General features: G+C 34.1%; 113 protein-coding genes, 10 tRNA genes, 1 pseudogene, 2 CRISPR repeat arrays and 1 riboswitch (1 of these 127 cut by a window edge). Of the genes and pseudogenes, 34 read left to right on the top strand and 90 right to left on the bottom strand.

The window, feature by feature from the left end; all coding sequences use genetic code 11:
- From thiD to NQ499_RS01960, 9 genes are all read right to left on the bottom strand, one after another.
- Nucleotides 1-549: the start of a bifunctional hydroxymethylpyrimidine kinase/phosphomethylpyrimidine kinase gene (thiD, locus tag NQ499_RS13725; RefSeq protein ID WP_006506797.1), read on the bottom strand. Its footprint begins 870 nt before the window's first position; the window shows 549 of its 1,419 coding nt (coding positions 1-549); the start codon lies at nt 547-549; its stop codon lies beyond the left edge, outside the window.
- Complete coding sequence (gene thiM, locus NQ499_RS01995) at nt 536-1,336, bottom strand: hydroxyethylthiazole kinase (RefSeq protein WP_155812878.1); 801 nt, start codon at nt 1,334-1,336, stop codon at nt 536-538. The genes thiD and thiM overlap by 14 nt, the downstream gene beginning before the upstream one ends.
- 32 nt (nt 1,337-1,368) lie before the next feature.
- Nucleotides 1,369-1,469, bottom strand: a riboswitch (TPP riboswitch).
- 291 nt (nt 1,470-1,760) lie between these two features.
- Nucleotides 1,761-1,843, bottom strand: a tRNA-Leu gene (locus tag NQ499_RS01990).
- A gap of 7 nt (nt 1,844-1,850) precedes the next feature.
- Nucleotides 1,851-1,926, bottom strand: a tRNA-Lys gene (locus tag NQ499_RS01985).
- Between the two features lie 5 nt (nt 1,927-1,931).
- Nucleotides 1,932-2,007 (bottom strand) — tRNA-Thr (locus tag NQ499_RS01980).
- A gap of 7 nt (nt 2,008-2,014) precedes the next feature.
- Nucleotides 2,015-2,090, bottom strand: a tRNA-Val gene (locus NQ499_RS01975).
- Between the two features lie 5 nt (nt 2,091-2,095).
- A tRNA-Glu gene (locus NQ499_RS01970) sits at nt 2,096-2,171 on the bottom strand.
- A gap of 2 nt (nt 2,172-2,173) precedes the next feature.
- Nucleotides 2,174-2,248: transfer RNA gene (locus NQ499_RS01965), tRNA-Asn, on the bottom strand.
- A gap of 137 nt (nt 2,249-2,385) precedes the next feature.
- Nucleotides 2,386-2,727 (bottom strand): tautomerase family protein, encoded by a 342-nt coding sequence (locus NQ499_RS01960; protein WP_006506795.1) that lies wholly within the window; start codon nt 2,725-2,727, stop codon nt 2,386-2,388.
- Between the two features lie 332 nt (nt 2,728-3,059).
- Between NQ499_RS01960 and NQ499_RS01955 the strand changes: the two genes are divergently transcribed.
- The gene (locus tag NQ499_RS01955) at nt 3,060-3,497 is read left to right on the top strand and encodes a hypothetical protein (protein ID WP_006506794.1); all 438 of its coding nucleotides are present in this window, start codon (nt 3,060-3,062) and stop codon (nt 3,495-3,497) included.
- Between the two features lie 276 nt (nt 3,498-3,773).
- Nucleotides 3,774-4,250, top strand: a complete 477-nt coding sequence (locus NQ499_RS01950; protein WP_006506793.1) for a hypothetical protein — start codon at nt 3,774-3,776, stop codon at nt 4,248-4,250.
- A gap of 154 nt (nt 4,251-4,404) precedes the next feature.
- Here NQ499_RS01950 and ltrA read toward each other — a convergent pair whose 3' ends face one another.
- The 3 genes from ltrA to NQ499_RS01935 all read right to left on the bottom strand — a co-directional run bounded on the left by ltrA (nt 4,405) and on the right by NQ499_RS01935 (nt 8,040).
- Nucleotides 4,405-5,700: a group II intron reverse transcriptase/maturase gene (ltrA, locus tag NQ499_RS01945; RefSeq protein WP_259848505.1), complete on the bottom strand. Its 1,296-nt coding sequence runs from the start codon at nt 5,698-5,700 to the stop codon at nt 4,405-4,407.
- 563 nt (nt 5,701-6,263) lie between these two features.
- Nucleotides 6,264-7,037, bottom strand: a complete 774-nt coding sequence (locus tag NQ499_RS01940) for an HAD family hydrolase (RefSeq protein ID WP_040390291.1) — start codon at nt 7,035-7,037, stop codon at nt 6,264-6,266.
- Between the two features lie 52 nt (nt 7,038-7,089).
- A complete protein-coding gene (locus NQ499_RS01935; protein WP_006507221.1) occupies nt 7,090-8,040 on the bottom strand; it encodes an L-lactate dehydrogenase in 951 nt (316 codons plus the stop codon).
- Between the two features lie 83 nt (nt 8,041-8,123).
- On the opposite strand from NQ499_RS01935, the gene NQ499_RS01930 reads away from it, so the two are divergent.
- The 9 genes from NQ499_RS01930 (at nt 8,124) to NQ499_RS01890 (ending at nt 16,602) form a co-directional block, all read left to right on the top strand.
- Nucleotides 8,124-9,326 carry a class I SAM-dependent rRNA methyltransferase gene (locus tag NQ499_RS01930; protein ID WP_040390290.1) on the top strand — a complete coding sequence of 401 codons (1,203 nt, stop codon included), beginning with the start codon at nt 8,124-8,126 and terminating at the stop codon, nt 9,324-9,326.
- 137 nt (nt 9,327-9,463) lie between these two features.
- Nucleotides 9,464-10,117, top strand: coding sequence for a helix-turn-helix domain-containing protein (locus NQ499_RS01925; RefSeq protein WP_006507219.1), 654 nt, complete (start codon nt 9,464-9,466; stop codon nt 10,115-10,117).
- Between the two features lie 199 nt (nt 10,118-10,316).
- The gene (locus NQ499_RS01920) at nt 10,317-11,531 is read left to right on the top strand and encodes an ATP-binding protein (RefSeq protein ID WP_006507218.1); all 1,215 of its coding nucleotides are present in this window, start codon (nt 10,317-10,319) and stop codon (nt 11,529-11,531) included.
- A gap of 524 nt (nt 11,532-12,055) precedes the next feature.
- A complete protein-coding gene (locus NQ499_RS01915) occupies nt 12,056-12,205 on the top strand; it encodes a hypothetical protein (RefSeq protein ID WP_006507217.1) in 150 nt (49 codons plus the stop codon).
- Nucleotides 12,202-12,447, top strand: a complete 246-nt coding sequence (locus tag NQ499_RS01910) for a transposase (RefSeq protein ID WP_081455868.1) — start codon at nt 12,202-12,204, stop codon at nt 12,445-12,447. The genes NQ499_RS01915 and NQ499_RS01910 overlap by 4 nt, the downstream gene beginning before the upstream one ends.
- Before the next feature lie 77 nt (nt 12,448-12,524).
- Entirely contained in the window at nt 12,525-14,138 is a 1,614-nt protein-coding gene (locus NQ499_RS01905) for a hypothetical protein (protein WP_259848579.1), read from the top strand.
- Nucleotides 14,139-14,356: 218 nt separating this feature from the next.
- Nucleotides 14,357-14,995 carry a hypothetical protein gene (locus NQ499_RS01900; protein WP_006505365.1) on the top strand — a complete coding sequence of 213 codons (639 nt, stop codon included), beginning with the start codon at nt 14,357-14,359 and terminating at the stop codon, nt 14,993-14,995.
- Nucleotides 14,992-15,396, top strand: a complete 405-nt coding sequence (locus NQ499_RS01895) for a DUF5301 domain-containing protein (RefSeq protein ID WP_040389786.1) — start codon at nt 14,992-14,994, stop codon at nt 15,394-15,396. The genes NQ499_RS01900 and NQ499_RS01895 overlap by 4 nt, the downstream gene beginning before the upstream one ends.
- Nucleotides 15,397-15,492: 96 nt before the next feature.
- Nucleotides 15,493-16,602 (top strand): 5-methyltetrahydropteroyltriglutamate--homocysteine S-methyltransferase, encoded by a 1,110-nt coding sequence (locus NQ499_RS01890; RefSeq protein ID WP_006505363.1) that lies wholly within the window; start codon nt 15,493-15,495, stop codon nt 16,600-16,602.
- A 58-nt stretch (nt 16,603-16,660) separates the two neighbouring features.
- On the opposite strand, the gene NQ499_RS01885 is transcribed toward NQ499_RS01890, so the two are convergent.
- The 17 genes from NQ499_RS01885 to NQ499_RS01805 all read right to left on the bottom strand — a co-directional run bounded on the left by NQ499_RS01885 (nt 16,661) and on the right by NQ499_RS01805 (nt 36,483).
- Nucleotides 16,661-16,900 carry a hypothetical protein gene (locus NQ499_RS01885; protein WP_006505362.1) on the bottom strand — a complete coding sequence of 80 codons (240 nt, stop codon included), beginning with the start codon at nt 16,898-16,900 and terminating at the stop codon, nt 16,661-16,663.
- Nucleotides 16,897-17,604 carry an EFR1 family ferrodoxin gene (locus NQ499_RS01880; RefSeq protein WP_006505361.1) on the bottom strand — a complete coding sequence of 236 codons (708 nt, stop codon included), beginning with the start codon at nt 17,602-17,604 and terminating at the stop codon, nt 16,897-16,899. The genes NQ499_RS01885 and NQ499_RS01880 overlap by 4 nt, the downstream gene beginning before the upstream one ends.
- A gap of 40 nt (nt 17,605-17,644) precedes the next feature.
- Nucleotides 17,645-18,445: an SDR family NAD(P)-dependent oxidoreductase gene (locus NQ499_RS01875; protein WP_022425935.1), complete on the bottom strand. Its 801-nt coding sequence runs from the start codon at nt 18,443-18,445 to the stop codon at nt 17,645-17,647.
- Between the two features lie 86 nt (nt 18,446-18,531).
- The gene (locus tag NQ499_RS01870) at nt 18,532-19,581 is read right to left on the bottom strand and encodes a GTP pyrophosphokinase (RefSeq protein WP_006505359.1); all 1,050 of its coding nucleotides are present in this window, start codon (nt 19,579-19,581) and stop codon (nt 18,532-18,534) included.
- Nucleotides 19,582-19,645: 64 nt separating this feature from the next.
- On the bottom strand, nt 19,646-20,440 hold the full coding sequence (lgt, locus tag NQ499_RS01865) for a prolipoprotein diacylglyceryl transferase (protein WP_006505358.1): 795 nt from the start codon (nt 20,438-20,440) through the stop codon (nt 19,646-19,648).
- A 3-nt stretch (nt 20,441-20,443) separates the two neighbouring features.
- Complete coding sequence (gene hprK / locus NQ499_RS01860; protein WP_006505357.1) at nt 20,444-21,379, bottom strand: HPr(Ser) kinase/phosphatase; 936 nt, start codon at nt 21,377-21,379, stop codon at nt 20,444-20,446.
- An 11-nt stretch (nt 21,380-21,390) separates the two neighbouring features.
- Entirely contained in the window at nt 21,391-24,213 is a 2,823-nt protein-coding gene (gene uvrA / locus NQ499_RS01855; RefSeq protein ID WP_006505356.1) for an excinuclease ABC subunit UvrA, read from the bottom strand.
- Entirely contained in the window at nt 24,170-25,552 is a 1,383-nt protein-coding gene (locus NQ499_RS01850) for a CCA tRNA nucleotidyltransferase (protein ID WP_006505355.1), read from the bottom strand. The genes uvrA and NQ499_RS01850 overlap by 44 nt, the downstream gene beginning before the upstream one ends.
- On the bottom strand, nt 25,542-27,512 hold the full coding sequence (uvrB, locus tag NQ499_RS01845) for an excinuclease ABC subunit UvrB (protein WP_006505354.1): 1,971 nt from the start codon (nt 27,510-27,512) through the stop codon (nt 25,542-25,544). Before uvrB ends, NQ499_RS01850 begins: the two co-directional genes overlap by 11 nt.
- Nucleotides 27,513-27,526: 14 nt before the next feature.
- Nucleotides 27,527-28,939, bottom strand: a complete 1,413-nt coding sequence (locus NQ499_RS01840; RefSeq protein ID WP_050772161.1) for a S41 family peptidase — start codon at nt 28,937-28,939, stop codon at nt 27,527-27,529.
- Between the two features lie 114 nt (nt 28,940-29,053).
- Nucleotides 29,054-30,067, bottom strand: coding sequence for a type I glyceraldehyde-3-phosphate dehydrogenase (gap, locus tag NQ499_RS01835; RefSeq protein WP_006505352.1), 1,014 nt, complete (start codon nt 30,065-30,067; stop codon nt 29,054-29,056).
- Nucleotides 30,068-30,264: 197 nt separating this feature from the next.
- A complete protein-coding gene (locus NQ499_RS01830; RefSeq protein ID WP_040389784.1) occupies nt 30,265-30,801 on the bottom strand; it encodes a hypothetical protein in 537 nt (178 codons plus the stop codon).
- A gap of 69 nt (nt 30,802-30,870) precedes the next feature.
- Nucleotides 30,871-31,206: a DNA-directed RNA polymerase subunit delta gene (rpoE, locus tag NQ499_RS01825; protein WP_006505350.1), complete on the bottom strand. Its 336-nt coding sequence runs from the start codon at nt 31,204-31,206 to the stop codon at nt 30,871-30,873.
- 9 nt (nt 31,207-31,215) lie between these two features.
- Nucleotides 31,216-32,877: an arginine--tRNA ligase gene (argS, locus tag NQ499_RS01820; protein WP_040389783.1), complete on the bottom strand. Its 1,662-nt coding sequence runs from the start codon at nt 32,875-32,877 to the stop codon at nt 31,216-31,218.
- Between the two features lie 68 nt (nt 32,878-32,945).
- Nucleotides 32,946-34,508 carry a cardiolipin synthase gene (cls, locus tag NQ499_RS01815; RefSeq protein WP_006505348.1) on the bottom strand — a complete coding sequence of 521 codons (1,563 nt, stop codon included), beginning with the start codon at nt 34,506-34,508 and terminating at the stop codon, nt 32,946-32,948.
- On the bottom strand, nt 34,505-34,900 hold the full coding sequence (locus NQ499_RS01810) for a DUF1934 family protein (RefSeq protein WP_040389782.1): 396 nt from the start codon (nt 34,898-34,900) through the stop codon (nt 34,505-34,507). The genes cls and NQ499_RS01810 overlap by 4 nt, the downstream gene beginning before the upstream one ends.
- Nucleotides 34,900-36,483: an HD domain-containing protein gene (locus NQ499_RS01805; protein WP_006505345.1), complete on the bottom strand. Its 1,584-nt coding sequence runs from the start codon at nt 36,481-36,483 to the stop codon at nt 34,900-34,902. The genes NQ499_RS01810 and NQ499_RS01805 overlap by 1 nt, the downstream gene beginning before the upstream one ends.
- 88 nt (nt 36,484-36,571) lie before the next feature.
- Here NQ499_RS01805 and NQ499_RS01800 point away from each other — a divergent pair, with 88 nt between their 5' ends.
- Nucleotides 36,572-37,387 carry a purine-nucleoside phosphorylase gene (locus NQ499_RS01800; RefSeq protein WP_040389781.1) on the top strand — a complete coding sequence of 272 codons (816 nt, stop codon included), beginning with the start codon at nt 36,572-36,574 and terminating at the stop codon, nt 37,385-37,387.
- A 29-nt stretch (nt 37,388-37,416) separates the two neighbouring features.
- Here the strand turns inward: NQ499_RS01800 and NQ499_RS01795 are convergent, their stop codons facing one another.
- A complete protein-coding gene (locus tag NQ499_RS01795; protein WP_006505344.1) occupies nt 37,417-38,880 on the bottom strand; it encodes a family 1 glycosylhydrolase in 1,464 nt (487 codons plus the stop codon).
- A gap of 173 nt (nt 38,881-39,053) precedes the next feature.
- Nucleotides 39,054-40,193, bottom strand: a complete 1,140-nt coding sequence (locus NQ499_RS01790) for a transposase (protein WP_259848578.1) — start codon at nt 40,191-40,193, stop codon at nt 39,054-39,056.
- A gap of 89 nt (nt 40,194-40,282) precedes the next feature.
- On the opposite strand from NQ499_RS01790, the gene tnpA reads away from it, so the two are divergent.
- Nucleotides 40,283-40,687: an IS200/IS605 family transposase gene (gene tnpA / locus NQ499_RS01785; RefSeq protein ID WP_259848577.1), complete on the top strand. Its 405-nt coding sequence runs from the start codon at nt 40,283-40,285 to the stop codon at nt 40,685-40,687.
- Between the two features lie 83 nt (nt 40,688-40,770).
- On the opposite strand, the gene NQ499_RS01780 is transcribed toward tnpA, so the two are convergent.
- Genes NQ499_RS01780 through NQ499_RS01760 form a run of 5 tightly spaced genes read right to left on the bottom strand, consistent with a single transcriptional unit; the run spans nt 40,771 to nt 46,825 of the window.
- Nucleotides 40,771-42,093 carry a hypothetical protein gene (locus NQ499_RS01780; RefSeq protein ID WP_006507064.1) on the bottom strand — a complete coding sequence of 441 codons (1,323 nt, stop codon included), beginning with the start codon at nt 42,091-42,093 and terminating at the stop codon, nt 40,771-40,773.
- Nucleotides 42,071-43,177 (bottom strand): metallophosphoesterase, encoded by a 1,107-nt coding sequence (locus NQ499_RS01775; protein WP_006507065.1) that lies wholly within the window; start codon nt 43,175-43,177, stop codon nt 42,071-42,073. The genes NQ499_RS01780 and NQ499_RS01775 overlap by 23 nt, the downstream gene beginning before the upstream one ends.
- A gap of 46 nt (nt 43,178-43,223) precedes the next feature.
- On the bottom strand, nt 43,224-43,898 hold the full coding sequence (locus NQ499_RS01770; protein WP_006507066.1) for a GntR family transcriptional regulator: 675 nt from the start codon (nt 43,896-43,898) through the stop codon (nt 43,224-43,226).
- A 15-nt stretch (nt 43,899-43,913) separates the two neighbouring features.
- Nucleotides 43,914-44,906: an isocitrate/isopropylmalate dehydrogenase family protein gene (locus tag NQ499_RS01765; protein ID WP_006507067.1), complete on the bottom strand. Its 993-nt coding sequence runs from the start codon at nt 44,904-44,906 to the stop codon at nt 43,914-43,916.
- Nucleotides 44,906-46,825, bottom strand: coding sequence for an aconitate hydratase (locus NQ499_RS01760; protein ID WP_040390250.1), 1,920 nt, complete (start codon nt 46,823-46,825; stop codon nt 44,906-44,908). The genes NQ499_RS01765 and NQ499_RS01760 overlap by 1 nt, the downstream gene beginning before the upstream one ends.
- 129 nt (nt 46,826-46,954) lie before the next feature.
- Here NQ499_RS01760 and abc-f point away from each other — a divergent pair, with 129 nt between their 5' ends.
- Nucleotides 46,955-48,811, top strand: a complete 1,857-nt coding sequence (abc-f, locus tag NQ499_RS01755) for a ribosomal protection-like ABC-F family protein (RefSeq protein WP_040390251.1) — start codon at nt 46,955-46,957, stop codon at nt 48,809-48,811.
- 23 nt (nt 48,812-48,834) lie between these two features.
- Here abc-f and NQ499_RS01750 read toward each other — a convergent pair whose 3' ends face one another.
- The 4 genes from NQ499_RS01750 to NQ499_RS01735 all read right to left on the bottom strand — a co-directional run bounded on the left by NQ499_RS01750 (nt 48,835) and on the right by NQ499_RS01735 (nt 53,940).
- Complete coding sequence (locus NQ499_RS01750; protein ID WP_006507070.1) at nt 48,835-49,683, bottom strand: hypothetical protein; 849 nt, start codon at nt 49,681-49,683, stop codon at nt 48,835-48,837.
- Nucleotides 49,684-49,749: 66 nt separating this feature from the next.
- Nucleotides 49,750-51,180, bottom strand: a complete 1,431-nt coding sequence (locus NQ499_RS01745; protein WP_006507071.1) for a glycoside hydrolase family 1 protein — start codon at nt 51,178-51,180, stop codon at nt 49,750-49,752.
- Nucleotides 51,181-51,318: 138 nt separating this feature from the next.
- On the bottom strand, nt 51,319-51,780 hold the full coding sequence (locus tag NQ499_RS01740; RefSeq protein ID WP_006507072.1) for a GNAT family N-acetyltransferase: 462 nt from the start codon (nt 51,778-51,780) through the stop codon (nt 51,319-51,321).
- Nucleotides 51,781-51,858: 78 nt separating this feature from the next.
- A complete protein-coding gene (locus tag NQ499_RS01735; protein ID WP_006507073.1) occupies nt 51,859-53,940 on the bottom strand; it encodes a glutamine synthetase III family protein in 2,082 nt (693 codons plus the stop codon).
- Nucleotides 53,941-54,171: 231 nt separating this feature from the next.
- Here NQ499_RS01735 and NQ499_RS01730 point away from each other — a divergent pair, with 231 nt between their 5' ends.
- Complete coding sequence (locus tag NQ499_RS01730; protein WP_006507074.1) at nt 54,172-54,852, top strand: response regulator transcription factor; 681 nt, start codon at nt 54,172-54,174, stop codon at nt 54,850-54,852.
- A 31-nt stretch (nt 54,853-54,883) separates the two neighbouring features.
- On the opposite strand, the gene NQ499_RS01725 is transcribed toward NQ499_RS01730, so the two are convergent.
- The 10 genes and pseudogenes from NQ499_RS01725 to NQ499_RS01680 form a co-directional block, all read right to left on the bottom strand.
- Nucleotides 54,884-55,393 carry a hypothetical protein gene (locus NQ499_RS01725; protein WP_006507075.1) on the bottom strand — a complete coding sequence of 170 codons (510 nt, stop codon included), beginning with the start codon at nt 55,391-55,393 and terminating at the stop codon, nt 54,884-54,886.
- Between the two features lie 119 nt (nt 55,394-55,512).
- Complete coding sequence (locus NQ499_RS01720; protein WP_006507076.1) at nt 55,513-56,910, bottom strand: PTS sugar transporter subunit IIC; 1,398 nt, start codon at nt 56,908-56,910, stop codon at nt 55,513-55,515.
- A 294-nt stretch (nt 56,911-57,204) separates the two neighbouring features.
- Nucleotides 57,205-57,660: pseudogene (locus tag NQ499_RS01715) on the bottom strand (PTS transporter subunit EIIC); the annotation flags it as partial.
- 119 nt (nt 57,661-57,779) lie between these two features.
- Nucleotides 57,780-57,929 carry a hypothetical protein gene (locus NQ499_RS01710; protein WP_238319905.1) on the bottom strand — a complete coding sequence of 50 codons (150 nt, stop codon included), beginning with the start codon at nt 57,927-57,929 and terminating at the stop codon, nt 57,780-57,782.
- 154 nt (nt 57,930-58,083) lie between these two features.
- Nucleotides 58,084-58,788 (bottom strand): GntR family transcriptional regulator, encoded by a 705-nt coding sequence (locus NQ499_RS01705; protein WP_006507079.1) that lies wholly within the window; start codon nt 58,786-58,788, stop codon nt 58,084-58,086.
- Between the two features lie 58 nt (nt 58,789-58,846).
- The gene (yfcE, locus tag NQ499_RS01700; RefSeq protein ID WP_006507080.1) at nt 58,847-59,389 is read right to left on the bottom strand and encodes a phosphodiesterase; all 543 of its coding nucleotides are present in this window, start codon (nt 59,387-59,389) and stop codon (nt 58,847-58,849) included.
- 1 nt (nt 59,390) lies between these two features.
- Entirely contained in the window at nt 59,391-60,137 is a 747-nt protein-coding gene (locus tag NQ499_RS01695; protein ID WP_006507081.1) for an exodeoxyribonuclease III, read from the bottom strand.
- A 25-nt stretch (nt 60,138-60,162) separates the two neighbouring features.
- The gene (locus tag NQ499_RS01690; protein ID WP_040390252.1) at nt 60,163-60,786 is read right to left on the bottom strand and encodes a GyrI-like domain-containing protein; all 624 of its coding nucleotides are present in this window, start codon (nt 60,784-60,786) and stop codon (nt 60,163-60,165) included.
- 227 nt (nt 60,787-61,013) lie between these two features.
- Nucleotides 61,014-61,499, bottom strand: a complete 486-nt coding sequence (locus NQ499_RS01685) for a peptidylprolyl isomerase (RefSeq protein WP_006507083.1) — start codon at nt 61,497-61,499, stop codon at nt 61,014-61,016.
- Nucleotides 61,500-61,595: 96 nt separating this feature from the next.
- Complete coding sequence (locus NQ499_RS01680) at nt 61,596-62,174, bottom strand: cytidylate kinase-like family protein (protein WP_006507084.1); 579 nt, start codon at nt 62,172-62,174, stop codon at nt 61,596-61,598.
- Nucleotides 62,175-62,285: 111 nt separating this feature from the next.
- Between NQ499_RS01680 and NQ499_RS01675 the strand changes: the two genes are divergently transcribed.
- Both NQ499_RS01675 and rlmH read left to right on the top strand, forming a co-directional pair.
- Nucleotides 62,286-63,038 carry an MBL fold metallo-hydrolase gene (locus NQ499_RS01675; protein WP_040390253.1) on the top strand — a complete coding sequence of 251 codons (753 nt, stop codon included), beginning with the start codon at nt 62,286-62,288 and terminating at the stop codon, nt 63,036-63,038.
- On the top strand, nt 63,028-63,507 hold the full coding sequence (gene rlmH, locus NQ499_RS01670) for a 23S rRNA (pseudouridine(1915)-N(3))-methyltransferase RlmH (protein ID WP_006507086.1): 480 nt from the start codon (nt 63,028-63,030) through the stop codon (nt 63,505-63,507). Before NQ499_RS01675 ends, rlmH begins: the two co-directional genes overlap by 11 nt.
- A 66-nt stretch (nt 63,508-63,573) precedes the next feature.
- Here rlmH and rpmE read toward each other — a convergent pair whose 3' ends face one another.
- The 3 genes from rpmE to NQ499_RS01655 form a co-directional block, all read right to left on the bottom strand.
- Nucleotides 63,574-63,777, bottom strand: coding sequence for a 50S ribosomal protein L31 (gene rpmE, locus NQ499_RS01665; protein WP_006507087.1), 204 nt, complete (start codon nt 63,775-63,777; stop codon nt 63,574-63,576).
- A 99-nt stretch (nt 63,778-63,876) separates the two neighbouring features.
- Complete coding sequence (gene asd / locus NQ499_RS01660) at nt 63,877-64,962, bottom strand: aspartate-semialdehyde dehydrogenase (RefSeq protein WP_040390254.1); 1,086 nt, start codon at nt 64,960-64,962, stop codon at nt 63,877-63,879.
- Between the two features lie 20 nt (nt 64,963-64,982).
- Nucleotides 64,983-66,263, bottom strand: a complete 1,281-nt coding sequence (locus NQ499_RS01655; protein ID WP_006507089.1) for a UDP-N-acetylglucosamine 1-carboxyvinyltransferase — start codon at nt 66,261-66,263, stop codon at nt 64,983-64,985.
- Nucleotides 66,264-66,485: 222 nt separating this feature from the next.
- Between NQ499_RS01655 and NQ499_RS01650 the strand changes: the two genes are divergently transcribed.
- A tRNA-Glu gene (locus tag NQ499_RS01650) sits at nt 66,486-66,561 on the top strand.
- Between the two features lie 69 nt (nt 66,562-66,630).
- On the opposite strand, the gene NQ499_RS01645 is transcribed toward NQ499_RS01650, so the two are convergent.
- Together NQ499_RS01645 and NQ499_RS01640 are read right to left on the bottom strand one after the other, a co-directional pair.
- Nucleotides 66,631-66,706 (bottom strand) — tRNA-Gln (locus tag NQ499_RS01645).
- A gap of 7 nt (nt 66,707-66,713) precedes the next feature.
- Nucleotides 66,714-66,789, bottom strand: a tRNA-Gln gene (locus NQ499_RS01640).
- A gap of 47 nt (nt 66,790-66,836) precedes the next feature.
- On the opposite strand from NQ499_RS01640, the gene gltX reads away from it, so the two are divergent.
- The gene (gltX, locus tag NQ499_RS01635) at nt 66,837-68,261 is read left to right on the top strand and encodes a glutamate--tRNA ligase (protein WP_040390255.1); all 1,425 of its coding nucleotides are present in this window, start codon (nt 66,837-66,839) and stop codon (nt 68,259-68,261) included.
- A 26-nt stretch (nt 68,262-68,287) separates the two neighbouring features.
- Here gltX and NQ499_RS01630 read toward each other — a convergent pair whose 3' ends face one another.
- From NQ499_RS01630 to NQ499_RS01615, 4 genes are all read right to left on the bottom strand, one after another.
- The gene (locus NQ499_RS01630) at nt 68,288-68,593 is read right to left on the bottom strand and encodes an ROK family protein (RefSeq protein WP_006507091.1); all 306 of its coding nucleotides are present in this window, start codon (nt 68,591-68,593) and stop codon (nt 68,288-68,290) included.
- An 18-nt stretch (nt 68,594-68,611) separates the two neighbouring features.
- Entirely contained in the window at nt 68,612-69,544 is a 933-nt protein-coding gene (gene cysK / locus NQ499_RS01625; RefSeq protein ID WP_006507092.1) for a cysteine synthase A, read from the bottom strand.
- Between the two features lie 21 nt (nt 69,545-69,565).
- Nucleotides 69,566-70,861 carry an O-acetylhomoserine aminocarboxypropyltransferase/cysteine synthase family protein gene (locus NQ499_RS01620; protein WP_006507093.1) on the bottom strand — a complete coding sequence of 432 codons (1,296 nt, stop codon included), beginning with the start codon at nt 70,859-70,861 and terminating at the stop codon, nt 69,566-69,568.
- A 136-nt stretch (nt 70,862-70,997) separates the two neighbouring features.
- The gene (locus tag NQ499_RS01615; RefSeq protein WP_006507094.1) at nt 70,998-71,429 is read right to left on the bottom strand and encodes an RrF2 family transcriptional regulator; all 432 of its coding nucleotides are present in this window, start codon (nt 71,427-71,429) and stop codon (nt 70,998-71,000) included.
- Nucleotides 71,430-71,552: 123 nt separating this feature from the next.
- Here NQ499_RS01615 and NQ499_RS01610 point away from each other — a divergent pair, with 123 nt between their 5' ends.
- From NQ499_RS01610 to NQ499_RS01595, 4 genes are all read left to right on the top strand, one after another.
- Nucleotides 71,553-71,882 carry a PadR family transcriptional regulator gene (locus NQ499_RS01610; RefSeq protein WP_006507095.1) on the top strand — a complete coding sequence of 110 codons (330 nt, stop codon included), beginning with the start codon at nt 71,553-71,555 and terminating at the stop codon, nt 71,880-71,882.
- Nucleotides 71,875-72,240, top strand: a complete 366-nt coding sequence (locus tag NQ499_RS01605) for a hypothetical protein (protein WP_155812887.1) — start codon at nt 71,875-71,877, stop codon at nt 72,238-72,240. Before NQ499_RS01610 ends, NQ499_RS01605 begins: the two co-directional genes overlap by 8 nt.
- Nucleotides 72,241-72,851: 611 nt before the next feature.
- The gene (locus NQ499_RS01600) at nt 72,852-73,058 is read left to right on the top strand and encodes a hypothetical protein (protein ID WP_040390257.1); all 207 of its coding nucleotides are present in this window, start codon (nt 72,852-72,854) and stop codon (nt 73,056-73,058) included.
- 419 nt (nt 73,059-73,477) lie between these two features.
- Nucleotides 73,478-73,912, top strand: a complete 435-nt coding sequence (locus NQ499_RS01595) for a hypothetical protein (protein ID WP_006507098.1) — start codon at nt 73,478-73,480, stop codon at nt 73,910-73,912.
- Between the two features lie 84 nt (nt 73,913-73,996).
- On the opposite strand, the gene fba is transcribed toward NQ499_RS01595, so the two are convergent.
- The 7 genes from fba to NQ499_RS01560 form a co-directional block, all read right to left on the bottom strand.
- Entirely contained in the window at nt 73,997-74,869 is an 873-nt protein-coding gene (fba, locus tag NQ499_RS01590; RefSeq protein WP_006507099.1) for a class II fructose-1,6-bisphosphate aldolase, read from the bottom strand.
- An 85-nt stretch (nt 74,870-74,954) separates the two neighbouring features.
- Nucleotides 74,955-75,236: a hypothetical protein gene (locus NQ499_RS01585; protein WP_006507100.1), complete on the bottom strand. Its 282-nt coding sequence runs from the start codon at nt 75,234-75,236 to the stop codon at nt 74,955-74,957.
- A complete protein-coding gene (locus NQ499_RS01580) occupies nt 75,220-76,395 on the bottom strand; it encodes a MalY/PatB family protein (RefSeq protein ID WP_006507101.1) in 1,176 nt (391 codons plus the stop codon). The genes NQ499_RS01585 and NQ499_RS01580 overlap by 17 nt, the downstream gene beginning before the upstream one ends.
- Complete coding sequence (locus NQ499_RS01575) at nt 76,392-77,123, bottom strand: TrmH family RNA methyltransferase (protein WP_006507102.1); 732 nt, start codon at nt 77,121-77,123, stop codon at nt 76,392-76,394. The genes NQ499_RS01580 and NQ499_RS01575 overlap by 4 nt, the downstream gene beginning before the upstream one ends.
- 11 nt (nt 77,124-77,134) lie before the next feature.
- Nucleotides 77,135-77,404 (bottom strand): hypothetical protein, encoded by a 270-nt coding sequence (locus NQ499_RS01570; protein WP_022425984.1) that lies wholly within the window; start codon nt 77,402-77,404, stop codon nt 77,135-77,137.
- Nucleotides 77,405-77,469: 65 nt separating this feature from the next.
- A complete protein-coding gene (locus NQ499_RS01565) occupies nt 77,470-78,441 on the bottom strand; it encodes an aldo/keto reductase (protein WP_006507104.1) in 972 nt (323 codons plus the stop codon).
- 91 nt (nt 78,442-78,532) lie between these two features.
- Nucleotides 78,533-79,078 carry a TetR/AcrR family transcriptional regulator C-terminal domain-containing protein gene (locus NQ499_RS01560; RefSeq protein ID WP_050772224.1) on the bottom strand — a complete coding sequence of 182 codons (546 nt, stop codon included), beginning with the start codon at nt 79,076-79,078 and terminating at the stop codon, nt 78,533-78,535.
- Between the two features lie 93 nt (nt 79,079-79,171).
- Between NQ499_RS01560 and NQ499_RS01555 the strand changes: the two genes are divergently transcribed.
- Both NQ499_RS01555 and NQ499_RS01550 read left to right on the top strand, forming a co-directional pair.
- Nucleotides 79,172-79,975 (top strand): methyltransferase domain-containing protein, encoded by an 804-nt coding sequence (locus NQ499_RS01555; RefSeq protein ID WP_006507106.1) that lies wholly within the window; start codon nt 79,172-79,174, stop codon nt 79,973-79,975.
- Nucleotides 79,972-80,841 (top strand): RluA family pseudouridine synthase, encoded by an 870-nt coding sequence (locus tag NQ499_RS01550; protein WP_006507107.1) that lies wholly within the window; start codon nt 79,972-79,974, stop codon nt 80,839-80,841. Before NQ499_RS01555 ends, NQ499_RS01550 begins: the two co-directional genes overlap by 4 nt.
- A gap of 26 nt (nt 80,842-80,867) precedes the next feature.
- On the opposite strand, the gene NQ499_RS01545 is transcribed toward NQ499_RS01550, so the two are convergent.
- Genes NQ499_RS01545 through NQ499_RS01530 form a run of 4 tightly spaced genes read right to left on the bottom strand, consistent with a single transcriptional unit; the run spans nt 80,868 to nt 82,605 of the window.
- Nucleotides 80,868-81,092: a hypothetical protein gene (locus NQ499_RS01545; RefSeq protein ID WP_006507108.1), complete on the bottom strand. Its 225-nt coding sequence runs from the start codon at nt 81,090-81,092 to the stop codon at nt 80,868-80,870.
- The gene (locus NQ499_RS01540) at nt 81,086-81,307 is read right to left on the bottom strand and encodes a DUF3791 domain-containing protein (protein ID WP_006507109.1); all 222 of its coding nucleotides are present in this window, start codon (nt 81,305-81,307) and stop codon (nt 81,086-81,088) included. The genes NQ499_RS01545 and NQ499_RS01540 overlap by 7 nt, the downstream gene beginning before the upstream one ends.
- 12 nt (nt 81,308-81,319) lie before the next feature.
- A complete protein-coding gene (locus NQ499_RS01535) occupies nt 81,320-81,892 on the bottom strand; it encodes a hypothetical protein (RefSeq protein ID WP_006507110.1) in 573 nt (190 codons plus the stop codon).
- The gene (locus NQ499_RS01530) at nt 81,889-82,605 is read right to left on the bottom strand and encodes an acyl-ACP thioesterase domain-containing protein (RefSeq protein ID WP_040390258.1); all 717 of its coding nucleotides are present in this window, start codon (nt 82,603-82,605) and stop codon (nt 81,889-81,891) included. The genes NQ499_RS01535 and NQ499_RS01530 overlap by 4 nt, the downstream gene beginning before the upstream one ends.
- Before the next feature lie 122 nt (nt 82,606-82,727).
- On the opposite strand from NQ499_RS01530, the gene NQ499_RS01525 reads away from it, so the two are divergent.
- Entirely contained in the window at nt 82,728-83,219 is a 492-nt protein-coding gene (locus NQ499_RS01525; RefSeq protein WP_040390259.1) for a hypothetical protein, read from the top strand.
- Between the two features lie 33 nt (nt 83,220-83,252).
- Here NQ499_RS01525 and NQ499_RS01520 read toward each other — a convergent pair whose 3' ends face one another.
- Both NQ499_RS01520 and NQ499_RS01515 read right to left on the bottom strand, forming a co-directional pair.
- A complete protein-coding gene (locus NQ499_RS01520) occupies nt 83,253-84,992 on the bottom strand; it encodes an ABC transporter ATP-binding protein (RefSeq protein WP_006507113.1) in 1,740 nt (579 codons plus the stop codon).
- Nucleotides 84,982-86,697 carry an ABC transporter ATP-binding protein gene (locus tag NQ499_RS01515; protein WP_006507114.1) on the bottom strand — a complete coding sequence of 572 codons (1,716 nt, stop codon included), beginning with the start codon at nt 86,695-86,697 and terminating at the stop codon, nt 84,982-84,984. Before NQ499_RS01515 ends, NQ499_RS01520 begins: the two co-directional genes overlap by 11 nt.
- Nucleotides 86,698-86,786: 89 nt before the next feature.
- On the opposite strand from NQ499_RS01515, the gene NQ499_RS01510 reads away from it, so the two are divergent.
- Nucleotides 86,787-87,647: a LysR family transcriptional regulator gene (locus tag NQ499_RS01510; protein ID WP_006507115.1), complete on the top strand. Its 861-nt coding sequence runs from the start codon at nt 86,787-86,789 to the stop codon at nt 87,645-87,647.
- Here NQ499_RS01510 and NQ499_RS01505 read toward each other — a convergent pair.
- The 4 genes from NQ499_RS01505 to NQ499_RS01485 all read right to left on the bottom strand — a co-directional run bounded on the left by NQ499_RS01505 (nt 87,621) and on the right by NQ499_RS01485 (nt 90,983).
- Nucleotides 87,621-88,490, bottom strand: a complete 870-nt coding sequence (locus NQ499_RS01505; RefSeq protein ID WP_006507116.1) for a diacylglycerol/lipid kinase family protein — start codon at nt 88,488-88,490, stop codon at nt 87,621-87,623. The genes NQ499_RS01510 and NQ499_RS01505 overlap by 27 nt on opposite strands.
- 37 nt (nt 88,491-88,527) lie before the next feature.
- Nucleotides 88,528-89,175: a flavodoxin gene (locus tag NQ499_RS01500; RefSeq protein WP_040390260.1), complete on the bottom strand. Its 648-nt coding sequence runs from the start codon at nt 89,173-89,175 to the stop codon at nt 88,528-88,530.
- Nucleotides 89,176-89,874: 699 nt separating this feature from the next.
- Nucleotides 89,875-90,291, bottom strand: a complete 417-nt coding sequence (locus tag NQ499_RS01490; protein ID WP_006507119.1) for a cupin domain-containing protein — start codon at nt 90,289-90,291, stop codon at nt 89,875-89,877.
- A 2-nt stretch (nt 90,292-90,293) separates the two neighbouring features.
- Nucleotides 90,294-90,983 (bottom strand): carboxymuconolactone decarboxylase family protein, encoded by a 690-nt coding sequence (locus NQ499_RS01485; protein ID WP_155812888.1) that lies wholly within the window; start codon nt 90,981-90,983, stop codon nt 90,294-90,296.
- A 102-nt stretch (nt 90,984-91,085) separates the two neighbouring features.
- Here NQ499_RS01485 and NQ499_RS01480 point away from each other — a divergent pair, with 102 nt between their 5' ends.
- The gene (locus tag NQ499_RS01480; RefSeq protein WP_006507121.1) at nt 91,086-91,952 is read left to right on the top strand and encodes a LysR family transcriptional regulator; all 867 of its coding nucleotides are present in this window, start codon (nt 91,086-91,088) and stop codon (nt 91,950-91,952) included.
- Nucleotides 91,953-91,972: 20 nt separating this feature from the next.
- On the opposite strand, the gene NQ499_RS01475 is transcribed toward NQ499_RS01480, so the two are convergent.
- On the bottom strand, nt 91,973-92,389 hold the full coding sequence (locus NQ499_RS01475; protein ID WP_040390262.1) for a hypothetical protein: 417 nt from the start codon (nt 92,387-92,389) through the stop codon (nt 91,973-91,975).
- Nucleotides 92,390-92,490: 101 nt separating this feature from the next.
- On the opposite strand from NQ499_RS01475, the gene NQ499_RS01470 reads away from it, so the two are divergent.
- Nucleotides 92,491-93,687 carry an O-antigen ligase family protein gene (locus NQ499_RS01470; RefSeq protein ID WP_006507123.1) on the top strand — a complete coding sequence of 399 codons (1,197 nt, stop codon included), beginning with the start codon at nt 92,491-92,493 and terminating at the stop codon, nt 93,685-93,687.
- Between the two features lie 38 nt (nt 93,688-93,725).
- Nucleotides 93,726-94,982, top strand: coding sequence for an L-cysteine desulfidase family protein (locus tag NQ499_RS01465; protein WP_006507124.1), 1,257 nt, complete (start codon nt 93,726-93,728; stop codon nt 94,980-94,982).
- Between the two features lie 23 nt (nt 94,983-95,005).
- On the opposite strand, the gene NQ499_RS01460 is transcribed toward NQ499_RS01465, so the two are convergent.
- From NQ499_RS01460 to NQ499_RS01450, 3 genes are all read right to left on the bottom strand, one after another.
- A complete protein-coding gene (locus NQ499_RS01460) occupies nt 95,006-95,758 on the bottom strand; it encodes a ChbG/HpnK family deacetylase (protein WP_006507125.1) in 753 nt (250 codons plus the stop codon).
- 266 nt (nt 95,759-96,024) lie between these two features.
- Nucleotides 96,025-96,100 (bottom strand) — tRNA-Thr (locus NQ499_RS01455).
- A 313-nt stretch (nt 96,101-96,413) separates the two neighbouring features.
- Nucleotides 96,414-97,028, bottom strand: coding sequence for a hypothetical protein (locus tag NQ499_RS01450; protein WP_006507126.1), 615 nt, complete (start codon nt 97,026-97,028; stop codon nt 96,414-96,416).
- Between the two features lie 93 nt (nt 97,029-97,121).
- Here NQ499_RS01450 and NQ499_RS01445 point away from each other — a divergent pair, with 93 nt between their 5' ends.
- The gene (locus NQ499_RS01445) at nt 97,122-97,319 is read left to right on the top strand and encodes a hypothetical protein (protein WP_129980677.1); all 198 of its coding nucleotides are present in this window, start codon (nt 97,122-97,124) and stop codon (nt 97,317-97,319) included.
- A 12-nt stretch (nt 97,320-97,331) separates the two neighbouring features.
- Here NQ499_RS01445 and mscL read toward each other — a convergent pair whose 3' ends face one another.
- The 6 genes from mscL to NQ499_RS01415 form a co-directional block, all read right to left on the bottom strand.
- The gene (gene mscL / locus NQ499_RS01440) at nt 97,332-97,724 is read right to left on the bottom strand and encodes a large conductance mechanosensitive channel protein MscL (RefSeq protein ID WP_006507128.1); all 393 of its coding nucleotides are present in this window, start codon (nt 97,722-97,724) and stop codon (nt 97,332-97,334) included.
- Nucleotides 97,725-97,748: 24 nt separating this feature from the next.
- Nucleotides 97,749-98,729, bottom strand: coding sequence for an SseB family protein (locus tag NQ499_RS01435; protein WP_006507129.1), 981 nt, complete (start codon nt 98,727-98,729; stop codon nt 97,749-97,751).
- A gap of 4 nt (nt 98,730-98,733) precedes the next feature.
- Nucleotides 98,734-99,699, bottom strand: coding sequence for an SseB family protein (locus tag NQ499_RS01430; protein ID WP_006507130.1), 966 nt, complete (start codon nt 99,697-99,699; stop codon nt 98,734-98,736).
- Between the two features lie 14 nt (nt 99,700-99,713).
- A complete protein-coding gene (locus tag NQ499_RS01425; protein WP_006507131.1) occupies nt 99,714-100,676 on the bottom strand; it encodes an SseB family protein in 963 nt (320 codons plus the stop codon).
- A gap of 64 nt (nt 100,677-100,740) precedes the next feature.
- Nucleotides 100,741-101,394: an HAD family hydrolase gene (locus NQ499_RS01420; protein ID WP_006507132.1), complete on the bottom strand. Its 654-nt coding sequence runs from the start codon at nt 101,392-101,394 to the stop codon at nt 100,741-100,743.
- A gap of 159 nt (nt 101,395-101,553) precedes the next feature.
- Nucleotides 101,554-102,126, bottom strand: a complete 573-nt coding sequence (locus NQ499_RS01415) for a hypothetical protein (protein ID WP_006507133.1) — start codon at nt 102,124-102,126, stop codon at nt 101,554-101,556.
- A 365-nt stretch (nt 102,127-102,491) separates the two neighbouring features.
- Nucleotides 102,492-104,840: direct repeats of the CRISPR family, unit length 36 nt; unit sequence GTTTTAATTCAGTTCAAAATAACATAACCCTAAAAC.
- A 91-nt stretch (nt 104,841-104,931) separates the two neighbouring features.
- Between NQ499_RS01415 and NQ499_RS01410 the strand changes: the two genes are divergently transcribed.
- The 3 genes from NQ499_RS01410 to NQ499_RS01400 are packed head-to-tail and all read left to right on the top strand — an operon-like array spanning nt 104,932 to nt 108,618.
- Nucleotides 104,932-106,872 carry an IS3 family transposase gene (locus NQ499_RS01410; RefSeq protein WP_006507210.1) on the top strand — a complete coding sequence of 647 codons (1,941 nt, stop codon included), beginning with the start codon at nt 104,932-104,934 and terminating at the stop codon, nt 106,870-106,872.
- Nucleotides 106,811-107,287: a hypothetical protein gene (locus NQ499_RS01405; RefSeq protein WP_006507209.1), complete on the top strand. Its 477-nt coding sequence runs from the start codon at nt 106,811-106,813 to the stop codon at nt 107,285-107,287. Before NQ499_RS01410 ends, NQ499_RS01405 begins: the two co-directional genes overlap by 62 nt.
- Before the next feature lie 17 nt (nt 107,288-107,304).
- Nucleotides 107,305-108,618 (top strand): IS3 family transposase, encoded by a 1,314-nt coding sequence (locus NQ499_RS01400; protein WP_006507208.1) that lies wholly within the window; start codon nt 107,305-107,307, stop codon nt 108,616-108,618.
- A gap of 201 nt (nt 108,619-108,819) precedes the next feature.
- A CRISPR array of direct repeats spans nt 108,820-109,119; the repeat unit is 36 nt; unit sequence GTTTTAATTCAGTTCAAAATAACATAACCCTAAAAC.
- Between the two features lie 66 nt (nt 109,120-109,185).
- On the opposite strand, the gene csn2 is transcribed toward NQ499_RS01400, so the two are convergent.
- Genes csn2 through cas9 form a run of 4 tightly spaced genes read right to left on the bottom strand, consistent with a single transcriptional unit; the run spans nt 109,186 to nt 115,040 of the window.
- Nucleotides 109,186-109,890 (bottom strand): type II-A CRISPR-associated protein Csn2, encoded by a 705-nt coding sequence (gene csn2 / locus NQ499_RS01395; protein WP_006506699.1) that lies wholly within the window; start codon nt 109,888-109,890, stop codon nt 109,186-109,188.
- Entirely contained in the window at nt 109,887-110,207 is a 321-nt protein-coding gene (gene cas2, locus NQ499_RS01390; protein WP_006506698.1) for a CRISPR-associated endonuclease Cas2, read from the bottom strand. The genes csn2 and cas2 overlap by 4 nt, the downstream gene beginning before the upstream one ends.
- Nucleotides 110,197-111,048, bottom strand: a complete 852-nt coding sequence (cas1, locus tag NQ499_RS01385; protein ID WP_202898494.1) for a type II CRISPR-associated endonuclease Cas1 — start codon at nt 111,046-111,048, stop codon at nt 110,197-110,199. Before cas1 ends, cas2 begins: the two co-directional genes overlap by 11 nt.
- Before the next feature lie 17 nt (nt 111,049-111,065).
- On the bottom strand, nt 111,066-115,040 hold the full coding sequence (gene cas9, locus NQ499_RS01380; RefSeq protein WP_259848801.1) for a type II CRISPR RNA-guided endonuclease Cas9: 3,975 nt from the start codon (nt 115,038-115,040) through the stop codon (nt 111,066-111,068).
- Between the last annotated feature and the right edge of the window lie 303 nt (nt 115,041-115,343).

Genomic DNA, 115,343 nt, shown 5'->3' with positions numbered 1-115,343 from the left:
ACCATCAATACCTGTATCTTTAAGTAATAAGCAATTATCATAACTAATTCCACCAATCGCAACCATTGGTAGATCCACTGTTTCAGTCATTTCTTTTAAACGCTTGATACCTAATACTTCTGCATCATCTTTAGAAGATGTAGGGAAAATAGCCCCTACACCTAAATAGTCTGCACCTTGTTCTTTCGCAATTCTTGCTTCTTCTATAGTATGTGCACTGACACCAATGATCTTATCTGGACCAAGTATTTCTCTTGCCTTAGCGCAAGCCATATCATCCTGACCTACATGAACACCATCCGCATCAATTTCCTTAGCAAGCATGACATTATCATTAATAATAAATGGCACATCAAATAAGCGACATAGTTCTTTAATATTCTTTGCTTCTTCATAGAAAGAGGCTTCATCCAGGTCTTTTTCTCTTAGCTGAAGACAGGTAGCACCACCCATTAAAACATCTCTTACCTGCTCATAGAGAGTCTGTTCTCCTGTCCAATGACGATCAGTCACAGCGTAGAGTCTTAACATGTCATTATTGAACTTCATATTTACCACTCTTTTCTAATTCTTCATCACTCATATTAAATAATGCATCAATTAAATAAGTACGAAGTGTTGCATTACCTTCACCTTCTTTTAATTTAGAAGCACCAATTTCACCCGCAATACCCATGGACATAACAGCAGCCGCTGCACTATCTACACTATTTTCTACTGTTAAGAAACATCCTAAGATACCTGATAACATACATCCTGTACCAGTAATAGCACTCATTTCCTTACATCCATTTTTGATCATATAGCACTTATTACCATCAGTGACATAATCTACAGGACCAGTCACAATAATAATAGTATTCAATTCTTTTGCGAACGCTTTGATATCGTCAATAAGATCATGTGAGTTCTTCTGATCTTCTGCAGATGCATCAACACCTTTAGTATGACCTGTACCAGCCATTAAAGTCTTGATTTCTGAAACATTCCCTTTGATAGCATCAAAATGAATCTGAGCGAGTAGATCCTTACATGTATTAGTACGTAAATCAGTAGCTCCTGCACCTACTGGATCTAATACAGTAATATGCTGACATGCATTAGATGCTTTACCTGCTTCAAACATAGAAGCAATCTTCACCTGATTGAGAGTACCAATATTAATATTAAATGCATTACTGATAGAAGTCATCTGAGCCACTTCTGTAATCTCATCTGACATAATAGGACTGCCCCCAATTGCTAAAATCGCATTGGCTACATCATTGACTGTTACATAGTTAGTAATGTTGTGTACTAATGGTTTTACTTCTCTTAATTTCTTAATGTAATTCATATTCTTTTCCTCCATAAAAAAGAGCACGCTGAAAGAAGGTGCTCATAAATTCCTACGTTGGCATTATCCAAATCAGGTTTCATGGTCAAGACTTATGTCTACTCTCAGCAAATTAGCTCCCATTTCAATTATAATAATATGGTAAAACAATCAGTTACAAAATACAAGTGATTTCATAATTCAGAATAATATAGTGTATCATCTTTGTGACATTATATATTTACGTATTGTGTATATCTTATGATAGTATTATAATAGATTACGCATTCTGTTATAGCTTCCCAAATATCTGAGATATCTCTATTAATGAGCTTCCCCTCATTAACATCTCTTCTATAACAGGATGTAATCTACCAGTAATGGTAGATTTTTTTATTTTAAGGCATAAAAAAAACACCGAATAGTTCGGTGTCTGCATTCAGAATGGTGCGGGTGACAGGACTTGAACCTGCACGCCGAAGCACTAGATCCTAAGTCTAGCGTGTCTGCCAATTTCACCACACCCGCATCAAGATGGTGACTCGCAGGGGATTTGAACCCCTGACCCTCTGATTAAAAGTCAGATGCTCTGCCATCTGAGCTAGCGAGTCACTAATGGTGCCGACTAGAGGAATTGAACCCCCAACCTACTGATTACAAGTCAGTTGCTCTACCAATTGAGCTAAGTCGGCAAAAAAATGGTGGAGGTTAACGGGCTCGAACCGCTGACCCTCTGCTTGTAAGGCAGATGCTCTCCCAACTGAGCTAAACCTCCATATATGGTGACCGGTACGGGATTCGAACCCGTGAATGCATGCGTGAAAGGCATGTGAGTTAACCGTTTCTCCAACCGGCCACTGGCGCTTGAAGAGGGATTTGAACCCCCGACCGATCGGTTAACAGCCGATTGCTCTACCGCTGAGCTATTCAAGCACTTCAGAATGCTTGTTTATATTACCATGCAGATACACCTTTTGCAACCCTTTTTTTGAAAAAAATGCATTTTTTTGTATTTTTTATTCTAACCACCTGTTTTCAAACAAAAAAATAAGATTTTGCAATGCAAAATCTTATTCGTATACACCACCATGACCCCATTTTTCAAATTCAGATATAGTAACATACTGATTAGAAGCTGGAATCTTAGTGATTTTTACTAATGCTTTAGTAAGTTCAGCTACAAACTGTTCCTTCTGTTCATCTGTATAATGACCTTTTAAGTATAATGTGATCATCATACAATTTGCTTCCTGGCCTTTAAAATAAATGAGCTGATTATCTTCAATATGAATCATGAATGTATCTACTGATTCACCAGGAAACATTGTAATTAACTTTCCTACAGTAGTTTTTAATTCAACTTCCTGAGAAAGAGTCAATGTCTTGTTTGTACGTAATGCTAAATATGGCATGTTTCATTTCTCCTTTACAATTCATGTTATACATTATTATACAACCTTTTTAAGAAATTTACTATATTTATGATTAAAGTGGTTACTGATAATTCCAGTATGGAAGATAGATCATGCATAGCACATAAAGAAATATTTCTGTCTTATTTTAGTATATTCGTATTGTAAGCGTTGTGTATTTGCTTAAATGACACATTTTAACATTAAAATTTGACTAGAAATCTATATTTTTTAAAGAGTAGATGTTATAATCTAGAAAAATGATAAAAAGGAAAAGCTAATAGATATAATTTTATATCTATTAGCAATTATGTCCGAAGGAGGAATTTATTATGAGAAAATGGGTAAAACCTTCAGTTTATGAAGAAAATTTAGCTGCAAATCAAAATGTAGCAGTGAGTGCCTGCATTGTAGGTAAGATTCAATGCCAATATCCTGGTAATGGTAGTACAAATGGTCAAAAAGAATTTGATGATTATAACGGCCAACAATCAGGATGGTATACAGACAGTGAAGGTAAGTTACATGGTATTTGTGGTAATGATGCAGATATTTCATTTGCTGGTGCTACAGGTTCAGGTTACGAAAAAAACAATGGTGTAACTGATACAAGCCGTCCTATTTATAGTATTTCAGGATATACTCCTACAGTCGGTACTTATACAGATGTTACTTGGAAGAGTAAGGATCTAAGTACAGGATTAGAATATACTCATAAAGGTAGATTAAAAATTAGTCAGATTGATACAAATAGACCTAACCATTCATAAGACTTTGAACACAGAACAAATTCGTTCTGTGTTTTTATATGAGCTTGCAATTCATTACATATATATACTTTTAATTAGGTATACAAAAATATAAATTTAAAATAAATACATAATATATTGGTATTTTCTTAGAGCTCATTCATGCTTCTTCACAAAAAGACATATTAAAGCATAAATGGTCTTAAAATCTACAGAATTTTTATTTTGATAGTGGTATTATTAGAAGGTAATCAAAAATATTAAGTTATTATAAATTTACAAAGGGGGATTTTAATTATGAGAACATGGATTAGACCTGCAGCAGCTGCAGAAAATTATTTAGTAAATCAGAGTGTTAGCAATGGTCCTTGTATTGCTATCGCATGTAATATAGATGAAGCCAATAACCATGAAAAAAGTATAGGTCTATATGGTACAGAAGGTGGTTATAATCCTTCTACTTTCCAAGGATACGTATGCCACAGTAAAGATGGATGTGGGACTGCTTCTAATAACGCACTTGTTGTACAGGGTCATAAAGTAATTGGAATGAAAGAAATCAACAACCAAGTTGGAAGTAATGATTTAAATTGTACTATGTATACAGATGGCACATATGAACACAAAGCTACTAATATTGGTTTTGTACCTGGTAATGTGATTTACTGGACAACTGAATCTACAACACCACTTGGATGGGGCAAAAATATGACAAGAGTTTGGCATCATCAGGGGCTTATTCAGTCAACTGGTAACTCAAGCAACCATTCATAAGACTTTCAACACAGAACATCCGTTCTGTGTTTTCTTATAATAGGGTAGACAAGGAATAATATTAAAAGGTTAATTAACTATTATTTCTGTGCCTCCCGTTGCACCGTACGTACGGGTCTCGTATACGGCGCTACATTTATATGATAATTTCAGACTAACTTAGATAGTAATTAAGGGGATTGATCAGACCAGGTCTATCTCCTATTCTTTTACCCAAGAATTTGGGACTAATAATATTATTAATTACATGACCACAGGCCTGGCTATAAAGTCCGCGTCTAGAGTTTGCCACCGAAAAGATTTGTTCATCAGAAAATTGGCAAGAAAATAGCCTATTCATTTTGTATAAGTTTTTATAAATCGTTTTAGGTCTTTTCCACTGTTTCAAAATGATTACTCTGATTTTATGGCGAAGCCATTGACCAAAGACGTCAATGAAGTATTTCATCACGCCTATTCGATAATAGTTAATCCACCCCACTACAATCTGATTGATTCTCTTGAATGTAACTGCAAGAGGGCGTGCAATTCCTATCCTTCTTATAAGTTCTCTTCTACATTTATCGTAGATTTTCATCTTGCTCTGATTGGAAGGCTTGCATTTCCATTCACCATTCCTTTGGAGGTAGGTGAATCCTAGAAACTTGCTTTCGGGTGGTCTGACCACTTTGGTTTTAGTAGCGCTGACTTTAAGAAATAGTTTTCTCTCTAGCCATGAAGTGACTGACTTCATTACTCTATTTGCACTCATCTCGCTCTTAACGAAGATATTGCAGTCATCTGCATATCTAACAAAGCGTAGTCCTCTATATTCCAGTTCCTTGTCAAACTTATCTAAATAAACGTTAGAAAGGATTGGTGAGAGTGGACCTCCCTGAGGCACACCGATTCTCGAAGGTTTTACTAAACCATCTTCCATAATCCCTGCCTGCATGAATTTGCGAATAAGATGTAATGTTGTTGAGTCATTCACGTGCTTTTCTCTAAGTATTGAGATTAATTTATCATGATTTACAGTGTCAAAGTATGCTTCAATATCTAAGTCTATAACCCAGTCATAACCTTCATTGATGTATTCTAGAGTCTTTAATACAGCCATCTGTGCACTTTTTCTTGGTCTGAATCCATAACTGAATTCACTGAATGAAGAATCTAATTTCTTCATCAATATCTGTGCAACAGCCTGTTGAATAACTCTATCCACTACTGTAGGTATACCTAATGGTCTTTTCTTGCCATTAGGCTTTGGGATATAGACTCTCTTGACTGATTGGGGCTTATACTTCTTATTAAGTATAGAGTATCTAATCTCTCTTCTATACTTATAGAAATATTCATCAAGTTCATCTACTGTCATCTTGTCGATTCCAGATACACCTTTGTTTCTCTTGACCTGTAGAATAGCCCTGTCGATGTTAGAATCACTAAGTATTTCATCAATTAATCTCATGTCTGTGTTCTCCTTTTCATATCGTAGATTTATCTAGAACTGTTCCCTCTTCCTTCATCTCCACAGAAATTACGTTTTCCATTTATGAAATGATTCCAATTTCGAACTATCTAGACATTGCTTTATGATGAGTAACATCATATAAACATTAGGTCCTTTAGTGTTGGTGAGACACCTACTATGACCTCAGCTGACTCCTCACAGTGAGCTTTTTGTCGCACAACTTACCATCACTGATTTTAAAGATATTGGACTTCGTTGCCTGTGAGGCCTCCCGGGGTAATTCACTAATCCTGTTTCCTTCACAACGCCTTGATTTACTCTCTTGGTTTTACGTTTACCTTTAGGACTTCGGTTTGTAAGGCAACCTTATCCACCATTTAGCCTTATATCAAGTTTCTGTTCGTACGCTCAAAGGAATTGCTACACCACTTCCTTCACTCCTACCTTTATGGTATCGGCTTGTGGTTCACTACACTTGGCGGTAACTACCTGTGGTCGGTTTATCTCCGACTGAATCAGTGCCATGCCCGGCACACCTTAAAAAAGATGGTTTCCCATCTTTAAATAAGCTTATGATCTAAACAGTAGTGATATACACCATCTTCTGCTACAGACAAACAGATATCATCCGCAATAGCCTTCACATTATCAGTCGCATTACCCATTGCGACTCCTGTACCCACTGCTTCCAACATTTCAATATCATTCGTACCATCTCCAAAAGCGATAGCTTCCTCCGGTGTAAAATGATAATACTCTAATACCTTATGTATACCATTACCCTTTCCACCACCTACTGGAATAATATCTACTGCCCTATTCCACCATGCTGTAATTTGTGCACCTTCTACATCCTTCATTAATGCATCATATTCATTCTCATATCCACCACACATGATCTGATAAATATCTTCATTCACAAAAGTATCAAAATCTTCTTCTACATTCACTTTCTGTTTAGAAAATGCATAATAATCATCTAAGTCTTTATCTGTTCCATTGGCTTTACTGTCTTTTTTACTTGCAAGTGAAACAAATCTATTAATAGAAGAAGCATTCTCTATAATTCTTAATACATCCTCATGTGGGATAGGATGACTATACAAAACATGTCCTTCCTTATCAAAACAATAAGACCCATTAAAAGAAAGTATGGCATCAAAAGTTACTCCTTCAAAAGTAGGTACACTTAAAGGATGTCTTCCTGTCGCAATACATACCTTTATATTATTAGCCTGTAATCTCTGTAATGTTTCTATAGTAATATCAGAAACACTGCGTGTTTCCATATTGCTTAAAGTTCCATCAATATCAAAAAATGCAATCTTAATCATACCAAATCCTCCATGGATCCATTCTAACATAAAAAGAGAGGTTTACCCTCTCTTAGTCTAACTGTTGACAGAAATCTTTCAGAACTTTATATGATTCCTCGAGTGCTTTCTGCTCATCTTCTTTCATATTTATTTCTACTATTTCTTTAGCTCCTGTCTTATCAATAATAGTAGGAACACTTAAGAAGATATCATTCATACCATACTGACCATCTAAATGAACAGATACTGGATAAATTCTATTTTCATTAAAGAGAATAGATTTCAAAATTGCGGTAGTTGCTGCCGCAATACCATAACATGTATTACCTTTACGGTTAAAGATCTGCCATCCATCTTCAATAACAGCATGTCTTAATGTTTCCTTAGTGGCATCCTTAGTACGTTCCGCATTATCTTTTAATACATCTTCTACACTCTTACCACCAATAGTGGCACTAGACCATGTCACCATTTCTGAATCACCATGTTCACCACATACATATGCTGATACACTCTTTGCATCTAAATGATACATATCAGCTAAACGACAAGATAATCTTGCACTATCAAGAGTTGTACCACTACCAATAACCTGGTTCTTTGGTAAACCTGATTCCTTCCAAGTAATATAACTCATAATATCTACTGGGTTAGATACGACAATAAAGATACCATTAAAGCCAGACGCCATTGTAGAACCCACAATAGACTTAATAATCTTAATACTTGGTGCTAACATCTGTAAACGGTCATGAGAATCTTTAGGCATTGGTGCTGATGCTGTAATAATCACTACATCTGCATCCTTACAATCAGAATAATCCCCTGATTTTACTTTAATATTTCTATTCATGAAGTAAACTGACTGCTGCATATCTAATGCTTCACCATATGCTTTTTCTTTATTAATATCTATTAATACAATCTCTTCACAAAGTCCCTGGTTAATAATTGAGTAGGCAGTTGTAGCACCTACATTACCTAACCCAACAATAACTACTTTAGAATCCTTAAAACTCATCTTATTTTTTCCTCCTTGAATTGTTAATATTGTAGCACAACTGTCCTATCAAATGTATAATAATGACCAAGAGAGGTTCAAATATGAAAACAAAAGTACTATTAAAAAAGGGTGAAGGCCGTACTATTAATGCAGGCGGTTTATGGATTTATGACAATGAAATAAAAGAGATACATGGACATTTCAAAAATGGTGATATTGTAGATGTATATGCCCATAATGAGTATCCATTAGGTAGAGGTTATATTAACCAGAATTCTAAGATTAGAATTCGTTTGATGACTAGAAATATTGATCAAGAGATTGATTCTGATTTCTTACGTATGAGATTACAGAATGCCTGGGATTATCGTAAGAAGACAGTAGATACATCTAGCTGTCGTATTGTGTTTGGAGATGCTGATTTCTTACCAGGTTTAGTAATTGATAAGTTTGAGGATATATTAGTTGTACAGTCTCTCGCATTAGGTATTGATGCCTTTAAGGAAGAGATTGTAGAACTTATGAAGGATATTCTACTACAGGATGGCATTACTATTAGAGGTGTATATGAACGTAGTGATGCCAAGGAACGTACTAAGGAAGGTATGGAAAGAGTCAAAGGGTTTATTGGTGAAACTTTTGATCCTCATATTGATATTGTAGAAAATGGTGTTAAGTATCATATAGATGTTGCAGAAGGACAGAAGACTGGTTTCTTCCTTGATCAGAAATATAATAGACTTGCAATACAGAAGTTATGTAAAGATGCAAAAGTATTAGACTGTTTTACTTATATTGGTACTTTTGCATTGAATGCTGGTATTGCAGGGGCTCAAAGTGTTTTAGGTGTGGATGCATCTCAGTTTGCGGTAGATCTTGCGAATGAGAATTCTAAGTTTAATGGTTTAGAAGATACTGTTAAGTTTGAATGTCATGATGTATTTGATTTCTTACCAGAATTAGAGGCTCAGGGAGAGTTATTTGATATGGTTATATTAGATCCCCCTGCTTTCACAAAGTCTCGTGCATCTATTAAGAATGCGATTAAAGGCTATCGTGAAATTAATATGAGAGGTATGAAATTAGTAAAAGATGGTGGATATCTAGCTACATGTTCATGTTCTCATTTTATGGACTATGATACATTTACTAAAACTATTGGACAGGCTGCAAAGCTTGTACATAAGAGATTAAGACAGGTAGAATTTAGAACACAGGCAGCAGATCATCCTATTTTGTGGAATGGTGATGAGAATAGCTATTACTTGAAATTCTATATCTTCCAGGTGGTTGATGAAAAGTAATGACTGGAAAAAGGCAGTAATGCTTGATTTAGCAGATGTAAAAGGATTTTGACATGCATAATAAATGATGTCAAAGCTATTTGATAGACAATAATGGGTGTTTTTCCTACAATAAAAGCGCAAGAAGGGACAGTGGTATGGAATATGATATCGGAAGTAAAATCAAGGCAGCACGAATTGAAAAAAAGCTGACGCAAGAACAGGTTGCTGAATTGTTGGGTGTGAGTCGCCAGACAATCTCAAATTGGGAAAACGAAAAGTCCTATCCAGATATCATCAGCGTCATTAAAATGAGCGAATGCTACGATGTCTCTCTTGACTATCTATTGAAGGGAGAAGAAAAAATGAAAAACTATTATGATTATCTTGAAGAAAGTACGAATGTTGTGAAAAGCAATACCAACAGAAACAAGATTGTTACGATTCTCTCCTATCTCTTGATTTGGGCGTATGCAATGATAGTATTCTGGTTTTTTACAAGTGGAAGTGATGCTATGGGTTACAGCTTGATGTTCCTTTGGTTTATTCTTCCTGTAACTACATTTATTGTATCTGTTGTGATTGGTAAAAATAACTTTTGGGGAAAAGGAAAATGGGCATTCACTCTTTTCTTTGGCGTAATGTATATGCTTGCTGAATATGGTACATTCAAAATAGCAAACAACATTGCTGTTAATAAACTGAATTCCCCTGAGTTAGGAATGATTGTAGCTGGATCAATAATCTCTGCAATCGGTATGTTGGTAGGTTCACTTTGGAATAAGAAACGTCACAATCAAAAAAATAAGTAACTAAAAGAATTCCAGTTAGTTGATGAAAAGTAAGAAAGGATGATGACTCGTTTGGTCATCATCTTTTCAGTTATAACTTATACTTTTGTTTATTTCTCTATTTTATCAGTTATATCTGATAAATTCCATATTTATAAATGAAATTTCAGTTATATATGTGATATAATAGGAATAGTTATAAGGAAAGGGGCTGAGATGAATGATTAAACGTGAACTCTATATGAAACGTATTCGTCCATTCATTGGATCGGATCTCATTAAGGTAATGACTGGAATTCGTCGTTGTGGGAAATCCGTTATGTTAGAACTAATAAAACAGGAACTTGTAGAATCAGGTGTTAATCCAACACAGTTTATCTCCATCAACTTTGAAGACTTAAGCTATTCTCATTTACAGACAGCACAGTCTCTTCATGACGAAATTACTTGCCGTGCCAAGGAAATCGGTGGTAAAGTTTATCTTTTTTTCGATGAAATTCAAGAAGTGAAAGATTGGGAGAAGTGTATTAATTCTTTTCGTGTTTCATTGGACTGTGACATCTATATCACTGGATCAAACGCAAAACTATTATCTGGTGAACTTGCAACTTATTTAGGCGGGAGATATGTAGAGTTTGTCATCTATCCATTTTCTTTTGGAGAATTCATCGAATTATATCGTCCAATTTACCCTAATAATTCAATCCAACAATGTTTTCAAAAGTATCTCATTACTGGAGGTATGCCCTATCTTGCGAATATTCAATATGCAGATGAACCATCTAAACAATATCTTCACGACTTATTTAACTCTGTACAGCTTAAAGATATTGTGAAACGCAATAAAATACGTGATGTAGATTTACTAGAACGTATTATTGCATATGTGATTGCGAATGTAGGTACAACCTTCTCTGCAAATTCTCTTGCGAAGTTTCTCAAAAGTGAACAACGTACTGTTGCGCCAGAAACAATCCTAAACTATATCAAATATTGTTGCGATGCTTATCTGTTCTATCAAGTGAAACGAGTTGATCTACAAGGCAAACAGATACTTTCTACAAATGAAAAGTATTATATTGCAGATCATGGTATCCGTGAAGCTGTTTTTGGAGGCAATATGCGAGATATAAATTTCATTCTAGAAAATATTGTCTATCTTGAATTATTACGTCGAGGCTATAAAGTGACTGTTGGTAAAACAGGAGAAAAAGAAATTGATTTTGTATGTGATAAACATGGTGAAAAGTTGTATGTTCAGGTAACATATCTCTTAGCATCAGAAGATACAATTAAACGTGAATTTGGTGCATATGATAATATCCGAGACAATTTCCCTAAGTATGTAGTTTCTCTTGATGAATTTGATATGAGCCGAAATGGTATTAAACATCAAAATATTCGTGATTTCCTTTTAGCTGAGAAATGGACATAGTAAGAGCAAATCAATCATAGAGTAATAAACCCGTTTTGAATTATTGACAAAACAATCAAAATAACATATATTAATTCTAGTGATCGTTCTGTAGAAACTTGCGAAGCCTACAGGCAGGGGAGAGTTTATATTACTCTCCCTCTTTTTTCTTTTAAAGATATGATTCAAGTAATGCTGTCATATTCGAGCATCAAATAAAAGAAGTTTATAAAAATCCGTCAGATAGTAGTACTTCTTGATATAAATTTGTGGCGAAAAAACCACATGCTTGCGTGTGGGATGAAAGCCACATTTCACTTGATAAATACTTAGAAAAATGATATATAATCTATGTATATTAAAGTATAGAAAGTCAACAGATCATTAGTAAGAGTAACCATGATATAAACACACATACAACAAAACAACCATCACTGTAATCAGAAAAACCCTAATAATGCTGCACATATAGCGAACAATAATAACCATGCAGAACAGTGCACTCCTAATAATTCAGCATATCATTCAAGTTGTGGAAAAAAGTAATGGCACGAACAAAAAGTGACAATGTACAAATAAATATTTCCATTCCTACTGGATGGAAAACAGAACTTGAAAACCCTGCACGTATCTATTCTGTTGAGGAAGGAGAGAGTATTATATTTCTTGACTTGCTTCGTATTGAAAATATCTGATACAGTATCACATTATCAGGTATTCTAAATTCATATTTCTGGTATTAAAAGGTAATGTAGAGGAAATATTGAAACAGATATTACAGAAAATCTATTACCACATTAAGGCTCTTGTTGTGATGCCTGACCATGTACATGTCTTTGTAGATGTACCACAAACTGCTGCTCCCTGTGATGTTGTAAGGACTTTTAAAGATATAAGTGCTATTGAACTATTCAAGGCATTTCCACAATTAATATAATTCTGCAGGATACGGTATTTTATGGTCTAGAGGATATTTTGTATCTACAGTAATCAAGTATATTAAGGAGCAGAAAAATGATAACTGATAAAGAACATAAAAGACAACTTAAACAATTTCATAAGCTTTCTGACAGGCATATCCTGGCTGTAGAAACTGATATGTCTTCTTCTGATATACAAAAAGTTGTAAAGCTTTCGAATAAGATCAGAAAAGCAGGCAACGAACTTGTAGGTTTTATGAGAAAGAATTATGACCAGCTTATGCGTACAAAGAGATACCGTAAATTACTGTTTCTTTATGGTAACACTAAAGATAGGGATAAGCGCAAAACTTATGCCAAACAACTTAATGAAATGCAGAAAGCTTATAATATTACATGGGAATACTGCAGAACGTCCATGATTCCAATAGGCAAGAAATATGGCGTAGACGCTGTATTTGCTCTGACTAAAGCCGAAGATATTTGGCATGGCATGGAAAAATGTTTATATGGCAATGGTAATATCTTACATTTCTCAAAATATGGAGAACTGCCTTGTATTCGTGCGAAACAGATGAATCGTGGTATCCGCATATTCGTTAAGGATAATAAGTTACAATTCAAACTTGGCAGGATGGTATTTGGAATACAAATAAATGATAGATTCCAACAGGATGAAGTAGATGCGGTTTTATCATATCTTGCCGAATCTGAGATTTTGGATGACAGGGCTGTTAACACTCTTATTAAGGATAGCTATTGCATAGATACATACAGACCCTGCTATGCTACGCTTGTTCCCAGGATGATAAGAGGTAAATACAGAGTATATCTGCATCTTACTATCGAGGGTAAAGCAAAGCAAAAATATGATAAGCATGGCAATCCAAGACATAAGTTCGGCAAAGGTATGATAGGTGCTGATATTGGTACACAGACTGTTGCTTATACATCTGATACTGAGGTGGGATTGAAGAATCTTTCAGAGCGTGGCAACAGTATTCAGACTTCTGAGAGAAAAGAACGTCTGCTTTACCGTGCTATGGACAGGTCAAGACGTGCAACTAATCCTCAGAATTATAATGAAGATGGTACTGTTAAAAAAGGTCGCAAAACCTGGATTTATTCTAATCGTTATAAGAAATTAAAAGAAAAACATTCTGAATTATGTCGTATTAATGCTATAAATAGACAGCTTGCAATAAATGAAGACGCCAACCATTTAAGAAGTCTTGGAGATATATTTATCACAGAACCTAAAAATGCAGGCAAGCTTATGAGACGAGCTAAAGAAACTACGGTCAATAGCAAAGGCAAGTTTAATAGGAAAAAGCGTTTTGGCAGATCCATAAAGAATAGATGTCCTTCTGGGTTTCAAACTGCTGTAGAACAGAAATTCAAGGTATCAGGTGGTATATATATTGAAGTATCTAATGATTATAGAGCCTCACAGTACGACCATACTGTTGATGACTATATTAAAAAGAGATTATCTGACCGAATGTATAAGCTACAAGATGGTACAGAGGTACAACGAGACTGGTATTCATCATTCCTATTATACTGTTACGATTACAGAACCCAAGATATAGATAAAAACAAATGTATTTCTGAATTTGATAAGTGTTACAACAAAGAAAAAGCCCTAGTCGAATGGATTAAGGCTAACGAGATCAAGGTATTAAATAGCGGAATTAAGATAGCGTAAAACATATTCAGGGAGATTGATTATACTTCCTTACGAAAGTAGAAATTTACCGTTAATGTGGTCGTTGGACTGCTTGGTAATGAAAGTTCTGATTCAAATAGATTTACACTTGTAACTCCAAAGTCTGAAAATGATGTACGATTACAAGCTACACTTGGCAATCAGAACCCCACGGGCTTGCCCGTGGGAGTAGTCAGAATTGAGGTAGGAGGTGCACTATGAATATTATTCAATTTAATCAAGTTAATGGTACAACTATCGATAATATAGAAGGACAAACGCGTTTTGGATATGCAATAAGTGATTATGTTGAATTCTATGAGTTCCACAAGAATCACAAGGGTTCTATCATATCTTTCTATGATTATGAAAACAGGAAGGTTATTCAACCTTTTAAACGTCAGAAGAATGTATTATATGGAAAGCCTGTATTCATAAACAACTACTTCTATTTCTTACAAGGAGACTACAACAAAGGAATCATGACTCTCTATAAGTATTTACCAGATGAATTATTAGAAACTGTCACAGAGCTTAATATCAAGAAAATAAACACATATAACTTATGTATCATAGGTGAAGATGTGCATATTATAAGTCAGAATGAAGAGTTGGTTTGTTATTATCCGAGAAGGTTTCATTTTAAGATGGATCCACAGGAGAATGTACTCACTATTGATGACAATAAGGTGTACTTATCTAAGTGGATAGAAAATGGATGGGATGATTTCAATGATTGTGCATCAGAACACTATGAATATTATGAAAAGGTTGTTGTAAGAGATTTAAAAGGACATAAAATATCAGAAGAAAGAGGATGTCTACAGAGGCATAACGATACATGGTGGATATCATGAAAAAGATGGGTGTATTAGTTATTATATTGATGTTATTTGGTGTGTATTGTTTTAATTCTAATAAAAAGACCTTAGATCTGCCAGATACATCTAAGGTAGAATTTGGACATGTACATGGTGGTGCAATAACTACTGTCTATGAATTAAATCAAGATAAGATTTCTTCTTTGATTAAAGATATAGAAGAAAAGTCATCTTATTCAAAAGAGTCAGTAAACGATAGCCCTGATAATGTTGATTATATCAAGGTAAAGATGGATACAAAAACATATTATGTCTATGAAAGAAATGGAAAGACTTATATAGAAGAACCTTATAATGGAGTATGGAAGATTCCTTCTGACTTATATAAGACTATTAAGAATAATAAAGATAAGCTGATAGTGGAGTACGAAGATTAATATAGTTTTAGACTATATATAACTGCATATTATATGTATTTCTCAATAGTAAAAATGGTTGTTATAATACAATCACTAACCAAGGAGGAATAAGAAATGGGAAATGTACCTTTTAGATATGATTTTGTAGGAAGTTTTTTAAGACCACAGGCTCTTAAGGATGCTAAGGAAGCATTGGATAACGGAAAGTTATCTCAGGAAGATTATGATCATGTTGTAGATGAAGAAGTTGTAAAAGTAGTTAAGAAACAGAAGGAATTAGGATACCATGTGATCACTGATGGAGAATTCAGAAGAACATTCTGGCATTTAGATTTCATGTGGGGATTTGAAGGTGTTGAACATAAGAATACTGGTAATGGTGTAAGATTTAATACAGAACTTGCAGTATTGGATGATACTTATCTTGTAGGTAAGATTAAGGCAAAAGCACATCCTTTTGTGGAATACTTTAAGTTCTTAAAACAGTTCGAAGATGAAAATACAGTGGCTAAGTATACTATTCCAGCCCCTGCACAGACTTTCCAGCAGATGATTGTACCTGCTAACTTTGAAACTACAAGAAAGTTCTATGCTACAAATGAAGAATTGATTCATGATATTGGTGTGGCTTATCAGGACGTCATTAAACAGTTCTATGATGCAGGATGCCGTAATCTACAGTTAGATGACTGTACTTGGGGTGCGATTGTAGGAGATGCTGCAAAACAGAGATATGAATCTTTAGGACTTGATTTAGAAGAAGTAAAAGCTGAATTACTTGCAGTCAATAACCTTGCATTAGAAAATAAACCAGAAGACATGGTGATTACATCACATATCTGTCGTGGTAATTACCATTCTACATTCTTTGCGAAAGGTCCTTATAATTCTGTCGCTGATTATGTATTTGCGAAAGAAAATGTCGATGCTTTATATCTAGAATATGATGATGAAAGATCTGGAGGATTTGCACCTCTCGCAAAGGTATCAGAAGATAAGAAAGTTGTATTAGGTTTGATTACAACTAAAACACCTGAATTAGAAGATAAAGAAACAGTGATTAAGAGAATTCATGAAGCAGCTAAGTTTATTCCATTAGATAGACTCTATTTAAGTCCACAATGTGGATTCGCATCATGTGCGATTGGTAATAAACTCACTGAAGAACAGCAGTGGGCTAAATTAAAATTAGTCAAAGAAATTGCCGAAGAGGTATGGGGATAAGAACTTCGAAAGAAGTTCTTTTTTCATGTAAAAAAAGAAGTAAGATCACTCTTACTTCTTACATCATTGAACAGCCGCCTCTATTGCCACCACGTTTATCATCTACTTCATAGTGGGCATTGAATTCTCTGTTGATTTCATCTAGTTCTTTTAAGCCATCAATATACGCATCATACATAGAAATGATTCCCTGTGAACAACCATCACATAAACCATCTACTATACCTAAGGCATCATTCACAATTTGTTCTCTCTGTTCTCTTGTTGTATTCTTGATTAGAATATCTTCTTTGATCATAGTAACCTCCTGTATTGTCCTTTGTCCTTATTTTTAAATCTGATTGCATTCACAGGACAATGATGTAAACATCTTAAACACATCATACACTGTTCTTTTCTAAATGTCACATGGTCTTTGATTTCTATCGCCTGTTCGGGACATTCTTTTGCACATAAGCCACAATGAATACAGGATTCATCAATGGTTAAGTTGTTTGTTTTTCTTATCTGCTTATATTGAAACGAACAGGCCTTATTAATAAGAACTGGTACTGTTCCTTTCAAGTAGTCCCCTATTCTTCTTTCCTTGATTGTAGTGATGATTTCTTCTATTTGAGGATCTATTTGAGATTCTACCTTTTCATTTTTAGATGCATCATACATAGGAATATACGTATCCACCATTTTCACACCATACATCGCATAAAAGCCTGTGCCTTTCTTCTGCATGATACTATTCGCTTCTTTACCTATATTCCCTGGTTTACCACCATAAGTCACGACAAGATAAAAATAAGACTTAGGAGAAACAGAGAGTCTTTCTAAAAAATCCTTCACAATATCAGGTAAACCAAAGAAATAAACAGGTGTGACAATACCTATTATTTCATCCTGTTTAATGCTTTGAGCTGATTCAATAGATTGCATAGTATCCTGTAGGGACTTTGAAAGTACTTCTGCTACATAATGGCTATTTCCTGTTCCACTAAAATAATAAATCATTGCATTACTCCTTTGAAAAAAGGAAACGCATTGCGTTTCCTTATGGTCTCATTCCTAATCCACCTTCAAGAGTGATTGTTTCACCAGTCATATATTTGAAGTCTGGAGAAGTTAATTGTACAACAACACGTCCGATTTCTTTTTCATTGTCACCAAAATGTCCCATAGGTGGTGTATGAACATTGGCCTTGAATGCTTCTGGATAAGCTTTTTCAAACTTTTCAAGCTGAGCAGTCCAAGCAAGTGGGCATACAACGTTTACGTTGATACCATCTGCAGCCCATTCAGTCGCAGCAACACGTGTTAAACCACGGATACCTTCTTTTGCAGCAGCATAAGAGCACTGACCTTTGTTTCCAAATAATCCAGCACCCGATGCAAAGTTGATGACTGAACCTTTTGTTTCTTTTAAGTATGGATAACATGCTTTCATATAATAGAATGCTGCATATAATCCTGAATACATAGCTAAATCAAACTGTTCTGTAGTATGTTCTGCAAGAGATACACCAGATGCACTTGCCTGTGCATTATTGACTAATGCATCAATATGACCGAACTTTTCAATTGCCTTTTCAACAACTGCTTTTACTACTGCTTCATTATCAGCACCTGCATTCACATCAGCCTGTACTGGAAGAACTTCTACATTATAAAGTCTTTCAATTTCTTCTTTTGCATCTTCTAGTTTCTTTAGGTTACGTCCAGTAATGACAATATTTGCCCCTTCTTTCGCAAATGCTGTTACGATACCATAACCAATTGAACCACATGTACCATCTTCAAGTACAGCACGTCCACCACCAGTCACAATGACAGTCTTACCTTCTAAAAATCCCATATTATTTACCTTCTTTCTTTTTAATTTAAAAGCGTTAATGTAATTATACATGAATCAATCATAAATGTGTCAAAATATGATACATATTAATTAATTCCTTTATCTATTTCATTCTTATTAGGAATACTGAACATTTCATTACTGATGATATTTTCAGGATCATCCACACCTTGATTCAACAACATGATCAGTGATACCCAGACAAAGATATCATAAGGGTTGAAATACTTATTCTTTTCTAAGAAACGGAGCTTTGACTGCGCAAAGTTTACGATGTTATCTCTATTTTCTATAATGAATTCATCGAGTTCATGAACATACATATAGCCTAGATTATGGAATCTTTTTACAACTCTTAATTCAGATATAATATAAGGCTCTTCTTTAATTGATACATTGAATTGTTCACAGATGATCTGTGTTAATTCACTCATAATAGGAGAATCATGGTAATAAGTCATGAGAGAGTTATAGTTCAAGTCTGTCTTTAATACCTTCTCTATATGATCAATACCCCTATTGTATTCTTCTATATCATCTCTTATATTCACAAATTCTTCATCTAGTATTTCTAGAGTCGCACTGAGTCTTGTGAGTCTTCTACGAATATCCTTAGGAATTTCATATTGTGACTTATAACCTAGACCATGTTCTACTTCAGCCCAAGAATGCTGGAGAATAGTTCTAATTTGTATTTCAAAGACAATATGACGATAATCTGAATACTCTATCATATTCAGTCTCGCTTCATTATATTTAACTAATAAATGAAGAGAGTTATAACCGAAATCAATACGGTCATCATAGTTCTTCTTTCTCTTATCATTGTATTCCACAATATCAAAGTTCTGTTTAATCAACTTATAAATGACATCAATATCTGATTCAAACAATGTAATAATACGGCATGCAACGATATCTGTAATATCATTCACATCCTTATACTTATGTTTTAAACAGATTTTACGTCTTAATGCATCTTCTGTTTTAATACGTATCGCAAAATTAGAAATCTTTATATTATTCTTTGTAATGATATTATCAATAATATCTGTAATATCATGTTTTAACGAACGATAGAGACTTTGATTGTCATAATATTGTTGGATGATATGATTTTCAATTCTTTTATCCATCTTTTACACCTCTTGTTTATCATACATATGATACATTAACTTAATGTGAAGAAAAAGCGAAAGATTAATTCTTTCGCTTTTGATAGTTTCTTAAGTAATATATACCAGCCACACCCGCAATAATAAATACTATAGATGTGAGTTGGGCCATACGGATAGGACCTAACATAAGTGAGTCTGTACGTAATCCTTCCACAAAGAATCTCACAATACCATAACCGATAAAATAAGAGAAGAACTGTTCACCTGTACATTGTGCTTTCTTCTTAACTACAAGAATAATCACAAGAAAAACAATCAAGTTCCCTACTGATTCATAAAGGAATGTAGGATGATGATACGCCCCCTCAATATACATATTGTTGATGATAAATTGAGGAAGATGTAATAACTTGAGGAAGTTTAATGAAACCGCTGAACCAAATGCTTCATGATTAAAGAAGTTTCCCCAGCGACCACAAGCCTGCGCAATCAATACACCTGGCATAATTGCATCTCCTGCCACAAAGAAAGGGATATCCTTCTTTTTAAAAAAGTAATAGCTATAAATGAGCGCAGCTATGATTCCACCCTGTATCGCAAGTCCACCATGCCATATCGCAATAATTTCTTCAGGATGAGATGCATAGAGTTCTTTCCACATGAAGATGACATACCAGATACGGGCACCAATGATCCCTGTCATGAGTACTCCAAAGAAGTAATCGGATAAAATTTCAGAACTATAGCCTAATTTCTTAAAATTATACTGACCTAGCAGATAGGCAATAAATGCACCAATAATGATACATACTGCATACATATGAATCTGCAGACCACCGATTTTAAGAAATATATTATATTCTGGAAAGAATTGCATAACTTACACCTGCTTACTTTTAATGTTTTCAAGGATTCTATTCACGAATTCTTTACTTGAATCAAATCCAGAATCCTTAAGCTGCATATTCATAACAGCTGCTTCAATAATAACTGACATAGAACGTCCGCCAGTCACTGGTACAACGATCTTAGGAATAGGAACTGAAAGAATATCTTCAGTTACATCATCTTCTTCTACTCCAATACGTCTATATTCACGAGATGGTAACCATCTTTCTAACTGAATAATAAGGTCTACCTTTTCTTTTGGAAGAACACTGGCAGCCCCAAACATCTTAGAGGCATCAATAACACCAATACCACGGATTTCTAGTAAGTTCTTTAAGACAGTCGGTGCTTTCCCAATAATAGACTGACCAATATGGTAAAGTTCTACGGCATCATCCGCAATCAGCTGATGTCCTCTCTTAATAAGTTCAAGGGCGATTTCGGATTTACCAATACCACTATCCCCTTTGATAATGACACCTTTACCATAAATATTTAAGAATACACCATGAATCTGTGTTTCTGGTGCTAAGAGTTCGTCTAACTTACCCATTAAGTTAATAGATACTCTTCCTGTTGCCATTTCTGTTTCAAAGATTGGGAAGTTTCTCTTACATGCAATATTTTTTAGAATCTCTGGTGCTTCATATCCCTTCGCAATAATAATACAAGGTGTTTCGTCATTCACAAGTTTAGAGAAGCATGCTAGCTGACTCTCTTTTGTCATTTCTCTAATAAATATATTTTCTTTATCACCTAATAGAATAATTCTTCTAAAATCACTATGTTTAAAGAAACCTGCAAGCTCAAATCCAGGACGATTGATTTCTGCGACAAATACTTCTCTTTCTAAAGATTCTTCATCTCCAGATACACGTTTATAGGCTGGATTATTCATCAAGTCTTTTAGTTTTACGGACTTTCCCATAAAATACCTCCTTACAATAGGTTCTTAAGAAAGCGTCCTGTATGGCTCTTTTCACACTTTGCCACCTTTTCAGGGGTGCCTTCCACGACTATTGTACCACCATTGTCGCCGCCTTCCAATCCTAAATCGATGATGTGATCTGCAACCTTAATCACATCTAAATTATGTTCAATAACTAAGACTGTATCACCATTATCCACAATCTTCTGTAATACACCAATCAATCTATTCACATCATCACTATGTAACCCTGTTGTTGGTTCATCAAGAATATAGAGTGTTTTACCTGTTGAACGTTTTTGTAACTCAGATGCAAGCTTCACTCTTTGTGCTTCACCACCAGAAAGTGTTGTCGCACTTTGGCCAAGTTTAATATAACCAAGACCCACATCATAAAGTGCTTTAAGTTTAGTATAAATACGAGGAAGATTTTCAAAGAAAGTAAGTGATTCTTCTACAGTCATTTCTAATACATCATAGATGTTCTTATCCTTATAAGTCACCTGTAATGTTTCTTCATTATAACGATGTCCATGACATTCTTCACAAGGTACATAAACATCTGGAAGGAAGTTCATAGAGATACGTTTTACACCATCTCCTTGACATGCTTCACAACGTCCACCCTTCACATTAAATGAGAAACGTCCTTTATCATATCCACGTATTTTAGCTTCTGGTGTTTTCGCAAATAAATCACGAATATCATCAAAGACACCTGTATAAGTCACAGGATTAGAACGTGGTGTACGACCAATTGGTTCCTGTGATACTTCAATAACTTTATCAATATTCTCTATACCACGTATTTCTTTATGTTTACCTGGTAATTCACGTGAACGATAAACCTTAGCACGTAGTGCTTTACATAAAATATCATTCACTAATGTAGATTTACCTGAACCAGATACACCTGTTACCGCAATAAACTTACCAAGCGGAAATTTCACATTAATATTCTTCAGGTTATGTTCCTTAGCACCACGTACTTCTAGATAAAGACCATTTCCTTTATGTCTTGTTTTTGGTACATCAATCTTCTTTCTGCCCGATAAATAATCACCAGTAATAGAATTTTCATTGGCCGCTACTTCTTCAGGTGTACCATAGGCAATCACCTGTCCACCATGAATACCTGCACCAGGACCAATATCCACAATATAATCAGAAGCACGCATTGTATCTTCATCATGTTCTACGACAAGCACACTATTTCCTAGATCACGCATTTCCTGTAGTGTATGAATGAGTTTCTCATTGTCTCTTTGATGAAGTCCAATAGAAGGTTCATCTAATACATAAAGAACACCTGTTAAGCGTGAACCAATTTGAGTTGCTAGACGAATACGCTGAGCTTCACCACCAGACAGGCCTCCTGCACGTCTAGAAAGTGTTAAATAGCCTAATCCTACTTCATTCAAGAATGTAAGTCTGTCATGAATTTCTTTTAAGATTAAATGGGCAATCTTTTCTTCCATTTCTGATAGTTTAAGATTTTCCACAAATTCTAAAGCTTTCTCAATAGAAAGATTAGTGAATTCAATAATATTCAACCCACCAACTTGTACACTTAAAACCATTTCATTCAATCTTGCACCATGACATGTAGGACAGGTATGTTCAGCCATAAATGACGCATACCATTCTTTAGACCATTTAGAAGATGTTTCTTCATAACGTCTTTGAATAAGTGTAACGACACCTTCAATATAGTTTGTTGTACGAGAAACATTACCCGAAGAAGAGACAATTGTATAAGTAATAGGTTCATGAGAACCAGTAAAGATAATATCTCTTTCTTCTTCATCAAAATCCTTTAAAGGCTTATCTAAATCAATATGATAATACTCACATAGTTTTAAGAAACGCTGCCATTCAATACGATCAGTCCCTACTGCTGTTTTGAAATAACGTATACCACCCTCATTAATACTCAAGTTCCAGTCAGGTACTAATAAGTCTAGATCCACTTCTTCTTTAATACCTAAACCTTTACAATCAGGACAAGCACCTAATGGGTTATTAAAAGAGAACAAACGTGGTTCTAGCTTAGGAACAGAGAAGCCACAAATAGGACAAGCATAGTTAGAAGAGAAAAGCTTTTCTGTACCCTGAGTCAAATTCTCTACAATAGCTTCACCATCGGTTAGTTTTAAAGCTGTTTCTAAGGATTCAATGAGACGTGTACGATAGCCTTCTTTTTTCTTAATACGATCGACAATGACATCGATGGTATGCTTTTTATTTTTTTCTAGAGTAATGTCTTCATCAAGAGTATACATATTTCCATCTACCTTGACTCTGACATAGCCTTCTTTTCTTAATTTATCAAAGAGATCTTTATGTGTTCCCTTTTGATTCATAGCCATACGTGCAAGAATCTGAAGCTTATCTCCATCATCATATGTATCCACAATATCACCCATCTGTTTTAAAGTCTGGGCTTCTATCTTAATCCCATGATGAGGACAATAAGCATGTCCTACACGAGCATATAATAAACGTAAATAATCATAAATTTCTGTTACTGTACCAACAGTAGAACGGGGATTATTCGATGTTGTTTTCTGATCAATCGCAATAGCGGGTGATAACCCTTCTATTGAATCTACATCAGGTTTTTCCATTCCACCTAAGAACTGTCTTGCATAAGAATTCAATGACTCTACATAACGTCTCTGACCTTCTGCATAGATTGTATCAAACGCAAGAGATGTCTTCCCACTTCCTGATAAACCTGTCATAATCACAAGTTTATTTTTAGGAATATCTATATTCACATTTTTGAGGTTATTGACACGTGCACCCCTCACTGCAATGACATCCTGTTTCATTCTTCAACCTCCTTATAATCACTTCTTTATTTAAACCCTGTAATTGGTAATCATAGGCTAGAGAAAGGATTTTAGAATAATCCTGATGATTCTCAAATCCTTCATTTATTAAATCTTTACCTGTCACAATAGGAACAGGTGCATGATCACCACACATAGAGATCATTTCTTCTACATAAGCATTCAATTCATTGATAGAAGCACTTGTAACCATACCTCTACCTAACTTATCACATCTTGCAAGATAGAGAAGATCCTTTAAAGGTGCTTTCTGATCAATGGCTTTTAAGAAGCGTAAGAATTTAATCTTTCTTGCATGATTACGAGAAAATGTAGGTAATACCATATGATATTGAATCATGGTATAAATATATCTTTTCTGTTTATGAGAGAGAATCAGATCCACCTTTTCATCAAAGAGGGCGGCACCTTCTTCTGCATGACCATAAGCATGTCCTTCTGGTGTTGTTACAAGTGGTTTACCTATATCATGTAATAAAGCACTCCACATAAACCATAACGGTTCACTTGTATGATGTTTACATAATGCTGCTAAATCAGTTACCAGCATAGTATGATTCCAGACACTGCCTTCTGGATGATAGTCTGTTCTTTGATGAGTTGTATCTAAGTCCTGTAAGTAGAACGGAAGGCCATGAATATCTCTTAAGAAATTGAGTCCCTGTGAAGGATATAATCCCATCAATATCTTACAGTATTCTGTATAAATACGTTCTGTGCTGAGCGTATCTAATCCCCCTTCTTCTACGATAGATTGACATAGATTTTTTGTATCTGGATCCATCTTAAAGCCATAACGTGACATGAAGGACGCGCCTCTTAGTACACGTAATGGATCTTCTGAGAAATGATTCCCATTTGTTGCACGAAGAATACCATTCTTTAAATCCTTCTGGCCTGAATAGAAATCAATGACTGTTCCTGTTTCTATATCATATAACATACTATTAATCGTAAAATCTCTTCTTGCACAAGCTTTTTCTAAAGGAAGATCAGGATCCACAATCACATTAAAGTCCTGATGCTTGAGTCCTGTTTTTTCTTCTATTCTTGGTAAGGCGAATTCATAGCCTTCAAGAGTAGACAAATGAACCACCGCAAATGCAGCACCCATGACCTGTACTGTTCCAAAAGGTGACAATACTTCCTTTAAAGCCGCAAAAGAGAGATGATGTACTTCTACATCAATATCTTTAGATTTTCTTTTTAAAAGAAAATCTCGTACACATCCTCCTACTAGATATACATGTCCTCCTGCCTGTTTAATTGCCTCAAAGACATCTAATGCGAGAGGTGTGAGACTAAATTTACTTTCCATCTTTAATCTCCTCTATCATATCTCGAAGTTCCATAGCACGTTCAAAGTCAAGCACCTTCGCTGCTTCTTTCATCTGTCTTTCTAATTCCTCAAGAAGAACCTTCTTATCCTTCTTAGGTGCTTTACGACCTTTCTTGACAAGCTTCTGTGCTTCATCAATGACTTCCTGACCATGGATAGCTTCTCTAATTTCTTTCTTAATTGTGGTTGGAGTAATACCATGAGCCTTATTATAAGCTTCCTGTATTTCTCTACGACGACTTGTTTCATCAATGGCATGCTGCATAGAATCAGTGATACGATCTGCATACATAATAACATGCCCATCCGCATTTCTTGCCGCACGACCAATTGTCTGGATCAACGAACGTTCACTTCTTAAGAAACCTTCCTTATCTGCATCTAAGATACATACAAGAGAGACTTCTGGAAGGTCTAAACCTTCTCTTAATAAGTTGATACCAATCAAAACATCATATTTACCCAAACGTAAATCTCTTAATATTTCTGTACGTTCTAATGTTTTTGTTTCTGAATGAAGATAAGCGACCTTTAAACCAAATTCCTTGAGATAATCAGTTAAATCCTCAGCCATTCTCTTTGTAAGAGTCGTAATAAGTACACGTTCATTTCTTTCTATACGTAACTGTATTTCACTAATAATATCATCAATCTGATCTTCAATTGGACGTACTTCAATAATAGGATCTAATAATCCTGTCGGACGAATAATCTGTTCAACATATTCACCATGTACACCTTCTAACTCATAATCACCTGGTGTAGCAGATACAAATATTGCCTGGGGAATGAGTTTTTCAAACTCTTCAAAACGAAGTGGTCTATTGTCCAATGCACTTGGTAAACGGAAACCATATTCCACTAATGTTTCTTTACGACTTCTATCTCCATTAAACATACCTCTGATCTGCGGAAGCATAACATGAGATTCATCGACAATAAGCAAGAAATCATCCGGGAAATAATCTATTAAACAATAAGGTCTTTCTCCTGGCTTTCTTCCATCAATATGACGTGAATAGTTTTCAATACCTGGACAGATACCTACTTCTCTCAACATTTCAATATCATGTCTTGTACGGTTATCGATTCTTTCATATTCAAGTGGTTTTGCGACATCCTGGTAATACTGTAGTCGGTCTTTTAATTCTTCTTCGATCGTATCACAGGCATGAAGCATCTTTTCTCTGCTGGTAATATATTCTTCAGCTGGATAAATCGTATATGTATTATAAGAGGCCTGAACATGACCCGTCAAAGGATCAACTTCTGTAATACGATCGACTTCATCACCAAATAATTCAATACGTATAATATAAGATTCAGTATGACCTGGTACTATTTCAATAACATCACCACGTACTCTAAAAGTACCTTTGACCTGGTCCATATCATTTCTAGTATATTGTCTATCTACTAAGAATGTGAGTAACTCACGTCGATCAATTTCCTGACCCACACGTAAAGAGAAAATCATTTCTTGATAACTCTGTGGATTACCTAAACCATAAATAGCGGCCACAGATGCAACAACAATCGTATCTTTTCTTTCTAATAAAGAATTCATAGCAGCCGCTCTCAGCATCTCTATTTCTTCATTTGTTTGTGATTCTTTATCAATATATGTATCACTCTTAGGAATATAGGCTTCTGGCTGATAGAAATCGAAGTTTGAAATAAAGTATTCGACACGGTTTTCTGGAAAGAATTCCTTTAATTCGCTATATAGCTGTCCAGCTAATGTTTTATTGTGTGATAGTACAAGAGTCGGTTTATTCACCTGTGCAATCACATTCGCAAAGGTAAATGTCTTACCAGTCCCTGTACCACCTAATAAGACCTGTGTCTTTTTACCTTCATGAATTCCTTTCACAAGTTCTTTAATGGCTTCTGGCTGATCTCCCATTGGTTTAAATTTTGATACAAGTTTGTAAGACATATAATCCCTTCTTTCTATATTAAAGTAAGTACTTTCTGTAATGTATTGTCATATTCCTTATGACTTAATCTTTCTGCAAGTACACTCACCATACATTCCTGATCACTATATTCTAATACACCATCTACAGTTAAACCATGATCCTGTTCAAAACGTTTAAGTGCATCACTTACACCCTGTGAAAAATAACCATCTGTACGACCTGGATTATAACCAAGTACTTCTAATAATCTTTCCATAACAATAATAGAATTATTCACATTATCCACATAATACTTATCACTATAATAAGTGAAATAAGCAGATAAGAGAGACTGATCCTCTACTGTCACATCAGGAGTCCATCCCTTCTTATTAATATTCACACCCTTAGGTGTATACCACTTTGCATAAGTATATTTCAATACAGAACCATCCGATAAGTTCGTCTGTGCCTGGATAGTCCCTTTACCATAAGATTGCTGTCCAATAAGTTTATATCCCTGTATTTCTTTAAATGTACCGGCACATAATTCTGATGCACTGGCTGTTCCACCATTCATTAAAATATAACCATTAGAAAATGCATAATGTGTCTTTGTATTATCCTTATATGTTTCAGTCTGACCCTTTTTATTCTTAACAGTAAAGAGTGTTTCACCCTTCTCATTAAATAAAGAAAGTAGATCTCTAGCGGCAGTAATATAACCCCCACCATTTCCTCTTAAGTCTAGAATAATATCTGTGACATTCTGTTTCTTAAACTCTTTTAACGCTGTTTCTACGTGCTGTGCAGTTGTATCTCCAAAAGTAGAAATATTCACATAACCATATGTTTTATTATTTTTAGTTCCTACATAATAAGTGACATCAGAACTGAAGTTCTTACGTACTGCTTTCACATTCAAAGTCTGTTTAAGTCTTTTTACCTTTAAAGAAACTTCTGTCCCTTCATTTCCTTTAATATGTTCCTGCATTTCTGTACTTGTCAAACCAGTGAGTGATTTATTATCAGCATCAGTAATAATATCTCCTGCCTTAAGACCTGCTTTTTCTGCACTGCTTCCTTCTATAATACCAGTCAATAAAGCACCACTATGAACTGGAGAGAAATAAACACCAATACCACTATAGCTGCCATTGATATCACTATTAAATTCTTTATTTTCCTGAGAAGACATAAAAGAGGAATGTGAGTCTCCCAGACCATCTACTAACCCTTGAATCATACGATCCTGAATAGATGTTTTAGAATCTGTTGTATCTAACCAGTTATTATTTAATAAATCTACCACTTCATCGACTAATGTAAGATTTGTTTTCTCATTCGCATTTGCATTACTATTATGGAATACTATATAACCACTACCAAAACCAAGGGCTAAACATAGCACCCCTATTACTATGTATTTGATTAATAAACTTTTCTTTCTTTTATTTAGTTCCACGTTCAAGTCACCTCGTTCCATTATTTTATCATAACATTGATGTTTTGAGTAGAAACTTGACCAAAAAGAAAAGATCCCTATACAGGGATCTTCCATTATTTAATTCAGATCTGATTAAGCTAATTCTGAGAAATACTTGATTGTCTTAACCATGTTAGAAGTGAATGAGTTTTCATTGTCGTACCAAGATACAACCTGAACTTCACTATTTCCATCAGGTAAAGCGTTAACCATAGTCTGAGTTGCGTCAAATAATGAACCGTAAGTCATTCCAACGATGTCAGAAGATACGATTTCGTCTTCATTGTAACCGAATGAATCAGTTGCAGCAGCCTTCATAGCAGCGTTAACTTCATCAACAGTAACAGTACCCTTAACAACAGCTGTTAAAACTGTAGTTGATCCAGTTGGAACTGGTACACGAACTGCAGAACCGATTAATTTACCATTTAATTCTGGGATAACTAAACCGATAGCTTTTGCAGCACCAGTAGATGTTGGTACGATGTTTACTGCAGCAGCTCTAGATCTTCTTAAGTTACCTTTTCTCTGTGGTCCATCAAGAAGCATCTGGTCACCAGTGTAACCATGAACTGTTAACATGATACCACCCTGGATTTCTGCTAACTTGTTTAATGCATTAGCCATTGGAGCTAAGCAGTTTGTAGTACAAGAAGCTGCAGAGATAACCTTATCTTCTGCTGTTAATGTTTCGTTGTTTACGTTGAATACGATAGTCTTAAGATCGCTTCCAGCTGGAGCTGAAATAACAACCTTCTTAGCACCTGCAGCTATATGAGCTTCAGCTTTTGCTTTTGAAGTGTAGAAACCAGTACATTCAAGTACTACGTCTACGTCTAATTCACCCCAAGGTAATTTAGAAGCATCTGGTTCTTTATAGATAGTGATCTTCTTACCGTTAACTGTGATGTAATCTTCTCCTGCTTCTACTGTATCAGCATGAGCATATTTACCCTGTGAAGAATCATACTTTAATAAGTAAGCTAACATTTTAGGTGAAGTTAAATCGTTGATAGCTACTACTTCATAACCTTCTGCATCAAACATCTGTCTGAATGCTAAACGACCAATACGGCCAAATCCATTAATTGCAACTTTTACTGCCATAATATGACATTCCTCCTTAAATAATTTCTATTTGTATTATAATCCAGCACTTAACTAAAATCAACTATTTCACAAGGATTTATGTAAAGGTAAACCCTTTCATCTCAACTTTTTTTAGTGTTCAGAATAAAATACAAAAATGAAGCATAAGCATGTAAAAAGTATGTTGATTTAACGTAGATAGAGTGAGAAAAAACTTAATCATCCAGATGCTGTTCTTTCCATTTTTCACTACCTTCCATTGGATTGTCTAGGTAGAAATCCCATTTTTTTATTTGTTCTTTTGCTTCTTCCACTGTACACGAATCATCATTAAACATACTATCTAAATCATACTTGTACAAATTCTGATGATCATAATCTAGACAACGCAACACCTTATCTGAAAATAATAATTCCTCCCATAGTAATTCTCTGAGATCTTCTTTTTCTTCTAACAGTTCTGGGAATATATATTTTTGTACATCACCTAATACGTCCACCATAAGAATTATAAAAATGAACACACATGATACTCCCAAAATAATTAATCCATATATGAGGACATATCCACATACTGCCCCGATATAGAGTAAGTTTTCTCCTTTCTTCTTCAAATCATTGAGTATCCAATCACAAACAATTGCACCTAGGACAATGATACAAAAGGCAATAAGGATTCTGAGCACACTACCTGTTTTAAATTGTGATACGATCCAATTTCCAATAAGACCATAATATAGAAAATATCTCATTTTCATCCCTCCTCACCCAATAATGCATCTCCTTAAAAAATTCCCAAAAAAAAGAATAAGGATTTCTCCTTATTCTTCACCATAGTTATCTTCAACTAAGCCTTCGTCTTCTTCTTCAGTGCTTTCTTCTGATTCATCTTCATTGTAGATATCATTCATATCGATATGCACTTCTTCGAATCTATGTCTTGTTCTAAGATCCCATTTGTTTTCACCAATAGTAATCATACGACCATCTAAGATCATATTTGTATAGAATAATGATTCGTTATCATCTTTCTGTTCTTCATCGAATTCTTTCTTTTCAGCAACTTCTTTCCAAATATCATAGAAACTCATTGCTCCTGCTGATTTAGTAAGAATTTCAAATGCGATATTAACCATTGACTCTTGTCTGTAATCCATAGTAGCCTCCTACATCTTTTCTGGTGCATGGACACCAATTAAGTTTAATGCGTTCGCAATTGTAATACGTGTTGCTTCTACAAGTGCTAAACGCTGAGATGATAATTCTTTGTTTTCTTCATCGATTACATGACAGTCACCATAGAATGAATGGAATAACTGAGCTAATCTCTGAATATAGTTTGCAATCTTATGAGGTGCTCTTGTACGAGCTGCATCATTGATTGTGTTTTTGAATTCATTAATGTGTTTTAATAATTCAATTTCTTTTGGGTTATTAATCAATTCAAAGTGATCTGCAGGTTCAATATTCTTTTCTGCTGCTGATCTCATGATTGAACACATTCTTGCATGTGCATACTGTGCATAGTATACAGGGTTTTCATTTGACTGTGATTTTGCAAGACCTAAGTCAAAATCAAATGGTGTGTTTGCTGCTTTCGCTACAAAGAAATAACGAGTTGCATCTACACCAATATCATCAATAAGGTCACGAATAGTAACAGCGTTACCAGTACGTTTACTCATCTTAACAACTTCACCGTTTTCAACCATTCTTACCATCTGTAAGATATCGATATTCAACTGATCGGCATTATAACCTAAAGCCTGGATAGCTGCTTTCATACGGTTGATATAACCATGGTGGTCAGCACCAAGTAAGTCAACTAAATAATCATAACCTCTATTCAACTTACTTAAGTGATATGCGATATCTGGTGTAAAGTATGTATAGCTTCCATCCGTTTTAATAAGAACACGGTCCTTATCATCACCAAAGTCAGTTGTTCTAAACCATAAGGCTCCATCCTGTTCATATGTATAGCCTTTTTCTTTTAACTTATTGATTGCAGGTTCAATCTTATTACCTTCATATAAAGAAGTTTCAGAGAACCATACATCAAATGATACACGGAATTCCTTTAAGATATCTTTAATCTTCTGTAATTCATGTTCAGTACCCACCTTACGGAAATAAGCAATGGCTTCTTCTTCAGTTAACTGAGTTAAAGCATCTCCTTCTTTTTCCTTGATACTCTTTGCAATATCAATGACATCCTGTCCCATATATCCATCTTCAGGAATTGGACGTTCGATATCAAATAATGCAAGATAACGGCTATAGAGAGATAATGCAAGGTTAGTAATCTGCTTACCGGCATCATTAATATAATATTCTCTTGTTACATCATAACCTGCTTTAGTCATGATACGGCAAATAGAATCACCTACTGCAGCACCCTTTGCATGACCTAAGTGTAAGTCTCCTGTAGGGTTTGCAGAAACGAATTCTACGTTATATTTCTTTCCTTCACCGAAGTGAGTCTGTCCATAATTATCCTTTTCTGAAAGTACTTCAGCAATTACTGAAGTAAGCGCATCATTTTTCATAAAGAAGTTAATGAAACCAGGCCCAGCAATTTCTACTTTTTCTACATGTGCTGCTTCCTGATCAAGTGAATCAACAATGGCTGTCGCAATTTCACGAGGATTCTTATGGAGTGTTCTTGTCAGCTGCATCGCAATGTTCGTAGAATAATCACCATGAGTAGAATCCTTAGGAATCTCAATCATGATATTTTCAGGGGTGATATCTACTGCTTCAAAGCACTTATTAACAGACTGACCAATGGCGATTTTTAGTGAGTTTTCAAGCTTATTTTCAGCCATCTTGTATTCCTCCTTTTTTATTTCATACTCTAAATAATGTATCACAAAATGTTGGACTGTCAAGAATTTTATAGAAGTGGAGAGAATAATCTCAATAATCCTTCTACGAGTCCTTTAAAATGACGGCTATCATCTATTTTTACAGGTGCACAAATTTCATTCATCTCTCTAAAATCTCTCTTAATCGCAGATAAACATTCTGCTTCATATAATAAGACATTACATTCAAAATGGAGATAAAGAGAACGATAATCAAAATTAATTGTCCCTACTGTCGCTGCTTTCCCATCTACTAACATGACTTTTGCATGTAAGAAACCTGGTAAGTATTCATACACCTCAATACCTGCACGAATGAGACCATAATAATAAGAACGTGTGACTCTAAAGACAAGTTTCTTATCTGGTACATGAGGGACATATAATCTGATCTTAACACCATTCTTCGAAGCCAGACACAATGCCTTCAACATGACATCATCAATAATAAAGTAAGGTGTCATAATATCGATACTTCTAGATGCATGTGTAATCATATTTAAATAAACAGATTCTCCTACCCCTTCATCATCGAGTGGATCATCTCCATAAGGTAATACATAACCTGTATTCTTAAATGATTCAGGATGGTAGGTATGGGGTTTAAATTGTTCTATATCTTCTCCATGATATTCCTTATGATAGGCATAGAATGTAGAAAGGAACATAGATGTCAATGACCACACTGCTTCTCCCTCTAAACGAATACCTGTATCCTTCCAATGTCCAAAACGCATTTTACAGTTGATATACTCATCAGCCAAGTTAAACCCTCCAGAATAACCAATATAACCATCAATTACACAGATCTTACGATGGTCTCTGTGGTTCTGACTTAAAGAGAAGACTGGAATAAAACGATTGAACATCACTGTTTTAATACCTGCTTCTTCTAGCTTCTTCGCAAAGTGAAGAGGTACAGTTGTAAAGGAACCGAAGTCATCAAAGATAAAACGAACATCGACACCTTCCTTGACCTTCTGTTTTAAAATACCGATGATAGTATCAAACATAAGACCTTTAGACACAATAAAGTATTCCATAAAGATAAAATGTTTTGCATGTAGAAGATCTTTAATCATATCCTGGTAATTATAATCACTTAATGAATAATATTTACATTCTGTATGATTATAGATAGGGAATGATTGTCTGTTGAGATAATCTAAAGAAATAATCTTCCTATTAATAATCTGGTTTCTAATAACTGGATCCTGTTGTCTTGTTTGATTGAAATATTGTACTTCTGGCTGAATCTTTTTCTTTAACCAGCGTGAAGGTCTCTTATTACCTAATAAAAGATAGAGTAGCCCACCCACATTTGGTAACAGCATGATAAAGAAGATCCATGTCATCTTATAGTTTGTATTCTCATCTTTACTAATTAAATAAAAGATCATAAATGCGGAAAGTGAGATAAATAAGAAACGAACCACACCATTAAAGTCTGTGAGTATTGATGCAAAGTATAGAAGATAAATAGCCTGAATGCAGATAAGCGCAATATAGATCACAAACGGACTCAATAAGAACTGCATAAAACGATAAAGATATTCAAAAAACAATGCTGTAAAACGTTTTATATGTTTCATGAAGGCATTCCTTCTTCATCTATATCAGAATAATGCACCATCATATAAGCTTTTGTTACAAGATGTTCTTGATCATAGAGCTCATAAATGAACTTCATTGTGCCTTCTCTATATTCTAAAGAAACCACATTTGTATGAAGTTCTACAATACCATAGGGTAATGTATATTTATTCGGTACACGCATATCCTTATTAAAATGTAATACAGATTGATCATTCACAAGATGAACATGTGTTTGATCATATTGAATACGAATAGGTTTTCCATCTACTTCAAAAGAGATATAATGAATCCCTTTGGCTTCATAATGATCCCCAACCTCTGTATATTTTACTTTTTCTTTTACTGGACCATTCACCAATAAACATTCATAAGAAATTCTTTTTTTCATCATTCTACCTCCTTAATTATATAGTAACCCTCTGTACGATACCCATTTTCTAAGTAAAAATCAAGAGATTGTGAATAAGGAACGATCTTCACTGCATGGATATGTTGTTTCTTGAAGAAATCCTCTATGGCACCTAATACTTCTTTCTCATAGAATTCTCTACGATCATCAGGAAGTAATACAATATTTTTCACACTATTATCAATAATATGTGCACATCCAATAACGTGATCTTCTTGATAGAACTCTAAGAACAATCCTTCTTGAGACCATTCTTTAGAAGTCTGTTCAAGGATATAGTGTGTTCCCTGAGCATCCATATAATTATTAAAATATTGATATCTAAAAGAAGAACGTCGAATCACTTGTCTTGTAGAAAAGATCTTCTGATCTTGTTTGGCTTTACCTAATAATATAGCCTGTACAATTTCTGATTCTTCTGGTAGAGAACTGATTGTTCCATCTTCTTTAAGAATCTCTACTTCATTTGCATGTCTGACCTTCATACGCTTATAAGGCACCTGATTCATAATCGCATCACTTGTGACATAATAGCGAGGATCTAATCCTTCTTCTATACATATCTTTCGTGTATTTTCATAATCTTCATCACCTTTAAGTGTACGATATTTAAATAATTTTCTTTCTAATAAACGAGTCGATAAATCCTTAAGGATGGTATCTTCTTCATCCATAAAGCATCTTATATAATAAAGTAATGATGTTTCATCCAGCTTCACAAATTGTTCAGGTGTAAAGTTATCTTCTAAGAAAGGAATAAGAAGTGGAAATGAAGATTTAAAGGTATAGTTTTCTTTATAAAGATCCTTTACACGTTTCATAACACTCCCTAGCACCTGTTCATAACTTCTAGATACGGGATGATAATACACCTGCCAATACATATAATAACGAGCTAGAATATAATCTTCTATTGCTTGTACACCGGATGATTTAAAGACGATGCGATTATCTACAATACGCATAGTACGTAATATTCTTGATAAATCAAACTGTCCATAAGTCACACCACAGTTATAAGAATCACGTAGAAGGTAATCCATACGATCAGCATCCACCTGACTAGAAATCATCTGCACTAACATTGGCTTATCGGCTTTCTTTTCTATAATACTTGCCACATCTTCAGGTAAATGAGGATCTATTTGTGTTAGGACTTCATGGACTTCTGTATGTCCTCTAATAAGCGCTGTAGTCATCTCTTCATGATTATATTGGAAGATTCCTTCAAATGAATGAGAGAAAGGACCATGTCCTAAATCATGTAATAGGGCAGCACATAATACAGTCAATCGTTCATAGTCGGTTAAGTGTTTTTTAACTTGTTCAAGTTCTGTCATTTGGCGTGTTATTTCATAAACACCTAAGGAATGCACAAAACGTGAATGTTCTGCACTTGGAAATACCATGGATGTACCTCCGAGCTGTTTAATACGCCTTAAACGCTGAAACTCTTTTGTATTAATGAGCTTCCAGATAGGCATATATTCCACATGTATATAATCATGTACAACATCTCTAAATACTTTAGTATCAAATAAACGATAGTCTTCTAAATGCATGGTATCACCCTCCTTATTAGGCTTATTTTATCATTTTTATAAGATATTTGCGAATGATATAGGCTATAATAGATATGGAGGTATATTTATGTATATTGATGAAATTTATGCTGCACGTGATTATATTCAGTCACGTTATAAAAATCCTATTGATGTTGCCATTGTATTAGGTTCAGGTTTAGGACCACTTGCTGATGTGATTAATGAACCTGTAGAAATTGATTATAAGGACATCCCTTATTTCCCTGTTTCTACTGTACCAGGACATGCTGGTAAACTTATTATCGGTGAAATTGGTGGTAAGACTGTTGCCTGTATGAAAGGACGTTTCCATTTCTATGAAGGCTATGATATGCAGAAAGTCACAATGCCTATTCGTGTATTTAGTGCTTTAGGTATTAAGAACCTTATTGTGACAAATGCCTGCGGTGGTGTAAGAGATGATTTAAATCCAGGACAGATTGTAATTATTTCTGATCATTTATCATTTATGATGCCATCACCTTTAAGAGGACCTAATCTCGATGACTTTGGACCACGTTTTAAGGATATGACTGATGTTTATACATCAACATTACGTTCTCTTGCCTTAGAATCCGCAAAGAAAGTGAATGTAGATGTAAAAGAAGGCGTTTATTGTTTCTTTAAAGGACCACAATTTGAAACACCTGCAGAAATCAGAGCATTCAAGACACTTGGTGCAGATATGGTAGGTATGTCTACAGTGCCTGAAGCTATTGTTGCAAGACATTCTGATATGAAGATTTTAGGTATTTCATTAGTAACGAATAAAGCAGCAGGATTATCTAATAATGAATTAAATCATATAGAAGTCATGGAAGCAGCGAATAGTGCAGAAGAAAGACTTGTAAAGCTTGTAAAACAGATTTTAGAAGACATGTAATAAAGACCAGCGTGCGCTGGTCTTTTGTATTAGTCTAGATTTTCACCATTCGATTCAATGACTTTCTTATACCAGTAGAAAGAGTCTTTCTTACTTCTCTTCATTGTACCAGTACCATCATCATGTTTATCTACATAAATAAAGCCATAACGTTTTCTCATTTCTCCAGTACCTGCAGAAACAAGATCAATACAGCCCCAAGTTGTATAACCGATTAAATCAATACCTTCTTCAATCGCTTTGTCCATTTCTTTAATATGTGCACGGTAGTAGTCAATTCTATAATCATCATGAATAGAGCCATCTTCTTCTACTGTATCAAAGGCACCTAAACCATTTTCTACAACCATTAATGGTAATTCATAACGATCATAAACGACTTCAAGATAGTATCTTAATCCCTCAGGATCTAATGCCCATCCCCAATCAGAATATGTTAAGTAAGGGTTACGTACACCAAATGACATATTACCACCTACTGTATCTTCATTCTTATGAGTTGTAATAGACTGAGACATATAATATGAGAATGTATAAAGATCAACAGTACCATTCTTTAATTCTACTAAATCCTGTTCTGTGATATCTAATTCGACATTATGTTCCTTCCATAAGCGTTTTGCATATGTTGGATATTTACCTTTACACTGTACATCTCCACAATAGAAGATACCCTTTTCCCATTTATAACGGTTAAAGAGAATATCTTTTGGATCAGAAGTGAGTGGATAATAAGTAATACCACAGATCATGCAGCCAATCTGATAGTCAGGATCAATCGCATGACCAATCTGTACAGCTCTTGCACTCGCTACAAACTGATAATGAAGATGCTGATAGGCTTCCTGGAAAGCTTCATCACTTGCATTATCTGGTAAGAAGTTAATTGTATTATTAATTTCATTAAATGTAAGCCAATATTTTACAAGACCCTTATATTCCTTAAAGATAGTAGTCACATACTTTTCATATAATTCAATGTACTTTCTATCCTGCCAGTCACCATACTTTTCTTCTAATGCAAGTGGTGTATCAAAATGCCAGATAGAAACGAGTGGTTCAATACCCGCATTTCTTAGTTCTGTAAATACATTTCTATAGAAGTCTAAACCAGCCTGATTTGGTTCTGTTTCTTCTCCTGTAGGATAGATTCTAGACCATGAAATAGAAAGTCTAAACATCTTGAATCCCATTTCTTTAAGTAGAGCGATATCTTCCTTATAGTGATGATAGAAATCAATACCATCATGGTTAGGATAAAGTTCATCATCAAAGACTGCAAAGTGAGCCCCCTCTGGTAATTTAAAACCATGGTTAGGTAATTTCTGTTTCTGACCATCTTTATCAATAAATGTAACCATTCTAGGAGTATTCACTGATCCTCCTGTAGTTACATCAGTACGGGTCATACCTCTTCCATCTACATTCCATGCCCCTTCACACTGATTGGCAGCGACAGCGCCACCCCAATAAAAATCTTTACTAAATGTCATTGTTTATTCCTCCTGAATCATATTATGTCAACTACCCACGACCTAAAGGTCATGGGCTTGTAACTGCCCAGTCGTATTAACGGTTTACACCTCCGACCTTTAACCCCAATAGATATTGCTATCTAAGTGGCGTTACATCATAGGGTGGTTGACAGCACCCTTTGTAGCAGAGTTTACTCTGCTACAACTGTATTAGGTACTTGGCTATCTGCAAGATAGTTTATTCCCATACGATACAGATTCATAGCTCCAATGCGGTCATCATTAGATTTATAACCACATTTTTTGCAGGTAAACAGATGTATCTTCTTATTGCGGTTAGACTTTTCAACATGTCCACAGCAAGGGCAGCACTGACTTGTATAGCGAGGGTCTACCTTAATAACAGAAGACTGATTCTGTTTTGCTTTGTAGATTAGTTTCTGCTCAAGGTCATAGAAAGACCATGACACAGAAACATAACGATTTTTTGTTTTAACTCGTTCTGTAGCATTACGAATACCTGACAAATCTTCCAATACAAAGAGAGTGTGCTTTGGGTTGTTTTCAACGAGTGCCTTCGATACCTGATGGTTAACATCCTGCATCCAACGGTTTTCTCGCTGACCGATAGCTTTTAGTCTTCGTCTTGAGGATGGCGTATGTCGCATTTGAAGTTCTTTGCGAAGCTTGGAATAGTTAGCACGTTTCTGTTTAATAGCTTTCCCACTAACAAATCCAGACTTATGGTTGCTGTCATAAGTTGCAACAACAAAGTTAATACCTCTGTCAATACCTACAACATTGCAGATGTCAGAAATATTACTTTCTTTAACCTCATAGGTAACTGGTATATACAGATGGTATTTACCATGCTTATTTACAAGTTTTGCAGTACCAAACTTATAAATCGTATGATTGAAATACTTAGACATTCCATCTGAAAAATAAGATAACTTTACACGACCATTAAGCGTATTGATTGAAAAACAGTTTTGTGTCAAGGAATAATCTCTGTTCCAAACCAGGTCGTACTGAGGCTTTTTGAACGATGGTTTAATCCACTCATTCTGATTTTCAAGAATGGTCTTATATCTGGCGATAACAGTCTTCAAAACAGACTGAGCCATCTGCGATTTAAGGTTAAACTTTTCTCGTAAAGTAGAATACAAAGCTTTATTAAGTGAAAACTGCTTTAAGTCATGAGTGCGAAATACATAGTCTGAAACATAATTACAGGCATTACGATAAACAGACATAGTCTCATCAAGCAAAAACTTATCTGTTTCAGCAACGATTATTTGAATTTTAGCTGTAATAGTCATCTGTTCCATAGATGTACTCCTTTCATAGATATTTCACTATATGTTATATCTAAATTATATCTAATTTACAGCGAAATATCTATATTTTGAGGTGAACTGTGGATAGTAGATACAATCGTCATAACAGACGAAAATACAGTCTGAAAGTACATATAGTTCTAGTAACCAAATACCGTAAGCAACTACTAAAAGGCTCTATTACTGATGATGTGAAACAAGAGATTCTCGATATAGCTAATACGCGTGGCTACAAAATTATTGCGATAGAAACTGACAAAGACCATATACATTTCTTATTAAGTTACGACACAACAGATAGAGTTTGCGATATTGTCAAAATTGTAAAGCAGGCAACAACATACCACTTATGGCATAAGTATAGTTCGATCTTATCAAAACAGTATTGGAAGGAAAAAACATTTTGGTCAGATGGTTATTTTGCTTGTAGCATTGGAGAAGTGTCATCAGCAACTATACAAAAATATGTTGAAAGTCAGGGATAATAGATACGATTTACGAGGCTCCTCCCACCTATTGGCAGTGGGTTTCCGCCTATGACAAACGAAAGGATTTATTTATGAAAATATTATTTTGGAATATCACATGAACCATAGTAGTTATTTAAACCTACAATATGTGTATAGGTTTTGTGATTGATAGAGATATAATCTACATTTTCAGTCAAGTTCTTATATGTATCCGCTATTTGATATTCACAATGAGGATTCTTCATAATAGTTCCTGCATATTTGATATCAGTAGAAATAGGATAAGCATTATAGACAGGCATATGAGTATAAAGTGGTATTTCTAGTATACGTTTCACATGATCCATATTATTAGACTTGTACCCTCTTAACATATTCTTTGCTTCACTATAAGGTGCTCGGATGTTGGACATATAATAATGATGACCAGGATTATTGTTGTGGACATCAAATTTCTGCAGATAAAGTGAATCCTGTCCTTTCGTAATATAGTTATCTGATAGATACTTAGAGCCATAAAGGATGGCTTTTTCTCTTGTATCCCAGTTTCTTGATGCCGCAAAGTCTATTCCATCCTGATCACTACTATTTGCTCCGATATTATATATATTATAGAAAAGAGGTCCTTGCGGATTATTTCTTGCATGTCCTCCACGAAGTCCAAGCCCTCCACCAGACTGTTCCTGAATCGCACGGGTAATGAGTAATGACATAGATATATTATTTACTTCTGCACTGTAACGATAGAGTTCGGCCCAGTCTTTTTTAGACTGCGGTTCTATACCTGACATTTCAGTTCCTGCCAGCATTCTTTTTCCTTCCTGTAATGTTTCAGAAGGATTATAAGTGAGCTTCTCAAACATCAGCGCATGATAAGCATCCAAACCATTGCGTGAATCCAAAAAATAACGGGCTGCATTAAAAGAAACACGACACCATGTCTGTCCTTCTATAATATCAGGAGAAGCGATCATTGAAGAAGCATTTGTATCTATCAATGACTTACTTTGGAAAATAGAAGCCGTGTCATTAAAGTCTAAAGAAGTATTAAGAGGCACATAGCGCCACTCTGGATAAAGTGCATGTAAGAAGCGTAACGGTTGTTTATAACTATCAGGGAATGATGTGAGTTCTTTTTCAAAAGATTCATCAAATGTATAAGGTTGTACCTTTTTACTTGAAATATAGCCTTCCTTCTTCTTTCCATTCACATATAAATAGCCATAATATTGAGAGCCTCTTTGTCCTTCTACAACCAAAGGCTGTCCCATTGTAAGTGTTTGATGTAAAAATGACGTACTCTCTTTGACTAATACAATATGAGGATCAAGTTTCTTATAAGAAAAGAACGTCTGATAAGTGATGATGCTTAATAACACAGCTATCACACATACTATCTTAATAATCGATGTCTTCTTCATTGACCCAACCTACCTGTGCACCACAGATGACATAAACATAATGTCCATAGACACCTGCAATCTTGACTTCTGTTCCTTTTTCACCTATAAACCAATGATCTGTATAATCATCTAAACAATAGAGATGATGATTTCTTTCATATAAGAATTCATTCTTAATAGAGATCATTACATGATCACTCACTCTATAACATTGACTAAACTCTTTTCCTTTCTTCATGATCTTCACTTCATAATCAGGAAAAGCTATCTTATGGTCTACTTCACCATTACCATAAAGATCTTTATTTAATACGCCTACAGGAAATGGCTGTACACATTCTGTTTGATATGTCACTTCCCCCTTATAACTATGAATAATAAGCGCATTTAATTGTGAGATAGGTTTCACACCTGTTCCTCCATCAATACAGATGATCTTCTTTTCTTCATCTATAATAATGTCATTATGAATAGAACGAGGGAAATAATTGGATGTAGGAAGATGTCCTACAACAACTGTATACTTTAATGAATGTCCTAATTCATAAAAATGTTGGAGTTCGAGGTAAGATGATAAACCACACTCCTTATAATTATCTCTTGGTTCTACACCTGCATGGACAAATAAATAGTCATTAAATAATAATGTAGTGGGTAAATGAGACATGAACTTTAATTCTTGTTTAAGCTTTCCAGCCATGATCTTCTGCATACCTAAAGGTGTTTCATGTCCATCACTAAAATGTTCATGATTATAAATATCTCTAATAATACCGTTCTTACTATTTCTCTTTAAATACTTAGGAATTTCTCCTGCAATTTCTGGAATAGTAAGTAATGCATTCATCGCCCATTCACAATTACCCATCAAAACATAACACTTGGGAAAACGTGAAAGATTCATAATAAAGTGTATTGTTTCTAATACCTGGTCTCCTTTTTCTACAAAGTCACCAATAATCACCAAATAATCCTCTACAGGATCATAATTCACTTTTCTTAGTAATTCTTTAAAGCGGTCTAAATGACCATGTATATCTGATATCGCAATCAAGCGATAGTCATTCTTTTCTTTTTTAATCAAATGTTTTGGTGTAAGCATAAATACCCTCCTGATATCATTCTACAACAAAAAAAGTAGGTTGACCCTACTTTCTTGTTGCATAATATTTTCTTACAAGCATCTGTGTTTTACGAATATGTCTTTGAATACGTTCTGTTGCTTCATCTTTGTCTCCATCAATGATGGCTTCTAGAATAGCACGATGTTCTGCAAGTGATGATTCTAAACGTTCAGGACGCGCAATAGAATGTCTTGATGTCACAGAGACATAGTAATGAATATCCTTAAGAATCTGTTCAAAATAGGTAGACTGTGTTGCCTGATAAATAGATTCATGGAATAGAATATTAAAATCATTCACTTTATCAAAGTCACTCTTTGTAGTATAGAATTCTAGCAATTCAAATACTTCTTTAATTTTAGCAAGATGCACTTCATCCATACGATCAATTGCGAATGAAACAGCTAATCCTTCTAGAGAAAGACGTATTTCAAACATATCATCAATATCACGAGGTGAAAAACCTTTGACATAAACACCTTTATTAGGAATACTTTCTACTAAACCTTCTAATTCTAGCTGTTTTAATGCTTCTCTAATAGGTGTACGAGAAATCTTCAACTCTTTCGCAAGTGTTAATTCATTTAATTTATCACCGCATTTATAACTTTCATTAAGAATACGATCACGTAATAAGATAAATATTTTAGAGCCCAATGATCCATGGGAAGTTGATTCAAAAATGCTATGAGATGGCATTCTTTGTCCCTCCTCTTATAATTTATCGATAATTGCGTCTGTAAACTCTTTTGTAGTTGCCTGTCCACCAATATCAGGTGTTGTAAACTTACCTTCTTCTACGACTGCTGCTAAGGCTTCTCTTAAAGATTGTGCTTCTTTCTGTTTATTTAATGCTTCAAGCATCATTGCGAATGCAAGAATTAAAGAACTTGGGTTCGCAATACCTTTACCTGCAATATCAGGTGCACTGCCATGAACAGCTTCATAAATACGGTAGTCGTCACCAATATTACCTGATGGTGCAATACCAAGACCACCTACAAGACCTGCACATAAGTCAGAAACAATATCCCCATATAAGTTTGGTGCAACAAGGACATCAAATGTTTCTGGACGCTGTACAAGCTGCATACACATATTATCAATAATAACTTCCTGTGTTTCTATTTCTGGATAGTCTTTTGCCACTTCTCTATAACAATCAAGGAAAAGACCATCTGTATATTTCATTATATTGGCTTTATGGATGGCTGTCACTTTTTTTCTGTTATTTGTACGTGCATATTCAAATGCATAACGACAAATACGTGTAGAAGCTTCTCTAGTGATTAACTTAACACCATTCGCAATATCATCAGTGAGCATATATTCAATACCTTTATATAAATCTTCCGTATTTTCTCTAATGATGACTAAGTCAATATTTTCATATTTAGAATCAATACCCTTGAAGTTACGTAAAGGACGTACATTGGCATAAGTAGAAAATTTCTGTCTTAATGCGACATTCACACTTCTAAAACCTGTTCCAATTGGAGTTGCTGTAGGACCTTTTAATGCCCATTTATATTCTTCAATTGCATCTACAAGACCGGATTCCCATACTTCACCTGTTTCTTTCGCATATTCTGCACCTGCTCTATATTTAACCCATTCAATATCTAGGTTCATTGCTTTTGTGATAGATTCAACACTTGCTGAAATCTCTGGTCCAATACCATCACCTGGAATAAGTACTGCTTTCATTAGAAATCTCCTCCTAGTTCTTTAATTGCATTTAATAATCCACCATACTGAATCATGACTTTTTCACGTGCTGATAATGATAGATGTGCTGTAATAGTTTCAGTTGTATTCTTATTAGTCACTACAATGTCTTTACCTTCTTCTACAGATGTTAATAAATCACTTAATTCGTAATCATCCTGATCATTGAAGAAATCGTAATCTTTCGCATCAATAACAAGTGGAAGAATACCATTGTTGATTAAGTTAGAACGATGAATTCTCGCAAATGAAATGGCAAAGATAGCTTTGATCTTTAAGTAGTTAGGTACTAATGCAGCATGTTCTCTTGATGAACCCTGTCCATAGTTATCTCCACCTACAATGAAACCACCATTGTTTTTAACGGCTCTATTATAGAATTCAGGATCTACCTTAGAGAATGAGAACTTAGCTAAATGAGGGACATTAGAACGGAATGGAAGTAATTTAGAATCAGAAGGTACGATATGGTCTGTAGAAATATTGTCTCCTACTTTTAATACAACTTTACCGCTTACTGTATCTGTTAACTTATCTCCTCTAGGAACTGGTTTGATATTAGGTCCCATATAGATTTCATTATCAGGGATATATTCACTAATAAAGAAGTTAGGATTCTTCACAAATGGTGTATCTGGTACTTCTTCTAATACCATATCATCTTCAAATTCCTGTGATAAATAACCTTTGACTGCAGACAATGCAGCAACTTCTGGAGATACAAGATATACACTTGCATCATTTGTACCAGAACGTCCTTTAAAGTTACGGTTGATTGTTCTTAAAGATACACCTTTTGATAATGGAGCCTGTCCCATACCGATACAAGGACCACATCCACATTCAAGAATTCTTGCACCTGCATGAATCATATCTGCAAGAGCACCATTTTGTGCAAGCATAGAAAGAATAGAAGATGAACCTGGCGCGATAACTAAAGAAACATCTTCAGCCACTTTACGACCTTTTAAGATCTTTGCTGCACGCATCATATCTGGTAAAGATGAGTTTGTACAAGAACCAATGACTACCTGATTGATCTTCATACCTTCTAATTCTTTTACATCTACTACATTATCTGGTGAATGAGGCTGAGCAACCATAGGAACTAATGTAGACATATCGATTTCAATAGTTTCATCATATGTTGCATCATCATCCGCTTTCATTTCAACATATTCATCTTCTCTACCCTGCTGTTTTAAGTAAGCTAAAGTATTTTCATCTGTTGGGAATACTGAAGTAGTCGCACCTAGTTCTGCACCCATGTTACAAATAGTCGCACGGTCAGTTAATGAAAGATCACTTAAACCTTCACCTGTATATTCAACAATCTTATTAACCCCACCTTTTACAGATAATTCCTGTAGAATTTTTAAGATAACATCTTTTGCAGATACCCAAGGTGCTTTACGTCCTGTTAGTTTAACCTGTAAAACTGATGGACACTGAACATAGTACTTACCTGTTGCCATGGCAACAGCTACATCAAGTCCTCCTGCACCAATCGCAATCATACCCATTGCACCACATGTTGGTGTATGAGAATCTGAACCAATAAGCGTCTTACCTGGATGTGAAAAATTTTCAAGCTGTAACTGATGACAGACACCATTACCTGGTTTAGAGAATGTGATACCATGTTTTCTTGCAACTGATTTAATAAATTCATGGTCATCCATGTTTTCAAAACCAGTCTGAAGCATGTTATGGTCAATATAAGCCACGGCTTTTTCTACTGCAACATGACCTACATTCATTGCTTCTAACTGAAGATAAGCCATTGTACCTGTAGAATCCTGTGTTAAAGTCTGGTCAATTCCGATACAAATAGATGTTCCTGGAACTAATTCTCCTTCTTTAAGATGTGCATTCAAGATTTTATACGCTAGATTCATATAATCTTCTCCCCCTTGTTTATCATTGTATACAATTATACACATATACTATTCTATGTGCAATATAAAAAACAAAGATAATTTGTATTTATTTCGTTAAATTGGTACAATACATTGGGTGATGAAAAAATGATATTATCTTGTTCAGGACTTACTAAATCTTATTCAGGAAAAGAAGTCCTAAAAAATATAACTTTCCATATAGAAGAGCATGATAAGCTTGCCATCATAGGTGTTAATGGTGCTGGTAAGAGTACATTGCTTAGAATTCTTTTAAATGAAGAGGCTTATGATGACGGTATGATGACTATTGCGAAGAATATTCGTATTGGTACATTGAATCAGGAACATAAGTTTGATCTTAATAAGAGTATTTATGAAACATTGGAAGAACCTTTTGAAGATTTAAAGAAAATAGAGAAACGTATTCGTGAATTGGAACAGGAAATGGCTGTGACAAATGATTTAGATACAATTATGAATCAATATGATTCTTTATTATCTAAATTCCAGGATGAAGGCGGTTATGCCATGGAGTCACAAGTCAAAGGTGTTTTGAATGGTTTAGGTTTTGATGAGGATATGTGGTATAAACCAATTGGTATTTTATCTGGTGGACAGAAGACAAGAATTGCGTTAGGTCAGTTGTTATTACGTTCTCCTGATTTATTATTACTTGATGAACCGACTAACCATCTTGATGTAAATTCTATTGAATGGTTGGAAAACTATTTAAAACAATATAATAAAGCTGTAATTGTGGTATCTCATGACCGTTATTTTATTGATCAGGTGTCTACTTCTATTATGGAAATAGAGAATGGTAAGAGTAAGATTTATAAATGTAACTACTCTAAATATGCTGAAGTCAAGAAGCATGATCGTGATGTAGAATTAAAACATTATTTAAATAACCAGAAAGATATTAAACGTATGCAGGAGTCTATTGATCGTTTAAAATCTTATAACCGTGAAAAACAGATAAAACGTGCTGAATCTAAAGAGAAAGCACTTGAACGTATGGAGAAAGTAGAAAGACCTGAAAGTCTTCCTTCTAGTATCCGTTTTGCATTTGAGCCTGAAGTAGAGAGTGGTTATGATGTTTTAAAAGTAGATGATGTCGCTATGGCTTTTGATAAGCCATTGTTCGATTCTGTGTCTTTTGAAGTGAAGAAAGGTGAAAGAGTTGCTTTACTTGGTCCTAATGGTGTAGGTAAAACAACAATGTTCCATTTGATTCTTAAAGACTATTTACCTGTACATGGACGTATTCGTTTAGGTTCTAAGGTGATGATTGGTTATTATGATCAGGAACAGACTTCTTTATCTCCTGAAAAGACAATCTTTGATGAAATACATGATGCTTATCCTGATATGAATAATACAGAAATCAGAAATATCTGTGCTGCATTCTTATTCAAAGGTGAAGATGTATTTAAAACAATTGATGTTTTATCCGGTGGTGAAAAAGGACGTATTGTCTTAATCAAGTTATTACTTAATAAAGCTAACTTCTTGATTCTCGATGAACCAACAAACCACTTAGATATTCAGTCTAAGGAAGTACTAGAAGATGCATTATTAGATTTCCCTGGTACTATTCTTTTCATTTCTCATGACCGCTATTTTATTAATAAGCTCGCTACTAAGATTGTGGAAATGAATCCTCATGGCGATGAAATATTTGGTGGTAACTATGCTTATTATCTTGAACATCGTAAAGTAGAAGAAGTTGTGAAAGAAACAGCGGTAAAGGTTCAAAATACTATTGATAAGAAAAAGAAGAATAGATTAAAGAAGATAGAAAATGATATTTCTGACTTTGAAGAGAAGATCAGTGCGAAGGAAGAAGAACTCCATAGTGATGAAGTGATGAATGATTATCAGAAGTATAATGAAATCACTGCTGAACTAGAAGACTTAAACAATCAATTAGAAGAACTCATGACGGAATGGGAAGAACTTTCAGAAGAGATGAACGCTTAAAAGGACTAGGGGCAACCCTAGTCCTAATTTCTTTGTTTTAAGTTGTAGATAAGTATAAATGCACAGATAAAATCACCAATGATTGACACAATAAATGGATAGAATGCATAAATATCTTTTAATGTCGGCAAGAAAGATAATACAAATATCTTCTGTGAATAACATAAGAATTTAATACCTATCACCATAAAGGCAATCATATAAGTAAACCATAAACAATAGTGTGTGTAGATTCCTCCTGGTACAACATGCTTAAGTCTTTCATATTCATTCTCTGTTCCTCTATTATGAGATAACTTAATATACATATTCTTATATATCTTGAGATTCATACGTGAGAACATAATGATTGGAATATAGAGTAGTGTCCAGAAACCAATAGTCCCTAAGTAAGGACACAATAAACCACTCACAATAGAAGCACCCATACATATATAAAAGGAACGTGGCATAGTGAATGTCATTCCCTCAGGATCAAAGTAATCATACAGTTCTCTTCCACCATAACGATGTAACCATTTATTTCTTTCATCATGAACAGTCTTAATAGATAAAACATTAACCATCAAACCAATCATATAGAGTACTGTATTCATTAATTCCCCTCTTTTATTAATAAGAGTGACAGTACTGTCCCCATCTAATTGATAAAGGAAAAGCATGATGACTGAAGTCACAACAACTACCATCACTGAAAGAATAAAGTAAGCATTATAAAGCGTATCTTTTTCTGAATCATCAGATTTTTTAATACGATATTCCATCAAGCCATAAAGGCCTGTTTCTATTAATATAACAAGACTTCCTAAACCTATAGGAGGATTAATTAGGAATACAAACCAGCTTATTAGCGATAAAATAATAGCGTTCATATTAATCTCCTTTCCAACCTATCATACACTAAAAAAAACATCCGGAAAAGACCGGATGTTCATTTATTATTCAACGTCGAAGTCGTCTGATAAGTCTTCGCCATTCGTAGCGATGACTTTCTTATACCAGTAGAATGAATCTTTCTTATAACGATCAAGAGTTCCTACTTCTTCATCTGTAGTATCTACATAGATGAAACCATATCTCTTTCTGATACCTTCATGAGTTGATACTAAGTCGATTGCTGACCAAGGGCAGTAACCCATCATTTCGATGTTTTCAGTAACAGCCTTATGCAACTGTTCGATATGTGCTCTTAAGTATGCAATTCTGTAGTTATCATGAACACGACCATCTTCTAATGTATCGTAAGCACCTAAACCATTTTCAGTAACGATCATTGGTAAATGATAACGTGAATACATTTCTCTCATAGTTGCTAAGAAACCATCAGGGTCAATTTCCCAACCGAATTCAGTCTTCTTAAGATTTGGATTTGCATATCCCTTATAGTAACCTGCTTCACCACGAGATGACTGCTGGTCTGCACCTGGATCTAATTCATCATCCGCTGCTGCTTTCTGTACAGTTGCAGTTGAATAGTAGTTGAAACCAATGAAGTCTGGATGTGCATTCTTCATTGCTTCTTCATCACCTTCAGCAAATGTTGGTGTTGCATCATTTTCTTCTAAGTAAGTCCATACTAAGTTATTGTATTTTCCATAAACAGCCATATCTAAATATAACCAGTTTCTGATTGCGTTGAATTCCTGAGCCGCTAAATTATCTTCTGGCTTACAAGTTGCTGGATATACATAAGAAATGTTTGGAGCTGGACCAATCTTTGCATTTGGAAGCATTTCATGACATAAAACCATAGCTTTAGCCTGAGCAACTAACATATGATGATTCTGCTGATATACTTCTTTTAATACATTTGTAGTACCTTCAGGAATTCTTAATGTACCAATAATTGGACCAACTAAAGTAAGCATGTTCTGTTCGTTGATAGTTAACCAATATTTAACTCTATCACCGAAGTTTTCAAACATAACTTTAGCAAAGTTAACGAACCAGTCTACTGATTCAGGGTTAGACCAAGAACCTCTCTTGTCCAATGCATCAGGCATATCAAAGTGGAACATAGTCACTAATGGTTCGATATTATATTCTAAACATGTATTAATCACATCATTGTAATGATCGATACCTGCCTGGTTGATTTCACCAGTTCCATTAGGAATTAGTCTAGTCCAAGCGATTGAGAAACGGTATGTCTTGAATCCCATTTCAGCCATTAACTTGATATCTTCTTTATAACGATGATAGTGATCTGCACATACATCTAAAGATGAAGTTCCTGCTGGTAATTCTTTAACATCCTGACAAGATGGACCTTTACCATCTGATAAGTTTGCACCTTCTACCTGATAAGCTGAAGTAGATGCACCCCATAAGAAATCCTTTGGAAAAGCTTTTAATTTGTTGTCTAACATTTATGAGTCTCCTTTTCTTTTTTTATGACACCATTATAACGGAAGATTTCAAAAAATAGGATTCTTTTCAAGAATAGAAAAAAAGAGAAAATGTTTTTACATTTTCTCGCTTATCTTGCACCTTTTTTAAAAAGTATTTTAGATTTTCTTTTCCATTAAGTATCTTAAAAGTCTTTCTCCACGTCTTTCATTAATTTGTTCTTCAATAACTTTATAGCCTTTAGATTCAAAGAATGGTTTAGATGTAATAGATGAAGTCACATTAATGACACGACAATCATGTTTTTTTGCATAGGTTTCTAAATCTTCTACAAGTTTTGATGCAATCCCTTTTCTTAAATAATCAGGATGAACATATAAACGATCTAAATAACCCGTTTTACCAATATTACCAAATGCAATCAATTTCCCATCTTGTTCTACTACGATAGTATGATTCTTTTCTAAAGATTTTTCCCAATGATATTCATTGGCTTCTTTTGGTGCAATGGCTTCTAATTGGTCTTCTGTATAATCATTCTTATTGACTTCATGGACAGTGACATAAAATAAATCCATAACTGCATGAAGATCTGTGTCCTTGTATTCTCTAAATTCCATTTATATCACCTCTATTTCATACATCACATTATACCATTATTTGCCCATAAAAAAAACGGTCATTATAGACCGTTTCTATTAAATACCGAATAATAAATCGATGTAGTTTGGAATTGGATACTGCTGGGCACTTACTTTAGTTTCTAAGCTATCAGCAGTTGCACGTAATGCATCCATAGCAGGGATAACTAAATCCCTCCATGCAGTTGCATTATCTAATGTAGAAGTATCAGTTGCATCCGCTTTATTAATAGCATCTTCTAATGTAATCATCTGTTCACGCATAGTTGAAAGTAAAGAAGTTAATACTTTTAAGTCTTCAACCATGAATGTATTGTCTACACCAGCCTTAGCTACTTCTTTAGCATCATTCGCTAAAGTACCACATGCTTTTACATATGCTGGATATAATTCAGTCTTAGCCATTGATAAAGCAGTTAAAGCTTCAACACGGATTGTCTTAGCATAGTTATCTAACTGGATGTCATAACGTGAATCAATTTCAGCTTCAGTGAATACACCATGTTTTACAAACATTTCACGGATTTCAGGTTTCTTTAAGCAAGCGCAAGCATCTACAGAGTTTGCGTGGTTAGGTAATCCACGTCTTGCAGCTTCTTCTTTCCATTCATCTGAATAACCATCACCATTGAAAATGATTCTTTCGTGATCTTTGAAGAATTCTCTAATGATATCATCTAATGATTCACCTGCATCTAATTTAGCAGCCATCTGATCATATTCTTCAGCCATGATAGCATTTAACATAGTGTTAACTGCTGCAACTGACTGAGATGAACCAACCATACGGAATTCAAATTTATTACCTGTGAAGGCAAAAGGAGATGTTCTGTTTCTGTCTGTTGAGTCTTTAGAGAAATCAGGGATAACTGATACACCAGTAGTGAATCTTTCACCAGTAGTCTTATTTAATTCTTCACCATCAACGATTGCTTTAATAACTTTATTTAAGTCATCACCAACGAATGCTGAAACAATTGCAGGTGGAGCTTCGTTAGCACCTAGTCTGTGGTCATTACCAGCACATGCAGCAGATAATCTTAATAATTCAGCATATTCATCAACACCCTTGAGAGCACATGCAAGAGTCGCTAAGAAAGGCTTATTGTTGATTGGATCAGGTCCAGGATTAAATAAGTTAATACCTGTATTAGTCATTAATGACCAGTTGTTATGCTTACCAGAGCCGTTAACACCTTCAAATGGTTTTTCATGTAATAAACATCTTAAACCATGTTTCTTCGCAATATCCTGAGATAACTGCATAACTAATGCGTTGTTATCAGCTGTTACGTTAGCTACTGTATATACACATGCTACTTCATGCTGTGCAGGAGCCACTTCGTTATGCTTAGTCTTTGAAGGAATACCATATTTCCATAATTCGTTATCAAGATCCTTCATGAAGGCACCTACTTTACGTTTAATAGAACCAAAGTAGTGATCTTCTAGTTCCTGACCCTTAGGAGCAGGAGCACCATAAAGAGTACGACCAGTTAACTTTAAGTCAACTCTCTTCTGCCAGTATTCATCTAATACTAAGAAATATTCCTGTTCAGCACCAACTGAAGCAGTCACTTTATCAACACCTTCTAAACCAATCTTAGTTAATAAGTTAGAAGCTGATGCACTTAAAGCATCACAAGCACGTAATAATGGAGTCTTTTTATCAAGTGCTTCACCAGTATAAGAACAGAATAATGTAGGAATATATAAGCTACCGTCTTTTACAAAGGCTGGAGAAGTACAATCCCATGCAGTATAACCACGCGCTTCAAAAGTAGCACGAATACCACCAGATGGGAAAGAAGAGGCATCAGGTTCACCTTTTCTTAATGTCTTACCACTAAATTCAAGAACAGCTCCACCATTTCCATCTGGTTCTAAGAAAGCATCATGCTTTTCTGCAGTTAAACCAGTCATTGGCATAAACCAGTGAGTGAAATGTGTAGCACCATTTTCAACAGCCCAGATCTTCATTGCATTTGCAATTACTGTTGCAACTTCTTTTGAAAGAGGTTCTCCCTTATCTAGAGCTTCATGGAAAGCTTTATAAGTAGATTTAGGAATGCGTTCCTTCATAGTTTCGTCGTTAAATGTATAACGACCGTATTCATCTAAAAGTTTGTTCATTTCCATACGATTACATCTCCTTTTTATGGGTATGATTGTAGCAATAAAAAATATTCGCGTCAATATTTTTTTATCATTGTGCAATAATTTTTATCATTCGCTCCTTATTGCAACCACATAGTATCACAAAATGTAGGCTTTTAACTACTCTAATTCACTTTTTTTCACTTTTTAAAAAATATTAGCCAACTTGTTATTTAACACTGAAAAGATTATAATTGTAGCGAGGTGAAAAATATGTTTGGAAAACAGAAAACATTGATCATAGATCATAATAGCGAACGTAATAATCGCATTAAGAATTATCTCGACCAGGATCATTTCAATTGTTATCAAGCAAAGACATTGGATGAATTTAATTCTCTTTATACAAACAACAATTATGATTGCATTATTCTAGAAGATGTATTCCCCGGTATTAATACGAATAAGTTCCTAGTAAAAAATAGACGTAACTCACAAGCTATTACTATAGTTATAAGTGATATGTTAAATGAAGCTTACTTAGAAGATTTATTAGATGCCGGTGCTGATGATTACATTGTAGTACCCTTCTCATTAACTTCTTTATTAAGAAAAATTCAAGACGTCTATAAGATGGGTGTTTTAAGACCTAGAAAGATCTACCGTTTTAAAGATATTATATTAGATGATACTGCCAAGACCGTTTCATTAAATGATCATTCAGTCACTCTAACTAAAAATGAATTTAAACTATTAAAAATGTTGATGTCTCATCCTTATCAACCTTATACTTCAACCAAGATTTTTGAAGGTATTTGGGGTGATAGTGTTTATGCAGATGATCAATCAGTCATGAACCTAGTAAGTTCACTTATAATAAAATTAAATAGAACAGGCTCTCATGAAGAGTATATCAGACGCTTTGGCGCAAACTCTTATAAGATGGCCATATAAAAAAAGAATGCATATCGCATTCTTTTTTCTTTTAGCTTCTCTTATTGATTTTTCTACGTCTTCTGTTTTCGCGTCTTTCTTTCTTTTCAATCTTACGATGCTGGTCAGTATAATCCGCTACTGTACAGTGGATACGTTTATTAGATTCGCAAATTGCATCTACAAATTCATATCTATCTTTTGGGAATGTACTATATCTCTTCTTTAAATCTGTATAAAGTTCAATAGCATGAGGTCTAGTGACTAAGTCAGCCATTCTTGATACTGGATCACAAATGACTTCGCATGTCATTAAGTCTACTTCTTTTTGAGGTAATAATCTTCTTTTGAAGATTAAAGTTTTGCCATCGACGATATATTCATAAGGACGACATCCTAAGAAATAAAGATACATTGCAGCCAAGAAAATTGAAACAATAATAAATGACTGCTGATCCAATGATTTTAATACAAACATGACGATATCATAAACCCAAACAAGAGTTAAAGCGCCTAGCCAAATACCAACAGCTAGATTTGGTTTTACCTTGAATTCTTTCATAAAAAAAGGCCTCACTTTCCTTTCTATTATACAATATTTAGCCCATTATTACAATAAAAAAAGAAGAGAGGCAATGCTCTCTTCTCGATGTCGAAATTATTATAATAAATTTTAATAAATTATTCAGCAGCCTGTTTAGCCTGGAATTTTTCGTAGGCAATTAAGAATGGAATGTAAACAAGTACTGAAACTGCAAGAACGATTAACTGTGCTACAGCACCCATTGGTTTACCACCTGTAGCAACGAAACCGAATAATACTGGTGGCATAGTCCAAGGTACTTCAAGTACGATCTTAGGACAGAATCCACTAGAAACTAAGATGTAACCAATAATAACAGTTACAACTGGAGCTAAGATAAATGGAATGTCTAGGATTGGGTTCAATACTAGAGGGATACCAAATGTCATAGTTTCGTTGATGTTGAATAAACCTGGAACGATTGAGATACCAGCGATTGTTCTGTTATCTTCACGTTTAGAGAAGATAAGAATTGCGATTACTAAACCGATTGTAACACCAGAACCACCGAATTCTGCGAACATCTGAATCATAGTTAAGTTCATAACATATGGGATTTCATGATGAGCAGTATAAGCAGCAGTGTTAGCGTATAATAATGGTCTGAAGATTGGTTCCTTAACAGCAGCAACCATGTTGTTACCATGGATACCTACGCACCAGAATAACATGATGATTACATACATGATACATACTGCAACAAGGTTGTTACCAATGATGTTCTGTAATGGTTTCTGAATTACGTTATAGATCAACGCATTTAATTCAGCACCAGTAGCTAACTGACATACTAATCCAACAGCACCAACAACGATAGCAGTTAAGCAAGTTGGGATTAATACTTCGAATGCACGAGCAACTCCAGGTGGAACCTGTTCAGGCATCTTGATCTTTAATGCATCATTCTTACGGAACATATTGTAAAGTTCCATACCAACGATTGCAACGATAAGACCTGTGAATAAACCAGTTGCACCAGTGTAGCTTGACATAATACCACTGTAGCTGAAGCTATCAGCTGTAATTTTATGTTTAGCAGCTTCACCAGTTACATTAATGAACTGACCTAAACTAAAGCCATGAGAAATACCTTTAGCATCGATGTAAGAAGCACCTAAGTCCTTAGCAGCAAATGAAGTAGGAGTTACCATCATCCATAAGATGAATCCTAAAACAGCTGGGTAAGCACCAGTTTCACCATTTGCTTCAGCGATTTCAGAAGCAACTAACATAGTTACACCGATTGTGATACATGAGATTGTAGCATACTGCATAGCAGCAAAGATTGGGTTAAGTACTTCTAAAGCCATGATTGGTTTCCAGATTGCACCTAAACCAGTTGATGAGTTAACTAAAACGTTTGTCCAAAGTACACCAACGGCACCTGAGATAGTAGCTGGCATGAAGTTCTGGAACCCGTTCTTAATAGCATTAAGATACTTGTTCTGACCACACCAAGCGCCGACACGTCCTAGCTTATCAGCAAAAGCGTCCATAAATTTTCCTCCCTAAATCTTTTCGACAAATACAGTATAATCGCTCTTTGCAAAAATGTCAACGGTTACATTTTAAAATGTATGGTACTTTTAATTATAATATCCCCATTTTGAACTGTAACAAATTGAAATTATATTGATTATGAGTATGTTTTTCTAATAGCGCTTTCATTTTTGAAAATTTTTATTTTTTGAAAATAAAATATATTTGATTCAATCACTTTATATTTATTTTGTGAATTTGTTACAAAAGAAAAAGACAGTCAATTTAAGACTGTCTTCATACACATATTCTTATTCAGCAGCTGCCTGCTTAGCCTGATACTTTTCGTAAGCAATCAAGAATGGTGTATAGATTACAACAGATAATGCGATAACGATTAACTGTGATACAGCACCCATTAGTTTACCACCTGTACATAAGAATCCTAAGAATACTGGTGGCATTGTCCAAGGTACTTCAAGTACGATCTTAGGACAGAATCCACTAGTAACTAATAGATAACCTACAACAAGTGTAACTACTGGAGCTAAGATAAATGGAATATCTAGAATTGGGTTCAATACTAGAGGCATACCAAATGTCATAGTTTCGTTGATGTTGAATAAGGCTGGAACGACAGAGATACCAGCGATAGTTCTGTTATCTTCACGTTTAGAGAAGATAAGAATTGCGATTACTAAACCTATTGTAACCCCAGAACCACCGAATTCAGCGAACATCTGTAACATTGTTAAGTTCATAACATATGGAATTTCGTTATGAGCAGTGTAAGCAGCAGTGTAACTTGACATAATACCACTGTAGCTGAAGCTATCAGCTGTAATTTTATGTTTAGCGGCTTCACCAGTTACCTTAATGAACTGACCTAGACTAAAACATTTGTCCGAAGTACACCTACGGCACCTGAGATAGTAGCTGGCATGAAGTTCTGGAACCCGTTCTTAATAGCATTGAGATACTTGTTCTGACCACACCAAGCACCAATACGTCCTAGCTTATCAACAAAAGCGTCCATTAAATTTTCCTCCCTTAATTTTATAGGCACATTGTGTATACTGTTTAAAATATGCACTGCCAACGATTTCATCGAATAAAATTAAAATATATTTATATATACTAGTAAATAAAAAGTAATTTTAAAAGAGAACTACATGATGTAGTTCTCTTGATTATTGATCTACAATTACTGTCTGGAATTCATAGTTTGCATAGTGACGTCTATTGAATGTCAGTTCGAAAACAGAGCCGTTTGAGAGATAGGTTGTCTGTTCTTCCTGGATATAAGGTTCCCCTTCTGCAAGTCCTAAGAATGACTGTTCGAGTATTGTAGACAGAGCAGATGTGATCTTTAAATGACAGCTCTGAACAGTTAGATGAAGCTGATTGATTACAAATTTATATAATGAATCTTTTAATACATCTGCTTTCAGATTAACTAAACGATAAAGCGGAATATAAGTAATCTCTACACAATAAGGTTTTCCATCCACTGATCTATTTCTAATAATATGATAAACGAAGTCTCCTTCATCAATCTGTAATTTCTTCGCAATTTCTTCATTACTTGGTACAACTTCAAATACTTTGATATCTGAAGTCACATCATGTCCTTCAAAACGCATAGAAAGACTACGTCTACGCACTGTTTCATTGAGTTCAGAAACATTAAGTTCCTTCACAAATGTTCCTGCCCCACGGCGACGGATAATAAGGCCTTCTTTTACAAGAATCTCTAAAGCCTTCTTCATTGTTTCTTTATTACAATGATAATTGACACATAATAAATATTCATAAGGAAGCTTCTGGCCAGCAGTATATTCTCCCGACTTAATCTTCTCTCTAATTGTATCAGCGATATCTCTATACTTTGCCACAAAACCACCTCCTTACATAAAAATACCATACTTTAAAAAAGAATGCACTGTATAATTCTTATTTTGTAATATTTTTACACCAAATCTCTTCGTGTTCTAAATTATAGAGTGTAAATGTTTCATTTTCATAAACTAAAAAGCTTTTTACACCCTGTTTTGGTAAAGAGATAGAGTTTGGATTCACTGTATAGAAGCCATGGTCATCAAATACAGGAACATGATAATGTCCATAAAGGAAAACATCACCCTTCTTTAAATAAGGCATATTGTCTTTATTGTAAAGATGTCCATGGGTAATATAGAAGTCATGTCCATCTACATTTAATAATGCATAATCACTTCTCATAGGGAAATCTAAGACCATCTGGTCTACTTCAGCATCACAGTTACCTCTTACTGCAAGGATCTTATCTTTATATTTATTTAATAAAGGAATACACTTTTTAGGCGCATAGCCTTCTGGTAAATCATTTCTAGGTCCATGATATAAGATATCTCCTAGGATGATTAAACGATCTGGCTGTTCTTCATCAAAGTAATGCATTACTTTTTCTAGGTCATTATAAGAACCATGAATATCTGATATGATCATTAGTTTCATTTTATTCCATCTCCAATCCGATTGGGCAGTGATCGCTACCCAATATGTCACTGTATATTAAACTCTCTTTTATTCTCTCTTTCAATGATTCAGAGACAATAAAATAGTCAATTCTCCATCCTGCATTTCTTTCTCTTGATTTAAACATATAACTCCACCATGTATAAGCATCCTTCTTATCTGGATAAAGATATCTAAATGTATCAATATAGCCGTGTGATAAGAGTTCTGTCATCTTACTACGTTCCTGATCAGAGAATCCTGCATTATGATGATTGGATGAAGGATTCTTTAAGTCTATTTCATGATGGGCCACATTGAGGTCTCCACAAAGGATGACAGGCTTATTGAGAGCATCTAAATAGGCAAGGAAGGCATCTTCCCATTCCATACGATAATCTATTCTAGCAAGTTCTTTTTTAGAATTAGGCGTATAACAAGGCACAAAGTAATAGTCTTCAAATTCTAGTGTAATAACTCTTCCTTCCTGGTCATATTCCTCTATCCCTATTCCATAAGATACAGATAAAGGCTTCATTCTAGTCAGTATTGCAGTTCCACTATAGCCTTTCTTAATTGCATCATTGGTATAAAGTGTATAACCTGGAATATCTAAATCAATCTGATCCTTTTGTGCCTTTGTTTCCTGCAAAGCAAAAATATCAGCATCCAATGATTTGAAGCTTTCTAAAAAACCTTTCTTTAAACAGGCACGAATGCCATTTACATTCCATGATACGTATTTCATATTCTCTCCTCAAAAAAAGAAGGAACTAAAAAGCCCCTTCTCCATTTTCTTCAATCGCATAACGAACAATTGTTTTCAGTTTTTCACTTGGTGTCTTTTCATAATCATTTAAGTAAATCTCATGATGGAATCCTTCTAAACGCATATTCTGGATAGTGATGAACTCCATGATCTGCTTAGTTGTATTGATTTCAGTATTATAAGCACCCTTATGTAGCATCTGTACGCAATGTCCTTCAGTCATCCTCTTAAGATATATATCTACAATGTAAGGATTATCCTTCTTGTTAGCTGCTTTCTGTTTAATAATTTCAAATGTATTAGGATCTAGAAGCTTTGGCTGTGCCATCATCAATGTAAACTTGATCATCTTCTTACGAGTAACGTCAAACTTTGAATTGTCATAGGTATCCCATAATCCTTCTAGCGGTGAAATAAGATAAACAAGGTTCTTTTCCTGTTTAAAATACTCTCTAATTTCAGCTGACATGATTCGAAGAGCTTTTGACTTTAAATGGAACTCTTCTACTTCAGGATTACCGATTCCATCAATCATGATGAAATTGAATTCTGGGACATCAACGATATCAATCTTCTTTGTTGATGCATCATATTGTTTCTTATACTCTTTACGTATACCTTCCTTCATTACGGCGCCTCCTTTCTTAAACGTAAACATTATACAAAAATTCGCATGAAATTACTACTAATTTAGTATTATTTCTAAAGAATGTCTTGATAATGTGTCAATTTCATTAATATACTTTTGGGCATTGATTCGTAACTGACAACAAAAAAAGCTATTCACAAAGAATAGCCTAGATTTACTGTCAGTACTATATTGTATCAAGATTTCAATATTTCGCAACAGTTTTTTTATAATAATTTCATTGTCTTGATAACCTGTGGTTCATTAGGCATATCATTCCAAGGTGATCTTTTAACATTCGCAATCTTATCTACTTCTTCTAATCCTTCAGTGATTAAACCAAAAGCAGCATAGTCACCATCTAGATGTGGGGCATCAGCATGCATGATAAAGAACTGAGATGAAGCAGAATCCTTAACCATTGTTCTTGCCATTGATAAAACACCTCTTGTATGCTTTAGGTTATTAGTCACACCATTAGATGCAAATTCACCCTTGATAGATGCTGCTGGATGCTCTTTCAAATCAGTATCATATCCACCACCCTGGATCATGAATCCTGGGATAACACGATGGAAGATTAAGCCATCAAAGAAGTTATTTTTAATTAAGTTTACAAAGTTTTCTACAGTGATAGGTGCTACTTCAGGATATAATTCACCCTTCATTACATTGCCATCCTGCATTTCAATTTCAAATAAGATTTTTTCCATGATTGTTCTCCTTTATTTGATTTCGTCTTATTTTAACATATTTATTCTCTCTCTAATAGAAAAAGCTGTAATAGATCATCTATTACAGCCTTATTATTATAATTTCTTATACATTTCCGCAATAATTTCAGCAGCTTCATCTAAACCATAATCACTATTAATAGTTAAGTCAAAATTCTTTAACTGACCCCATTTATTTGTTGTGTAGTAATTATAGTAATTAGATCTTTTCTTATCTCTTGAGATAACATACTTCTTTGTATTCTCATGCTCTTCTTTATATTCTTCTTCTACTCTCTTAATACGTGATTCAAGAGGTGCATGGATAAAGACACGTAATACTTTATCATAATCTTCAAGAATATAATCAGCACATCCATTTACTATGATACATGAATCGTTATTTGCAAGATGACGAATGATTTTAGATTGTGTTGCGAAGACCTGATCATTTAAAGGCATCTGGAAAGTGCCTCCAGCCATTCCATAAAGGAATCCTGAACTCTTTTCCTGAGCTGCCTTCCTAATTGTTTCAATATCAAATCCAAGTTCCTGAGCAGCTAAATCAATAATCTGGTTATCGTAATAAACAAGTCCTAAAAGATTAGCTACTTTCTGTGCTATGATACGTCCTCCAGAACCATATTCTCTTGCGATTGTAATAATTTTAGGCATAAGACAAAACCTCCTTCTATAAGTTTATTTTATCACAAGTTCAAAAGAATATGTAAGAAACTTTATTCCAAATATTGAGATATGTTATAATGCATGAGAAAGAGGTGGATTATGGAATACCATGTTTTAGCAAGTGGTTCTAAAGGAAACAGCACATTTATTGTAGAAAAAACTACAGGTATTTTAATAGATTGTGGTATCTCAAAGAAACAGTTGACTTATCGACTCAAAGAGATTGGATATACAATAGATGATATAGATTATGTATTATTAACCCATGATCATACAGATCATAACAAGAATATACATATATTTGATAAAGAGATGGTATATACCGCAAAAGGGAATATAGCGGATCTAGATGAGGATCATGAACTTATTCCTTATACAAGTTATACTTTTGGTGATATAGAAGTGTATGTATTACGTATTTCACATGATGCGACTAATCCTATTGGATTTATTTTTAGTGGTGATGAGACACTCCTTTATATGACAGATACAGGTTATGTGTCACAGAAGAATAAAGAACTTATTCATAACTTGAATTATTATATTATAGAGTCGAATCATGATATAGGGATGTTAATGGCTACACGTCGTCCTTTTTCTCTAAAGAATAGAATTATGGGCGATACGGGACATTTAAATAATGAGTACAGCGCTCATTTAATGTGTGATGTGATTGGTGAGAATACGAAAGAGATTGTACTAGCCCACTTATCACAGGATGCCAATACAAAAGAAAAGGCGTTAGAAACTTATTATTCTATATTTGATGAAGAAAATATAAAATTTGATAAAGAGATGATTAAAGCAGCAAGTCAAATATCAGTGGTTTCTGGAGGAAAAAATGAACATTAAGATTATTACTGTAGGTAAGTTAAAAGAGAAGTATTTAAGAGATGGTGTACAGGAGTATGTAAAAAGACTTGGGGCATATGCTCATGTAGAGTTGATTGAAGTACCTGATGAAAAGATACCTAATAACCCTTCACTTGCAGAAGAGGCACTTGTGAAAAGCAAGGAAGGAAGAAAGATTCTTGATCATGTGAAACAGAATGATTTTATGATTCTGTTAGATGTTGCTTCACGTGAGATGGATTCAGTGGCTTTTAGTCAGTATATTGAGAAGAAGATGATTGATGGTTATTCCACTATTGATTTTGTGATTGGTGGTTCCTTAGGACATGGAGCGGATGTTCTTGCTAGAGCTGATTTTAAATTATCTTTTTCACCAATGACTTTCCCTCATCAATTAATGCGTCTGATTCTTGTAGAACAGATTTATCGTGCATTTAAGATTATGAAGAACGAAACATATCATAAATAATGTCCATACATAGTATGGACATCTTTTTTACGTAAAAAAAGAACCTGTAGAACAGGTTCTTGCGTCTTATTTAAGACCGTATTTCTTATTGAATTTTTCAACTCTACCATCAGCACTCGCAAATCTCTGTTTACCAGTGTAGAATGGATGACAGTTTGAACAAGTATCCACACGGATTTCATCTAAAACTGAACCAGTTTCGAATTCGTTACCACATGATGTGCAGATTACTTTTACTTTTTTGTAATTTGGATGAATTCCAGCTCTCATTGTCTTATCTCCTTCCGCCTTGAAATATTTGCTACTTCAAAGTAAGTTGCTAATGTATTGTACATCATTTTTTATTGAAATACAATAGCTTTTTTAAATTTATTTCTTAGTAATATAACCTAATTTTGTTAACATTTCAGCACTTTCAACAGCACCACCAGCAGCACCTCTTAAAGTGTTGTGAGATAAACCTACAAACTTATAATCGAAGATGTTATCTTCTCTAAGTCTACCAATAGAAACTCCCATACCGCCTTCATAATCAACATCTAATGTAACCTGTGGACGGTTTTCTTCTTCCATGTATCTGATGAAATGTTCAGGTGCATGTGGAAGCTTAAATTCCTGTGGCTGTCCCTTGAAGTTATTCAAACAATCAATTAATTCTTCTTTTGTAGGCTTCTTCTTGAAACTAACAGAAACAGTTGCTGTATGACCATTTAATACTGGTACACGAATACATTGTGCACTAATAACAGGTCCTTCAGCTTTAACGATTTCACCATTTTCAATATGACCAAATACTTTTAATGGTTCCTGTTCAGACTTTTCTTCTTCCCCACTGATTAAAGGAATGATATTTCCTACCATTTCTGGCCATTCCTTGAAAGTCTTCCCAGCACCAGAAATAGCCTGGTATGTACTTACTACAACCTTTGTTGGTTCAAATTCCTTCCATGCTGCTAAGCAAGGTGTATAAGACTGGATTGAACAGTTAGGCTTTACTGCGATAAAACCTTTCTTAGTTCCAAGTCTCTTTCTCTGATCTTCGATGACAGCATAATGTTCTGGGTTGATTTCTGGAATAACCATAGGAACATCAGGTGTCCATCTGTGTGCACTGTTGTTTGAAACAACAGGTGTTTCTGTTTTTGCATATGCTTCTTCAATTGCTTTGATTTCTTCTTTACTCATGTTTACTGCTGAGAATACAAAATCAACTTCTTTCGCAATGTCTTCAACATCTGCAACATCTTTTACGACAATGTTCTTGACTGCTTCAGGAATAGGTGTATCCATCTTCCATCTGCCTTTTACTGCTTCTTCATAAGTCTTTCCCGCACTCGACTTACTTGCTGCAAGTGTAGTCACTTCAAACCATGGATGGTTATCTAGAAGAGTATTGAATCTCTGTCCAACCATACCAGTCGCACCTAAAATACCAACTTTTAACTTGTCACTCATAGCTTCTCCTCCTATCAACATTAATCGTCAATCATATAACGAGTAATGTGTGCTCCTAATGTGATGAGCTTGTGGTCTATATTATCATAACCACGGTCAATATGGTAGACATTTGTAATTTCTGTTTTACCTTCTGCCATTAAGCCAGCCACCACAAGAGCAGCACCACAGCGTAAGTCTGTAGCCATTACTCTTGCACCATGTAGAGGTGTTTTACCTTTTACATAAGCACACGCTTCACCTAATTCAATATCTGCTCCCATCTTATTAAGCTGCGCACAATGCTTAAATCTTTCTTTATAAATAGTTTCAGACACTTTTGATTGTCCATTACCCTGTGTTAATAGAGTTGTTAGAGGCTGCTGCAAGTCAGTCGCAAATCCTGGATAGATCTGTGTCTGTACTTCAACAGGCTTTAAGTTTCCATCATTGCCATATACAACAATGCTATCGCCAATCTTTTCCATCTTAATGCCCATTTCCTTTAATTTAGAAATAAGGGCATCTAGATGCTGTGGAATAATATTCTGAATAACCATCTTTTCACCAATTGCAGCTGCAATGATCAAGAAAGTACCTGCTTCAATACGATCAGGAATAATTTCATGATATGCACCATGCATATGCTCCACACCATCAATAGTAATAGTATCTGTACCTACACCACGGATTCTAGCCCCCATCTTTGTAAGAAGGTTGGCTACATCAATGATTTCTGGTTCCTTCGCTGCATTTTCAATAACAGTACGACCTTTAGCCTTTACTGCCGCTAACATAATATTGATAGTTGCACCTACAGAAGCAAAATCTAGATAGATTTCAGTTCCAATAAGTTCATCAGCCTGTAAATGATATGTTCCTGTTTCTTCATCATAATTGATTTTGGCACCCAATGCTTCAAAACCTTTTAAATGAAGATCAATAGGACGAGGTCCTAAATAACATCCTCCAGGCATTCTAATAGTTACTTCTTTATATTTACCAAGTAATGCACCCATAAAATAATAAGACGCTCTTAATTTATCAACTGCACTACTTACAAGTGGTATGTTTTTCATATTTCTAGGATCTACACCGATTTCACCTACGGATTTATCCCTTTCAACAACACAATTCAATTCTTCTAATAATGTGGTTAACGCATCAACATCTGAGATTTCTGGTACGTTATATATTTCTACTGGTTCATCTGAGAGAACAATAGAAGGGATCAATGCTACAGTCGCATTCTTCGCACCTGAGATAGTGACTGTGCCGTTAAGTTTATGTCCGCCTTCAATAGCAATTACTTCTTCAGCCATTTTTATACAATCCTTTCGTTAAGGTTATTTAAAGTTTATATATATATTAAAAAACAATTCAGTTAAAAGTTAACAAGTTTAAGTCAAAATATTGGATTTTATCTCGACGAATTCATTATATAGTATTTCTTCGAAAATCACAAAGAAAACAGAAAGTAAATGTCCCTTTTTAATAAAAGAATATTTTACTTTTAAAAAAAACATGATATACTATGACCACATGGTCCGTTGGTGAAGTGGTCAACACACTTGGTTCTCATCCAAGCATTCAGGGGTTCGAACCCCCTACGGACTACCATTTTTTTATGCGAATAAAAAAAAGAAAGCCAGGCTTTCTTTTTAAAATGTTTTATTTGTATAAAAAAAATGGCTGGGGTAACTGGATTCGAACCAGTGAAATGGCAGATTCAGAGTCTGCTGCCTTACCGCTTGGCTATACCCCAAAAAAAATGGCTGGGGTAACTGGATTCGAACCAGTGAAATGGCAGATTCAGAGTCTGCTGCCTTACCGCTTGGCTATACCCCAACAGCAATTTATATTATACATATATTTTAGGAGATGTAAAGAGAAAAATGACAAAAATTCGTACAAGATTTGCACCAAGCCCTACGGGGTACATGCATATCGGTAATTTAAGAACAGCTTTATACTGTTATTTAATCGCTAAACATCAGGGTGGCGACTTTATTTTAAGAATTGAAGATACTGACCAGAACCGTGAAGTGGAAGGTGCAACTCAGTTAATTTATGATATTTTGACTGAAACTGGTCTTAACTGGGATGAAGGGCCAGATAAGCCAGGAGATTGTGGACCTTATATCCAGTCTGAAAGACTTCCTATTTATCATGAATATGCTAAGAAGCTTATTGAGCTAGGCGGTGCTCATTATTGTTTCTGTGATAAAGATGCTGACAATGATTATGATCCTTGTCGTATGCTTGATCAGGCTGAAATTGATGAAAAGCTTGCAGCAGGTGTTCCTTATGTTATTAGACAGACTATCCCTGATAAGGGTAAGGCTACTTTTGATGATGAAATCTATGGTCATATTGAAGTAGATTGTACTACTTTAAATGATTCTATCTTAATTAAGAGTGATGGATTCCCTACTTATAACTTTGCGAACGTTGTAGATGACCATTTAATGGGTATTACTCATGTTGTACGTGGTAATGAATATTTAGCTTCTACACCTAAATATAACCTTCTATATGATGCATATGGATGGGATAGACCTACTTACATCCATTTACCACCAGTAATGAAGGATGAACATGCTAAGTTATCTAAGAGAAATGGTGATGCCTCTTACCAGGATTTAACTAAACAGGGTTATTTAAAAGATGCCATCCTTAACTACATCGCATTACTTGGATGGTCTCCAGCTGATGAAGAAATCCTTTCATTAGATGATTTAATTGAACAGTTCAACATTGAACATATCTCTAAAGCTCCAGCTATCTTTGATATTGATAAGTTAAAATGGATGAACGGTGTTTATTTAAGAAATATGTCATTAGAAGAATTCCACAAAGTGGCTTCTCCTTACTATGACTTCATCACTATTCCTGTAAATACATTAGAAATCTCTAAAGCATTACAGCCACGTGTTGAAAGATTAGCTGATATTCCAGAATTAATGGACTTTGTCAATGAAACATTACCATTTGATGCATCTATCTATAAACATAAGAAGATGAAGACGAATCCTGAAAACTCTTTAGAAGCATTAGAATTATCTTTACCAGAACTTGAAAAGTGGGAAGATTATGATGATGACGAAGGATTAATGAATATGATGATGGATATTGCTAAGAGCCATGAATTAAAGAATGGACGTATTATGTGGCCTATCCGTGTTGCATTATCTAATAAGGCATTTACTCCTGGTGGTGCTGTAGAAATTGCTCATATTCTTGGTAAAGAAGAAACTTTAAGAAGAATTAGAGTTGCTATCGAAGATTTAAAGAAATCAGTTGCTGAATCAGCAGAATAAAAACAAGAGGCTCATTTGAGCCTCTTTTAGTATACTTTCTTATAGTTTGCAAGTGCACCGATTAGGTTAGAATCATTATTGTATTTACATTGTACTAACTTAACTTGTGGAATGGGCACAGGCATCTTCTCATAGAGTTCATCTAAAGACTTCTGAATATAAGTCATTAAAATAGGTTGTTTAGAGATCCCCCCACCTATCGCAATACAATCAGGATCAACTGCTGCCTGGATATTAAATAATCCCATCGCAATAGTGTCTGTATAGTCCTTTAAAACCTCTAAAGCTCTTGTATCACCGTTATAAATTTGTGACGAAAAAACCAAGGACATTATGCCTTGGCTTTTATATTAATCCTGGAACAAAGGAGTTGAAAGATAACGGTCACCTGTATCTGGTAGTAAGGCTACAATTGTCTTTCCTTTATTTTCTGGTCTTTTCGCAAGTTCAATTGCAGCATAAACAGCAGCACCTGAAGAAATACCTACTAAGATACCTTCATTCTGACCTACTTCTTTACCAGTCGCAAATGCATCTTCATTAGTTACACGGATGATTTCATCATATACCTTTGTATCTAAGACATCAGGTACGAAACCTGCACCGATACCCTGGATCTTATGTGCACCACCCTGTCCAGTAGATAATACTGGAGAAGAATCTGGTTCTACTGCAACTACTTTTACGTCTGGTTTCTTATCTTTTAAGTACTGTCCTACACCAGTCACTGTACCACCAGTACCTACACCAGCGACAAAGTAATCGACCTGACCATCTAAGTCTTCAAAGATTTCTGGTCCTGTTGTTAAATAGTGGGCCTGTGGGTTAGCTGGGTTAACGAACTGTCCTGGAATATAGCTGTTTTCAATTCCTTCTGCAAGTTCATTTGCTTTCGCAATAGCACCCTTCATACCCTTGCTTCCATCTGTTAAGACAAGTTCAGCACCATATGCTTTCATTAATGTACGTCTTTCTACAGACATTGTTTCTGGCATTACGATAATAATACGATAGCCTCTTGCAGCCGCAACAGAAGCTAAACCAATACCTGTATTACCTGAAGTAGGTTCAATTAATACAGTATCTTTATTGATTTTGCCTGCTTTTTCTGCTTCATCGAGCATATTCTTCGCAATTCTATCTTTAACACTTCCTGCGGGATTGAAGTATTCAACCTTTGCGATTACCTTTGCTTCTAAATTATATTTCTTTTCTAAATGTGTTAATTCTAATAATGGTGTATGGCCAATTAACTGGTCAGCACTAGTGTATACCTTACTCATGTTAATTCTCCTCCGAATTTGTTATTTTACTGCAGCAAAAGCTTGATCTAAGTCTGCAATAATATCATCAATATGTTCAGTACCAATAGATAATCGAATAGAATTCTGCTGGATACCTACCTGTTTTAATTCTTCTTCATTCATTTCTGCATGTGTAGTAGAAGCTGGATGAATAACTAAAGATTTCACATCTGCAACATTTGCAAGTAATGAGAATAACTGTAAGTTATCAATGAAATCTTTTGCTTTTCTTGCATCACCCTTGATGTTGAATGTAAAGATTGATCCACCACCGTTAGGGAAATACTTCTTATATAATGCCTGCTGAGATGGATCTGTAGATACTGAAGGATGTGATACAGATTCAACCTGTGGATGGTTATTTAAGTATTCTACAACCTTTAATGTATTTTCTACCTGTCTTTCTACACGTAATGAAAGTGTTTCTAGACCCTGTAAGAAGATCCAAGCATGAATTGGTGAAAGAGTTGCACCCATGTCTCTTAATAAAATAGCTCTAATTCTTGTAATATAAGCAGCGGCTCCTACATCTTTCGCAAAGCTTACACCATGATAAGATGGGTTTGGTTCAACAAGCTGTGGGAATTTATCTGCATGTGCCGCCCAGTCAAACTTACCTGCATCAACGATGACGCCACCAATAGTAGTACCATGACCGCCAATGAACTTAGTTGCTGAATGAATAACAACGTCAGCACCATATTCAATTGGTCTAATTAAATAAGGTGTACCAAATGTGTTATCAATAACTAATGGTAAACCATGTTTATGTGCAATCTTTGCGATTGCTTCGATGTCTACAACATCTGAATTAGGGTTACCTAAAGTTTCAATATAAACAAGTTTTGTGTTTTCCTGGATAGCATCTTCAAATGCCTGTGGATTTAATGCATCTACGAATGTAGTAGTAATACCATAATCAGTAAATGTATGTTTGAATAGGTTGAATGTTCCACCATAGATGTTTTCTGCAGATACGATATGGTCACCTGCAGCCACTAAGTTTTGTACTGCGTATGTCACTGCAGCTGCACCAGAACCTACTGCCAAGGCGGCTACACCACCTTCTAAAGCCGCAATTCTTTTTTCAAATACATCTTCAGTTGGGTTTGTTAGACGACCATAGATATTACCAGCATCCTGTAATGCGAATCTAGCTGCTGCATGATCTGAGTTATGAAAAACGTAAGATGAAGTCTGATAGATAGGTACTGCACGAGCGTCAGTTACTGGATCAGCTTCTTCCTGTCCTACGTGTAATGCAAGTGTTTCGAAATGATAGTTTTTATTAGACATGTATGTTTCCTCCTTAACCCTATTTCTTTGATAGGTTAATAGGATTATAGCAGTGATAAACTTACTAGTCAACTATATTTATATTATTTTTTGTGGATATTTCGTATTTTCTAAATTTAATTGATTTTATTTATGATTATATGACATAATCATCACCATTTGATGAAGCAGGTACTAAATCACTTAAAGAAACACCTTCTAAATAGTCTGTAATCACTTTATGTAAACCAGTCCACATAGGTAATGTATTACAATAAGATGCTCTTTCACATGTATTACATTCATCTGCTAAACATGATACAGGAGCTAATGTTCCTTCAGTAACCTTAAGAATAGAAGCAACACTATAGTCTTCTGGAGCATGTGTTAAACGGTATCCCCCACCTTTACCTCTTAAACCTTCTACAAAGTGTTTTTTAGATAAAGATTTAATAATAATTTCTAGATACTTTTCAGAGATATCCTGTCTTGCAGCTATTTCTTTTAATGGTATATATTTAGAACGATCATGCTGTGCTAAATCAATCATGACACGTAAAGCATAACGTCCTTTAGTTGATATCATCATAAGCTATTCCTCCTTTTACATATACCTAGTATACTAGGGGGTTATAGGGTAAGTCAAGATTAATAGAAATTGAACGTTGATGTAACAGATAGTTGATGTTAGAATTTTAAATGGAGAAAGAATATGAGTAGAAAAAATAATTTATTTAAACTTGATTTGTTAGTATTAGCCGTTCTTTATCATGGAGATTGTTATGGTTACGAAATATCAAATCAGATTAGAGAAAAAAGCAATCAAGTCATTGATTTAAAAGATGGTGTTTTATATCCGATATTATATAAATTAATGGAAGGAGAGTATATCTCTTCTTCTGAAAAACAGGTAGGAAGAAAGATACGCGTCTACTATCATTTACTTCCAAAAGGAAGTGATCTTCTACTTGAAATGATGAAAGAATATCATGATATGGTTAAGAGTATCGATTATATATTGGAGGGAATTGATGATGAGTAAACCATTAAAGAAATATAAGAAAGAATTAAAATCTTTGTTTAATAATGTACCAAAAGAAAAAAGGTCTGTATATGACCATATATGTAAAACTATTGATGAGTATCCTAATGTAGATACAATGAGCTATGATGACTTAGTTGAACAGTTTGGAGAACCTGAAAATATTTATTATCAGTATATTGATGATAATGATTTGTATTCACCAGTGCAAAAGCATAAGAGAAGTTACAAGAAAGTGTTTATAACTGTTTTAGTATTAATATTGGTTGCATTCGTTGTAGAGTTTTCATATATTGCATATCAATCAAGAAAAAGCTATATCAACAGAGAAGTAATTGAAATCACATATGATAATTAGCCAACATTTAACAAAGAATCAATATATGAAAAAGATTTTTTCTATGGACACAATATCAGTTAAAGTCAGATTTACATATAACGGCAATAGTGCAATATATATTCTGCCATAGAAATTACTTGCCCAAGTCTACGGAAAATCACTAATAAATCGGCATCTAAATCTTTGAATAAAGCTATTGCATCAGCTACGGAAAAAAATATATAAATGGTATCTGCGTACAAACAGTTCCAAAGAAAGTGTCGCTTACATGCAGCAGCAACGGAAAATTATCTTGGCTAACATTAAGACAATTACGTTAAAAAATTAAATTGTTTAAATCAAGGGGGGGACGGATAAAAAACGTCCCTTTTAATTGTATAAACAACTATCTCACTTCATTACAGAATAATCATCATTATACATAAATCCACTACCATATTTACTAATACTTTCTATTTACTTATTTTATATATGGTGTATAATATTTTTTGTAAGTGATTACATAATATAAGTAGATTAAATTATGAACAAATTCTATTATCAATTCTATCTTCTAATATTTTTGTTTTTACTTATGCTTCTTTAAATGCTTTTCAATAACAACAATACTACTAATCAGGAGAATGTATATGAAAGATTTTTTCAGTAATCTAAAAGCAGTTATCATGTTTTACATTTTAGGGATGATTATTTCAGTCCTACTCTATTTCGCATTTGTATTCTTTGCAGGAGATGGAGGACCACTTGTAGGTATCTCTATCGTAGCTTGTAATATTACAAATAGCTTATTCATCATGTATATAACTGCCTTATTACTCACAAATAACAAAAAATAATTTCTATAACTACTTTGATGGATTCAATTAATCCAAGTGATCTATTTTTATACTATGTAAAATATCAGCATCAACTTCATGATTGTTGAAATCCTGAAGTTGATGCCATTAGGGGGGGGAGGTGTTTTAAACGTTCCCCTTCTTATTATAGTAGTCATATATGATGTAGTACTTTTATATCACTATCATCCACCATTACTGATAATTCATACTTGCTTGTTATATATGGTGTATACTGATTAATGTAAAAGGATGCATTAAATAGTGATCAACAGTTGTATAAGCTATATGTCAAATCAAAGAAAGGATGAGATATAACCAGAAACATTACATACACAAGTGCAACATATTTGGAGTTACTTTACTAATAGCCCGTTAATTTTTGTATATTATAATAAACTCAAATACAAGGAGATCCTATGAAATCAAAAAAGATTATTGTAAGTATTGTTGTTTGTTTAGTCATTGCAGTATTTGTAGTACCTAGTTCTAGTTCTTATTTATCAGAAGTTACGTTAAGTGGAGAAAAGAAGAAAGGTTATTCTTTCTATAAGTCAATTTCTATATCTAATAAATTAAAAGATGTTGATTTTATAGATCATTTACCCGATGGTATACAGAAGTATGATGAAAGTAAAACACGTTATGGTTCACCTTCTTATACTGTTGTGGTAAAGAATGATGCATATCGTTTCTATAGATTATCTAGTGATTCAGATGTACTTGTGACTAAATCAAATAAGAGTGATCAATCTCAAATAAAAGAATATGCGAGAATGAATAAAGATAACTATAAGAAACTTGCATCCTCAACACATTATACTGATTATGATCAATTAGATTACTGGAACTAACATAGGTATTCCTACCATTTGTGGTAGGAATCTTTTTATTTGAACATAAAAAAAAGAGAAGCCTCAGCTTCTCTCTTAAATAAATTATTCAGCAGCTTTACCGATGCAACCAAATACTTCCATTCTGTCTTTTACGCAGTCTCTGATAGCCTGAGCACCTGGAGCAAGTAATTTACGAGGGTCATAACCTTTACCCTGCTGATCTTTACCTTCTTCAATGTACTTTCTAGTAGCTTTCTGGAAGTATAACTGACATTCAGTGTTAACGTTGATCTTAGATACACCTAAGCCAATTGCTTTCTTAACCTGTTCATCAGGAATTCCTGAACCACCATGAAGAACTAATGGTAAGATACCAGTTTCTTTCTGGATAGCATCTAATGCTTCGAACTGTAAACCAGCCCAGTTTGCAGGGTATACACCATGGATATTACCGATACCAGCAGCTAAGAAGTCAACTCCTAAGTCAGCAATCATCTTACATTCTTTAGGATCTGCTACTTCACCCATACCAATAACACCATCTTCTTCTCCACCGATTGAACCTACTTCAGCTTCGATAGATACACCTTTAGCATGGCATAATTCAACTAATTCCTTAGTCTTTTCGATGTTTTCTTCGATTGAATAATGAGAACCATCGAACATGATTGAAGTGAATCCAGCTGCTAATGCAGCCTTAGCACCTTCATATGAACCATGGTCTAAGTGTAATGCTACTGGTACAGTGATATTTAAAGATTCTACCATTGCTTTAACCATAGCAGCTACAGTTGTGAAACCTGTCATATATTTTGCAGCACCTTCAGATACACCTAAGATTACTGGTGCATTTAATTCCTGTGCTTCTAAAAGAATAGACTTTGTCCATTCAAGGTTATTGATGTTGAACTGTCCAACACCATAATGGCCTGCTTTAGCCTTTTTTAACATTTCTGTTGCGGAAACTAATCCCATAATATTATCTCTCCTTTTCTTTTATATTTCCATAATACTCTTTTTTCTTGTCTATTACTAGGAAAATTAAAAGATGTAAACGTTTTTATTTTACTTTATTTTCTTTTTCATTTAGGAGGCTTAAAAAGCCTTCTATTTCCTGCTTTGTATAATAAGCAGGATTATCATCAAGTATCTCTTTCAACTGCTTTTGATAGTCTTTTTGATAGCCAATACGCTTATTTAATAAGCGTATTGCTAGTGTTTGTTGATAGGCAATATCTGTATGAAGAAACTTCTTTAATTGTCGATTCGTATATTCACAAGCACAATCTAATGGAAGATCATCGATATATCCCTGAAGTCTTAAACTATGCAGATCTTTCATCCAATGCCTTCTTTAACTGTAAACAAGCTTTTTCTAAAGTACTTCTAGGACATGCTAAGTTAAATCTTTCAAAACCTGATCCTTCTTCACCAAACACATAACCTTCATCTAACCAAAGATGTGCTTTATTTAACATGAAGTCTTCCTGTTCTTCATTACTCATACCAAGTGTTCTCATATCCACCCAGGCAAGATATAAGCCTTGTGGATCAATTAAAGATACACCAGGACATTCAGTTTTAAGGAAGTGATCAAGATAATCCATATTACCATTAATATAATCTAGAAGTTGATCCACCCATTCATCCCCCTTAGTATAAGCGACTGTTGTCGCAATAAATCCTAGTATTGTAGGATCAGAAATAGAATGACTCATCTTCACTTTCTTAAATTGGTTTCTTAGCTTTTCATCCGCAATAATAGCTGCAGAAGTCTGTAGTGCAGCTAAGTTGAATGTCTTAGATGCTGCAGTTAATACAATTGAAAAGTTCTTATATTCAGGATCTACTTCATAGAATGCGATATGCTTATGAGGCGCATAGACAAAGTCCATATGGATTTCATCCGATACTACAAAAACGTTATGTTTTTTACAGATATCTCCAATTGTTTTTAGTTCTTCTTTAGTCCATACTTTACCCACTGGATTATGTGGATTACAGAAGATCATCATTTTGACGTTTTCTTCTATAATCTTAGTTTCAAACGCTTTGTAATCAAGTGTATATTGGTTATCTTTTAGATCAAGAGGCATTCTTACCATACGTCTACCATTGTTTTTAATAGCACGATAGAATGGATAATAAACTGGTGTAAGAACCAATACACTCTCCTCTTTTTTAGTATAAGCTTCTACTGCAAGATGAAAGGCAGTGACAACACCCGGTGTAGGGACAATCCAGTCTTTTTCAACATGGAAATCATGTCTACGTTCCATCCATCCTACAACACTTTCTAAGTATTCTTCTGGGATTGTACTATAACCATAAATACCATCTAACACACGTTTAGAGAGTGCTTCTGGAATATCTGGTAATGTTTTGAAATCCATATCTGCAACCCACATAGGGATCATATCAGGATCATCTGTATGACCAGAATCATATTTTGCGCAGTTTGTATGATGTCTATCATAGACTGTATCAAAATCATATTTCATCGTAGCACCTCCTGTTTATTAAATGCATCCTGTGAGAAGTGGAATAAACCAATACCAACAGACTGTGCTAAGTTAAGTGAATCAATCGCATTCGTATGAGGAATAAAGACACTTTGTCCATATGTCATATAAATATCATCGAGTCCTGATGATTCATTTCCAAAGATCAGTGAATGAGGTGTCACAGGTTTCACCTGATGAATATTCTTAGCACCCTTCAACATAAATGGATAACATTGATGATCACCGAACTCTTTAAGATACTCATCAATACTTTCATAATAATGAATACGTAAAGAGAATAATGCACCCATAGAAGAACGAACAACATGAGGATTAAAGATATCAACTGCTGGACGAATAATAGCTAAGTCCTGATAACCAAACCCTAACATTGTACGCATAATTGTACCCATATTACCCATATCCATAGGATTCACTAATACAATATGATTTCCCTTCTGTAAAGGTTCATAGAATGTTTTAAATACCCCGATTGCATAACAATTAGACTTTGGTGAAAGCTTATTAATTGTCGCATCATGCACATCAATAGGAATATGATGTAATGCACATAATTCCTTGATTTTAGGATATCCTCTGTTTTCTTCTATTGAAGAGTGTACAACCACTCTTTTCACAATATCTGGTTTATGTTCTAATAATTCTATTGTAGGAAAGACACCCAATGTATAAGAGGAGTCATCACCTTTTTTATATAACTTCATATTTTTCTCCTCTATGCATCTTCATTAATATTCTTAATAGTCTGTAATTCATCTTCCGCATTCTTTTTTAATGCTTCAAAGTGTTTCGGATCTTGTTTAGCCCCTTTATCAATGAGTTCTAGTAGTTCACGATATTTTTCTACTACAACCTCCATTAATGATTCTTTTACTTTGTAATCTAATTCATCACGAGCCTGCTGATGAACACGATTTAATGATTTATATTGTTCTCTAAATACAAGGTCATAATCCACCTTTGATTTTCTAGAAAATAGTCCCATAAATACCTCCTCCTTCATCTCATTTATTATACTATAGAACACAAAAATAGTCACAAATAATGTGACTATTTAGTATTCGTTGCCATGACACCTACGAGTGGATGTGGCTGGTATGGTTCTTCTAGATATTGTTTTTCTTCTTCACTTAATTCAAGTTCTGTCGCAAGTACAGCTGTATCAACATGTTTAAGTTTAGTCGCCCCTACAACCGGTGATGCTACTTTAGACATCAGCCATGATAATGATACTTCACTCATAGAAACATGATGCTTTGATGCAAGTTCTTCTACACGTTGAATGATTTTTAAATCTAAATCACTTGATGCATCATATTTACCTTTCGCATATGTATCTTTTTCAAGCCTTTGTGATGTTTCTCCAGGATGCTTTGCGAGACGTCCTGATGCAAGTGCACTATATGGTGTCATCGCAATACCTTGTTCATCACAATAACGCTTCATTTCTCTTTCTTCTTCTCTAAAGATCAGATTATAGTGCCCCTGTACACTTACAAAGCCTTGTAAGCCTCTTTCTTTCGCAATAGTATTGGCCATTGCAAGTTGATAAGCAAAACAGTTAGAAATACCTATTTCTTTAATTTTTCCTTCTTTAATGAAGTCATTAAGTATTTCTAATGTGTCTTCAATAGGTGTTCTATAATCCCACATATGCATGATATAGAGATCAATATAATCAGTCTGTAATCTTCTTAGACTGTTATTAAGACATTCTCTAAGATATGTTCTAGAGTCAATAGAATCATCACTCTTAGGGGTATACTTAGTCGCAATAATAACATCTTCACGATGTCCATATTCTTTAATAGCACGTCCTAAGTATTCTTCACTTGTGCCTGACTGATAAGCCATCGCTGTATCAAAGAAATTGATACCTGATTCTAAAGCATGGAAAATGATTTTTTTTGAGTCTTCATAAGGTAATGTCCAGGAATGCATACCTTGAGATGCATCTCCAAATCCCATACATCCTAAACAAGCCTTAGAAACCTTTAATGAACCAATCTGTGTATATCTCATAATTTCCTCCTGGACTTATCATAATATATATAAGAATAAATAGCGAAAGACAAAAAAGTACTTCTATCCACAAATAGACAAATAGCGGTCATTATCTATATGGAGAATGATCTTTCAATAAATCCTTTAAACCTAAGTAACGCATATGATTGATGTTGTCTACAAGTTCATCTATTGGTTCTTTCATACCATCTAGAATCCATTGAAGGACCATACTATGAGAGGCATTGGTATGGTAGAGTGTCGCAAATTTAAGTTCTTTGGATAATGATTCTCCTATACAATATTCATGCCATTTTAAATCGAACGCTATACAATGATAAAGCATATGCTCCTTCAATGAATTCTGTCCATCTATTAAACAGGCTTGTTCAACGAATGTTTCATATTTCTTTAAGCTGATTAATGTCTGAGTGAGTGATGATTTAAAGTCAATAGACATATCTTCATCAAACTGATTCACAATCACTGTATCATATACATAGGCAATAAGATCATTCTTATCTAGAAAATGATTATAGAATGTCTGTCTTGAGAGTTCAGTATCCTCTAGTAAGTCTCCTATGGTGATTTTAGAAAGCGGCTTCTTATAGAGAAGTGAAAGAAGACTGTTAGAAAAAGCTTTTTTTATGTTCATGTTATTCCTCTCTTTCATATTAATTTTACAACTTTCAAGTAAAGTATGCTATTATATCATTGCGAATAAGCAATAGAAACGAGGTAAATAAAAATGAGTATACTTGCATGTCCTAAATGTCATGAACCTTTAGAAATTGAAGGTAAAACATGTAAATGCATTAATAACCATTGTTATGATATTGCCCGTCAAGGGTATATGAATCTACTTTTAAATCCTGATAAGGCATCTAATAATCCAGGTGATTCTAAAGAATCATTGATTGCGAGAAAAGCTTATCTTGATAAGGGTTATTATGATCCTATTCTTTTTGAAGTAGTGAATGAAATCAAGAAGAAGGAAGGTCCTTTAAATATCCTAGATCTAGGTTGTGGTGAAGGCTATTATACATATCGTATGAAACAGATTCTTGGTGATGAGAATACTTATTGTGGTTTAGATATTTCTAAGTTAGCTGTAAGAATGGCTACACAGTATGATAAGTCTATTCACTGGATTGTAGGTAATTCTAAAAATATTCCAGTACTTGATCATTCTATGGATGTTATTACCGCAATGTTCACTGTAGTCAATCAGGAAGAACTTGCTAGATGTATTAAAGAGGATGGTTATATTATCCATGTGACTGCCAATAGAGATCATTTAATTGAAATTAAACATTTGATTTATGATGAAGTAAGAACTAAGTCTGATAAGTATATCCGTCTTCCATTTAATGTATTAGAGAGTCATGATTTTAAAAAGACTATTTCTATTAAGAATCGTGAAGATGCATTAAATCTTTTAAAGATGACACCACATTATTATCATATCAAGAAAGAAAAGCGTGATGTTCTTGATACATTAGAAGCACTTGATGTCACTATTGATATCAAAGTCACTGTATATCGTCCATGAGAATAAAGAAACAAGGACAGCATCTTCTTATCACTATTGATGAAGAATATGAGAATCGTCCTTTATCTGATTTGTGGGCAGATCTGCATTTATCACGCAAAACAATTCATTTATTAAAACAGAATAAAGACTATAAAATCAATCATGTATTTAATATGAATCCTATACTTCATACAAATGATGTATTAGATGTTCTTGCTTATGAACATGATGATGAAACATATGCCCCTGACTTTCAGGATATAGATATTGTATATGAGGATGATCTGATTCTTGTTGTGAATAAGCCTATTGGGATTGCGGTTTATCCAGATGATCCTCATAAGACAGACAGCTTATCTAATCGAGTGAGTGCTTATTATATGACACAGGGATATGATATTCCTGTTCGTTATATTCATCGTTTAGATAATGATACAAGCGGTTTAGTAGTATTCTGTAAGTGTCATTTAATACAGGCTTATCTAGATCATGCATTGTCTATTAAAGAGATACAAAGAGAATATCTGGCTTATGTAGAGGGTCATATCAAAGAAGGTAAGGAATATAAGATTGAACAGAACTTAGGTAAGGATAGACATAGTCCTTCTAAGATGCGTGTTCATTCTAAGGGTATCTCTGCTGTGACTTATTACCAGTGTCTAGAGAATAAGGAAGATCATGCACTTGTAAGATGTCGTCTAGAGACTGGTAGAAAGCATCAGATCCGTGTTCATATGGCTTCTATTGGTCATCCTATTCTAGGTGATTCCCTTTATAATGAAGGCTCTGATTATCCACGTTTAGCACTTCATGCAGCCTATATCAAGTTTGAAGAACCTATTACTCATCTTGAGATTGATTTATATAGTCCTATGGAATTTTAAAAGGAGATGGCAACATCTCCTTTTCATTATTGTTTATTCACTTCCTGCATATACATTTCAGCGATGTATGAAGGTCCACTCCACCAGAGTTTTGTAGTTTCATCGTAGAGGAATTTACCCGTTTTAGAGGACAAGAAATCGATTAATATATCTTTTCTATCTTTACCTGTTTCTTCTGCAATTTCTTCTACCACCATCGCAATAAGAAGATCTATGGTATAATCCATTCTTTCCTTTGAAAGTTTCACCATATCTTCTCACCCTTTCTTTTCAAGAAATCAGTGATATCATCTAAAACAGCTTCATCACCTTCACAACTAAATATTCCATAACCTATCTCAATATATCCAAGAACATCATATTCTTTAAATAAGTGAATAACCTGTTCAACAGGTAAATGCCACTCTTCTGAAGCGAGTCGAATTAATCTCGTCTGCATGAAAGTTATTTCTGTTTCCTTACGCATTATGAATTCACCTTAATCAAACGTTACAAGTTTCACAATATTCTTATGACTCTTATTAAAGAGTGTAGAAGCACCCACACATACACGTTCACCACATGATGAGAAGATAATAGATGTATCAGAGGCTGTTTCTTCATAACCAGTAATACACATCCAATGCCATGTTTCTTCTTCTAAAATTTGTGCTTCATGAGTTAAGATCAACATACCAATAGGATGACCCTGATCAATAGCTGTTTTCACAAAATGTACACCCTGTTCAGGAGATTCAGTAATCTTTTGATAAATAGGTTCTACATCTAAACCAATATGTTTCATATACTTCTTAAAGTTCTTCGCAAACTTATAGAAATAAGGGAAACCCATAATACCTGGAGTATTGAGTTTAAACATCTTTGTCATCAGTTCTAGAAAATCCGGATAAGAGATATCTAGCTTATGTTCATAGAAGCAGGCCATATCTGCAGCACAGACACTTGCACATCCTGCACGTCTTGCCCATTCATCTGAAAACCAATCCTGGTCTCCACCGTAGTAGTCTTGATTGTCTTTATGAAAAATCATGATAGGAAGTTCTTTTTTCATTTTATATACTCCTTCATATGGATTTTCAAAATAAAGCAGTTTTCTCCTTCTACATCTCCTTCAATGATATAAGTATCAACACTATGAGTGAGATAGAGTTCAATTGTCTGATGAGCGAGTATTTCTTTTTTATAGTTAATAGAAATAGAATCCATGAAATGATTTTCATAGGCTTCTACTGGAATCAAGTTAGAAGCGATACGTAAATAATGGGTATTGTTTAAATGTCTATTTGTATCTATATCACTATAAGGTACAGTATAAGTACTTACTAATTGTCTATCATCTTGCGTAAAGAGTGTTTCTGGGTCTTCTTTGACCAAGTCTGGATTATCAGGAAGAGTGAGTCCTGCACGCTTAGGAGATGTAATACGACGTCTCTTTAGGTCAATAAGAGTCCAGATAGAACGACATTCCCCAATACGTCTACCTTCTTTTTCTATATAGTAGAATCGAGGAAAAATCACATTGGAATAATGTCCAATATCTGTAGTAAGAGTAATTTCATCATCTTCATAAATAGGTTCAGTTAATATAAGTGATTGTTTAGAAACAACATATCCATACTTCCCTTTCATGGATTCTTTATAGAACCCTGATAGAGAACCATCTGCAGTTGCTAGACGTGAGAAATAGACAAAAATATTTTCATCTCTTAAACGACCTGTATAGTCGCATTGATCGTTCTGTATTGTGTAATGAAGTGTATACATTTTCATTTTCCCCCTTTTTTTATGTATTATACTTCTTCTTTTTCATTTGTCCATACAAATAGGGTATAGCCAAATTGAACAGTTCAATGTATAATTATAAGAAGAATAAAGGAGAGAACAGAATGGATCAGGTTTTAATTATACTTGCATTTCTTGTTGGACTCGTTGGTCTCTACTTTACATATATGATTGTAAATGTAGTTGTAACTATTATTAAATCTAAGAAAAGAGATCATTCATTAAAATTCTGTATGAGTCCTGCAGGTAAGGCTTTTTATATTGGTCTTACAGTACTTTATTTTGTAGTATTATTTGGTTGTATCGCTTTTATGATTTCAACATACAATACTCACAAAATGAACTACATTTCAAACGCTTTAAGTGTATGGGCTATTTATTCAATCATCTATTCAATGCAGATTGCGAACCTTGTATTAGTTGGTAGAAAAAATATGCTTGTAGGTCGTCTTCTTATCGATTATCGTAAGATGAAGAAAATCAACTTCAATACAAATAATGAAATCACATTTGTATTCGCACAAAAGAACTTTAGATTCTCGACACGTTGGGTTGATAAACAGCTTTTAAGAAAAGCAGTAACAGGAAGAAGCTAATAAAAAAGGATTCCGTGAGGAATCTTTTTTTGTTTACTCTGGTTTTTCAAACTGACTATAGTAAAGGTTATGATAGAAACCATTCTTCTTTAATAGTTCTTCATGTTTACCCTGTTCAATGATATGTCCATCATTCATCACAATAATCTGATCTGCTTTTTGAATAGTAGATAGACGATGGGCTACAATAAAGGTTGTTCTACCAATCATCATTGTATCAAAAGCATCCTGAATTTGTCTTTCTGTACGTGTATCAATAGATGAAGTGGCTTCATCAAGAATCAACATAGGTGGATTTGCGAGCATGATTCTTGCGATAGATAAAAGCTGTCTTTGTCCTTGTGATAAGTTACTGCCTTCTTCTGCAAGCATCGCATCATAACCACCTTTTAACTGAATAATGAATTTATGAGCATGAGCTTTTTTCGCAGCTTCGATGATTTCTTCATCTGTCGCATTATTTGAGCCATACGCAATATTATCTCTAATAGTACCTTTAAATAACCATGTATCCTGTAATACCATACCATAGAGACTTCTTAAGTAAGAACGATCCATCGTTTGTGTATTGATACCATCAATAGAGATAGAACCACTTTGAGGATCATAGAAACGCATTAATAAGTTAATCAATGTTGTTTTACCACATCCTGTAGGTCCTACAATCGCAATTGTTTCACCTGCATTGACATGAAGATTAAAATCAGTGATCAATGGTCTTTCAGGTGTATAACTGAAATTCACATTGTTTAAGTCAATAACACCTTGTGGATTATCAATAGTCTCGGGATGTTCTGGGTTTTTAATAGCTGGTTCATCAATAATCTTAAAGACACGCTCAGCACAGGCTAAAGCTGTTTCTAATTCAGTAAATACGTTAGAAATATCATTAAATGGCTTTGTGTACTGATTGGCATAAGTCAAGAATGAAGATAAACCACCTACTGTAAGACCACCACCAATGACACTAAAGGCACCATAGATACATACTGTATCATAAACAATCGCATTCACAAAACGTGTAGAAGGATTCGCAAGTGCACCTAGGAACTGTGATTTAACACCGCTTTTAAATAAACGATCATTGATTTCATCAAACTTCTCTTCATTGATTGATTCATGTTGGAATGCTTTGACGACTTTCTGGTTTCCTACCATTTCTTCTACAAAACCACTCATTTCTCCACGAATAGATAATTGTTCCTGGAAGAACTTGAATGTATATTTCGCAATAAGTGTTGCGACAATGAGAGAAAGTGGTGTTAATACAATAACAATCAAAGCCAGCTTAACATTCACATATAACATAAAACCAATTGTACCTAAGATTGTCGCAATACCACCAAAGAGGTTCGTAAAGCCCTGCAATAAACCATCTGAAATCTGATCAATATCGGCAATCATACGGCTCATCATATCACCATGTGTATGAGAATCGATATAAGAAAGAGGTAAGATCTGGTATTGTTTAAAGAGTTCTGTTCTTAAGTCTCTTGTGATTTCATAAGTCATCTTATTAGATGCTCTAACTAAGAAATAGTTGAATAATGCAGTCATCAATACAGAGAATGCAATAGAAAAGATCTTTTGACTGAGTCCCTGGAAGAAAACCTGATGATAACAAATCATCTGGTCAATGGCCTTCCCAATAAGGATTGGTGTCAAAAGAGTGAATATAATATTAATTGTAGAAAATAATAATGCACCTACAAGATAGATACGATAAGGACGACAGAATGCCATAAGTCTTTTTAAAGTGCTTTTATTCTTCATTATTCTGTCCTCCTTCCATCTGTGACATAACAATTTCCTGATAGACATCACATGTATTCATAAGCATATCATGAGTACCCTGTCCTACGACTTCACCATGGCTTAATACCACAATAGAATCTGCATGCATTAAAGCACTCACTCTTTGAGAGACAATAATAACTGTCATATTAAGCGTACTTAAGGCTTTTCTTAGTTTTGCATCTGTCGCAAAGTCGAGTGCACTGGCGCTATCATCTAAAATAAGTATTTCTGGTTTTTTGACTAATGCACGGGCAATAGTGAGTCTTTGTCTTTGTCCACCAGATACATTCTTACCACCCTGTTCAATATAGGTGTCTAAGCCTTCTGTCATCTTATCGACGAATTCTTTAGATTGTGAGAGTTCTAATGCTTCATAGATTTCTTCATCTGTAGCATGAGGATGACCCCATTGCATATTTTCTCTGATTGTACCTCCAAAGAGTGTGGCCTGCTGAGGCACAATACCAATCATATTTCTTAAGTCTTCAAACTTGTATGACTTAATAGGAAGATCTTTGATACGGATTTCACCTTCAGTGACATCATAAAAACGAGGGATCAGGTTAATAAGTGTTGTTTTACCTGAACCTGTACCTCCAATGACACCGATTGTCTGACCTGGAAGGATATTGAATGACACATCAGCTAAGGCATTACCTGAATAGTATGAGAACGAAACATGATCATAAGTAATAAGGTTCTGATAGTCACTTGGAGCCTCATTGATTCCTTGGACAATACCTGGTTTCTGACTTAGTACATCTGCACACCTTTTATATGATGCACTGGCTTTATTTAAAATCACAATAACATTCGCAAAGACATACATAGAAAGTAAGATCTGGTTCATATAGTTAATAAGTGAGATGACTTCTCCCTGTGTCATACTACCTGCATTGATTTTAAAGCCTGAGATATAGAGGATTGCGATAATCCCAAAGTTCACAATGATTGTAGTTGCTGGATTTAATACAGCACTGAGGTTACCTGCAATGATCTGTTCTTCTTTTTGTTTTGTGGTTGTTGATTCAAAACGTTTTTGTTCATTATCCTGCTGGTTAAAAGCACGAATGACTCTGACACCGGAAAGATTCTCTCTTGTGATGAGTGATACTTCATCAAGGATATGCTGGATATGCGAATACATAGGCGCTGTATGACTCATCACAAAGTAAATACTAAACGCAATAAGTGGTGCGACAATCACAAAGATAAGTGCTACCTGCCAGTTAATCACAAAACTCATAACCAAAGAACCAATGATTAAAAATGGTGATCTTGAACATAAACGAATAACCATGGCAACAGCTAATTGAATCTGATTAATATCATTAGTGATTCTTGTGATTAAAGAAGGTGTACCAATAATATCAAGATCCTGATAATCATAACGGTTGATTGCACGATACATATCTTTACGCATAAGTGTACCTACACCCTGTGATGTAAGAGATGCAAAGTACTGGCACACCAGTGAACTTGCATATCCTACTGTAGATAAACCAAAGACTACAAAAGCCATCTTTGTAATATAGTTTGTATTATGTACTGCAACACCATTATCAATAATAAGAGCTACAGCCATTGGTATACATAATTCTAGAAATGCTTCTATAAGTTTAAATATGAAGCCTGAAATGGCCTGCCATTTATAAGGCTTTAAATATTTCATTATATACATATTTTTCCTCCCTGTCCTTGCAACATTATAATCCTGTTTTATACTATATGTATAATATATATTTTATATAGAATCTATAGGAGATACATATGGAACTAAAACAGATGAAATACTTTAAGACAATTGTAGAAGAAGGGACGATAACGCAGGCTGCACGTGTATTACATATTTCACAGCCTCCTCTTTCTATGCAGTTAAAAGCGATAGAAGAAGAATTAGATACAATACTGATAGAGAGAGGACATCGTCATATCACATTAACGCCTGCAGGGCACTTATTTTATCGTAGATGTAATCAGATGTTGAATTTATATGAACAGACAAGTAAAGAAGTACAAGGAGCTGCCACACAGATTTTACGTTTTGGGATTACTTCTTCTAATGGTTATTTAATTACACATGAGCATATGGATGTGTTTAGAAAGAAATATCCTAAACTAGATATTCATATGAAAGAAGGAACAACCTATGAGATGATGGATGCCTTGCTCGCTCATGAAATAGATATTGCGTTAGTCAGAACACCATTTGATTCTACGAATGTGAAATCATTTTTATTTAAGCCTGAACCAATGATTGCGGTAGGACCTTCTACTCTTGTGAATGAAAAAAAGAACCATCTCATTGATTATCGAGATGATCCTGTTTTGATTCACAGACGTTATCGTCAGTTTATAGTAGATTATTGTTTAAATGAACTCCAATTCCAGCCACATATCCCTATTATTACAGATGATATACGTACTGCCTTAGTATGGGGTTCTATACTTGATCAGGTGGTTATTATACCTGAAGCGGCTATACCATATATAGACTTAAATTCACAAACCTATACTAAACTTAAAGACAAGGGTCTCTATACATCTGCAGCCTTTATCACAAGAAAAGAAGAACTATCTCCAATCATAGAAACATTTATTTCTTTAATTATCAAAAACTACAAGATTTAAACTGTTCTTCTTTACTTCTAGATGATAAGAAGAAGCCTTTACTTCTTCACCATCTAAGTTACATGGATACTGAGATTCTACATCCACTTCATCTACAGTAAAGACATGAGCATGTTTATCCTGATCAAGTGTTTCACTTACTATCTTCTTAATATATAAAGGAATGAGACCTTTATTAATTTGATCAAGAATCACAATATTCATGAGACCATCTTCTAATGAGGCATGAGGAGCAATCTTATAACCCCCACCATAATATTTCGCATTCGCACAGGCACATAAAGTAACAGGACCTTCATACAATAGTGTTCCATGGCTTGTCATCTTAATAGGATAAAATGGATATTGGACAAAGTTTCTTAGAATAGAATACTCATATTGATGTCCTTTAAACATCTTAGGAATCTTCACATCATCATGAACATGATTTGCAATCACACTATCACAGCCAAAACAGGCATTATTAATAAAATAACGATTATTCATTAACACTGTATCAATAGGAATTGTTTTACCCTTTAAAGATGCTTTAAGTACTTCTTTAGAATCATTATTCTTAGAAATCATCTTAAAGAAGTCATTTCCTGTTCCATAAGGAATAACGACGAGTTCATGAGGTGTACCTACAAGTCCCTGAATCACCTGGTTCAACATACCATCACCACCAACACTATAAAAACGTGTTGGTTCTTTATAATGTTTAATAATCTTCTTGGCGTGATCAGGATAAGTACTCATGAATATATCATAATCATAACCCTGCATCACTTCTCTAATTGTTTCTATAAACGGATGATGATCATAATCATCATCCACTGGTTTAAGTAAAAATATGTGTCTCATTATAGTTCTCCAAAAAAAGACTGGATCAGTATCCAGTCTAGATCATATCAATAGTTTCTAGCCACTCTTTAACGCCTTTGACATCAGAAAATGCCTTTGCGCGCTTAAAGTTCGCATTTGGTATCATCTTATTAAAGTGAGCAACACTCTTCTTGCTGGAATATTTCACATGGCCACGCCAGTTCTTTTCACTTGTACACATAGGTACAATTGTTTTACCTGATAAGTCATAATCCATACAGAATGAATCAATAATTAAAGGTTCATCCTTTTCCCAGCATGGATAAATAAGATACACTGTCTTGTATTGATCAATATCATCAATCTGATTTGTAAGAGCAGGTAGTGTTTTTAATACATGCTTATTCTTATAATCATGTTTATTTTCTTTAAGTGCTTTTGCGTAAGCTTCTCTTTCTTTTCTATGTTCTTTGATTCTCTTCTTATAGTCTGTAGAGTACTTCTTAGAAGTCTGTAAACAAAGCAAGTCCCCTTCAGTATATGACTGTACTTGTTTAGCAAGTTTACGTTCTTCTCCATTGAATGAATAATATACAATCAATGTATCACTGAGACCACCTGTAATAGTTAAGGGGGCATCACTTTCTGAATATTTGGTATTATAAGTACATCCCGATAATGTGATCAACATCAAACATAAGAATGTAATGATTGATTTTTTCATAAAAAATCCTCCTCGGACACCATTATAACATATTTCCTAGAAAAAAAATAATGAGTTCACAATGTGTTCATAGATAAAAAGCATAATAGTACCTGTAAAGAGAAAGCAACTCCCTATAATAATAACAGCTTCCTTTTTACCAAGAGTGATCCCTAAAACAATTTCCAAACTCCCTTCAAAATAACTCTTGAAATAAACAACGATCAGGTATCCCTTCCTGATCGTTTTGTTTTATTTCAATTTTAGATATTCTTCTTCATCCACTGCTTCAAGCCACTCGTTTGAAGCATTTTTATTTGGGACACTTTCTGCAATATGTACAAAATAGCTTTCTGGCGCTGCACCATGCCAATGTTTGATTTCTGGCGCAATATAGACTGTATCACCTACATTGAGTTCCTGAGCAGGTTTTCCCCATTCCTGGTAATGTGATTAACCTCAAACATAAGAATGTAATGATTGATTTTTTCATAAAAAATCCTTATCGTGCCTCATTATTACATATTTCCTAGAAAAAAATAATGAGTTCACAATGTGTTCATAGATAAAAAGCATAATAGTACCTGTAAAGAGAAAGCAACTCCCTATAATAATTAAAGCTTCTTTTTGCCAAGAGTGATCCCTAAAATTTCCTAAACTCCCTTCAAAATAACTCTTGAAATAAACAACGATCAGGCTTCCCTTCCTGATCGTTTTGTTTTATTTCAATTTTAGATATTCTTCTTCATCCACTGCTTCAAGCCACTGGTTTGAAGCATTTTTATTTGGGACACTTTCTGCAATATGTACAAAATAGCTTTCTGGTGCTGCACCATGCCAATGTTTGATTTCTGGCGCAATATAAACTGTATCACCTACATTGAGTTCCTGCGCAGGTTTTCCCCATTCCTGATAATACCCTCTTCCTGCAGTACATAATAAGATCTGTCCTGCACCATGATGGATATGCCAGTTGTTTCTGCATCCTGGTTCAAAAGTAACATTAGAAATAAGCACTTCCTGATCATTAATAGGATAGAGATAACTATTACCTACAAAATACTTAGCATATGCTGTATTCAATTCACCAATAGGATAAGGACTCTGTTTCTGGATATCTTCTAAAGTATAATTCATGATTATTTCTCCATTTCATGTATACATCTGATTGCATTTAAAGTACGTGGATAACCGATATAAGGCATGCAGTTAGAAATCACATTAAGGAGATAATGTGCATCATTACCTACATGGAAGTTTCCACCAATATGAGATTTTAATTGTGGTTCAGTACCGAGTGCTGATAGAAAACAGAATGTAATCATTTCTCTTTGTGCTCCAGTGAGTCCCACTCTTGTATAGTAATCACCAAAGCAGTTACCTGCGAGCCATCTCTTGATATGGCGTTCTTCTTCAGGACCACTTGTTTGGAATCCTCTCATATGTTCACCAAAGAGTTCACATTGTTTTTCATTACCAAGTTCTATACGATTGTCTCTATTTGTGGTAGACGCACTCTTTAATGGTTTATTCACATATTTATTCATAATAGTGAGGAATGGATAAACCATCCCAATACCAAGATAGGCCACGGCTTGATAAAGGACTTCCTGGATTTCATCAGCTGTGAGATATTTCAATAAATCACCTAACATATCCTCAAATAAATCATGAGCTTTTGTGCCTACAAGTACTGCAGTAATAGATAAATATCGACTCTTATCATCCAAAGTAGTATCATTGATTACTTCTTCACCTATAAAATGGGAATAAAAGTCATAGAATTCTGGATCTTTGTCTTTAAAATTTTCCATAAATGTATATTTCATAGTCTTCACCTCTATAAGTATTCTATAAATAATAAGTAGAAAAGTACAATGCCAGTTTTGTATTATGCTATAATGTGGGTGCATAGTGAGGAGGAATATTAAATGATTGAAATTGGACAAGTTGAACAATTATTAGCTGTTTCTAAATATGGAACATTATCTAAAGTGGCTGAAGCATTACATATCTCTCAGCCAGCTCTTTCTCGTGCCATGCAGAAACTTGAAGAAGAACTGCAGGTTCCTATTTTTGACCGTGAAAAGAATCGTATTACTTTAAATGCGACTGGTAAAGTGGCTGTTGATTATGCACAGAAGGTATTATTTTCTGCAAATGATATGATTGCTCGTGTACGTGAATATGATCGTATGACTCATACAATTAGTATTGGATCATGCGCACCTGCACCTTTATGGGACTTAGTACCTTATGCTAGTAAGATATATGAAGATATGGCTATTTCTTCAGAAATAAAAATGCCAGATATCTTATTATCTGGTTTAGAGAATGATTTATATACAGCTGTTGTATTAAATGAGATTCCTGATAGTAAAGAATTATATTATGAGTTATATGATACAGAAACATTGTATTTCTCATTAGCACCTGATCATCCTCTTGCTGATAGTAAAGCATTATTCTTTAAGAATCTAGATGGGCAGACAATGCTGTTGTATTCTAGAATTGGTGTATGGTATCCAATGCATTTAGAAACACAGCCTCATACTCATTTTATTCTTCAGGATAATAGAGAAGTATTTATGGATCTGACTCAGAATTCTACTCTTCCTACATTTATTTCTAATTTATCTATAGAAAGAGATGGCAAGCCAGATAATAGAAAGATTATTCCAATCATAGATAAAGAAGCGACTAATAGTTTCTATCTTGTATGTAAGAAAAAGAATAAGAAACTATTAGAACCACTTTATCGTGCTGTAGAAAAAAGATTAGAAAAGAAAAAGAAGTAGTAATTAAAAACTACTTCTTTTTAGAATCCTAGATAACCTAGAATAGCACTGACATAGAATAAGATACCTGCAACGATTAATAAATAGTTAGACCAAGTGCTTTTCTTCTTTAAATAGAATGTATTCGCCTGTTCCCCTAAATAAATAGGATATTCCTGTCCTTTTACATAATCTTTTTCAATCTTTTCTACTTTAAATTCCTGGATAGATGCCTGGTTATACTTCTTTGTACCATAAGAATACTGGAAGATAGGACGACAATATAAGTTATTGACTTTCTTATAACCATGGTAAATTCCTTTAATTTCTCTTTTATCTTTCTTAAAGAAGATTTCATAGATTCCATAAGCCATGAGTAGTGTTCCTAATATAATAGATAGGATAATCATGAATGGAGATCCTGACTTAAAAGAGAAGAATGAAGTGTTCATATTCATATATTCTACCTCCATAGAGTATTCTACCAATATTTCGTGAGTAAACAATATTTTTTTTGATTTTTCGTGTATAATATAGAATGTAATTAAAGGGGGTTCTCATGGATATTATTAAAAACTTAAAGTCACGTTTTGATTCTGTGCAATGTGATTTTCTTATTGCGATTGCCGCAATATTCCTTCCTTTCTATATTACTGTAGTGATTCATGCAATTATATTCTTTAAATGGATTAAACAGGGTGAAGTAAAGAAAGGTTATGAAGAAACAAAACGAAGCAAATATATTATTTTCTTTTCAGCACTTATTTTCTTAACAAGTGTCTTTTATCAGAACTGGCCAGGAGCTGGTGTATCATTAGGTTATTTGATGTTATATAGTATGACACTTGTATATAGACGTCATGCAAGTGAAGAACTATTTGATACAATGTTGAATATAGTGATTGGTTTAAGTGTATTTGCAAGTGTATGGGCTATTATTGAATATATCTTCATCTTAAGACAGTTTGATCTTGAGGGATGGTATTTGGTTGTGTTTAATGCACCACAGTATCGTACGAATGCGATGTTCTTTAATGCGAACTACTATGCAATGATGATTGAGTTCTTTGTGGCTATTTGCTTCTATAAGTTCTTGAAGTATACTCATAATCATGGATTCATGAATCATATTAAAGAAATAGTGATTATTGGTTTAATTACATTACTTAACTTATTCTGTCTATATTTAACAGGATGTCGTACTGCATGGCCTGCACTTGCTGGTGGCCTTGCGATTATGTTGTTGTTTAATCGTAATTATAAGAGTTTTGGTGGTATTTGTGCTGTAGGTGCAGCTGGTGTTGGTTTCTTTATCGCAAAACCTCAATATATTCCACGTATGAGCAATATTGTGAAATACTTAGGGGTAAGAAAACATATCTGGGAAGTTGCTATTCAAAACATTAAGACACATTTCTTATTTGGTGAAGGACCTATGACATATTGGCATATTTATGCACAATATAATGGGCATCCTACACAGCATTCACATAATATCTTTATTGATCCTGTTTTATGTTTTGGGATTATAGGATTATTAGTGATTGCACCGTTCTTCATTGAAAATATTAAACGTTTATATCGCTTATTAAGAACTAAGTGTAATCCTACTCTTGTTGCTTTAATTGTAGGCTATATTGTGATGATTTATATTCATGGATTACTCGATTATACTATCTTCTTTGTATCAACTGGATTCTTATTTGCGATGATAGTAAGCAGCTTTGACATTTATAGAAAAGAAATTGATCAATAAGGCAATGATTCATTGCCTTTTTAATAAGGAGAAAAAGAATGGATAAAGAACTTTATGAGACTTATGTAAGAATCTTAAATAAGGAACTCGTAACTGCCATGGGATGTACAGAACCTATCGCAATTGCGTATGCAGGAAGTCTCGCAAGAAAGGCATTAGGTGGTATGCCAAATAAGATCTTGATTGAAGTCAGTGGTAATATCATCAAGAATGTTAAGAGTGTTATTGTGCCTCATACTCATGGAAACAAAGGTATTGAAACAGCTGCCTGTATTGGGATTACAGGTGGAGATGCAGAAGCCGAATTAGAGGTTATTAGTCATGTGAAGGAAGAAGATATTATTGCGATGACTGAACTTATGAAGAGTGCCTCTATTAAGGTACAGCCTTTAGAATCCCCTTATTCTTTAGATATTCGTTTAACTGTATCTAATGATGAACATGAAGCAATGGTACATATTGCGGGAACACATACACATATTGTAGAAATGACAAAGGATAATGAAACTATTGTATGTGGAGAAGCATTGAAACAGACTATTGATGAAGATTATCTCACTCTTACTATGCATGATATTTATACTTTTGCGAAAGAAGTAGAGATTGATGATGTAAAAGAGTTATTAGATCAGATGATTGCATGTAATACTGCCATTGCGCAAGAAGGAATGCACGGTGATTATGGGGCTAATATTGGTAAGGTGATTGCGATTCGAAAAGATTTACCAAGTCTATTAAAGGCCTATGCAGCAGCTGGTAGTGATGCAAGAATGAATGGTTGTGAACTACCTGTAGTGATTAATTCTGGTAGTGGTAACCAGGGATTAACTGTCTCTGTACCTCTTATTATTTATGCTGAAAGAGAACATTTAGATAAAGAGAAGTTATATCGTGCTCTTGTGATTTCTAACTTAACAGCCATTCATTTAAAGACTGAGATTGGTCGTTTATCTGCTTTCTGTGGTGCAGTGAGTGCAGGTGCTGCATGTGGTGCAGGACTTGCTTATTTAAAGGATGCAAGTGAAGAAGTGATGAATCATACAATCGTGAATGCCTTGGCTATTACTTCTGGTATTATCTGCGATGGTGCTAAAGCAAGCTGTGCTGCAAAGATTGCGGTCAGTGTAGAAGCTGGTATTCTTGGTTATGATATGTATATGAATGGTCAGCAGTTCTATGGTGGAGATGGTATTATTTCTAAGGGTATAGAAAATACAATCCATAACATCGGTGTATTAGGAAGTCAAGGTATGGCTTCTACTGACCTGGAAATTATTAAAATTATGTGTGAATAGTAAAAGCTGCCAATTGGCAGCTTTTAGTGTCCTATTTCATCATATGTATATAAGTGTATATCATGTTCTTTAAGATAGTCTTTGAGTTCTTCTGAACATAACATCTCTGCTTCTTTTGTACGATCAAGAGTGAGAGAAGAAGTACGTAGTATTTGTGCATCTAGGTATCCTGGATGACAAACTAATAAATCACAACCATCATCATGTGCATTCTCTACCATTTCTTTAAAAGATTTAAAAGGATCATAGCCTTCCTTCATACTCTCCATATGCATATAGAGTTTTTCTCCTGCCAGATCAACAGGTGTCCCATCAAAAGAAATATCGTTGAACTTTAAATTGTGTCTTTTCGCAACAATTTCAATACCTTTTAATAGATTATCACTGGCTACTGCATGGGCTTCAAAATAAGAAGGTTCTTGATGTGTAATTTCTTTAAATCTTTCATATTGTGCTTCTATTTCTATAATGGCTTCTTCTAGTACTACAAAGTCTTCTTTACTTTGTCTATATGTTCTACTTGATTTGAATTGTCCATTCTCATCTACAAGACTAGGAATTAGTTTTGGATCACTAATAGGAGTACCAATACATACATTGGTATGCTGCCCTAAACAGACATCTAAATCCTTTACAAGTTCATAGCCTTCTACTGAATCAGGCATATTCACCATGAAACCAATATTCTTAATCACACCTTTCTTTACTGTATCATAGATACCATAATTCACACCTCGGATGTAACCTAAATCATCAGCACGTACCATAATCTTCATAAAAAATCCTCCTAAATAAAAATGATCCTGGTTATCATACTTATTATATATATACAATACATAATAAGATCATACCGCCAGGATCACTTCTTTCTATATATAGTTTACCCTATAGTGTAAACGTTGTCAATCGAGACAAATAAAAAACCAAGTGCACTGCCACCTGGTCTAAACGCAATATATTTCCGCGACTAGACGAATATTATTGCGTGTTAATTATACGTGAACATATTGTTTAATGCAAGGGCTAAAGTGAAATAAAATAATGGTGCCGACTGCAGGAATCGAACCTGTGACCTACGCGTTACGAGTGCGTTGCTCTACCTACTGAGCTAAGTCGGCATCTAAGTATAGTATAGTCTTCTTCTATTTAAAAACAAGTAAAAACCACTGGAGGAGAGCCAGTGGTTCTAAAAAAAACAATTTAATACAATTAGAAGGGAGTTTTATTTATGAATCGTAAACAGGACGCTTTTATTATTAGGGAGTGACCCTCTTTACAGTTATTACTATAATCTTAGTATATGAACTAATTATGAACATAAATAAAAAAAGATCTGACTCCCTATTTCAGACCTTTCCAAGAGCTATTCTAATCGTAATACGACTCCCACAGTCATATTAGCATACTTTTTCTAGAACAACAATATTTTTGTTACGCTTTGTTTTCCATATCCTTTATTTTTTCAATAAAAGCAGGATCATATTTCTTTCTTAGGCTCTTTCCAGCAATAAAGCTTGGTGAAGTAATAAGAGGACCATACTTCAACTGGATGCAGGCATCTAGATATAAGCCAAATACAGATGAAATATAACTATATGACTTGTTTAATGCATAAATATGATAGAGGTTTAATTCATTAAAAATAGATTTATCTGCCATAATGCAGGCTACTAGTTTAGAACCTTCATAGATAGGATATGCGTAACCTGTTTCTAATCCAACTCTATACATCTTATATTTAACACCATCATACTTTAATACAAAGTAACCTGATTGTGATGTCAATCCTGTTTTCTGATAAAGAATACCTGGTTTTTCTTCTTTAAACAACATTTCATATTTCTTATGTCCAACATTTTTCCATTCAGGATCTTTTCTTTCTGGATCATAGATTAAAGAGAATTCACGTGAGAGGAATTTGGCTTTTATTTCTCCTCCCTGGTTGAATTGTTTAGGTAAAGAGGCTCCACCAAGTTTATTATTTCCTTTTACAATTTCATAATCTATATTAAAAATAGATAAAATCTGGTTTAAGTCTATTATCATAACAAACACGCTCCTTTCCCATATTTTAACATTATTATTCGCTTTTAAAAAGAGTTCATTATGTATATAATTAATTCGAAAGAGGTGAAGTGTATGGCTATTAAAGTAAAAGCAAAGGATGCAGATACTCTAGAGGAAGAACTAGAAGAATGGTCATTAGGTGTCAATCTTGTAAATACAGCACCTACTCAAACAAAAGAAACCGTCACTTTTAGTACAGACCAAATAAAAAAAGATAAGTCTAAGAGAACGACTTATCTTAATGATGATCTAGAAGATCCTACATTATAAGCACTTAGGTGCTTATTTTTTTTCTTTTAAAAGATCTCTGATTTCTTCTAGTAATGCAATATCTTCTGGTTTTGGTGCAGGGACTGCTTCTTCTTCCTTCTTACGGAAGCTCATTACCTTATTAATCGCTTTAATGCAGATAAAGATACAGAAAGCCATTAATAAGAAGTTAATAAGGTTAGAAAGGAATGATCCATACTTGATATTAATATTATTTACTTTAAGTGTAAGTTCTGTAATATCAGATGGAATCTTAATGATTGCAGATAATACAGGCATGATAATATCCTGTACAAGAGATGTAACAACAGCAGTGATGGCAGTCCCCAAAATAACACCGACAGCCATATCAATGACATTGCCTTTAAATGCGAATTCTTTGAATTCATTCCATAGTTTTTTCATCTTGTTTTCTCCCCTTATGCTAAGTTATGCAGCAGGTGTTTCGTCTTCTTCCTGATGACCGCTTATAGCCTTGATGAACTCCTTGCTGATAATAAATGCCTGATCAAAAGGGTTAATTAATAAAGCGTCATATTCTCCAGCACCTAAGAATGTAGCAATATGCTGATCAAATGGACGACATTCGCTGATTAATACCTGCCCTTCCTTTAATTCAACATTATCTTTGATACCCCATTTATCAATCTGTTCATTAGATGTAAAGAGTGGTAAATAGCTTAATTCATTACCTTCATCATCTTCTGCAGATAATGAAGGAATAATCATAGGTGCATCCTTTTTTAATTCATAGGTACCATCTGGCAAAGTCATTAAATCTGATTTATTCACAATCGTCATTAATGCAAGACATGAACGTGAGACTAAATCATCCATAACTAAAGAGAACTTTTCTTTTTCTTCTTCACCTTGTGCTTCCATATATTCATCATATAACCAAGAAAATTCCATATTACCTGGTACTCTATGACCAATTGTTTCATGATGGTCTACACCGTCATTTTCTTCAATACCCATATGGCTTAATGTGTTTCTATCTAGAGTAAATGCATCTGTTTCTGGATCAATGACCATACCATAGATTTCATCATCACCTGTATTGAATAATTCATTTAATAAGAATTCATAGTCTACTTCTACTAATACATTATGACGATCTGGGAAATCAGAATCTTCTAGAATAGAAGAGTTCTGTGCATTTTCTACAGTCGTATAAATCGCATACCATTCATCTCCGTCATCATCACATACTGTCTGTAAAAAGTATGAATCTTCATCATCATCGTCTACAGAAATATATGTAAGGAATGTAGAAGCCTTTAATGTATGCATTAAATCATCTTCTAATTTAGTGGCAGTAAAAGAAGCTTCTCCATATTTACCACAGCTTTCTTTCCAATCTTTATCTGTTGTTTCTACTGGTGTTGTGCTTAATAATGGTTTACTCATTCTTTTACTCCTCCCCTTCTATTAATCCCATTGTAGTTAGGATTTCTTTTGTAAGTACAATATTATCTGTGAATGGATTAATAACAAGTGCATCAAAAGCTTCACCATTATTAAGTCCTCCTAGATGAGTATCAAGATCAGCAGCCATTAGTATAGATTTTCTTTCTTCATCTTCAGCATTCCAGCCATCTAATGTTTCAATATCTTCCTGTGATGTAAAGAGTGGAACAATATTAGCTTGATCACCATTGTCTTCACTTGATAACATTCTAATCGCAAGATCTGCATCTGATCTAGCAATATATGTATTACCATCTTCTACTACTAAATCTTCTTTTCTTACCATTATAGGTAATGCGAATAAAGCATCATCAAATGCTTCCATCATATGACTAAAGATTTCTGCTTTCTTATCATCATCTTCAGTATTCTGGAAAATCTTCCAAATTTCTTTAATAAAGATATTTGCAGGAGTGAAGTTACCTAAATCTTCTGTATGATTTAAACCATTACATAAACGTTTAGAAATCTGTACTAATTCTTCTCTTGTAAGAATATAGTCATCACTAAATGGGTTAATCACAATACCATCAATCTGTTCACCATCCGCAAGTGTTAATTCTCTTGTTAGGAAAGCATAGTTGACCTCTACTGCTTCTACTTTTCTTCCTGGCATTGATGTTTCAGGTTTCGCAAGACTGCTTTCTAATTCTTTAATTGTAGTATAGACAGAAATAAAGTTACTGCTGCCATCTTGTGGTGAAATAGTAAAGAATGAATGATCATAATCAATGTTTTCACCATTTTCTGGTAGGTTCATATAACCATAATAGTGTGATTCTGTAAGATTCTTAATGAATGCTCTATAAGCGACTTCTTTGTCAGCCTGAGCCTTTTTCCAGGTATCAAGGGATTCAGTCCATCTTGATGCATTAAATACCTGTGAATTGTTAAAAGGTTTGTAATTCAACTTGTTTTCCTCCTCTAGTTGATTGTTTCTTTATTATAAAACATTTCATCTAGCATGTCTTTAGAAAAGCCTAGATGATCTGTAAAAGGATTAATGAGAATACCACAAAATGCATTACTAGAAAAGAGCATATCTTTGTATGATTCAAAGGATTGACATGTAATAATCATTTCCATGTCTGGTTCATTATGTGTCATATCTACTCTTTTTACATCTTCTAATCCTGTAAATAAACTAATATAGAGTTTATTAGAATCAGCATGAGAACACATGAGTGGTTTGATATAAATTTCAGCACCTGTATATATTTCAAGTTCTCCTGTCTTATTTGTATATAAATCTTTCTTATTTACAAGTACTGGACAAGCAAAGACCCCATCCTCCATAAGGGCTTCTACACTTTCTTTTAGGAATTCTTTAACACGTGGATTTCTACCATTAGAGTAATAAATCTTCATGTTCTTTTTAAACTTAAGATTAGCTGGTACAAGACTTGGTAAATCTTCTTGATGATTAATACCTGTTGTTGTATTGTGTCCTATACTATTTAATAGTTTTTCATCAGCTATCAGCTTTTGTGAGAAAGGATTAATGACTAGACCGCTTAACCCTTCTGTACGTGTATATATCTCTTCTAAGAGACGTTTATAGGATGCTACCATTATTTCTACCTGGTAGCCTTCTTGTGGTTCTGGAAGGTCTATATAGTCTGTTATTTCCTTTATATTTGTGAAAGCAGGTAAATAGGATTGTTGATCTTCACCAGATACAGAAATGATTTCATAATCGGAATCATCATTGTTTAATGGTCTTTGAACCATAACTAGATAATCTGAATGAGATATTAGATAATGAAAATGTTCTGTGATATCTGTATTTAAATTATAGTCCTGATACCAAAGGCTAAAGAAATCATTCCATTCTTCATCATCAGGATAATATTGTGGTGATACAATACTTAAACCATTGTAATCCATTAAAAAACCTCCTTTCTACTCTATTGTAACATGATAGAGGTAATAAGAGGTTTTTAATCTTTAATTATTTTATTAAATCGAGCACTTTTAGAAGATTTTCTTTGATACAAAGTAGATGAGGTTGTGTCATATCACTAATATCTACTAAATCAGGTACACCAATGACATCAATACCTGCAGCATCTGCCGCAATAATACCATTTCTAGAATCTTCTAGAATGAATGTTTCTTCCTTGTTTAGACCATAGATTTCAATAGCTTTATTAAATATTTCAGGATTAGGTTTGGCACGAGTGACATGATCACCACATACAAACTTATCAAAATATTGATCTAAACCAGCAGACTTGAGAGAAAATAGTACATCTGGTTCAAATGTAGAACTAGTAAGAACTAATGTATAACCATTATCTTTTAGATAAGTTAATAGTTCATGAGCACCCTTTTTTACTGGCATAGGGTTTGTTTCTAAGTATTTTCTTGTTTCTCTGATTTTATCTTCTCTGAAACGAGTAAAGTAATATCTATTCCCTGTAAGTTTTTCTAGTATTTCTTGTGATGCCAGGCCATTTGAACCAATTGATCTATAGGCAGCTTCCGGGTTAAATGGTTCATTATGTTGTGCAAATACCTTTTCCCACATCTTGATTCCTAAAGCTTCACTATCAATGAGTAATCCATCCATATCAAATAATACATTCTTCTTATTTTCTAACATATGATTAATCCTCCATATCAATACTGTATCATTATATAGTGTGATTGGGTATATGTAAAATAATTGTTGATAGCGATTACAGTTTATGCTATAATAAGAGTCGAAAAGAAAAGCAGAAAAAAGACTTGAATATTCCCCCATTCAAGTCTTTTTTTATGTTTAATTTACTTTTTTTGATGCCTGCATGTATTCTTTTTGACAGTTCTCAACGAATTGGGCAGCCATAGTAGTTGTATAGTGCTCTGTTTCGGCAATATACTCATCTACATAAGCATCTGTATGATGGCCAAAGGAATGAAGAAAACTACTTAGTAGTTTTGTTAACTCATTGTAGTAGTTAATACCTGATTGTTCATCCATCATACCTGTCATAAGTGAATAATAGAGACAAAAGTTGACAGAACCAGGACGATTAGATGTCATAGCATCTATACCATACCATACAGGATTATCCTCTATAGTATAAGGTCCGTTTTCCATCATAGTATATACTTCTTCCGGATCAAAGGGTATGTGTGCTTCTCCATAAAATTCATCTAATAATTCTATTTGATGATCCCTAGAGAGGGTGCTGTGAGACACGATTTGATAACTTATTCCTAAACAATAGGTTTCGAAGCAGTCTAACGCCTTAATGTTATTAAAGAGTTGTTTGTACATACTACTGTCTTTTACATTAATATAAAGTTCGTTGAGTTTCCTTTTGAATGCATGGAATTCAGATAGTTTCATAGTTATTTACCCCTTTCCAATAATTATTATACTGATTGATTTATGTATTTCAAGAAATCAAAAAGTGTATAAACGCAAGAGGAAAACAGGTCAATCTAAATAACTAATATTGCATCAATAAAGCTTCTAATTCAGGTTTGATCATATTCAACAAATAAGGATTACGACCATAGTAACATAACTCTAAAATTATGGATTTTTGTGAGACTACGAATAGAAATTATAACACAATACACTGTTAAGATAAAAAGTGATAAAACAAGAATGCAGTTTCACACTATCCTAATGTATCTTGCATTCTTATTTTACCACTAGCAAAATAACACATCTCTAAAACAGCAAAACAAGGGTTTATCCCAAACCAAGCTTTAATAAATTTCAAAATAACACAACCCTAAAACAAAGCTAAACCAGCAAGAACTCTGTATACAGTTTTAATTCAGTTCAAAATAACATAACCCTAAAACCGATGACCCCCAAGCTTCACACTCTATAGAGTTTTAATTCAGTTCAAAATAACATAACCCTAAAACCATTTTAGACGTGTCAATTCCTTGTATATGGTTTTAATTCAGTTCAAAACAACATAACCCTAAAACTCATACTTAATAGATTCTTTTTCTAAAAGCGTTTTAATTCAGTTCAAAATAACATAACCCTAAAACTACCCGTATACATTGGCAGTTTTTCAGCGTGTTTTAATTCAGTTCAAAATAACATAACCCTAAAACTTGACATGGTCAGCGCCCTGCTCCTCGTCTAGTTTTAATTCAGTTCAAAATAACATAACCCTAAAACCCCCCTGCACCTTTTATTTACCGGCTTTATTGTTTTAATTCAGTTCAAAATAACATAACCCTAAAACGGAATGAAATACAGAGTCAAGACACACAACGTTTTAATTCAGTTCAAAATAACATAACCCTAAAACCATAGTATCTACCTTTGTTGCAAGCACCTTGTTTTAATTCAGTTCAAAATAACATAACCCTAAAACGCGTTCTTTAACTGATTGATCGCTTTCTTGGTTTTAATTCAGTTCAAAATAACATAACCCTAAAACCTTAAGTTGGTATGTAACACAACATATGGAGTTTTAATTCAGTTCAAAATAACATAACCCTAAAACTATATTATCAATTCAAATTTAAAAGCATTAGTTTTAATTCATTTCAAAATAACATAACCCTAAAACTATCAGGCATGATTGTTTGCGCAGTTGTACGTTTTAATTCAGTTCAAAATAACATAACCCTAAAACCTGCACTCTGTTCTGCGCTTGGTGGTGCAAGGTTTTAATTCAGTTCAAAATAACATAACCCTAAAACTTCTCATAGAATTCATCATAGATATAGAGTGTTTTAATTCAGTTCAAAATAACATAACCCTAAAACTCCCCATAACTAGAATCGCTATATACCACTGTTTTAATTCAGTTCAAAATAACATAACCCTAAAACCTTTCGTTGATAATCATAGTCTTGCTTTTGGTTTTAATTCAGTTCAAAATAACATAACCCTAAAACATCATCAACATAGTGACAGAAGATTCTATTGTTTTAATTCAGTTCAAAATAACATAACCCTAAAACTGCTTTGCTCAATACGTGAGTGCTGTAGAGGTTTTAATTCAGTTCAAAATAACATAACCCTAAAACTGCTTGATAACGGTATTTTCAAAGGTTGGGGTTTTAATTCAGTTCAAAATAACATAACCCTAAAACTGGAAGTTTACGATGATTTGGATGAGCACAGTTTTAATTCAGTTCAAAATAACATAACCCTAAAACTTAAAAGTATAAGGCTTAATTATAGAATCAGTTTTAATTCAGTTCAAAATAACATAACCCTAAAACATTGGAATTACTCAGCGCCTCACGGAGCCGGTTTTAATTCAGTTCAAAATAACATAACCCTAAAACTACATTGAAGTAGATATCCGAATTAGAATTGTTTTAATTCAGTTCAAAATAACATAACCCTAAAACTCAATGCTAGTGCTTGCAAAAATGGGTAAAGTTTTAATTCAGTTCAAAATAACATAACCCTAAAACCAAGGCTCGTCCGTTAGAAGTCTGTCAACAGTTTTAATTCAGTTCAAAATAACATAACCCTAAAACTTGCCACTCATCATCAATACCGCTGAGGCTGTTTTAATTCAGTTCAAAATAACATAACCCTAAAACATGTAATGACTTCAGCATCTCTTTTCTTTTGTTTTAATTCAGTTCAAAATAACATAACCCTAAAACTTATGTACTATTTTGAAAAGAAGTCTAAGTGTTTTAATTCAGTTCAAAATAACATAACCCTAAAACTGGAATATCATTATTAGGTATTGCAATATCAGTTTTAATTCAGTTCAAAATAACATAACCCTAAAACTCCCTGTAATACCTTTCCAAATTCCTTCAAGTTTTAATTCAGTTCAAAATAACATAACCCTAAAACAAAGTTGCGGATGTCATTGAAGCGAATGCTGTTTTAATTCAGTTCAAAATAACATAACCCTAAAACAGGCATCAGAAATAGAGGCGTAAAGACTAAGTTTTAATTCAGTTCAAAATAACATAACCCTAAAACTTTTCTTTAGTTCTTCAATAACAATCAAAGTTTTAATTCAGTTCAAAATAACATAACCCTAAAACGCAAGCCTTGTAAATAAAGGGTTTCAGCGTGTTTTAATTCAGTTCAAAATAACATAACCCTAAAATAAAATGGTACCCATAAGGAGGACAACAACCTGACAGTTGTGATACCCACCTTGTGGGTATCTTTTTTTCGTTTCGTTGTTGAAATTATGCTATGCCAAAAAAGTTCACTAATGAAGAAATTGAGTTATTATCTAAATCACCCTATGTCAAAGCCATAAGACAAGACAGACTTGTATTAACACATGAATTCAGATGCATCTTATATGATGAATGGATTAAGCAGCCATCTACCTTACAGATAAGAGAAACACTTAAATCATACGGCTTTGATTGTTCGATGTTAGGGAAAATTATAATAAATAACATCAACATTAACTTTAAGCGCTATGGTCGTCCTACTAACGGAAAAAATAAGGTATTTGGACAGAGTATATATTCAGTTGAATTATATGATAATTCATTTCTAGTTGACTCCGGGGTATTCGTCAAAGGACGTAGAGGAATTACATTTAGTTCTGAGTTCATTAATAAAGCCTATAAAGAATATCCTTCTGTGTCCATTGAAAATCAGCTTGAATCCTGTGGTCTTGATCCCGAAAAAGTCGGATATCATAGAATATATGAATTAAAAAGAAAACTTGAAGATGGAGAAAAAACTAAAGAAAAGATAAGTGCTGATGCAGCAGAGAAATACTTTGGTCATCCATATGTAAAGAGATGCAATACAGATCATTTTACACTTAATAAACAGTTCTATGATGAAGCTTCAATATTCTATAGTTATCCCGTTGATGAGATCCTTGGAATATTTGAGATTGATGGTTCTGATTTTCCTATCAGAGTGCGAAATAAAATAAAGAAACAGCTCATATCCTGGAATGGTGATTCTGATGATATGGTGGTGGAATGTGACCAGGAGTTCAGATGCCGCATCCAGCACAACAGGATGAGAGCACTAGAAAAACTGTCAATGATGCATTTTGATACTATCAGGAAAATTCTTCCTTCCCTTACCCCCGAGCAGAAGAAGGCATTATGCATATGGATAAGAGACCTCCCACACGACAGATATGATTATTCTATCCGTTCCATACTAAAGAGAATCGGCATATCCAAGTCATCCTATTATTCAATACTCTCAGATGATAATTACGGTATGAAAGAAAGGCAGGATGAGATTGATTTTGAATACATAAGGAAGGTCATGGATTATAAGGGATTCAGAAAAGGAACGCGCACCATCTATATGATGCTTCCCGATATATGTGGTGTTCATTTTGGGAGAAACAAGATTCTCAGGCTGATGAGAAAATACAACTGCATATGCGCCATCCGCAGGGAGCGTACTGAATTGAAAACGTACAGAGAAAACTTAAAAAGCAACAGGAAGCCAAACCTTCTTAAGAGAATGTTCCGTCTGGCAAGGCCGGGTGACATACTGCTCACAGATGTGAGCTATCTAAAATACGGGCTGAACAGAACTGAATACCTGTCTTGCATAAAGGATGCAGTAAGCGGACGTGTTGTAAGTCATATCACTTCTTCAGGTAACGATCTTAATTTAGTTATGGATACAATAGATACTCTTGATCCTTCTGAGGATGCCATCTTCCATTCTGACCAGGGCTCCCTCTATTTTAATGATTTATTCCAGGGCAGGCTTAAGGAACTAGGATACAGACAGTCCATGTCACGCAGGGGAAACTGCTGGGATAATGCAAGCCAGGAATCCTTCTTTGGACATATGAAGGATGAGTGCGACCTGTCTGGCTGTTCCACTCCGGAAGAAGTGAAGGAAATGATAGATAATTATGTATACTACTATAATAATGAGCGTCCTCAGTGGACACGTAATAAGATGACACCAACTGAATATGAAGACTATCTTAATTCATTATCTGATAATGAATATTCAGATTATCTTCAAAACGAACAGGAAAAGTATGATAAAATGATGAAAAAAGCGAGAGAAAAGGCGCTCAAGCGTGCAGTTGAGCTTGGCGCTCTGACAGAGGAGGATATGGAATTATATGGCTCAGGAAAGAAAGAAGAACAGGCAACAGCAGACAGAGGCGCAGAGACTTGCACATAGAGATGCAGTTATTGAACATTCAGATAATAAGTTCGTTGCAGAACTTACAAAGAATATGGATGCATTCATCTATACAAAGGACTTCTATGTTGCACTGTATAAGCAGCTTGAAAGTGGAATGACATCAATCGAGGCTTATGAATCATTAGGGTTCGATACTAAGAAACTAGGAAAGAACTGCGCTCAGGCAGCAGCCAAGCGTGCAAGACAGAAAGCGAAGAACGGGGAGTTTGAACCAAAGGCTGAGAACTATGATGGAAGCATCCCTATTGAGGAAATGCCTGAAATGACTCTCGAAGAGAAGGTTGCATACCAGGAGGCACGTATCAGATATCTTGAGGATTACGTAGAATTTCAAAAAAAAATGCCTTCCATACTGGAGGAGATATACTCATCCTACAGCGACAAGAAGTAAAGGAGGACAAGCTCTTCATGGCTTATGACTACATAAGCAGGGGAAAGGCAAAAGAGAATGGTTATACTAACACCAAAGTGTTCAAATTATTTGGTGTAAGCAGCACCGGCTATTATAATTATGTGGCACGCAGGGAGGATAGAGACGGGAAGCAGGCAGCTAGAAAACAGGATGAAAGCCATGTGATGCAGTGCTTCAAGAAGATCATTAAAACACTAGGATTCGTTCCCGGAAAGCGAACTTTCCGCCGACATATGTTCAGAAGGTTCAATTACAATATCAGCGTATCAAGAGCTTCAGCCATCATGAAAAAGATGCAGATTACTGCACAGCTTCCCAAGAAGGATGCATACAAGGGACAGGCAACCCACCATCATGAGTGCATGGCAAAGCCTAATCTCGTTAACCGTAACTTCAAGTTAGGTGTAAGACAGGTCATCCTTACTGATATCACTTATATTCATTACGGCTATAGCCGTACTCCAGCCTATATGTGTGCGTTCAAGGATGCCTATACAACTGAAATACTAGGTCATTATGTATCAGGCAGAATGGATGTGTCTCTTGTTCAGAAGGCATTCAATAATATGATGGAGAATCATAAGGACGAGTTCCCCAAGAATCTGGAGGTATACTGCCACAGTGACCAGGGCTCACAGTATCTGTCAACATCTTTCAAACAGCTTCTTAATGAGAATGATTTCATCCAGTCAATGTCCAGAAGAGGAAACAGTCAGGACAACGCTCCTATGGAATCATTCTTTGGGCGTATGAAGACTGAGGTCATTGACATCATCGCAAGATGTGGGGATATAGCTACTGTAAGAAGGCTCATTAATGGATATATCAATATGCATAATAATGAAAGATATCAGGATACCCTTGCAGCACTGTCTCCAAGTGAATTCTATACATATAAGGTGACAGGTCAGTATCCACTGGACAGCTATTATGGGGTGAAGGCATCAGAGCTTATGCCTCTTGAAAAGATCATTGAGGCTAAGCTTGAAATGCAGGAAAAAAAGAAGGAGCTCCGTAAGGAACGTCAGAAGATCAATGAGCAGCAGTCCAGATTATTAAGGAATGCGGGCGAAATCATCATGCGTGATATGAAGAAGATGGAGGATGAAAACAGGAAATGGGTAAAACAGCAGGAACTAGTAGAGAATCAGCTGAAGAAGATTTCGGAAATCATTGAGAAGATTAGTAAGGCTTTAAAATTCTATTATCATGAAGCAACAGCTGAAATCAAGAAACTGCTTAAGGATCCATTGAACTGGAAGAACTATACAGAACTGGACTATTATAAGGATCTTGATGCATTATACTAATTAGACAAATCATAAATAATATATCGGGAAAAGTCCATAAAATCAGGACTTCTTTTCGTCGTGGAAAAAGGCTGGGGAACAGGCGCAAAAAAATGAGCATCACCTTACGGTGATGCTCATTTAGCAGGGACTGTCAACTTTCTGTCCTTGACTTTTGAACCAGTTTAAAACGGATATGGTTTTATTGCATTGAATGCTGATGTTTTAATTCAGTTCAAAATAACATAACCCTAAAACTATTTAAGTTGTTTATCGATTTCTTCTCCGTTTTAATTCAGTTCAAAATAACATAACCCTAAAACGACAGTCCACACAATCAACTAAATTTAATTGTTTTAATTCAGTTCAAAATAACATAACCCTAAAACTTGCCTCACGGTCGAACAAGATTCCCATTAGTTTTAATTCAGTTCAAAATAACATAACCCTAAAACTAATAGAATTGGTGGAAAATGGAATAGGAAAGTTTTAATTCAGTTCAAAATAACATAACCCTAAAACTCAAATTCAAAAATCCAATAGTATTTTCCCCTTTAAGATTGGAATTCTTTTCAGGATCACGACTCCCTAGTCACTTTGAACCTCTTCTATTTTATCATAATCTTCACATAAATCTTCATCTATTATATATTTTCTAAAAGCAATAGAATCAACTTCCCTATTTTTATTCTCTATAAACAACAAATGAAGATGCTTATAATTCTTATACTTGATCAATTCCATCAATTCTTCATCATCTAAATAATCAAAGCAATTATATAGAACCAGCACTGGCTTTTTTACTAGTTCAGTAACTAGTTCTACATAATTCATTAGCCTATCATAAAGCTTTTCTTCTGCCTTTCTAGATATCTTTAAAGATACTGCCTTTAAATAGTTTTCAATAGTTAAATCATTTTTATAGTCAAATTCCAGATTGTAATCTTCAAGTTCATTTTCTAATATAGCGACGAGATCATCAACTAACTCTTGATATCTCATGCATTTCTCTTCATCAGAAGTGATACTTTTGCTTATTTCTGAATAGATTTCTTTTAATAGATTCTTATCGTTAAAATCTATTTTATAGAGATCTGTTATCAATAATACATTAGTAGTAATATTCTTTTCCCCATCGATAACTAATAATTCTGTACTTTTATTTTTATCATATAGGATAGATGACAATAAACTTAAAATATGAGCATAAAACTTATGATTCTTAATAATCAAAATAGTGTTATCCTGATCATTAAAATCAATTTCTTCAAATCCCATAATTCTTAGCTTCATAGGACTATCAGCCTCTCTTCACTATCCTCTTTAAGAGTCTGTTTACTACCACAAATATATTCTATCGATGCAAATTGTTTCTCTGTAATTATGAGAACTTCTACATCTCCAGCACTAGGTTTATTATCTCTAATTCTTTTTACCTGTGCTTTCACAATAGAATTATTCAAAGCCAATTTACAATAAACACTCTCCTGCATCATCACAAATCCATCATTAATAAGCAGTTTTCTAAACAATCTATATTCTTTCTGATCTTTATATGTAAGTGTAGGCAAATCAAAAAATACAATAATCCTCATATATCTATAACTCATATTCAAAAAACTCTAGATAGCTGATATCTTTCTTTTCAATTGCCTTAATCACACTTTTCACATATATAGATATCGCATTAGAAACATATTGATTACTATTCTTTATTCTAACTTTATGATTTAGCACATCCACTAATTTAAGCCTCATAGAACCATCAAATATCTCATCACAGTTTTCTCTGACTATTTTATCTACTAAAGGTCTAAATGGTTCCATTAAGTCCGATGATAAATTAAATGGATTAAATTCGTTACAATGTTTAATTCCAAGTTGTGTTAAATAACCATTTAACACAAGTTCTTTATTAAACTGTGACAACAATATTGAATATCCATAATTCAATGATGCATTGATATCACTCTTTGATGTTCTTGTAAAATCTACGCCAAACAAGTCATCAAAATACACTTTAGCTGCATGCCCTTCTCTATTAGTCGAATCAAATAATCTAATTTGATCAACATACTTGTATAGTTTCTTTGATCCATCTTCATCATAATTCTCTAATAGTTTAGCTTGGTTCTTAATCTTTTCTTTGATAATTGCAGTCCAAACCTCTTTAGCATAATCATAATCCCAGTTTATTTGTTGGCGTACTCTTTTACTGGAATTATGACACCCATAATATGACATTACTTCACCTACAGGATTTCTTTTTTCATCACAAAATACAACTTTAATCTTCCTACTTAGTAATTCATTCACTAAGTAGGAAGTAATGGCAACAGCAGTACTACTTATAAGAATAGTATTTATTTCAGACAAATGAATCATATGTACTTCATCACTTCTTACTATTAGATACCCATTCTTATAAGTAAGTTTAGCTCTGCTGTCTATAACTACTGTTCGCTAACTCATAATTTGTATTTTTTAGTGTATATTCCTGTTGGTGACTGAGAGATAAACACAATATTGTTTAAATTATGATTTTTAGTTTTTAATCTTCCGATTCTATCACTTATTTTAAAATCATCATATACAATATTACCGTTCTGTGGTCCTCTATGCATTACGATAAGCATTTGCTTTATAATATTTGCCTTTTCTTCTTTAGAAATAACAACATAATTCTCATTCATGCTTTCAAACTTTTCTGCAATACCTCGATATGCAGGATATAATACTTTCATTTTATTTGTTAATTCAATATACAATTGAATCATCAAAATATCATCCAGATTGTCATAATCTTGTTTATAGATTGCATTATATATGTCTGCAATTAATGCACACTGTTTTTCATTTAAAACAAGTTGTCTAGCATTCACATATTCAGTCGGTGATGTTAATAAGTATTCCCCTCCATCCATTTCAATCATCTGGTTAACTGGAATATTATCTTTAATAATTCTTACATCACTTAAGCCTTCTTTTTCTTCTATATAATTAATTTTTTCATTAATAGAAGCTGCTTTTAAATGTAAAGGAACACCTGATATTTTCTTGACTAATTCAGTTTTCTTACCCTTTTTCTTCTGTCCTTCTATTGCAACAATAGTATATTGTAATCCACTAAATCCACCATATTTGTGAACATCACTACGGTTCTTATTAACTGGTACAACTGCTTTTGTTACACCCTTATCTGCATGTGCATCATTAGACAGAACTGTTAAATTAAACAACTGTCCACTCTTCTGGTCTAATTTAGTTGTACAATAACAATCTTTATAATAGAAACATTTCTTGATTTCATTAATAAGATCTGGATTCCAGATAAGTTTACCATCTACTTCATATGGATAGTTCATACTATTAATCACAAATCCATCTTTCCATCTCTTTTGATCGTTCTTATTCTTTCTAAACATCTTCATGTATTCAGAATAAACAGCTTTAGAATCATGCATATTAGGATATCTATCACGCATAAATCCACCAATTAATGCCACAATATAAGCATCATGTGCATGGTGATAATCATTAATATCTCTATTCTTATAAATATGATTCTTGACTCTAAATTCATGAGATAAGTTTGCTCGAATAGCTGCAACTTTAGTTGTAGAATAATGGTCTTCAATAATCTGAGTAACATTCTTTGTAATCTGTCTTGTTTCTACCAACTGTCTATTAATAAATCTTTCTTCATCTCTTTCTGTATATTCAGTTTTGATTAAAGAATAGAATTTCTTTGGACTAATCAATTCATGATCAAACAATAATTTCCAGAATCTATACATCTTGTCACGAATGTCAAAAGGAACAACCAAATCATCTAATTTTCTCTGGTTCTCGCTAGGCACTACTAAAACTCTGTTATCAAAACTATCATCTTTAACTAAAGACTGAGGAACAATATGGTCAATCTGATACTTATCTAACGAATCAATATCTAGTTTTTTACCAGAATACATACACTTACCTAACTGAGTGAAATATAAGAATAGACTATCAGAAGAAATCTTCTTAGTATTATCGAAGCCTTTTAATTCTTCTAACACACTCTTATATTCTTTCTTTGTCTGCTCATCTAAATCTTTATACACATTTTCTAATTTCTTTATCTTAGATTCTGTTCTCTCTTTAGCTTCTTCGGATCTTTCAAATTCAATATAGATATACTTAGGTCTACATTTCATTACTTTAGTGATTTCTTCTACAATCTGTAAAGACTGCCAAATACCTCTCTTTAGTGCTGGTGATCCTGCTAATCTTTCAACTTCTTCATAAGTGAATTTACCATCTTCAGGACAAGAAGTTGCTTCTTCAATCATCTGTGCATAGCCCAAATCTTTATCATTGATGATTTCCATTAAGTTCAAACGAGACATTTCTAAGACATCTAATACAGTTACACTACTACCAAATCTATTATCAGCAACTATACCATCAAGTAGCTTCTTTGATAATCTTGACCAATCCTTATACTTTAACTTTAATATCTGTTTTACTTTATCATCTGGCAAAGCATATTTTTTCTTTAATCTACGCTTCATGATTTTCTTATCTTCAAATACAGTCAAATCATAGATAATGTTTTCGATAAGATCAAAATTAGACTGATCAATCTTTCCAAAGATATTTGTGAAATCAATCCATGGAGTCAATGAAGTTGAGAATTGATTTTCTTTCTGGAACCCTTTTATTTCTGCATCTTTACTACAACATTGATTATTCACTAACCAGTTCTTTAATTTCTTTTCAGTAACTGTCTTATTTTTCATGAAAAGTTCATTATAAATATCATTCTTAACGTCTACTTCAAGTAGTTTATCATCTACTCTAATCTTATTCAGTTCATTATAAACCTCATATTTAGATACTATAAGTGAATTCTTAGGTAGAACCTCTTCATCTGGGAAATACGTACAATAACTTCTCATACGCTTAATAAATCCTTCAGCAGTTGCATCCACATCTACAATATCTTGATAGTTCCATGGCAATATTCTCTGATTTTCTTTACCTTCTAATCGTTTTATCCATGCATGCTCACTGGTTTCATTTAATGGTCCAAAATAATATGGAATTCTAAATGTTAGAATTGATAATAACTGTTCTCTCTTTTCCTTTAATATTGGATAGTATTCTGCCTGATTATCAATTATCTTAATCATTTCATCAAGCTGCATCTGATAAGGTACAGATCCATTAGTACGTGAATTCTGTTTTAATAAGAAGTTTTCTAGTTCTATATCATTTAAAATTTGCTTTGCTTCTGGTGTATCAACCTTCTCAATACATTTCTTAACATATTTATAGAACTCATCTACAGGTGCTTTAGATGGACGATTAATATAATTATAATATCCCTTCGATTTCTCACTATCATTTCTGAACATATCAAAATATTTATTAGGAACATTATTCTTAATACAATCTTTTAATAATTTTAAATCATCATGATGCTTGTTATAACGACTCACCATTGCTTCAGAAATAGATGCATTATCTGTATGTGTTGCACCCATAATAGTCTGTAGTTCAACCCAGCTATAAACATTATGTAATGCATCAACAAATTCAACATATTCACCTAAATCTTTTTCAACTTCACTAAACTGATCATCATAATTAGAATCTGAGAATTTAAGTTTGATTTCAGAATCTCCCTGCTTAATAGGTTCACATAAAATCATCTTAGTAACATTCATTTTGTTTCCAGCTATACCAGTCACTAATTCTTTAAATGCACTCTTATAATCTTTCTCTGGTGCAATTAAAGTCATAACTTCATCAACCTTAGCTTTTTTTGATAATGGCTTCTTTAATATTTCTAGTATTTCTAGATTCTTCTTTTCATCGTCTTCATATGGAATGTTATTGAAAGATGTGAACTGTGTGAATATATCAGATAATTTATCTTCAATATTAGATGCATCCATATTGAATTTCTGACCTTCATATAAGAAGTTTCCTCTATATTTCACAATATGATGAAGTGCTAAATAAATAAGTCTTGGATCAGCTTTTTCAGTTGATTCACATAATGCCTTTCTTAAATGATAAATAGTAGGATACTTATGATAATAAGTATAATCATTAAAATCTTCATCAATAAACAAATTATAATTATCCTTATAATCTGTCCCTAAATATTTGGCTTTATCTTCTTCATCCAAAAAAGAAGTATGCTCTAATCTAATAAAGAAAGTTGGATCTTTCTCTAAGACCATATCCTGTAAAATAGCACGTAATAATCTAATTCTCTCTCTTCTCTTATTGTATCTTCTACGTATAGATCTACTAGCTCTTCTATTAGCTGCTGTTTCTGCATTACTAAATAATCTAGATCCCCATAGATGCTTTCCATTTCTTTTCATAAGTCTATGATTCATGTCTACAACGGCCCATCCTACAGACCCTGTTCCTAAATCAAGTCCAATACAATAATCAACAATATGCTAAAGTGAAAAGTTAAATTCCACTTTAAAACAGAACGAAACAAATGTGGAATTTACTCGTTCAGGATAATGTTTTCATAAGAATATCGGATATTAAGTCTGATATTCTTTTTGTTTTAGAAATGGAAATTAGTCATACGTATATAAGAAGTGTGACTTTAATCACAGAAATCATTGTATTTTAAGGCACAATAAAGCTATGGAATTTCGTTCATTTTTTTCGGGTGTAAGACTAAATTCCACTTTAACTGCATGTGCTATTGTCAGTCTGCATCTCATGTTTCA

The organism is Catenibacterium mitsuokai (genome assembly GCF_025148785.1).
In the GTDB taxonomy this organism is placed as follows: domain Bacteria; phylum Bacillota_I; class Bacilli_A; order Erysipelotrichales; family Coprobacillaceae; genus Catenibacterium; species Catenibacterium mitsuoka.
Note: the sequence above shows the minus strand (reverse complement) of the source record. Positions and strands in the feature narration are given on the sequence as shown.

Bases quoted from the DNA above. Each gene is read 5' to 3' on its own strand.
- NQ499_RS01435 (WP_006507129.1), bottom strand. From the start codon at position 98,729: ATGAGTAAACCATTATTAAGCACAACACCAGTAGAAACAACAGATAAA.
- NQ499_RS01450 (WP_006507126.1), bottom strand. From the start codon at position 97,028: ATGATAATAGACTTAAACCAGATTTTATCTATTTTTAATATAGATTAT.
- NQ499_RS01680 (WP_006507084.1), bottom strand. From the start codon at position 62,174: ATGCCTAAAATTATTACAATCGCAAGAGAATATGGTTCTGGAGGACGT.
- fba (WP_006507099.1), bottom strand. From the start codon at position 74,869: ATGGGATTAGTTTCCGCAACAGAAATGTTAAAAAAGGCTAAAGCAGGC.
- NQ499_RS01620 (WP_006507093.1), bottom strand. From the start codon at position 70,861: ATGTCTAATAAAAACTATCATTTCGAAACACTTGCATTACACGTAGGA.
- ltrA (WP_259848505.1), bottom strand. From the start codon at position 5,700: ATGAGATTAATTGATGAAATACTTAGTGATTCTAACATCGACAGGGCT.
- cysK (WP_006507092.1), bottom strand. From the start codon at position 69,544: ATGAGTAAGGTATACACTAGTGCTGACCAGTTAATTGGCCATACACCA.
- NQ499_RS01960 (WP_006506795.1), bottom strand. From the start codon at position 2,727: ATGCCATATTTAGCATTACGTACAAACAAGACATTGACTCTTTCTCAG.
- rpmE (WP_006507087.1), bottom strand. From the start codon at position 63,777: ATGAGAGCTGGAATTCATCCAAATTACAAAAAAGTAAAAGTAATCTGC.
- NQ499_RS01655 (WP_006507089.1), bottom strand. From the start codon at position 66,263: ATGGCTGAAGAAGTAATTGCTATTGAAGGCGGACATAAACTTAACGGC.
- NQ499_RS01470 (WP_006507123.1), top strand. From the start codon at position 92,491: ATGGATATTATTAAAAACTTAAAGTCACGTTTTGATTCTGTGCAATGT.
- NQ499_RS01510 (WP_006507115.1), top strand. From the start codon at position 86,787: ATGGAACTAAAACAGATGAAATACTTTAAGACAATTGTAGAAGAAGGG.
- uvrB (WP_006505354.1), bottom strand. From the start codon at position 27,512: ATGTCTTACAAACTTGTATCAAAATTTAAACCAATGGGAGATCAGCCA.
- NQ499_RS01905 (WP_259848579.1), top strand. From the start codon at position 12,525: ATGATAACTGATAAAGAACATAAAAGACAACTTAAACAATTTCATAAG.
- NQ499_RS01675 (WP_040390253.1), top strand. From the start codon at position 62,286: ATGGAATACCATGTTTTAGCAAGTGGTTCTAAAGGAAACAGCACATTT.
- NQ499_RS01690 (WP_040390252.1), bottom strand. From the start codon at position 60,786: ATGAAGGAAGGTATACGTAAAGAGTATAAGAAACAATATGATGCATCA.
- NQ499_RS01475 (WP_040390262.1), bottom strand. From the start codon at position 92,389: ATGAATATGAACACTTCATTCTTCTCTTTTAAGTCAGGATCTCCATTC.
- NQ499_RS01955 (WP_006506794.1), top strand. From the start codon at position 3,060: ATGAGAAAATGGGTAAAACCTTCAGTTTATGAAGAAAATTTAGCTGCA.
- NQ499_RS01780 (WP_006507064.1), bottom strand. From the start codon at position 42,093: ATGAAGAAGACATCGATTATTAAGATAGTATGTGTGATAGCTGTGTTA.
- NQ499_RS01900 (WP_006505365.1), top strand. From the start codon at position 14,357: ATGAATATTATTCAATTTAATCAAGTTAATGGTACAACTATCGATAAT.
- NQ499_RS01925 (WP_006507219.1), top strand. From the start codon at position 9,464: ATGGAATATGATATCGGAAGTAAAATCAAGGCAGCACGAATTGAAAAA.
- NQ499_RS01560 (WP_050772224.1), bottom strand. From the start codon at position 79,078: ATGAACATAAAAAAAGCTTTTTCTAACAGTCTTCTTTCACTTCTCTAT.
- NQ499_RS01400 (WP_006507208.1), top strand. From the start codon at position 107,305: ATGGCTTATGACTACATAAGCAGGGGAAAGGCAAAAGAGAATGGTTAT.
- NQ499_RS01720 (WP_006507076.1), bottom strand. From the start codon at position 56,910: ATGGACGCTTTTGCTGATAAGCTAGGACGTGTCGGCGCTTGGTGTGGT.
- NQ499_RS01505 (WP_006507116.1), bottom strand. From the start codon at position 88,490: ATGAGACACATATTTTTACTTAAACCAGTGGATGATGATTATGATCAT.
- argS (WP_040389783.1), bottom strand. From the start codon at position 32,877: ATGGCTGAAAATAAGCTTGAAAACTCACTAAAAATCGCCATTGGTCAG.
- NQ499_RS01770 (WP_006507066.1), bottom strand. From the start codon at position 43,898: ATGCCATCTCATAGCATTTTTGAATCAACTTCCCATGGATCATTGGGC.
- NQ499_RS01480 (WP_006507121.1), top strand. From the start codon at position 91,086: ATGATTGAAATTGGACAAGTTGAACAATTATTAGCTGTTTCTAAATAT.
- mscL (WP_006507128.1), bottom strand. From the start codon at position 97,724: ATGAAAAAACTATGGAATGAATTCAAAGAATTCGCATTTAAAGGCAAT.
- NQ499_RS01515 (WP_006507114.1), bottom strand. From the start codon at position 86,697: ATGTATATAATGAAATATTTAAAGCCTTATAAATGGCAGGCCATTTCA.
- NQ499_RS01685 (WP_006507083.1), bottom strand. From the start codon at position 61,499: ATGGAAAAAATCTTATTTGAAATTGAAATGCAGGATGGCAATGTAATG.
- NQ499_RS01895 (WP_040389786.1), top strand. From the start codon at position 14,992: ATGAAAAAGATGGGTGTATTAGTTATTATATTGATGTTATTTGGTGTG.
- NQ499_RS01525 (WP_040390259.1), top strand. From the start codon at position 82,728: ATGGATCAGGTTTTAATTATACTTGCATTTCTTGTTGGACTCGTTGGT.
- NQ499_RS01520 (WP_006507113.1), bottom strand. From the start codon at position 84,992: ATGAAGAATAAAAGCACTTTAAAAAGACTTATGGCATTCTGTCGTCCT.
- NQ499_RS01565 (WP_006507104.1), bottom strand. From the start codon at position 78,441: ATGAGATATACACAGATTGGTTCATTAAAGGTTTCTAAGGCTTGTTTA.
- NQ499_RS01870 (WP_006505359.1), bottom strand. From the start codon at position 19,581: ATGGATAAAAGAATTGAAAATCATATCATCCAACAATATTATGACAAT.
- NQ499_RS01555 (WP_006507106.1), top strand. From the start codon at position 79,172: ATGAGTATACTTGCATGTCCTAAATGTCATGAACCTTTAGAAATTGAA.
- NQ499_RS01750 (WP_006507070.1), bottom strand. From the start codon at position 49,683: ATGAACGCTATTATTTTATCGCTAATAAGCTGGTTTGTATTCCTAATT.
- NQ499_RS01880 (WP_006505361.1), bottom strand. From the start codon at position 17,604: ATGATTTATTATTTTAGTGGAACAGGAAATAGCCATTATGTAGCAGAA.
- NQ499_RS01795 (WP_006505344.1), bottom strand. From the start codon at position 38,880: ATGACATTTAGTAAAGATTTTTATTGGGGTGGCGCTGTCGCTGCCAAT.
- NQ499_RS01630 (WP_006507091.1), bottom strand. From the start codon at position 68,593: ATGTCCTTGGTTTTTTCGTCACAAATTTATAACGGTGATACAAGAGCT.
- NQ499_RS01725 (WP_006507075.1), bottom strand. From the start codon at position 55,393: ATGAAAGAATTCAAGGTAAAACCAAATCTAGCTGTTGGTATTTGGCTA.
- NQ499_RS01810 (WP_040389782.1), bottom strand. From the start codon at position 34,900: ATGAAAAAAAGAATTTCTTATGAATGTTTATTGGTGAATGGTCCAGTA.
- asd (WP_040390254.1), bottom strand. From the start codon at position 64,962: ATGAGTGACAAGTTAAAAGTTGGTATTTTAGGTGCGACTGGTATGGTT.
- NQ499_RS01445 (WP_129980677.1), top strand. From the start codon at position 97,122: ATGGCTATTAAAGTAAAAGCAAAGGATGCAGATACTCTAGAGGAAGAA.
- NQ499_RS01915 (WP_006507217.1), top strand. From the start codon at position 12,056: ATGGCACGAACAAAAAGTGACAATGTACAAATAAATATTTCCATTCCT.
- NQ499_RS01420 (WP_006507132.1), bottom strand. From the start codon at position 101,394: ATGTTAGAAAATAAGAAGAATGTATTATTTGATATGGATGGATTACTC.
- uvrA (WP_006505356.1), bottom strand. From the start codon at position 24,213: ATGAAACAGGATGTCATTGCAGTGAGGGGTGCACGTGTCAATAACCTC.
- NQ499_RS01575 (WP_006507102.1), bottom strand. From the start codon at position 77,123: ATGAAGTTATATAAAAAAGGTGATGACTCCTCTTATACATTGGGTGTC.
- NQ499_RS01425 (WP_006507131.1), bottom strand. From the start codon at position 100,676: ATGGATTACAATGGTTTAAGTATTGTATCACCACAATATTATCCTGAT.
- NQ499_RS01740 (WP_006507072.1), bottom strand. From the start codon at position 51,780: ATGGAATTTAGAGAATACAAGGACACAGATCTTCATGCAGTTATGGAT.
- NQ499_RS01610 (WP_006507095.1), top strand. From the start codon at position 71,553: ATGAGTAGAAAAAATAATTTATTTAAACTTGATTTGTTAGTATTAGCC.
- NQ499_RS01585 (WP_006507100.1), bottom strand. From the start codon at position 75,236: ATGAAAGATCTGCATAGTTTAAGACTTCAGGGATATATCGATGATCTT.
- rlmH (WP_006507086.1), top strand. From the start codon at position 63,028: ATGAACATTAAGATTATTACTGTAGGTAAGTTAAAAGAGAAGTATTTA.
- NQ499_RS01580 (WP_006507101.1), bottom strand. From the start codon at position 76,395: ATGAAATATGATTTTGATACAGTCTATGATAGACATCATACAAACTGC.
- NQ499_RS01615 (WP_006507094.1), bottom strand. From the start codon at position 71,429: ATGATGATATCAACTAAAGGACGTTATGCTTTACGTGTCATGATTGAT.
- NQ499_RS01570 (WP_022425984.1), bottom strand. From the start codon at position 77,404: ATGGGACTATTTTCTAGAAAATCAAAGGTGGATTATGACCTTGTATTT.
- NQ499_RS01920 (WP_006507218.1), top strand. From the start codon at position 10,317: ATGATTAAACGTGAACTCTATATGAAACGTATTCGTCCATTCATTGGA.
- NQ499_RS01405 (WP_006507209.1), top strand. From the start codon at position 106,811: ATGGCTCAGGAAAGAAAGAAGAACAGGCAACAGCAGACAGAGGCGCAG.
- NQ499_RS01530 (WP_040390258.1), bottom strand. From the start codon at position 82,605: ATGTATACACTTCATTACACAATACAGAACGATCAATGCGACTATACA.
- NQ499_RS01950 (WP_006506793.1), top strand. From the start codon at position 3,774: ATGAGAACATGGATTAGACCTGCAGCAGCTGCAGAAAATTATTTAGTA.
- NQ499_RS01410 (WP_006507210.1), top strand. From the start codon at position 104,932: ATGCCAAAAAAGTTCACTAATGAAGAAATTGAGTTATTATCTAAATCA.
- NQ499_RS01500 (WP_040390260.1), bottom strand. From the start codon at position 89,175: ATGAAAAAATCAATCATTACATTCTTATGTTTGATGTTGATCACATTA.
- NQ499_RS01890 (WP_006505363.1), top strand. From the start codon at position 15,493: ATGGGAAATGTACCTTTTAGATATGATTTTGTAGGAAGTTTTTTAAGA.
- NQ499_RS01605 (WP_155812887.1), top strand. From the start codon at position 71,875: ATGAGTAAACCATTAAAGAAATATAAGAAAGAATTAAAATCTTTGTTT.
- NQ499_RS01800 (WP_040389781.1), top strand. From the start codon at position 36,572: ATGTATATTGATGAAATTTATGCTGCACGTGATTATATTCAGTCACGT.
- NQ499_RS01695 (WP_006507081.1), bottom strand. From the start codon at position 60,137: ATGAAATACGTATCATGGAATGTAAATGGCATTCGTGCCTGTTTAAAG.
- NQ499_RS01830 (WP_040389784.1), bottom strand. From the start codon at position 30,801: ATGAGATATTTTCTATATTATGGTCTTATTGGAAATTGGATCGTATCA.
- NQ499_RS01550 (WP_006507107.1), top strand. From the start codon at position 79,972: ATGAGAATAAAGAAACAAGGACAGCATCTTCTTATCACTATTGATGAA.
- NQ499_RS01535 (WP_006507110.1), bottom strand. From the start codon at position 81,892: ATGAAAAAAGAACTTCCTATCATGATTTTTCATAAAGACAATCAAGAC.
- NQ499_RS01760 (WP_040390250.1), bottom strand. From the start codon at position 46,825: ATGAATCTAGCGTATAAAATCTTGAATGCACATCTTAAAGAAGGAGAA.
- abc-f (WP_040390251.1), top strand. From the start codon at position 46,955: ATGATATTATCTTGTTCAGGACTTACTAAATCTTATTCAGGAAAAGAA.
- NQ499_RS01490 (WP_006507119.1), bottom strand. From the start codon at position 90,291: ATGAATTATACTTTAGAAGATATCCAGAAACAGAGTCCTTATCCTATT.
- NQ499_RS01465 (WP_006507124.1), top strand. From the start codon at position 93,726: ATGGATAAAGAACTTTATGAGACTTATGTAAGAATCTTAAATAAGGAA.
- hprK (WP_006505357.1), bottom strand. From the start codon at position 21,379: ATGGGAAAGTCCGTAAAACTAAAAGACTTGATGAATAATCCAGCCTAT.
- NQ499_RS01485 (WP_155812888.1), bottom strand. From the start codon at position 90,983: ATGAAATATACATTTATGGAAAATTTTAAAGACAAAGATCCAGAATTC.
- cls (WP_006505348.1), bottom strand. From the start codon at position 34,508: ATGAAACATATAAAACGTTTTACAGCATTGTTTTTTGAATATCTTTAT.
- NQ499_RS01735 (WP_006507073.1), bottom strand. From the start codon at position 53,940: ATGGAAATGAACAAACTTTTAGATGAATACGGTCGTTATACATTTAAC.
- NQ499_RS01765 (WP_006507067.1), bottom strand. From the start codon at position 44,906: ATGAAAGCAGTACTTATTCCAGGTGATGGTATTGGACCAGAGATTTCA.
- NQ499_RS01600 (WP_040390257.1), top strand. From the start codon at position 72,852: ATGAAAGATTTTTTCAGTAATCTAAAAGCAGTTATCATGTTTTACATT.
- NQ499_RS01930 (WP_040390290.1), top strand. From the start codon at position 8,124: ATGAAAACAAAAGTACTATTAAAAAAGGGTGAAGGCCGTACTATTAAT.
- cas2 (WP_006506698.1), bottom strand. From the start codon at position 110,207: ATGAGTTATAGATATATGAGGATTATTGTATTTTTTGATTTGCCTACA.
- thiM (WP_155812878.1), bottom strand. From the start codon at position 1,336: ATGAATTACATTAAGAAATTAAGAGAAGTAAAACCATTAGTACACAAC.
- NQ499_RS01940 (WP_040390291.1), bottom strand. From the start codon at position 7,037: ATGATTAAGATTGCATTTTTTGATATTGATGGAACTTTAAGCAATATG.
- NQ499_RS01745 (WP_006507071.1), bottom strand. From the start codon at position 51,180: ATGTTAGACAACAAATTAAAAGCTTTTCCAAAGGATTTCTTATGGGGT.
- NQ499_RS01710 (WP_238319905.1), bottom strand. From the start codon at position 57,929: ATGGACGCTTTTGTTGATAAGCTAGGACGTATTGGTGCTTGGTGTGGT.
- NQ499_RS01775 (WP_006507065.1), bottom strand. From the start codon at position 43,177: ATGCTTACACCAAAACATTTGATTAAAAAAGAAAAGAATGACTATCGC.
- yfcE (WP_006507080.1), bottom strand. From the start codon at position 59,389: ATGAAACTAATGATCATATCAGATATTCATGGTTCTTATAATGACCTA.
- NQ499_RS01730 (WP_006507074.1), top strand. From the start codon at position 54,172: ATGTTTGGAAAACAGAAAACATTGATCATAGATCATAATAGCGAACGT.
- gap (WP_006505352.1), bottom strand. From the start codon at position 30,067: ATGGCAGTAAAAGTTGCAATTAATGGATTTGGCCGTATTGGTCGTTTA.
- lgt (WP_006505358.1), bottom strand. From the start codon at position 20,440: ATGCAATTCTTTCCAGAATATAATATATTTCTTAAAATCGGTGGTCTG.
- gltX (WP_040390255.1), top strand. From the start codon at position 66,837: ATGACAAAAATTCGTACAAGATTTGCACCAAGCCCTACGGGGTACATG.
- NQ499_RS01790 (WP_259848578.1), bottom strand. From the start codon at position 40,193: ATGGAACAGATGACTATTACAGCTAAAATTCAAATAATCGTTGCTGAA.
- NQ499_RS01935 (WP_006507221.1), bottom strand. From the start codon at position 8,040: ATGAGTTTTAAGGATTCTAAAGTAGTTATTGTTGGGTTAGGTAATGTA.
- NQ499_RS01545 (WP_006507108.1), bottom strand. From the start codon at position 81,092: ATGGTGAAACTTTCAAAGGAAAGAATGGATTATACCATAGATCTTCTT.
- NQ499_RS01540 (WP_006507109.1), bottom strand. From the start codon at position 81,307: ATGCGTAAGGAAACAGAAATAACTTTCATGCAGACGAGATTAATTCGA.
- NQ499_RS01885 (WP_006505362.1), bottom strand. From the start codon at position 16,900: ATGATCAAAGAAGATATTCTAATCAAGAATACAACAAGAGAACAGAGA.
- csn2 (WP_006506699.1), bottom strand. From the start codon at position 109,890: ATGAAGCTAAGAATTATGGGATTTGAAGAAATTGATTTTAATGATCAG.
- NQ499_RS01805 (WP_006505345.1), bottom strand. From the start codon at position 36,483: ATGCATTTAGAAGACTATCGTTTATTTGATACTAAAGTATTTAGAGAT.
- NQ499_RS01415 (WP_006507133.1), bottom strand. From the start codon at position 102,126: ATGAAACTATCTGAATTCCATGCATTCAAAAGGAAACTCAACGAACTT.
- NQ499_RS01595 (WP_006507098.1), top strand. From the start codon at position 73,478: ATGAAATCAAAAAAGATTATTGTAAGTATTGTTGTTTGTTTAGTCATT.
- NQ499_RS01875 (WP_022425935.1), bottom strand. From the start codon at position 18,445: ATGGGATTTTTAGAAGGTAAGACTGTCATTGTGACTGGTGGTGGACGT.
- NQ499_RS01850 (WP_006505355.1), bottom strand. From the start codon at position 25,552: ATGGAAAGTAAATTTAGTCTCACACCTCTCGCATTAGATGTCTTTGAG.
- NQ499_RS01460 (WP_006507125.1), bottom strand. From the start codon at position 95,758: ATGAAGATTATGGTACGTGCTGATGATTTAGGTTACATCCGAGGTGTG.
- rpoE (WP_006505350.1), bottom strand. From the start codon at position 31,206: ATGGATTACAGACAAGAGTCAATGGTTAATATCGCATTTGAAATTCTT.